80 protein-coding genes, 5 tRNA genes, 1 pseudogene and 1 riboswitch are annotated in these 83,352 nt (G+C 50.9%); of the genes and pseudogenes, 66 read left to right on the forward strand and 20 right to left on the reverse strand.

The features are described from left to right. The first annotated feature begins 142 nt into the window (after window positions 1-142). From tsaB to tsaD, 3 genes are read left to right on the forward strand one after another with little or no spacing between them, the layout of a single operon-like run. Entirely contained in the window at window positions 143-937 is a 795-nt protein-coding gene (tsaB, locus tag ACE5LO_RS20670; protein WP_375521950.1) for a tRNA (adenosine(37)-N6)-threonylcarbamoyltransferase complex dimerization subunit type 1 TsaB, read from the forward strand. 17 nt (window positions 938-954) lie between these two features. Beyond that, complete coding sequence (rimI, locus tag ACE5LO_RS20675) at window positions 955-1,467, forward strand: ribosomal protein S18-alanine N-acetyltransferase (protein ID WP_375521883.1); 513 nt, start codon at window positions 955-957, stop codon at window positions 1,465-1,467. Then, window positions 1,464-2,537 carry a tRNA (adenosine(37)-N6)-threonylcarbamoyltransferase complex transferase subunit TsaD gene (gene tsaD, locus ACE5LO_RS20680; protein ID WP_375521884.1) on the forward strand — a complete coding sequence of 358 codons (1,074 nt, stop codon included), beginning with the start codon at window positions 1,464-1,466 and terminating at the stop codon, window positions 2,535-2,537. Before rimI ends, tsaD begins: the two co-directional genes overlap by 4 nt. A gap of 297 nt (window positions 2,538-2,834) precedes the next feature. Here the strand turns inward: tsaD and ACE5LO_RS20685 are convergent, their stop codons facing one another. Further along, entirely contained in the window at window positions 2,835-4,790 is a 1,956-nt protein-coding gene (locus ACE5LO_RS20685; protein WP_375521885.1) for an ABC-F family ATP-binding cassette domain-containing protein, read from the reverse strand. A gap of 252 nt (window positions 4,791-5,042) precedes the next feature. Between ACE5LO_RS20685 and ACE5LO_RS20690 the strand changes: the two genes are divergently transcribed. The 8 genes from ACE5LO_RS20690 (at window position 5,043) to ACE5LO_RS20725 (ending at window position 10,771) form a co-directional block, all read left to right on the forward strand. Beyond that, complete coding sequence (locus ACE5LO_RS20690) at window positions 5,043-5,678, forward strand: 5-formyltetrahydrofolate cyclo-ligase (RefSeq protein WP_375521886.1); 636 nt, start codon at window positions 5,043-5,045, stop codon at window positions 5,676-5,678. An 11-nt stretch (window positions 5,679-5,689) separates the two neighbouring features. Further along, a complete protein-coding gene (gene moaC / locus ACE5LO_RS20695) occupies window positions 5,690-6,190 on the forward strand; it encodes a cyclic pyranopterin monophosphate synthase MoaC (protein ID WP_375521887.1) in 501 nt (166 codons plus the stop codon). A 75-nt stretch (window positions 6,191-6,265) separates the two neighbouring features. Next, window positions 6,266-6,766: a MogA/MoaB family molybdenum cofactor biosynthesis protein gene (locus tag ACE5LO_RS20700; protein WP_375354976.1), complete on the forward strand. Its 501-nt coding sequence runs from the start codon at window positions 6,266-6,268 to the stop codon at window positions 6,764-6,766. Window positions 6,767-6,830: 64 nt separating this feature from the next. Further along, window positions 6,831-7,076, forward strand: a complete 246-nt coding sequence (gene tatA / locus ACE5LO_RS20705; RefSeq protein WP_375521888.1) for a twin-arginine translocase TatA/TatE family subunit — start codon at window positions 6,831-6,833, stop codon at window positions 7,074-7,076. A gap of 63 nt (window positions 7,077-7,139) precedes the next feature. Beyond that, the gene (gene tatC / locus ACE5LO_RS20710; RefSeq protein WP_375521889.1) at window positions 7,140-7,892 is read left to right on the forward strand and encodes a twin-arginine translocase subunit TatC; all 753 of its coding nucleotides are present in this window, start codon (window positions 7,140-7,142) and stop codon (window positions 7,890-7,892) included. Window positions 7,893-8,156: 264 nt separating this feature from the next. Further along, window positions 8,157-8,438, forward strand: a complete 282-nt coding sequence (groES, locus tag ACE5LO_RS20715; protein ID WP_375521890.1) for a co-chaperone GroES — start codon at window positions 8,157-8,159, stop codon at window positions 8,436-8,438. Window positions 8,439-8,533: 95 nt separating this feature from the next. Continuing rightward, complete coding sequence (gene groL, locus ACE5LO_RS20720) at window positions 8,534-10,162, forward strand: chaperonin GroEL (protein ID WP_375521891.1); 1,629 nt, start codon at window positions 8,534-8,536, stop codon at window positions 10,160-10,162. Window positions 10,163-10,528: 366 nt separating this feature from the next. Then, the gene (locus tag ACE5LO_RS20725; protein ID WP_375521892.1) at window positions 10,529-10,771 is read left to right on the forward strand and encodes a hypothetical protein; all 243 of its coding nucleotides are present in this window, start codon (window positions 10,529-10,531) and stop codon (window positions 10,769-10,771) included. 151 nt (window positions 10,772-10,922) lie between these two features. Here ACE5LO_RS20725 and ACE5LO_RS20730 read toward each other — a convergent pair whose 3' ends face one another. Then, window positions 10,923-11,231, reverse strand: a complete 309-nt coding sequence (locus ACE5LO_RS20730; RefSeq protein ID WP_375521893.1) for a putative quinol monooxygenase — start codon at window positions 11,229-11,231, stop codon at window positions 10,923-10,925. Window positions 11,232-11,364: 133 nt separating this feature from the next. Continuing rightward, window positions 11,365-11,811 carry a DUF2628 domain-containing protein gene (locus tag ACE5LO_RS20735; protein ID WP_375521894.1) on the reverse strand — a complete coding sequence of 149 codons (447 nt, stop codon included), beginning with the start codon at window positions 11,809-11,811 and terminating at the stop codon, window positions 11,365-11,367. 267 nt (window positions 11,812-12,078) lie between these two features. Between ACE5LO_RS20735 and ACE5LO_RS20740 the strand changes: the two genes are divergently transcribed. Both ACE5LO_RS20740 and licT read left to right on the forward strand, forming a co-directional pair. Further along, window positions 12,079-13,512: a 6-phospho-beta-glucosidase gene (locus ACE5LO_RS20740; RefSeq protein WP_375521895.1), complete on the forward strand. Its 1,434-nt coding sequence runs from the start codon at window positions 12,079-12,081 to the stop codon at window positions 13,510-13,512. Between the two features lie 330 nt (window positions 13,513-13,842). Next, window positions 13,843-14,673 carry a BglG family transcription antiterminator LicT gene (gene licT, locus ACE5LO_RS20745; RefSeq protein ID WP_375521896.1) on the forward strand — a complete coding sequence of 277 codons (831 nt, stop codon included), beginning with the start codon at window positions 13,843-13,845 and terminating at the stop codon, window positions 14,671-14,673. Between the two features lie 332 nt (window positions 14,674-15,005). On the opposite strand, the gene ACE5LO_RS20750 is transcribed toward licT, so the two are convergent. Then, window positions 15,006-18,395: a glycine betaine ABC transporter substrate-binding protein gene (locus tag ACE5LO_RS20750; protein ID WP_375521897.1), complete on the reverse strand. Its 3,390-nt coding sequence runs from the start codon at window positions 18,393-18,395 to the stop codon at window positions 15,006-15,008. Then, window positions 18,370-19,590 carry a quaternary amine ABC transporter ATP-binding protein gene (locus ACE5LO_RS20755; RefSeq protein ID WP_375521898.1) on the reverse strand — a complete coding sequence of 407 codons (1,221 nt, stop codon included), beginning with the start codon at window positions 19,588-19,590 and terminating at the stop codon, window positions 18,370-18,372. The genes ACE5LO_RS20750 and ACE5LO_RS20755 overlap by 26 nt, the downstream gene beginning before the upstream one ends. A gap of 395 nt (window positions 19,591-19,985) precedes the next feature. On the opposite strand from ACE5LO_RS20755, the pseudogene ACE5LO_RS27930 reads away from it, so the two are divergent. The 4 genes and pseudogenes from ACE5LO_RS27930 to ACE5LO_RS20775 all read left to right on the forward strand — a co-directional run. Beyond that, window positions 19,986-20,258: pseudogene (locus ACE5LO_RS27930) on the forward strand (transposase); the annotation flags it as partial. 88 nt (window positions 20,259-20,346) lie between these two features. Then, window positions 20,347-21,516 carry an RNA-guided endonuclease InsQ/TnpB family protein gene (locus ACE5LO_RS20765; protein ID WP_375521899.1) on the forward strand — a complete coding sequence of 390 codons (1,170 nt, stop codon included), beginning with the start codon at window positions 20,347-20,349 and terminating at the stop codon, window positions 21,514-21,516. Between the two features lie 276 nt (window positions 21,517-21,792). Further along, window positions 21,793-22,377, forward strand: a complete 585-nt coding sequence (locus ACE5LO_RS20770) for a GbsR/MarR family transcriptional regulator (protein WP_375521900.1) — start codon at window positions 21,793-21,795, stop codon at window positions 22,375-22,377. Between the two features lie 70 nt (window positions 22,378-22,447). Continuing rightward, window positions 22,448-23,923 carry a carboxylesterase/lipase family protein gene (locus ACE5LO_RS20775; RefSeq protein ID WP_375521952.1) on the forward strand — a complete coding sequence of 492 codons (1,476 nt, stop codon included), beginning with the start codon at window positions 22,448-22,450 and terminating at the stop codon, window positions 23,921-23,923. Between the two features lie 80 nt (window positions 23,924-24,003). On the opposite strand, the gene ACE5LO_RS20780 is transcribed toward ACE5LO_RS20775, so the two are convergent. Together ACE5LO_RS20780 and ACE5LO_RS20785 are read right to left on the reverse strand one after the other, a co-directional pair. Then, window positions 24,004-25,968 carry a methyl-accepting chemotaxis protein gene (locus tag ACE5LO_RS20780; RefSeq protein WP_375521901.1) on the reverse strand — a complete coding sequence of 655 codons (1,965 nt, stop codon included), beginning with the start codon at window positions 25,966-25,968 and terminating at the stop codon, window positions 24,004-24,006. Window positions 25,969-26,272: 304 nt separating this feature from the next. Next, on the reverse strand, window positions 26,273-27,223 hold the full coding sequence (locus tag ACE5LO_RS20785; RefSeq protein ID WP_375521902.1) for a DMT family transporter: 951 nt from the start codon (window positions 27,221-27,223) through the stop codon (window positions 26,273-26,275). Window positions 27,224-27,400: 177 nt separating this feature from the next. Further along, window positions 27,401-27,547, reverse strand: a riboswitch (FMN riboswitch). Between the two features lie 221 nt (window positions 27,548-27,768). Here ACE5LO_RS20785 and ACE5LO_RS20790 point away from each other — a divergent pair. The 6 genes from ACE5LO_RS20790 (at window position 27,769) to ACE5LO_RS20815 (ending at window position 33,721) form a co-directional block, all read left to right on the forward strand. Then, window positions 27,769-29,028 (forward strand): DUF4367 domain-containing protein, encoded by a 1,260-nt coding sequence (locus ACE5LO_RS20790; RefSeq protein WP_375521903.1) that lies wholly within the window; start codon window positions 27,769-27,771, stop codon window positions 29,026-29,028. Between the two features lie 20 nt (window positions 29,029-29,048). Beyond that, window positions 29,049-29,285: a hypothetical protein gene (locus tag ACE5LO_RS20795; protein WP_375521904.1), complete on the forward strand. Its 237-nt coding sequence runs from the start codon at window positions 29,049-29,051 to the stop codon at window positions 29,283-29,285. Then, entirely contained in the window at window positions 29,242-30,423 is a 1,182-nt protein-coding gene (gene alr / locus ACE5LO_RS20800; protein WP_375521905.1) for an alanine racemase, read from the forward strand. Before ACE5LO_RS20795 ends, alr begins: the two co-directional genes overlap by 44 nt. Window positions 30,424-30,735: 312 nt before the next feature. Beyond that, the gene (locus ACE5LO_RS20805; RefSeq protein ID WP_375354957.1) at window positions 30,736-31,017 is read left to right on the forward strand and encodes a CopG family ribbon-helix-helix protein; all 282 of its coding nucleotides are present in this window, start codon (window positions 30,736-30,738) and stop codon (window positions 31,015-31,017) included. Window positions 31,018-31,023: 6 nt separating this feature from the next. Beyond that, window positions 31,024-31,374 carry a type II toxin-antitoxin system PemK/MazF family toxin gene (locus ACE5LO_RS20810; protein WP_375354956.1) on the forward strand — a complete coding sequence of 117 codons (351 nt, stop codon included), beginning with the start codon at window positions 31,024-31,026 and terminating at the stop codon, window positions 31,372-31,374. 145 nt (window positions 31,375-31,519) lie between these two features. Then, complete coding sequence (locus ACE5LO_RS20815; RefSeq protein ID WP_375521906.1) at window positions 31,520-33,721, forward strand: Tex family protein; 2,202 nt, start codon at window positions 31,520-31,522, stop codon at window positions 33,719-33,721. Between the two features lie 69 nt (window positions 33,722-33,790). Here the strand turns inward: ACE5LO_RS20815 and cmpA are convergent, their stop codons facing one another. After that, window positions 33,791-33,934, reverse strand: coding sequence for a cortex morphogenetic protein CmpA (cmpA, locus tag ACE5LO_RS20820; RefSeq protein WP_375521907.1), 144 nt, complete (start codon window positions 33,932-33,934; stop codon window positions 33,791-33,793). Between the two features lie 156 nt (window positions 33,935-34,090). Between cmpA and ACE5LO_RS20825 the strand changes: the two genes are divergently transcribed. The 3 genes from ACE5LO_RS20825 (at window position 34,091) to ACE5LO_RS20835 (ending at window position 34,760) form a co-directional block, all read left to right on the forward strand. Continuing rightward, entirely contained in the window at window positions 34,091-34,570 is a 480-nt protein-coding gene (locus tag ACE5LO_RS20825) for a SprT family protein (RefSeq protein ID WP_375521953.1), read from the forward strand. A gap of 22 nt (window positions 34,571-34,592) precedes the next feature. Then, window positions 34,593-34,668 (forward strand) — tRNA-Asn (locus ACE5LO_RS20830). Window positions 34,669-34,672: 4 nt separating this feature from the next. Beyond that, window positions 34,673-34,760, forward strand: a tRNA-Ser gene (locus tag ACE5LO_RS20835). A 104-nt stretch (window positions 34,761-34,864) separates the two neighbouring features. Here ACE5LO_RS20835 and ACE5LO_RS20840 read toward each other — a convergent pair. Beyond that, the gene (locus ACE5LO_RS20840; RefSeq protein ID WP_375521908.1) at window positions 34,865-35,821 is read right to left on the reverse strand and encodes an ArsR/SmtB family transcription factor; all 957 of its coding nucleotides are present in this window, start codon (window positions 35,819-35,821) and stop codon (window positions 34,865-34,867) included. A gap of 335 nt (window positions 35,822-36,156) precedes the next feature. Between ACE5LO_RS20840 and ACE5LO_RS20845 the strand changes: the two genes are divergently transcribed. The 4 genes from ACE5LO_RS20845 (at window position 36,157) to ACE5LO_RS20860 (ending at window position 40,357) form a co-directional block, all read left to right on the forward strand. Beyond that, window positions 36,157-37,494: an extracellular solute-binding protein gene (locus ACE5LO_RS20845; RefSeq protein ID WP_375521909.1), complete on the forward strand. Its 1,338-nt coding sequence runs from the start codon at window positions 36,157-36,159 to the stop codon at window positions 37,492-37,494. 69 nt (window positions 37,495-37,563) lie between these two features. Continuing rightward, the gene (locus ACE5LO_RS20850; protein ID WP_375521910.1) at window positions 37,564-38,460 is read left to right on the forward strand and encodes a carbohydrate ABC transporter permease; all 897 of its coding nucleotides are present in this window, start codon (window positions 37,564-37,566) and stop codon (window positions 38,458-38,460) included. Continuing rightward, on the forward strand, window positions 38,460-39,350 hold the full coding sequence (locus ACE5LO_RS20855; protein WP_375521911.1) for a carbohydrate ABC transporter permease: 891 nt from the start codon (window positions 38,460-38,462) through the stop codon (window positions 39,348-39,350). Before ACE5LO_RS20850 ends, ACE5LO_RS20855 begins: the two co-directional genes overlap by 1 nt. A gap of 47 nt (window positions 39,351-39,397) precedes the next feature. After that, window positions 39,398-40,357, forward strand: a complete 960-nt coding sequence (locus ACE5LO_RS20860; protein ID WP_375521912.1) for a glycoside hydrolase family 43 protein — start codon at window positions 39,398-39,400, stop codon at window positions 40,355-40,357. Window positions 40,358-40,642: 285 nt separating this feature from the next. Here the strand turns inward: ACE5LO_RS20860 and ACE5LO_RS20865 are convergent, their stop codons facing one another. Continuing rightward, the gene (locus ACE5LO_RS20865; RefSeq protein ID WP_375521913.1) at window positions 40,643-41,521 is read right to left on the reverse strand and encodes a Cof-type HAD-IIB family hydrolase; all 879 of its coding nucleotides are present in this window, start codon (window positions 41,519-41,521) and stop codon (window positions 40,643-40,645) included. Continuing rightward, window positions 41,518-42,306, reverse strand: a complete 789-nt coding sequence (locus ACE5LO_RS20870) for a DeoR/GlpR family DNA-binding transcription regulator (RefSeq protein WP_375521914.1) — start codon at window positions 42,304-42,306, stop codon at window positions 41,518-41,520. Before ACE5LO_RS20870 ends, ACE5LO_RS20865 begins: the two co-directional genes overlap by 4 nt. A gap of 200 nt (window positions 42,307-42,506) precedes the next feature. Here ACE5LO_RS20870 and ACE5LO_RS20875 point away from each other — a divergent pair. The 4 genes from ACE5LO_RS20875 to ACE5LO_RS20890 all read left to right on the forward strand — a co-directional run bounded on the left by ACE5LO_RS20875 (window position 42,507) and on the right by ACE5LO_RS20890 (window position 43,842). After that, a tRNA-Glu gene (locus tag ACE5LO_RS20875) sits at window positions 42,507-42,578 on the forward strand. Between the two features lie 7 nt (window positions 42,579-42,585). Next, a tRNA-Leu gene (locus ACE5LO_RS20880) sits at window positions 42,586-42,668 on the forward strand. Between the two features lie 278 nt (window positions 42,669-42,946). After that, a complete protein-coding gene (locus ACE5LO_RS20885; protein ID WP_375521915.1) occupies window positions 42,947-43,333 on the forward strand; it encodes a MarR family transcriptional regulator in 387 nt (128 codons plus the stop codon). 128 nt (window positions 43,334-43,461) lie between these two features. Then, window positions 43,462-43,842, forward strand: coding sequence for a helix-turn-helix domain-containing protein (locus ACE5LO_RS20890; RefSeq protein WP_375354944.1), 381 nt, complete (start codon window positions 43,462-43,464; stop codon window positions 43,840-43,842). Between the two features lie 42 nt (window positions 43,843-43,884). Here the strand turns inward: ACE5LO_RS20890 and ACE5LO_RS20895 are convergent, their stop codons facing one another. Further along, entirely contained in the window at window positions 43,885-44,520 is a 636-nt protein-coding gene (locus ACE5LO_RS20895) for a PAS domain-containing protein (protein ID WP_375521916.1), read from the reverse strand. A gap of 53 nt (window positions 44,521-44,573) precedes the next feature. After that, a complete protein-coding gene (locus ACE5LO_RS20900; RefSeq protein ID WP_375354942.1) occupies window positions 44,574-44,780 on the reverse strand; it encodes an XRE family transcriptional regulator in 207 nt (68 codons plus the stop codon). A gap of 175 nt (window positions 44,781-44,955) precedes the next feature. On the opposite strand from ACE5LO_RS20900, the gene ACE5LO_RS20905 reads away from it, so the two are divergent. Continuing rightward, window positions 44,956-45,297, forward strand: a complete 342-nt coding sequence (locus ACE5LO_RS20905; RefSeq protein WP_375521917.1) for a helix-turn-helix domain-containing protein — start codon at window positions 44,956-44,958, stop codon at window positions 45,295-45,297. An 85-nt stretch (window positions 45,298-45,382) separates the two neighbouring features. On the opposite strand, the gene ACE5LO_RS20910 is transcribed toward ACE5LO_RS20905, so the two are convergent. After that, window positions 45,383-46,090, reverse strand: coding sequence for an urease accessory protein UreF (locus ACE5LO_RS20910; protein ID WP_375521918.1), 708 nt, complete (start codon window positions 46,088-46,090; stop codon window positions 45,383-45,385). A gap of 265 nt (window positions 46,091-46,355) precedes the next feature. Between ACE5LO_RS20910 and ACE5LO_RS20915 the strand changes: the two genes are divergently transcribed. The 3 genes from ACE5LO_RS20915 to ACE5LO_RS20925 all read left to right on the forward strand — a co-directional run bounded on the left by ACE5LO_RS20915 (window position 46,356) and on the right by ACE5LO_RS20925 (window position 47,497). Continuing rightward, window positions 46,356-46,438: transfer RNA gene (locus ACE5LO_RS20915), tRNA-Leu, on the forward strand. 199 nt (window positions 46,439-46,637) lie between these two features. Beyond that, entirely contained in the window at window positions 46,638-46,919 is a 282-nt protein-coding gene (locus ACE5LO_RS20920; RefSeq protein ID WP_375521919.1) for a hypothetical protein, read from the forward strand. A gap of 125 nt (window positions 46,920-47,044) precedes the next feature. Beyond that, window positions 47,045-47,497: a thiol-disulfide oxidoreductase DCC family protein gene (locus tag ACE5LO_RS20925; protein ID WP_375521920.1), complete on the forward strand. Its 453-nt coding sequence runs from the start codon at window positions 47,045-47,047 to the stop codon at window positions 47,495-47,497. 233 nt (window positions 47,498-47,730) lie between these two features. Here the strand turns inward: ACE5LO_RS20925 and ACE5LO_RS20930 are convergent, their stop codons facing one another. Further along, a complete protein-coding gene (locus tag ACE5LO_RS20930; RefSeq protein ID WP_375521921.1) occupies window positions 47,731-48,597 on the reverse strand; it encodes a thermonuclease family protein in 867 nt (288 codons plus the stop codon). A gap of 66 nt (window positions 48,598-48,663) precedes the next feature. Further along, a complete protein-coding gene (locus tag ACE5LO_RS20935) occupies window positions 48,664-49,416 on the reverse strand; it encodes an EGFR-like transmembrane domain-containing protein (protein WP_375521922.1) in 753 nt (250 codons plus the stop codon). Window positions 49,417-49,689: 273 nt separating this feature from the next. Here ACE5LO_RS20935 and ACE5LO_RS20940 point away from each other — a divergent pair, with 273 nt between their 5' ends. The 10 genes from ACE5LO_RS20940 (at window position 49,690) to ACE5LO_RS20985 (ending at window position 60,248) form a co-directional block, all read left to right on the forward strand. Further along, complete coding sequence (locus tag ACE5LO_RS20940) at window positions 49,690-50,832, forward strand: P-loop NTPase family protein (RefSeq protein WP_375521923.1); 1,143 nt, start codon at window positions 49,690-49,692, stop codon at window positions 50,830-50,832. A 10-nt stretch (window positions 50,833-50,842) separates the two neighbouring features. After that, window positions 50,843-52,114, forward strand: a complete 1,272-nt coding sequence (locus ACE5LO_RS20945) for a TadA family conjugal transfer-associated ATPase (protein WP_375521924.1) — start codon at window positions 50,843-50,845, stop codon at window positions 52,112-52,114. Between the two features lie 112 nt (window positions 52,115-52,226). Then, complete coding sequence (locus ACE5LO_RS20950; protein WP_375521954.1) at window positions 52,227-53,048, forward strand: type II secretion system F family protein; 822 nt, start codon at window positions 52,227-52,229, stop codon at window positions 53,046-53,048. A gap of 11 nt (window positions 53,049-53,059) precedes the next feature. Beyond that, window positions 53,060-53,935, forward strand: a complete 876-nt coding sequence (locus ACE5LO_RS20955; protein WP_375521925.1) for a type II secretion system F family protein — start codon at window positions 53,060-53,062, stop codon at window positions 53,933-53,935. A gap of 14 nt (window positions 53,936-53,949) precedes the next feature. Next, entirely contained in the window at window positions 53,950-54,141 is a 192-nt protein-coding gene (locus ACE5LO_RS20960; RefSeq protein WP_375521926.1) for a Flp1 family type IVb pilin, read from the forward strand. Then, complete coding sequence (locus ACE5LO_RS20965) at window positions 54,141-54,812, forward strand: TadE/TadG family type IV pilus assembly protein (RefSeq protein WP_375521927.1); 672 nt, start codon at window positions 54,141-54,143, stop codon at window positions 54,810-54,812. The genes ACE5LO_RS20960 and ACE5LO_RS20965 overlap by 1 nt, the downstream gene beginning before the upstream one ends. Before the next feature lie 51 nt (window positions 54,813-54,863). Then, window positions 54,864-57,068 (forward strand): hypothetical protein, encoded by a 2,205-nt coding sequence (locus ACE5LO_RS20970; RefSeq protein ID WP_375521928.1) that lies wholly within the window; start codon window positions 54,864-54,866, stop codon window positions 57,066-57,068. Between the two features lie 52 nt (window positions 57,069-57,120). Next, window positions 57,121-58,080, forward strand: a complete 960-nt coding sequence (locus ACE5LO_RS20975) for a pilus assembly protein (protein ID WP_375521955.1) — start codon at window positions 57,121-57,123, stop codon at window positions 58,078-58,080. Beyond that, complete coding sequence (locus tag ACE5LO_RS20980) at window positions 58,080-58,592, forward strand: A24 family peptidase (RefSeq protein ID WP_375521956.1); 513 nt, start codon at window positions 58,080-58,082, stop codon at window positions 58,590-58,592. Before ACE5LO_RS20975 ends, ACE5LO_RS20980 begins: the two co-directional genes overlap by 1 nt. Window positions 58,593-58,607: 15 nt before the next feature. Beyond that, the gene (locus ACE5LO_RS20985) at window positions 58,608-60,248 is read left to right on the forward strand and encodes a DUF6382 and FHA domain-containing protein (protein WP_375521929.1); all 1,641 of its coding nucleotides are present in this window, start codon (window positions 58,608-58,610) and stop codon (window positions 60,246-60,248) included. On the opposite strand, the gene ACE5LO_RS20990 is transcribed toward ACE5LO_RS20985, so the two are convergent. Next, window positions 60,245-61,144 carry a TIGR01777 family oxidoreductase gene (locus ACE5LO_RS20990; protein ID WP_375521930.1) on the reverse strand — a complete coding sequence of 300 codons (900 nt, stop codon included), beginning with the start codon at window positions 61,142-61,144 and terminating at the stop codon, window positions 60,245-60,247. The two genes, ACE5LO_RS20985 and ACE5LO_RS20990, sit on opposite strands and share 4 nt — an antisense overlap. 263 nt (window positions 61,145-61,407) lie before the next feature. Between ACE5LO_RS20990 and ACE5LO_RS20995 the strand changes: the two genes are divergently transcribed. From ACE5LO_RS20995 to ACE5LO_RS21050, 12 genes are all read left to right on the forward strand, one after another. Beyond that, entirely contained in the window at window positions 61,408-62,535 is a 1,128-nt protein-coding gene (locus tag ACE5LO_RS20995) for a deoxyribonuclease IV (protein WP_375521931.1), read from the forward strand. A gap of 25 nt (window positions 62,536-62,560) precedes the next feature. After that, the gene (purU, locus tag ACE5LO_RS21000) at window positions 62,561-63,457 is read left to right on the forward strand and encodes a formyltetrahydrofolate deformylase (RefSeq protein WP_375521932.1); all 897 of its coding nucleotides are present in this window, start codon (window positions 62,561-62,563) and stop codon (window positions 63,455-63,457) included. Between the two features lie 313 nt (window positions 63,458-63,770). Beyond that, window positions 63,771-65,819 carry a transketolase gene (gene tkt / locus ACE5LO_RS21005; protein WP_375521933.1) on the forward strand — a complete coding sequence of 683 codons (2,049 nt, stop codon included), beginning with the start codon at window positions 63,771-63,773 and terminating at the stop codon, window positions 65,817-65,819. 112 nt (window positions 65,820-65,931) lie between these two features. Further along, window positions 65,932-66,246, forward strand: coding sequence for a pyrimidine/purine nucleoside phosphorylase (ppnP, locus tag ACE5LO_RS21010; protein ID WP_375521934.1), 315 nt, complete (start codon window positions 65,932-65,934; stop codon window positions 66,244-66,246). 193 nt (window positions 66,247-66,439) lie between these two features. Next, entirely contained in the window at window positions 66,440-67,795 is a 1,356-nt protein-coding gene (locus ACE5LO_RS21015) for a glucose-6-phosphate isomerase (RefSeq protein ID WP_375521935.1), read from the forward strand. A 103-nt stretch (window positions 67,796-67,898) separates the two neighbouring features. After that, entirely contained in the window at window positions 67,899-68,531 is a 633-nt protein-coding gene (locus tag ACE5LO_RS21020; protein WP_375521936.1) for a YigZ family protein, read from the forward strand. 5 nt (window positions 68,532-68,536) lie between these two features. Then, entirely contained in the window at window positions 68,537-69,118 is a 582-nt protein-coding gene (locus tag ACE5LO_RS21025) for a TetR/AcrR family transcriptional regulator (RefSeq protein ID WP_375521937.1), read from the forward strand. 388 nt (window positions 69,119-69,506) lie between these two features. Continuing rightward, complete coding sequence (cysT, locus tag ACE5LO_RS21030; protein WP_375521938.1) at window positions 69,507-70,322, forward strand: sulfate ABC transporter permease subunit CysT; 816 nt, start codon at window positions 69,507-69,509, stop codon at window positions 70,320-70,322. After that, window positions 70,319-71,116 carry a sulfate ABC transporter permease subunit gene (locus tag ACE5LO_RS21035; RefSeq protein WP_375521939.1) on the forward strand — a complete coding sequence of 266 codons (798 nt, stop codon included), beginning with the start codon at window positions 70,319-70,321 and terminating at the stop codon, window positions 71,114-71,116. The genes cysT and ACE5LO_RS21035 overlap by 4 nt, the downstream gene beginning before the upstream one ends. 1 nt (window position 71,117) lies before the next feature. Then, window positions 71,118-72,182, forward strand: a complete 1,065-nt coding sequence (locus ACE5LO_RS21040) for a sulfate/molybdate ABC transporter ATP-binding protein (RefSeq protein WP_375521940.1) — start codon at window positions 71,118-71,120, stop codon at window positions 72,180-72,182. Window positions 72,183-72,213: 31 nt separating this feature from the next. Further along, window positions 72,214-73,281, forward strand: a complete 1,068-nt coding sequence (locus ACE5LO_RS21045) for a sulfate ABC transporter substrate-binding protein (RefSeq protein WP_375521941.1) — start codon at window positions 72,214-72,216, stop codon at window positions 73,279-73,281. A 173-nt stretch (window positions 73,282-73,454) separates the two neighbouring features. Continuing rightward, on the forward strand, window positions 73,455-74,237 hold the full coding sequence (locus tag ACE5LO_RS21050) for an MBL fold metallo-hydrolase (protein ID WP_375521957.1): 783 nt from the start codon (window positions 73,455-73,457) through the stop codon (window positions 74,235-74,237). A 29-nt stretch (window positions 74,238-74,266) separates the two neighbouring features. Here the strand turns inward: ACE5LO_RS21050 and ACE5LO_RS21055 are convergent, their stop codons facing one another. Beyond that, a complete protein-coding gene (locus ACE5LO_RS21055; RefSeq protein ID WP_375521942.1) occupies window positions 74,267-75,694 on the reverse strand; it encodes an aminotransferase-like domain-containing protein in 1,428 nt (475 codons plus the stop codon). Between the two features lie 114 nt (window positions 75,695-75,808). Between ACE5LO_RS21055 and ACE5LO_RS21060 the strand changes: the two genes are divergently transcribed. After that, window positions 75,809-76,756, forward strand: coding sequence for a DMT family transporter (locus ACE5LO_RS21060; protein WP_375521943.1), 948 nt, complete (start codon window positions 75,809-75,811; stop codon window positions 76,754-76,756). 61 nt (window positions 76,757-76,817) lie between these two features. Next, window positions 76,818-77,300 (forward strand): GNAT family N-acetyltransferase, encoded by a 483-nt coding sequence (locus ACE5LO_RS21065; RefSeq protein ID WP_375521944.1) that lies wholly within the window; start codon window positions 76,818-76,820, stop codon window positions 77,298-77,300. A gap of 80 nt (window positions 77,301-77,380) precedes the next feature. Here the strand turns inward: ACE5LO_RS21065 and ACE5LO_RS21070 are convergent, their stop codons facing one another. Next, the gene (locus ACE5LO_RS21070) at window positions 77,381-78,181 is read right to left on the reverse strand and encodes a Cof-type HAD-IIB family hydrolase (protein ID WP_375521945.1); all 801 of its coding nucleotides are present in this window, start codon (window positions 78,179-78,181) and stop codon (window positions 77,381-77,383) included. Window positions 78,182-78,232: 51 nt separating this feature from the next. Next, window positions 78,233-79,234, reverse strand: coding sequence for a lipoate--protein ligase (gene lplA / locus ACE5LO_RS21075; RefSeq protein WP_375521946.1), 1,002 nt, complete (start codon window positions 79,232-79,234; stop codon window positions 78,233-78,235). Between the two features lie 146 nt (window positions 79,235-79,380). On the opposite strand from lplA, the gene cobD reads away from it, so the two are divergent. The 4 genes from cobD to ACE5LO_RS21095 all read left to right on the forward strand — a co-directional run. Next, the gene (gene cobD / locus ACE5LO_RS21080; RefSeq protein WP_375521958.1) at window positions 79,381-80,481 is read left to right on the forward strand and encodes a threonine-phosphate decarboxylase CobD; all 1,101 of its coding nucleotides are present in this window, start codon (window positions 79,381-79,383) and stop codon (window positions 80,479-80,481) included. Continuing rightward, entirely contained in the window at window positions 80,471-81,442 is a 972-nt protein-coding gene (cbiB, locus tag ACE5LO_RS21085; protein WP_375521947.1) for an adenosylcobinamide-phosphate synthase CbiB, read from the forward strand. Before cobD ends, cbiB begins: the two co-directional genes overlap by 11 nt. Window positions 81,443-81,472: 30 nt before the next feature. Continuing rightward, window positions 81,473-82,108, forward strand: coding sequence for a histidine phosphatase family protein (locus ACE5LO_RS21090; RefSeq protein WP_375521948.1), 636 nt, complete (start codon window positions 81,473-81,475; stop codon window positions 82,106-82,108). Window positions 82,109-82,714: 606 nt separating this feature from the next. Beyond that, window positions 82,715-83,352 (forward strand): DUF6444 domain-containing protein (locus ACE5LO_RS21095; protein WP_375521949.1); only part of this gene is annotated, 638 nt, incomplete at its 3' end.

The following is an 83,352-nucleotide window of genomic DNA, read 5'->3' on the forward strand; positions in this document are numbered from 1 at the left end:
CATGGATCAAGTGATCCATGGTTAAATTTTCATGACGGAAGGGGGAAGCATGGAGATTTCGGCTTGCGAGCTACCGAGGGTAGCCCTTATGCCGAGCGCAATTCCTCACACGGCTAAAGCTGCGTGTCTCCATGCGCATTTGATGAATAATGAGGAAGTACGGCCGCGGCAGCGGTTTTTGGCGTTGGATACAGCAACGGCCGTGATGGCTGCGTCTTTGATGGAAGGCAGCAAGGTTACCGGAGAGGTGAATGTAAGGGGAGAGAGAAATCATTCCGTACATGTTATTACCGAGCTGGAACGTTTGCTGTTGGATGCAGGCGTATCCGGCAGAGACATCTCAGGTTTGGCGGTTGGTGTAGGGCCTGGCTCATATACGGGAGTCAGAATTGCTGTTACGGCAGCGAAAACGCTGGCCTGGGCATGGAAGGTGCCGGTGGCTGGCGTATCCACACTGCATGCGCTGGCTTGGGGAGGCTGGGCTCATGGACAGACCGGGCTGGGGGACAAGTCCGTGCCATTGCAGGCCAGTGCCGTTCAATGGGTCATCCCCCTGCTGGACGCGCGGCGGGGTCAGGTGTATACCGGTCTTTTTGCGGCCAATGGCGAGCAAGCCCCTGTCCGGATGGAGCAGGATGGCATCCGCTTGATGACGTCCTGGGTTGAGGAGCTCAAGCGGCGTTTGACGGATACGGATGAGGGCAGCCGTCCGCGGGTTCTATGGTTTGTCGGAGAAACCGGGGCGCATGCACAAACGGCGGCTGGACTGGAGGTACAGGCGGCAGTACAGGTAGTACCCTATGAGCTGGAAGGCGGCTGGGTCGGGCGGCTGGGTGCTGACCGCTTATTGAATGGAGAGCAGGACGAGCTGCATACGCTCGTTCCGAACTATACCCAGTTGGCGGAGGCGGAAGCAAACCTGCTGCGCCAACGTTGAAGGGACGTTGAAACAGGATGAAGGAGTTAAGCCAGTTTCCGGGAGAGCTGACTTTCCGGTTGATGATACTCGATGATCTACCGGATGTGATGGTGATTGAGCATGAATCGTTCACGCTGCCGTGGACAAGGGAAGCGTTCCGGAACGAGCTGACCAACAATCATTTTGCCAAATATATGATGATGGAGCTGAACGGAGAGCCGATCGGTTATGCCGGGATGTGGACGATTATGGATGAAGCTCATGTTACGAACATCGCGGTCCGTGAAGCATACAGAGGCCGCAAGCTTGGAGAGCGGCTGCTGGATGAACTGATGCGGACCGCTGCCTATTTGGGCATGAAGCGGATCACCCTCGAGGTGAGAGTTTCGAACAGTGTCGCCCGGAATTTATATGAGAAAAAAGGATTTACACCGTCCGGCATCCGCAAAGGCTACTACTCGGATAACCATGAAGATGCTCTGATTATGTGGGCGGATTTGCCCAACGTGGAGAGTACGGCCGGAGAGGAAGGAAGCGAACAGGAATGAGGATACATCAAGACAGCAAAGGGAAGCAAACAGCGGAGCCCAGCTACATATTAGCGATTGAGACAAGCTGTGACGAGACGGCCGTAGCCGTCGTTAAGGATGGCAAAGAGGTACTCTCGAATCTGATCTCCAGCCAGATTGCTACCCATCAGGCCTTTGGCGGGGTTGTCCCCGAGGTGGCTTCCCGCAAGCACGTCGAAAGCATTACGTACGTGCTGGAAGAAGCGATGGACGCTGCGGGCATTACTCCCGACCAGCTGTCCGCCGTGGCTGTAACGCAGGGGCCGGGTCTGGTCGGGGCGCTGCTGGTAGGAATCGTTGCTGCCAAGAGCGCTGCGCTGGCTTTCGGCAAGCCGCTTATTGGCACCCACCATATTGCAGGACATATTTATGCGAACAATCTGACGGATGAAATCATTTATCCTTGCATTGCGCTGGTGGTGTCCGGAGGGCATACGGAGCTTGTGCTGCTGGAATCGCCTGGCCGGTTCCAGGTGATCGGCCGTACGAGGGACGATGCGGTTGGCGAGGCTTATGACAAGGTTGCGAGAGCCATCGGCTACCCGTATCCGGGGGGGCCACATGTGGATCGTGCCGCGCTTGAGTCAGAGGAGGCGATTTCGCTCCCACGAGCCTGGCTTGAGCCGGATTCGTATGATTTCAGCTTCAGCGGCTTGAAATCTGCCGTATTGAATGCGGTCAACCAGATGAAGATGCGCGGCGAGACTGTTAATAAGGGAGCGGTTGCGCGCGGCTTTCAGGAATCAGTCGTCGAGGTGCTTGTGGAGAAGGCCATCCGTGCCATGCGGCAGTTCGGCGGGCGGCAGCTGCTGTTATGCGGCGGTGTTGCCGCAAACCAGGGCTTGCGCAGAGCGCTGAGCGAACGGTGCGGGCGGGAAGGGTTGCCGCTGCTGATTCCGTCGCTGAAGTATTGTACCGATAACGCGGCGATGATCGGGGCCGCCGCTCATCTGAAATGGCAGGAGGGCCAATTCACGCTGCTGGATATGAAAGCAGAACCAGGACTGTCCCTCGAGAATTGGTCGGTGGAAGCTGCAAAGCTCTCTTGATGTCCACCATGTAATAACGGTCAACAAAAGGGGTACCGCGAGGGTGAAAGCCTGCCGTCTCTTCATCGAGATGGCAGGCTTTTGTGTTTTTCACGGAAATACATACAAGCAATAAACATTTGTCAAGTTGTTAACAACGTTATCCACATATTCACATCATTTTGTGGACAAATCCGCAGAGCGCCGACCCTATAAGGATTTTTGTCGAATCCATCGGATGAAATATCGTTGATAATACATAAAGGAAAAATTGTGGATAATGTGGATATCCCAAAAAAATTGTCGATGCTGCGGCTTTTACTCTTCAATCAATTCCTCCCAGGAGGCATAGACCTCAGCAAGCTCCTGTTTATGCCCATCAAGCTGAGTCTGAATTTCCTGAAGAGCCGTATAATCCTGGTAAACCTCCGGGAGGGTCATTTGCTCCTCTAGCGAGCCGATCGCTTCCTCCAGTTCGGTGATGCGTTTTTCAAATGCTTCCAGCTTCCGCTTGCGGTTGCGTTCCTCACGCGAAGCCTGCTTGCCGGCGGCATAGGCGGCTGCACCGACTTTCTCCGCCTCCTGCTGGTCAGTGTACTCAGTGGAGTTATTCGGCCGGCTTACTCTTTGCTGGATCTGCTCTTGTGCGATTTCGGCGAGTTCTTCCTTTTTAGCGATGTAGTCGTCATAATTTCCTAGGAAATGCTCGGCACCTTCGGGGTGAAGCTCAATGACCCGCTCCGCCATTTTATTAAGAAAATAACGGTCATGTGAAATAAACAGCAGCGTACCCTCGTAATCCACCAATGCGGCCTCCAGCACCTCCCTGCTGAACAGATCCAGATGGTTGGTCGGTTCGTCCAGAATCAGCACATTCGCTTCACGCAGCATAAGCTTGGCCAGCGACACGCGTGCTTTCTCCCCGCCGCTGAGCGCGGATATTTTCTTGAGCACATCCTCCCCGCTGAACAGGAAGCTGCCGAGTACGGTTCGAATGCGCACCTCCTCCAGATGTGGATACTCGCTCCACAGTTCCTCCAGGACCGTATTGGCAGGATTCAGGAGGGTATGCTCCTGGTCATAATATCCGATTTTCACTTTGGTTCCCCAGCGGATCGAGCCAAGAGAAGGCTTCAGAGAACCGGTCAGACATTTCAGGAGTGTGGACTTGCCAATCCCGTTTGGGCCGATCAGCGCGGCAGTTTCTCCGCGGCGCAAGCTGAAGGCCACGTTGCGGAACAGTGGTTTACCGGAATCAAAGGTGACGGACAAACCCTCCACATCCAGAACTTCCTTACCGGACATAAAGGCAGGCTCAAATGAGAAATTCGCCTTCTTCAGCTCTCCCATCGGTTTCTCGATGCGATCCATGCGATCAAGTGCCTTGCGGCGGCTTTGGGCACGTTTGGTCGTGGAGGCACGGACGATGTTGCGCTGTACAAACGCCTCCATGCGGGCAATTTCGTCCTGCTGCTTCTCAAATTGCTTCATCTGCGCTTCGTATTCTGCGGCTTTCAATTCAATATATCTGGAGTAATTGCCCGTATATCTTGTCGAACGGTGGCGCTCGATTTCAAAAATGGTCGTCACCAGCCGGTCAAGGAAATAGCGGTCATGGGAGACGACGAGCAGCGCACCAGGATAAGCGCGCAAATAATCTTCGAGCCAGGTGAGCGTTTCAATGTCAAGATAGTTGGTTGGCTCGTCCAGCATGAGCAGATCAGGGGCCTGCAGCAGGATGCGGGCCAGAGCCAGTCTCGTTTTCTGACCGCCGCTTAATGTGGAGACCGGGGTTTGCGGATCAAACGAGCCGAAGCCCATGCCGTGCAGAACGCTGCGGATGCGAGTTTCCATTTCATAGCCGCCCTGGTCCTTGAACCAGTCCGAACGTCTGGCGTAACGTTCAAGCAATTCTTCATAAGCTTTCCCGTTCGCCATGGAAGCGGGGTCCGCAATCTGCTGCTCCATCCGGCGCAGCTCCGCCTCCGCTTCCAGCAGGGGCTGGAATACCTGCAGCATTTCATTCCATATCGAACGCTCCGAGTTCAGACCGCTGTTCTGGGCCAGATACCCCAGCGTTGTTTCTTTGGATTTATATATTTGTCCGCTGTCGTAAGACAGTTCCCCGGCGATAATCTTGAGCAAGGTGGATTTGCCTGCACCGTTTACCCCGACGAGTCCAATCCGCTCACGTTCCTGAATCTGCAGATTCACACCGTCCAGGACAGGGTCCACCTCATAAGCTTTAACAATTCCTGTTACTTGCAGCAGCATAGCCTGTATCCTCCATTACAATTTGGTCTGCATCCCCGATCTGGGCAGCAGGCAGACCACTTTCAGTTTACATGAAATTCATACCCGTGGACAGTAGTTTAAATCTTGAGCTCCTCGAGCTTGTGGTCATTTTTCACAATCAATGATAAACTAAAACAAGTATGTTGAAAAAGCGCGGCTGATTCGGAATGCGTGCCATGCACCCGTCCGCGCGTAAAGTTTGGAAGGCTTCGTCCGGAAGGATGAAAAGGTGTGGACATTCGTACGATCAAGGCAAGACTGCGGGCTGATATGCGGAGCCTGCGCAATGAAATGAGTCCTGCTGAACGGCAGCGGGCAGCTGCCGACGCTTGTGGCCATGCCATTCAGCAATGGGAAGTGCTGCGAAAGGGAAGCGGGAAAGAGCGCCTTACGCTGTTTACCTACTTATCCTTCGGCAGCGAGCCAGACACCACTTTGCTAATCCAGCATTGCTGGTCGTGTGGAGATCTTGTGCTTGCTCCCAGGGTGAACAGGGCAGCAGGCAGATTTGAGCTGAGGGTCATCGAGGATGCGAGCGGGTTTGCTTCCGGTAGCTGGGGAATACCTGAGCCAGACGAGGTTTGTCCGCTGTGGCCGGTAGGGCAGTGGGCGCAGCTCGATTGGGTGGTCGTGCCCGGGCTTGCTTTTGACCTGTCAGGAGGGCGTATCGGATACGGCGGGGGGTATTATGATCGTTTTACCGAGACACTTCTGCAGGAATGCGTCCGTACGGGAGCGGCCGGACCTGCCTCTGTTTCGCTTGCGCTGCCCGGACAGATCATAGGCCATATTCCGATGGAGCCCGGGGATTTAAGAGTAGACAAGCTGATCACCGCAGAGGGCGTCATCAGCACGGGAGAAGGGTAGGTGTTATCTGTATGGAGTCATTCACACATTTTAACGGGCAGGGCAGGGCACAGATGGTTGACATCTCGGATAAAGCATCCAGTGTCCGCACTGCTGTCGCGGTTTCCAAGGTCACGATGGCTCCGGCGACGCTCGTGGCGATCAAGGAGGGCTCGGTTGGCAAGGGAGATGTGCTGGCTGTGGCGCAGATTGCCGGAATCCAGGGGGCGAAGAAAACATCCGACTGGATTCCCATGTGTCATCCGCTTGCTTTAACCGGTGTCAATATTACATTTGCGGATAATGGGGTTGATAAGCTTTTTATTGAAGCAGAGGTAAGAAGCGAAGGCAAAACAGGGGTCGAGATGGAGGCGCTGACCGCCGTGTCGGCTGCCGCGCTGACCATCTACGATATGTGCAAGGCGCTGCAGAAGGATATGGTGATTGGGCCGACTTTGCTGAAGTCCAAAACCGGAGGCAAGAACGGCGACTTCATGCGTGACGTCACCCCCGATATAAACGGCAGCAACTAGTAATCGTGGTATAATCGGGCCTTGATTTACGACCAGGCCATAATCAGAGGATGAAGATAGGAGAAGGGTGATCTTATGGTGTGGAAAACAGCGATCCTGACGGCCAGTGATAAAGGGGCACGCGGAGAACGTGAAGATACGAGCGCACAGGTCATCCGGGAATTGGTTGAAGAAGAGCTGGGTGGCGAAATTGTCGAATACAGAATCGTTCCCGATGAGCCTGATGAAATTATTGCCGCTTTAATAGAAATGACGGATTATTTTCATGCAGATCTGGTACTGACCACAGGTGGGACGGAGCTTGCAATCCGGGACATTACACCGGAAGCGACCCGCCGGGTGATCGAACGGGAGGTGCCCGGTATGGCCGAAGCGATGAGGATGACGGTCATGCAGAAAAACCGGGCCTCCATGCTGTTTCGGGGCATTGTGGGCATTCGCGGACGCTCGCTGATCGTGAATCTGCCGGGAACGCCAAAGGGAGTGCACGAGAATCTGGCTGCCATCATGGACCAGTTGCCGGAAGCCCTGCTGATGGTTACAGGACAGTTTAGCAGCCGATCTGGCAAGCGTTGATGCTGAAGCAGCAGGAGGCTTGGCCGGATTTTGCCAAATCCAAGCTACCAGGGAGGAAGACCGTATGGGTTTCGGAGGCATAGGAACATCCGGATTGATTCTGCTTGTTGTGCTGGCGCTGCTGTTGTTTGGCCCGAACAAGCTCCCCGAACTGGGGCGGGCTGTAGGACGCACGTTTCGCGAGTTCAAGAACGGGGCGCGGGATCTGATGTCAGAGGATGAGCCCAAGAGCGGGAATCCTTCCTCCCCGGTTCGGGGGTCTGGAGACGCTGACCGCACGGCGGACAAACGGACGACAGATCAGCCATGACGGCTTTTATTGGCCCTTTCTTCGGGAAGGGCTGTTCTTGTCAATTCGCAAGGTGGTGAAAGCATGCCGGAACCGCAAGAACAGGAAATGACCATTGCAGGCCATCTGAACGAGCTGCGAAGCCGAATTATAAGGGTTCTGCTTGTTTTTGCCGCCGCGCTCGTTGCAGGCCTGGCCACGGCTGAGCCTGTTTACCGCTGGATATTGTCGGCGGGACAGCAGAGGGTCAGCATTGAGCTGCATGCGCTCTCTCTGTGGGACGGTATCGGCATCTATATGAAAATTGCGTTTCTGCTGGCGCTGGCCGCATCCCTTCCATTTCTGCTTTTTCAGATCTGGAAGTTTGTCAGCCCTGGCCTGAAGGCGGTTGAACGTTCGGCCGCGCTGCGCTGTGTTCCTTACGTGTTCTTCCTTTTTGCTGTGGGGGCTGTATTTGCCTATTTTGCAGTTGTGCCGATGGCTCTTTATTTTACGGCCTCCATCAACCGGAGCATGGGGCTTCATGAAACGTACGGCGCAGCCCAGTATTTCAGCTTCGTATTCAATATTGTACTGCCTGTGTCGCTGCTGTTCGAGATGCCAGTGCTGGTCATGTTCCTTACCCGCCTCGGCCTGCTTAACCCCGGCCGAATGCGCAGATGGCGCAAGATCGCCTATTTTTCACTGGTATTTATAGCGGTGGTTATAACACCTCCGGATTTTATTTCCGATCTGCTTGTTGCGGTTCCTCTGCTGCTGCTTTACGAGTGCAGTGTCTATATATCGGCTGTAGTATACCGGAAGCAGCTTCAGCGCAGCGCCCACAGAAGCGATTGAACCTCTTCTATGGCCTTGTACGCGGTTGGCATATTTGGGGTTTAATCGGATAGAATGGAAGAGGGTATGTCCACCCCGCAGATTTTGTGGCAGGGGATTAATTTTTTTCGTTAAAGGCCGAGAAAAATTGTCATAAGGACTTGAAATTGATTGCCAAGTTGAGTATCATGAAGTTGGTTGTTAGCACTACACTGAGTCGAGTGCTAATACATATGAGAACAACCGCATATCTGAATACACATTTGAATAAGGAGGCTATTTTTCATGATCAGACCTTTGGGTGAACGCGTATTGGTGGAAGCGATCGAGCAGGAGACAACAACTTCTTTCGGTATCGTTCTTCCGGACTCCGCTAAAGAGAAGCCGCAAGAAGGCAAAATCATTGCGGTTGGGGCGGGAGCATTGAAAGACGGTGTGCGCATTCCTCTGGAAGTGAAAGAAGGCGACCGTGTTATTTTCTCCAAATACGCCGGAACAGAAATCAAATACGAAGGTAAAGAGTATTTGATTATGAAAGAAAGCGATATTCACGCCATCATCGGTTAATCGGGGCCGAACCCGTAAGACCTGAACTATAGCATGACAGGTTTCTGTGAAGCCTGCATTGAATATTCCATAATCCACAGGGAGGTTTTACCATAATGGCTAAAGAGATTAAATTCAGTGAAGACGCTCGCCGCTCCATGCTGCGCGGTGTAGACGCATTGGCTAACGCTGTTAAAGTAACACTCGGACCTAAAGGCCGCAACGTTGTGCTTGAGAAGAAATTCGGAAGCCCGCTCATCACGAATGACGGTGTAACCATCGCCAAGGAAATCGAACTGGAAGACGCTTTCGAGAACATGGGAGCCCAGCTCGTTAAAGAAGTAGCGACCAAAACAAATGACGTTGCAGGTGACGGAACAACTACAGCTACCGTTCTGGCTCAGGCTTTGATTACAGAAGGTCTGAAAAACGTAACTGCAGGCGCAAGCCCAATCGGCATCCGCAAAGGTATCGACCAAGCGGTTAAAGCGGCTGTAGCTGAACTGGCGTCCATTTCCAAGCCAATCGAAGGCAAACAATCCATCGCTCAGGTTGCCGCAATCTCCGCTGCTGACGAAGAAGTAGGCGAACTGATCGCTGAAGCAATGGAAAAAGTGGGCAAAGACGGCGTTATTACTGTAGAAGAATCCAAAGGCTTCGCTACAGAGCTGGAAGTGGTTGAAGGTATGCAATTCGACCGCGGCTACATTTCCCCATACATGATTACAGACACAGATAAAATGGAAGCTGTGCTGGATAACCCATACATCCTGATCACAGACAAAAAGATTTCGAATACGCAGGAAATTTTGCCGCTGCTTGAGAAAATCGTACAGCAAGGCAAAGCGCTTGTTCTGATCGCAGAGGACGTTGAAGGCGAAGCACTGCCTATGCTCGTACTGAACAAACTGCGCGGCACATTCAACGCAGTTGCTGTTAAGGCACCTGGCTTCGGTGACCGCCGCAAAGCTATGCTGCAGGACATCGCTGCACTGACAGGCGGTCAAGTGATCACCGAAGAGCTTGGTCTGGAACTGAAAACTGCTACGGTTGATCACTTGGGAACAGCACGCCAAGTTCGCGTTACCAAGGAAAATACAATTATTGTAGACGGTGCGGGCAACAAAGCAGATATCGACGCACGTGTAAAACAAATCCGCACTCAACTGGAAGAAACCACTTCCGAATTCGACAAAGAGAAGCTGCAAGAGCGTCTGGCCAAACTGGCAGGCGGCGTAGCAGTGATCAAAGTCGGTGCGGCTACTGAAACTGAACTGAAAGAGCGCAAGCTGCGCATCGAAGATGCTCTGAATGCAACCCGCGCTGCGGTTGAAGAAGGTATCGTATCTGGCGGCGGCGTGGCACTGCTGAACGTATACAACGCTGTTGCTGGAGTTCAACTGCAAGGCGACGAGCAAACAGGCGTGAACATCGTGCTGCGCGCACTGGAATCTCCAGTTCGTACGATTGCTGCCAACGCTGGTGAAGAAGGATCTGTTATCGTAGAACGCCTGAAGCGCGAAGAAATTGGCGTAGGCTACAACGCAGCTACCGGCGAATGGGTGAACATGATCGAAGCAGGTATCGTTGACCCTGCCAAGGTTACACGTTCCGCTCTGCAAAACGCTGCTTCTGTTGCGGCTATGTTCCTGACTACAGAAGCGGTTGTCGCTGACAAGCCAGAACCAGCAGCTCCTGCAGTTCCGGATATGGGCGGCATGGGTGGAATGGGCGGCATGATGTAATAAAGGCTGAAAAGCCTTGTGCATCAATGACTCTTCTTCAGAGGAGCGCTGTTTGACCACATTTTGATCACATTGAATTAAAATAAGGCTTCTCACGAGTTCGAATTGAACTGTGAGAAGCCTTTTTATTACGCATTGCGCAGTTCATCAAGCAACTGGTTAAGCTTCTTATCAAAAGTGAAATTTTGTCCAAAGGCGCGCCAAACAAGGCGTGCTTTTTTGCGGGATATTTGTTATTTTTTGGATTTAAATTAGGTAGAAGCAAAGGCAAGGAGGATTTGAATGAATAGAATAATCACGAGCCAAAAAGCTCAATGAAGTGATATAAGACAAGCCGGGTCTGCTTCGGCTGAGGAGGGGACAATCATGAATAATTTTGATTGGAAAAAAAAGGTGTCGAGCCGGAAGTTTTGGGCGCTTCTCGCCGGTCTTGCCACTTCTGCTCTGACGGTTTATGGCTACTCCAGCGATTCAGAAGTGACGGTGAAAATCGTCGGACTGATCGGCGCTTTCGGCTCTATCGCCATTTACATGCTCTCCGAAGCCTATGTTGACGGCCAGTCTGCAACCAAGTATGTAGGAACCAAGCCAGATGAGGACACGAAGTAAATAAAATCTAGGTGTTTGGAATTTTTTATGAATAAATCTTGACAGTAGTGACGGAACGTACCCCTTAGAATAAACATTTGCAAAATCATTCGAGAGATTCCGCAATGTTCTAAGGGGTACCTTTTTTGAAGAGAATTTCGGGAACGATCTATCAGGTAATGATCCCTTTTCCTCCAAGGGGCTTCAATTCTACTGCTTCTATTCCATCGATTAAGGGTTTGGCATTCTGGATTGCCGCTTTTGTTTCTTCCAGCGAAAGGGACGCTTTATGAGCTTCTGAGCTGTTCCATACCTCTGTTACCCATACTGCGTTTGGATCCGTTTCTGGCACACTAACGATGTATAGTTCACAGTCTTCTATCGACTGCAGGCCAGCGGCTGCTTCCAATAGCATGTTAGCCAATACATCCCTTTGGCCGGGCTTGGCGGTGAATTTGGCTTGCATTCCATATTTACTCATATGTATCAGCTCCTTTACTATTTAGCTGGATTATATAAGACTATATCCTTTTCATTATATTATTTCCATTTGTAATAAATAAATATAAGTTTTGGACTTGGCTTGATCTTCCCTAAATCACTGAATGTAAACCTTAGGCTGAAAAAATTCGCACAATTAAATAATGGATTATACCAATCCCCAGCGGAATAAGGATGGCTGATCTTAAGCTGGTACCGCCCTGATCATAGAATTCCGGAATACGCGCAGAATCGTCAGCATATGTCTCGCAGATTCGGCTGATCTTCTTTTCTGCATACTTGAGGTACATAGCGTTGCCGAACATGCCAAACAAAATGGATACCGTCCAGTTAATTATAAATACGGCCCAGGAGGATGGAATAAGATATTGGACGAGTATCGTAAAAATGGAATAGACGAGGCCTAACAGATACATCTTTCTATAAAACAACCAGAAGGAAGTCAGAAAAAATGCTGCCCAGTTCCAATGAACCTTTTTGTGCCTGGAATCAACAAAGTAGTTTTTCATGGTGAAAACTCTCAGATTTTCATCCGTAACGAATTGCTCCCTTTCATTCACAAGCAAAGACCTCCTTTCGGGATTTCTATATTATACACTTTATAAGGCATTGAGGTTCACTGTAATGTATTCGCTTCTTGATTGACTTTGCCCAAAATAGTTGTTAGAGTTATAGATAAGTAAATATGTTTCATGGAATGTTACCGAGAGGGCATAACCTGGACCGACCTGATTACACTACACGTGTATTCAATTTCGGCTCAGGTTTTTTCTTTATCCGGCCCTGCCAATTTGGCTAATACAATACTTAGCAAAGGAGTTTTAACCATGTCCAACAGTGTCTTTCCTAGTGATTTTTTGTGGGGCGGAGCCATTGCCGCCAATCAGGCGGAAGGAGCCTATCTTGAAGGCGGCAAAGGGCTGACCATCGTTGATTTATTGCCTACAGGCGAACATAGAAGAGCGATTATGAAGGGCAATGTCCCGTCCTTCACCCCGCTGGAAGGGCAATTCTATCCTTCTCATGAAGCAATTGATTTCTACCACCGTTATAAAGAGGATATGGTCTTGTTTGCCGAAATGGGCTTTAAGGCCTTGCGTGTCTCGATCTCCTGGGCACGTATTTTCCCGACAGGAGAAGATGAGACGCCGAATGAAGCAGGGCTGCAATTTTATGATGATTTGTTTGATGAAATGCTTAAGCACAATATTCAGCCGGTTGTTACCCTTGCTCATTTTGATGTACCGGTGTATCTGATCGAAAAATACGGCAGCTGGAGAAACCGCAAGCTTGTCTACCTGTTCGAAACGTATTCCAAGACCGTTTTTAACCGCTATAAAGACAAAGTGAAATACTGGATGACCTTCAATGAAATCAATATGCTGCTGCATCTTCCGTTTCTGGGCGCGGGTCTCGTATTTAAAGAAGGGGACAACATCAAGGAAATCCAATATCAGGCCGCGCACCATCAGCTCATTGCCAGCGCACTGGCTACAAAAGCATGCCATGAGATCATTCCGGACGGAAAAATCGGCTGTATGCTTGCTGCAGGCAGCTTCTATCCTTATACATGCAACCCGAAAGATGTTTTCCAGGGGATGGAGAAGGATCGTGAGTCCTATTTCTTCATTGACGTCCAATCGCGTGGAGAATATCCGGGCTATGCCAAACGTTTCTTCAAGGATCATAACCTCAACATCGTTATGGAGCCGGAGGATGCAGCCATTCTGAAAAATCATACAGTGGATTATATTGGCTTCAGCTACTACTCCAGCCGGACTACGAGCACGGATCCGGAGGTCGTCAAAAACATGACCAGCGGCAACGTCTTCGGCTCCGTGGCCAACCCTTACCTGGACAAATCCGAGTGGGGATGGACGATCGATCCAAGGGGCTTCCGCATTACAGCCAACCAACTGCATGACCGCTACCAGAAACCGCTTTTTGTGGTGGAGAACGGGCTCGGGGCTAACGATGAGGTTTCGCCTGATGGGGAAATCAACGATGATTACAGAATCGACTACCTGAAGCGGCATATCGCTGAAATGGGTGAAGCCATCAAGGACGGCGTAGAAATTATCGGATACACCAGCTGGGGGCCGATCGATATCGTCAGCGCATCCTCCGGTGAGATGAAGAAACGGTATGGATATATTTATGTGGACCGGGATAACGAGGGCAAAGGAACTTTGGCAAGAAGAAAGAAAAAGAGCTTTGACTGGTACAAAAATGTGATTCAATCCAACGCTGCTGATCTCTAAGGAATGAATAAGCATACTTTAAAACGTCAGTAAAGCAGCCTGAAAATGAAAACGGAAATCCTTGATTCAAAAGGGTTTTCGTTTTTATTTTCGTATGAATTGAAAGCGTTGACAGAAGCTTGATGCCGCTATATACTTAACTTAGTTAAGTGAATATAACATTAGGATTGTTACTGTACGCAGGCAAAACCTAAGGTGCAAAATGTAAGATCAAAGGGTCTTATTTATTTTGTAATGCTTAGGTTTTTTGTGTGTTTATAGAGAAAGAAAGCAGGGCATGATCATAGGATTGGCGACTCTTGCAGGGGCAAAAAACGGGGGCGGAAGATCGTGAAGATAGCAAAGGTCATTAACAACAATGTCATAAGCGTAAATCAGGAGGATGGCGCCGAGCTGGTCGTGATGGGCCGAGGGCTTGCTTTTAAGAAAAAGCCTGGCGATGAAGTGGAAGAAGACAAGATCGAAAAGGTCTTTGCTTTGAAAAACAAACAAACATCCGACAATTTCAAAATGCTTCTTCGCGAGGTGCCCATCGAGCTGGTCGTTGTCGTTGAAGAAATTATTGATTATACCAAGAACACCTTGGGTAAAAAGCTGAACGAGAATATTTATGTGTCCTTGACGGACCATATCAACTTTGCCATAGAAAGACAACAGCAGGGGCTGGAAATCAAGAATGCCTTGCTATGGGAAATCAAGCAGCTATATAAAGAAGAATTTCAGGTCGGCAAGAAGGCGCTCGAACAAATAAATCAAAAATTCAATATCGAGCTGCCCGAGGATGAAGCCGGATTTATTGCCATTCATATCATCAATGCGGAAATGAATGAAGAAGTCGTGAACACTATGAATATTACAAAGTTCATCCAGCAAATCATGACGATTGTAAAATATCATTTTAAGGCTGAATTTGATGAAGACTCCTTAAGCTATTTTCGCTTTATCACACACTTGAAATTTTTTGCCCAGCGCATTTTTAAGGGGGCACATTATGATAATAATTATGAATATTTATATAAGATCATCAAAGAGAAGCATCCGGATGCCGCGGAATGCACGGAGAAAATCAAAAAGTTTGTCAAAAAGGAATACAACCACGAGCTGACAAACGAAGAAATGCTCTATTTGACAATTCATATCCAACGGGTAGTGAACAGATAACAGATTGGCAGATTGTAATCAACGGAAAAACGACAACGATTATGGAGTGGCTTGCCTCCAGGTCATTGGATAAGCAATAACCGCTATTACAACAAGGATTGGGTCAGCCAGAGACTTCTGGTTGGCCTATTTTGTGCTTGCGTCGGTTTTGAACGGACCATTTAGACGATTGTTCTAAAATGCACTTGCAGGATAAAGGGATTAAAGGGATAACTGGATAAAAAAAATTCCCCAAAGCCGTGAAGCTGCGGGGAATTTTTTTTATCGGATAATATTAAGATTTCACTAAGTGCGGTCTGTCTTCTTTGAAGGTATGTCTATATACGTTTCTCTTATGAATGCAAGTCCTCTATGGAATTGACGTCCACGTAAGCCGGAACCACGAGTCCGGAAGATACACCTGTCATGCTTGTACCCACATCAATAATATCATCTTTATACTGTGCGTAATAATCAGCGTGGGTGAGGGGCAGCCAGGCTGCTGCGCTCGCATCCACATCGCCGGTAGCGACACCGATCCACATCGGTCCGGGCTCTACCTGCAGGGCAGTGACTTTGTAGCCCAAATCATGTTCAAGCACATATTTAAGCACATTCGTGCTGGCAATCTCGGAGTCCCAGGCTGCATAGCTCAACTTAAATGCATCTCCGTTCACAGGCTGCAGGCCCTGAGTCCAATCCTTCACCTTTTCAGGATGGGCATCCGCCCATCCCTTGGCTGCCTGTTCAGGCGGTGTACCCTTCTGGATTGCAATCATAACTTCACCCATGTCCTCTGCAGTCCATTTGAACCGGCTAAGGAATTCATATGCGACAGGATGATCTTCCTGCAACCCCAAACGGCCGATAGTGTGAATCTCTTCTGGATCACCGTACGATTTCTTGGGGTCCTTAAGATACTTCAGCTCGTATTTATTGAACATCCAGTGGGGTGACCAGCCTGTAACAACAATCGGCTCCTGCTTCTTGATGGCATCATCCAGCGCCGCGGTCATGGCGGCAGGAGAGCCCTCAATCAGTGTCCAATCTGACAAATCGTAATCTTTTATAGCGTTTGCGGTCAGCCTCATTAAACCTGCACCCGGGTCGGTGCCGACAATCTTGTAACTGACTTCCTTGCCGAAATCTCCGGAGGCAGCGGTATCCGCTGCTGCTCCGTCCTTCAGGTCCTCAATGGAGTTAATATTCATATAAGCGGGAACGACAAGTCCGGTTTTGACACCCGTCATGTTCGGTCCCAGATCATCCAGCTTATCTTTGTACTCAGCCCAGTAATCGGCATGAGTGAGGGGCAGCCAGGCGGCAAGGGAAGCGTCGACATCGCCGTTTGCCACCCCGGTCCACATCGGTCCGGCTTCCACCTGGAGCGCATCCACCTTGTAGCCCAGTTCGTGCTCAAGCACATATTTAAACAGGTTTGTGCTGGCAATCTCGGAGTCCCAAGCGACATAACTCAGCTTGAAGGGTTCGCCGCTCACCGGCTGCAGGCCCTTCGTCCATTCGGCAACCTTATCAGAATGCTTGGTCGCCCAGTCCTGTGCCGCCAGTTCAGGGCTTGCGCCCTCCTGTATGGCAGTCATCATTTCACCCATATCCTCCGAGTTCCAGGCAAACCTGTCGAGAAATTCATAGGCGGTCGGATGATCTTCCTTCAGCCCTTTGCGGGCGATGGTATGGATCTCTTCCGCTTCACCGTAGGTCTTCTTCGGGTCCTCCAAATATTTGAGATCATACTTATTGAACATCCAGTGTGGTGTCCAGCCTGTAATGATAATCGGCTCCTGATTTTTGACAGCCTTGTCGAGAGCTGCGGTCATGGCCGCGCCCGAGCCTTCGATCAGTGTCCAGTCGGTTAGGCCATAATCCTTGATCGCCTGCGTGGTCGATTTCATAATACCTGCGCCGGCATCAATGCCGATAATCTGATGGTCCACCTCGTCTCCAACGGCATTCGGCGGAGGAGCTTGCCCGCCTTTCAAATCTGCAATGGAATTGACGTCCATATAGGCAGGAACGACAAGTCCGGTTTTCACGCCCGTCATATTGGGTCCCAGATCATCCAGTTTATCCTTGTACTCAGCCCAGTAATCGGCATGAGTCAAGGGCAGCCAGGCTGCAGGGGAAGCGTCCACATCACCACTTGCGACGCCAGTCCACATGGGTCCGGCTTCCACCTGCAGCGCCTCTGCTTTGTAGCCAAGTTCGTGCTCAAGCACATATTTGAGCAGGTTTGTGCTGGCGATCTCCGAATCCCAGGCCACATAGCTCAGCTTGATCGTGTCGCCGTTCACCGGCTGCAGGCCCTTCGTCCATTCGGCAACCTTGTCGGCATGCTTGGTCGCCCAGTCCTGTGCCGCCTGCTCGGGGCTTGTGCCATCCTGAATGGCGATCATCATTTCGCCCATTTCATCTGAGGTCCAGGCGAAACGGTCCAGGAATTCATAGGCGGTCGGATGATCTTCCTTCAGTCCTTTGCGGGCGATGGTATGAATCTCTTCGGCTTCGCCGTAGGTTTTCTTCGGGTCGTCCAGATATTTAAGATCATATTTATTGAACATCCAGTGTGGTGTCCAGCCTGTAATGATAATCGGCTCCTGATTTTTGACAGCCTTATCGAGAGCTGCGGTCATGGCCGCGCCCGAGCCTTCGATCAGTGTCCAGTCGGTTAGGTCATAATCCTTGATCGCCTGCGCGGTCGATTTCATAATGCCTGCGCCGGCATCAATCCCGATAATCTGGTATCCGACCTCTTCGCCTACGGTTGAACCTGCATTGCTGTTGCTGGCAGCGGTGCCGGATCTGTCAATATATTGGGTAAATCCGACGGCAAGAATGAGTACGGTGGCGGCAGCGGCGATCCAGACTTTTTGCTTGCCTTTGACCCGGCTCTTGGCGCGTTTCCCCGGCTTGAACAGACTTTGCGTAAAACGGTCAAGCACGATCGCGAGCACCACCACGGCCAGACCGGCTTCAAAGCCTTTACCGATCTGCAATTGGGTCACAGCACGGTATACTTCTGCACCGATGCCCTGTGCGCCGATCATGGACGCGATGACCACCATGGACAGGGACAGCATAATCGTCTGGTTGATGCCTGCCATCAGGGTAGGCATTGCCAGCGGAAGCTGTACCTTGAACAGCTTCTGGCCCGGTGTGGAACCAAAAGCGTCAGCCGCTTCCACAAGCTCGCCGGACACCTGCTGAATCCCCAGATTGGTCAAGCGGATCGTTGGCGGTATAGCGAAAATAACGGAAGCGATCACGCCGGGAACAACACCCAGACTGAAGAAGGTTACAGCAGGAAGCAAATAGACAAAGGCAGGCATCGTCTGCATAAAATCAAGCAGAGGGGTAATGATGCGCGAAGCGGTTCTGCTGTAGGCACACCATATTCCGAGCGGAACACCCAGAATGATGGAGATTAACGCGGAGGTAATGACAAGCCCCAGTGTATTCATCGTCTGAGTCCAGTAGCCCAGATTGTCGACCAGCAGGAAGCCGATGACTGTAAACAGCGTGAGCGGCAGCCTTCCGATCAGGTAAGCGATAATCCCTACAATCAGGATAAAGAGCAGCGGATGGGGCATCAGGAACAGTCCTGCAAAGAACCCCACGACGCTTTGAATTACGGTTGAAATGACGCTGAACAATCCGCCAAGATGAAGACCCATCCAATCGACGATGGCCTGAACCCATTCAGCGAGCGGTATTTTCGGCAGCATCGGCATTCACCTCCTTGATGGATACTTCTCCGGCAAGTGCGCCGAGCACTGCACCGCGCACAATAACCCCTTGAAGTCTGCCGTTGTTATCAACAACAGCCAGAGGTACTTTGGCCGAGCTTGTAATTTCAAACAAATCATTCATGACGGTTTCCGGCGCCACTTGCGGGCCGTCCGTAATCAGAATGTCGTTCAAATTCTGGTCTTGCTTCAGGGCTATCGACGTGTCTTCAGCCGTAATGACGCCCAGCAATTTTTTGGAACGGTCTATAACAAACAGATTGGAAATTCCGCGTTCACGCATAAGTCCCAGTGCAACCCGCGGTCCCCGGTCCAATGTGATCGTTTCGGGTCTGCGCATAACATGGGCGGCTGTCAGTACCTTGGACAGGTCCACGTCCTCCACGAAGCGTTCGACATAGGAGTTGGCCGGCTGAATCATAATTTCTTCCGGTGTGCCGATTTGTACAACAGCCCCGTCTTTCATCAGGGCGATCCGGTCACCGATCCGCAGCGCTTCGTCCAGGTCATGGGTAATGAAGATAATCGTTTTTTTCATCTTATCCTGCAGCTCCAGCAGTTCGTCCTGCATATCTCGGCGGATCAGCGGATCAAGCGCGCTGAAGGCTTCGTCCATCAGCAGAATTTCAGGATCGTTGGCAAGCGCACGGGCCAGACCAACACGCTGCTGCATGCCGCCGCTCAGTTCATCAGGCATTTTATCAGCCCAGGTTTTCAGGCCAACCAGTTCCAACGCTTGGCGAGCCATTTCTTCGCGCTTGGTCTTATCCACCTTTTGAATTTCCAGCCCGTATTCCACGTTTTCAAGGACGGTCCGGTGCGGGAACAAGGCGAATTTCTGGAACACCATGCTGATCGTTTTGCGCCGTACCTGACGCAGTTGCTCCTTGCTCATTTTGCGCAAATCCTTGCCATGAACGAGGATTTCCCCGGAGGTCGGCTCGATCAGGCGGTTGAACATCCGCACCAGCGTCGATTTCCCGCTGCCGGACAAGCCCATGATGACAAAAATCTCACCCTGCCGGATTTCCATGCTGGCCCGGTTTACACCGACAGTAATTTGCTTTTCCTTGGCAAGCTTTTCCTTCGTCCAGCCCTGCTCAAGGAGCGCGACTCCCTGTTCAGCCCGCAGCCCGAACAGCTTGCTTACATTTTTGACTTCCAAAATGGTCATGTAATCCACCTCTTCTCTATATCTTTCGCTTTCCATTAACCCCACGGTGCTTGTATGGCGATTGACACAAGTCAATGGATTTTACACGGTCAGCGTTTGGATCCGGCTGACAACGTAAACAATTGTAACAGAGCTTTTGTAAATTTATCAAATGAAAATTCTGTTTATAAGGAACGTACAGAAAAAACTGTATGAACCAATACTATATAATTCTCATGTATCCTTTAGGATGCTCCACAATCCGTTTCTTTACAACAGAATCAGCTTTTTTTAAAATATCTCTGTGAGAAGTCCCCTTCCTCTGCAGGTAGGGGATGAATCCCGGTTAGGCGAAACCTAGATGCACTTGTTTATTATATAAGGCTGGTACTTTTCTGGTCGTGTATTTGTGTGATATGATAGGAATATATGTTCTCGTTCAGGTGGTGACTCTTCGTGCAAATCACGTATCCATTTCGCGTTTACCCGCCCCCAAGGTTGGTGTATATGAAATGAGTGGCATGAAGAGAATGGCATCCGATCGCGATCCTATTCATGTGCTTTTCAAGGCACAACTCAACACGGAACTATCCCAATGTATCAACGCTTATAAGAGTGCCAGCTCTCGTCTGATCAAGAAGGATTTCCCCGATGTAAAAAAGAAATTGTGGAAAGAATATTTCTGGTCGTAAAGTTACTGTCTGATTATCGCAGGCAGTGCACCTCTGGAAGTATGGAAAGCCTATACGGGAATCAAGAGAAGGAGGCGAAGACCTCATGATTCGCTGTGTCAAAACCGCATTCCGAACTTCTAAAGTCGATCTGGACCGACTGTTTGCGTGTAACCGGATGTCAGCCGAAGTCTGGAATGAGTGTCTGTCTATCGCAAAGAACTATTCTCTGCAACACGATGGAAAATGGATGGGACAAACCAAACTTCAAGCCGCTATAAAAAATCGATTCCCTCTTCACTCCCAGTCTGTACAGGCTGTTTGTCATAAATATTTGTTTGCCCGAGAGAGCGCAAAGCAAGCGAAAAGTCAAGGTCTGAAGACCAAATATCCCTACAAAAACAAGAGGGTTTTCAACACGAAATGGGTAGACCAATCGTTCAAAATCGAGGGCAACACCATCCAATTAAGCTTAGGCATCCAGAACGGTAAGCGTCAGCAACCGATTCAGATCGTCGTGGCTGACTTGCCAGACGCCGAGATCAAAGAAATCGAACTGGTGTACGACCGAAAACTGATGGTTTCTCTTTGCTATGAGGATGGGGAAGTGGCCAAAGTCAACGAGGGCAGCGAGGTTGCAGGTGTGGATTTGGGAGAGATTCACTCGATTACGGCAACGACCACCGCAAACCAGTCGATCATGATCACTGGCAGAAAAGCCAGAAGTATTCATCGGTTACGCAACAAGAAGCTGGCCGAAATCCAGAAGCGGATGAGCAAATGCCAAAAAGGCAGTCGGCAATGGAAAAAGTACAAGAAAGCCAAAACCTACATCCTCAGCAAAAGCGAACGCCAACTCCAGGATGTCATTCATAAAACAACCCGGCAATTTGTGCAGTGGTGTACGGAACATGGCGTCAAGGAAGTCGTTATAGGCCAAGTGGAAGGCGTACAACGCCATACGAAAAAGAAGAGAAGCAAGATCGTCACGCAAAAGTTATCCAATTGGAGCTTCGGCAAGATTCGGAAACAACTCGAATACAAGCTTGAAGCCCATGGAACAAGCGTGAAACAGGTGGATGAAAGCTACACAAGTCAACAATGTCCTTGTTGTGGTAGAAGGAAAAAGACTTCTACAAGAACCTATACCTGTTCCTGCGGCTATGAAGAACATCGGGACGTTCATGGAAGCAAAGGAATATTGTCCAAATATCTGCATGGAGACATCCGATATTTGGGCGAAACGAAATGGATCAAGTATCTACGGATCGCTTAGCTGAGTGAGAAGTAGTAGACGGTGAGTTCCCACCCACTTGCAGAAGTGTTGCTTACTGAACCTTCCCGTTAGATTTCCGCTGCTGGCAGCGAAAGCAAATAGCCAACCTATTTGTTTGCAGAAAGTAACGGTGTGGCTGGTAAGAAGCCCCTACTTCTAAGTCAAGCGTAAGTAGGGGAGGTTCATAATAGACAAAGATTTAATCTCACAGCGGATGATACTGCGAACAAATAAAGCAGCTGCCCCGTCTAAGCATATGAACAGGAGGTTGCAAGCATGAGCTTGGACCATTTAGATGAAAAGCAGCAGGAATCCCTGCAAAAAATAAGGAAAAGAGTCATAGAAGCGATCGGTAAAAATATGGATTTATACGGGGTAACGCTTTCCACGGGGCATCTGTACGGCCTGCTTTTTTTTGCCGATAAACCGATGACGCTTGATGATATGGGCCGGGAAATGGAAATGAGCAAGACGAGCATGAGCACCAGCATGCGCACGCTGTTGGATTTGAAAATGGTGAACAAGGTGTGGACCAAGGGCTCCCGTAAGGATTTATATGAGGTGGAATTTGACTGGCACCAGACCTTTACCGATTATTTTGCCATCAAGTGGCGCAAAGCGGTGGAAATGAATCTGCAGGTGCTGCGGAAGGCGATCTCTGAAGTAGACAAGCTGTTGATGGATGAGGACGCCAGCGAGGCGGTGAAAGAGGCGCTGCTGCGCGACCGCGGCAAAATGAAACAGGCGGAATCCTATTATAAATGGCTGGACCGCCTGATTGATGCGATGGAGGATGAGAAGATTTACGAGCTGGTTCCGAAGGAAGAAGATGATAAAATAAAGGCAGAACACAAAAACTAGATGAGGCATGGTGCTTGCCTGGGAAAAGGGCGGGAGCATCGTCATGCTTATTTTCGAGGGAGAGATTCGCATGGTAAGCATACGGGTCAGTACGAAGAATGGCGAGCTTCAGGGTACAGAAGCGGACGGTATTTTTTCGTGGAAAGGCATACCTTTTGCACAGCCGCCGGTAGGGCCGCTCCGTTTCCGTGCTCCCCAGCCTCCGCAAGCCTGGGAGGGGATTCGGGACGCTTCACAGTTTGGTCCGGTTTGTCCCCAGCCGCAGAAGTCGGCTGAAGGCATCTTTGGATCGCGGACAGGGCAGCCTGCTCCGTCGGAGGACTGTCTGTATTTGAACGTTTGGGCGCCAAAAGCGGATGCTCCATGTCCTGTGATGGTATGGATCCATGGCGGTACATTTGTTACAGGGTCCGGAAGCATGTCCCTGTATAATGGAACGGCGCTGGCAAGCAACGGCGGTGTGGTGGTCGTTACGATCAATTATCGTCTGGGTCCGTTCGGATTTCTGCATCTTTCGCCTTTTGGAGAAGATCTGGTCTCCAACGCGGGGTTGCTGGATCAGATTGCGGCTCTGCAATGGGTTCAGGAGAACATCCGGGAGTTCGGCGGCGATCCGGACAATGTGACGATATTCGGCGAGTCGGCTGGTGCCATGAGCATAGCGGCACTGCTGGCGATGCCGGCTGCCAGGGGCTTGTTCCGTAAAGCGATACTCCAAAGCGGCGCATCCCAGGTGCTTAACCCGAAGAACGCCGCAGGCCTTGCTGCTGCTTTTCTGCATGAGCTGGGAGTAGATGCATCCAGCAGGGAGCGGCTTTCAACACTTCCTACAGAGGTTATTGCCGCGGCAGGGTTCAAATTATATGAAAAATTCGGTTCCTCCGGGGTTGCGATGCTTTTTCAGCCAGTGATAGACGGCAGCTCGCTGCCAGAGGAGCCGCAGAAAGCCATTGAACAGGGAGCAGCTCAAGATGTGGCTATCATGATCGGCACCAACCGTGACGAAGGCGCATACTTCGTGAGAGGGCCGGAGCATTTGATCAGCGCTGAAGCCGCTGCCCAGGCCATTCAGGCGATGACAGGGCTAACCCATGCCGCCGAGCTTTCCGGCCGGTATCCCGTCAGTGTGGAAGGACAGGCGCAGCTAATGACAGACCTGTACTTCTGGCGTTCGGCGGTACAATACGCATCTGGTCAGGCAGGCTACGGCCCGGTCTGGATGTACCGGTTTGACTGGTGCCTGCAGGGACACCCGTTCCTGGGAAAATCGGTGCATGGGGCGGAGATTGCGTTTGTATTTGACAACCAGCAGCAATTGAAGGAACTGAACATCACGCTGACTGAAGAGATGAAGCGCCTGTCACGATGGATGCAGGATGCCTGGGTATCCTTTGCCCGCAGCGGGAACCCCTCTACTCCGGAGCTGGACTGGCCCAGATATGATCTGAATGAACGGGCTACCGTTATTTTCAACTGTGACACTACGATTGTCCGGGACCCGGATGCGGAGAAGCGAAGCCTCTTCATTGCTGTGGCGAAGAACTGATTCCGCTTGTTTGCAAGCAGCCAGAGGACCTCTTCCAATGTTGGTATGGAAGAGGTCCTCTTTTTAAATTCAAACTCGTATTATATCGTAAAACGCTTAACCATTTGCTGCAGGCTTTCCGCCATATTCGCGAGCTCCTGGGTGGAAGAAGAGATTTCCTCCATCGCGGCCATTTGCTCCTCTGCGGCAGCCGATGTCGTCTGTGCGCTTTCGGCAGACTGCTTGGACATGTTGGCCAACTCCGTAACGGTAGCGGACACCTCCTGTGTGCTTGCCGAAATTTGTTCAGCAGCAGCGGACACCGTCTGGATCTGGTCTACTATATGGGCCGTGGAGCCTTCGATGCTGTTGAACGCCGTTTGCGCTTCTTCGCTGACCCGCAGACCCTCGTTGACCTGATTGCGTACCTCAGTGTTCATTTGATGGGTCGACCGTTCGATCAACTCCACCATCTGTCCGATGATCGTGCTGATTTCGCCGGCTGTATGCCTGGATTGCTCGGAGAGCTTGCGGACCTCCTCGGCTACAACAGCGAACCCGCGGCCTGCTTCGCCTGCTCTGGACGCTTCAATTGATGCGTTAAGTGAAAGCAGGTTGGTCTGCTTGGCGATGTCGGCAATCGCATTATTCATCTCCCGCGCATGATCCGACAGCTTGGAGAGCTCGTTGATGGAGTCTCCTGTTTCACGTACGGCCTGTAAAATGCGGTCCATCTGGCTCCGCACGGTGGTGATCTTGCGGCTTCCATTAGCAACGTCGTGTTCTGTCCGGGATGCAGAGTCCACAATGGAGGTCGCGGATTCGGCAATAGAGCCGACGCCCCTTGCCATTTCTTCCACGGCAAAGGCGGTTTGCTCCGAGGATTCAGCACTTGCTAATGCCGTTTCTGCCGCTTCCTGCACCGTTTCCGCGACAGACTGAACGGACAGGGTGGTCTGCTCGGTGCTTTCCTTAATCACTTCAGCCGATGAAGCCAAATGACTTGAGGTTTGATTGACCTCCGACACCATCGCATGCAGGGATTGTGTCATCTGGTCAAAATCACGGGCAAGCTCGCCGAACTCATCATTTCTCTTCAGATGGATGCGTTCCGTCAGGTTGCCTTCACTGATGACTTTGGTTCCTCTTTGCAGTCTGCCCAGCGGCACCATAATGCTGCGCAGTGTCAAGAATATAATGACGGCCGCTGCGACAATCGACACAACAATGACCACGAGGCTGTTGAACAGTATCGGCTTGACCGCCTGGTCATAATCCTGGTTGTCATAGATGCCGTAGATATTCCAGCCCGTCAGCGGCTGATTGGTGGAAAAGACATCTACCTGCAACCCAAGAAAGCTGATGCCATGAGCTGCAGCGGTCCCGCCGTTTGTGTCCACAGCAGGCAGCCCTTCCAAGAGGTCCCCTGCTTTTTTCTTGCTGTTGATATATGCAGGGCCGGCCCCCGCGACGATCATATTTTCATCATTGGTGATGATTAGTCCGCCGTGCTCGCCGATTTTGATATCCTTCAGATTGTCCGTAAGACTCTGCAGGCTAAGATTCAAGGTGAGCGCACCCTTGCCGTCAGGCAAAGATCTGGAAAACGTGACGACCAGATTGCCGGTAGAGGTGCTGACCACCGGTTTGCCAATAAAAACGTTTCCGTTCAGCTTCATGCTTTCTTTGTACCAGTCCCTCTCGCGTGGATTATACTCCGGATCGTCCTTGGCGGGTGATCTGACATAGCTGCCATTTTCAGTTGCGATAACGACTCCATCCAGCTTGGAGTACGTGGCCATCATCTGATCCAACGTCTGCTGAACCTGTTCCGGATGCTCGGTGACGTCCTCTGATGAGAGCACATTCACAAACATGTTCAGCGTATTTATAACCGGTTGTACATATTCCGTAATATTGGAATCGATCAATCCGATATTGGTCGTTACCGCATCGGAAATGTTGCTGCGCAGCTCGTTACTGGCACTCCGGTAGGAGAAATATCCTATGAACAGGCTGGGAACAAGGAGTACGACCAGGAAAGAAGCAATCAGCTTTGTTCTCATTAAACCGATGTGTCTCCTGAATTTAGCGAATAAGCTTGTGGAATGAATGTTGTCCATATGTATTCTCCTATTTCAAAATTTAACTGCTGTTATGTTATTCGACTAAATTCGAGTTGAAATAAAGAGCTTATGGACCTAGTTAAAATGGAAAAATAATACATAAATTATGAAAATGTATATCGAAAGCACCAGGTTCGCCGCGTGGGTGCTGCATAATTTTCCAAAGTGAAACAGTATATATAAAAAAACGACCGTGCCCGTTTATGGGAACACAGTCGCTGTATAATGAGGCGAAAATCCTTTTTTACGCAGAATTCTCCCTGGGCTGTCTGGAAATGAGAAACAGCGTAATCCAGATCAGCACAAAGCCGGTAAGCTGTGCAAGGGTGACCAGCTCGTGAAAGGCGACCCAGTTAATGAGCACGCCAATCATCGGGAAGCTGAGCTCGGCCAGCGTGGCATAGGAGGCCTTGGTAGAACTAAGTCCTTTGTAGTACAGCGCCATGCTGAGCAGTCCGGGCAGCAGCGCCTGCAGCACCAGATTCAGAATTACGGCACCAGCGGCCCATGTGCCTGACGGAAGCTGCCAGGGAGCCTGCTCCACAGAGGTCATTACGAGCAGCAGGGGCAGAGCCAGCATAAAGCGCAGGGAGGTTACTGTCTCATATTTCATGGTGCCAAGTAAATATCTGCCCATGACGGTGGAGCCGCCCCATAAAGCGGCAGCGCCTAACGAGAGCAGACTGCCGATTTGCATAAATTCGTTGACACGGCTGAAAGGCATCGACCAGCCGAAGGTCAGCATATAAGTGCCGGCCAGCGCGACCAGCAGCAAAACACTGAAGTAGCGGGGCAACAGTTCCTTCAAAATGATTCTGGCCATGATGATGGCAAAAAGGGGTTGCATCTTCTGCAACAGCAGCACCGCATTCGGGTTGCCGTCAGACAGGGCCATTGTGAACAGCACGGTAGCGAGGGCCGACCCGCCCCAGGAAATGAACAGCAGGGCCAGGACGTGGCGCAGCCGTACCCGCTTTAATTCTCCGCGGTGTCGCCATAGCACCGGCGCGGCGCATATAAACAGAATTACATGCTCCAGCAACACAATCTGCGTGGAGGTCAGATGATCCAGCAGCAGGATGCGGAACAGGGGATCGACGCCCCATAAGGCTGCCCCGATAACGACGAGCCAAAAGCCGCTTTTTACAGGTGCTTCCCGCAAAATAGCTGTGGATGACGCTGTAGTTTCACTCATGATTGTTAGCTCCTTTGTGGATAAAGGACCCATAGAGGCAAAAGCCCCCGCTCGCGTGTGGTTAAACACGGACGGGGGCTGATGATCAAATAAACCTGAACGTATACGACATCACAGGAATTTGAATGAGCCCAAAAGAGCAGACTGTTCCCGTGAACCCGCTGACGTGGTTTATTGTGAGATCTTCTTCCATCCGGACTGTACCGTCGGCTTTGGCATCTCACCAAATCAGTCCGCTGTCTGAATGACAGGCAGCGGAGTCGCGGGCTCGGCTCCAGGAGCCATACCGCCGGTCGGGAATTTCACCCTACCCCGAAGATCCTTATTCCGTTTTTTTAGATAGTATATATTCTACAGCTGTCTGCATGCTTCGTCCAGTGAAAATTACATGAAGGAGGCAGGGATATTTCATAAAATTTCAGAATTTTGGATGAATCGAATGCCAGTATTTAGACGCAGCTTGTCAGGCTAGTCAGCATAAATCGAACAAGTCCCTCATAGACATGTACTAATTCGAATTAAAACATGCTGAAGGGGTTGATGATATGCGCCGGAGTTCATGGATACTTGCCATGATCATGTGCGTGACCGTGCTGCTGGCTGGCTGCGGCAAGAAGAGCGCGGACGATGTGGTTAAAGATTTAAGTGATGTGGTGAGCGGGATGGACAGCTATCACGGTACGGCGCTGATGACCCTGCATACCGGCCAGACGCCACAGGAATATCTGGTGGATATATCCTACCGCAAGCCTTCGTATTATCGTATAGCCATGACGAATGAGAAGAAGGATATTACCCAGATTGTGCTGCGGAATGATGAGGGGGTATTCGTCCTTACACCAAGTCTGAACAAAAGCTTCCGTTTTAAAAGCGACTGGCCGGACAATCAGGGGCAGGTCTATCTGTACGAGACATTGGTGCGCAGCATCATAGGGGATGAGACTCGCCAGCTGGCTAACGATGATAAAGCCTACATCTTCGATGTTGCGGCTAATTACAACAGCCATGCGCTTGTCCGCCAAAAAATCTGGCTTGCCAAGGACAATTATGCCCCGCAGCAGGTGCAGGTGTCCGACGCCAATGCCAAAGTTGTGGTCGATTTGAAATTCAGCGATTTCAAATTCGGAACCGAATTTGACAAGGATGCCTTTGATATGGAGCGCAATATGGGCGCAGGCAGCACGGCTGTTCCGCCATCCAATTCAGGGGACGCGCAGCCGCAAGCGGAGACTGGGGGTAACAAGCCATCGGACAGCCCGGATCAAACAGGAACCTCGGATGAAACAGGAAACCCGGATCAGGCGGGAACGGGTACGAGCGGGCCGACAGCAGGTGAAGCTAACGGGACGGAGGAGCAACCTGTTGCTGATGGTATAGAGGCCAGTGATGCAGATGCCGGGGCCGGGGAGCCGAATGCAGGGGCTGACGGCCAGTCTGGCCAGGGAAGTGAAGACCTGGCCATGAGTGAATTCGGAATTATTGAGCCGACCTACATGCCTGCAGGCGTGCAGATGAGGGATATGCCGGAAATCGAGGACAGCGAGACCCATGCGGTGATGATGCGTTATGCCGGACAATACAATTATACGATTGTGGAGAGCCGGCCGCTTGATCGGGCTGTATCTCTTGCGGCAGGCGATCCGATTGATATGGGCTTTGGTGTGGTAGGTGTATTGACAGGAGATCAGCAGCAGACTTTGACCTGGATGATGGACGGCGTGGAGTTCAGAATTACGAGTGCGGACCTGCCTGTTCAGGAAATGATTCAAATTGCCGCGTCTATGCAGGATCAATCGGGTAAATAAATCCTTATAGGCGGATAGTGATGGTTGGCAGGGTACTCGCTCTGCTGCTGCCGCTGTCCGTCTTTTTTTCATCCGCTGTTTTCCTGCATTTGCATATGTCTGGCCCTGCTTCATTGACAGTCGCGGCACGGAACATTACCATGGTAACTATTCAGCTTACATCGCCCAGTGCGATCCGGCTCGGACTCAAGACTTTGAAGAAGGTGACCTACAGTGCAAGTACAATACAGACCGACCCGTGCGGAAATCAATCTTGATCATTTGCGCTTCAATTACCAGGGCATTCGCCATGCGCTGCCACAGCAAATGAAGCTGCTGGCGTGCGTCAAGGCTAATGCATACGGTCATGGAGCGGTAGAGGTATCGAGAGAGCTGGAGCGGCTCGGGGCTGATTATCTCAGCGTGGCATTTCTGGACGAAGCCATTGAACTTCGCAGGGCAGGAATTACTCTGCCTCTTCTGGTTCTTGGTTATACGTCACCGGAGGCTGTGCAGACGGCATGGGAGAACGAGATTACGTTGACGCTGTTCACGACAGAGGTGCTGGAGGCCGTTCAGGCGCTTGACCGTAAAGGGAGCCCGCGCCGGTTGAAGGTGCATATCAAAATTGACAGTGGCATGGGACGTCTCGGCTTGCTGCCGGATGAAGGCGCACTCGCCTTTATCGAGAAGGTCTGGAACACGGAAGAGGCGGAACTGGAAGGAATGTACACTCATTTTGCCAGGGCGGATGAAGAAAATAAAAGCTATACACTGGAACAATACCGGAGATTTCAGGGTGTGGCATCGGCGCTGCAAGGGAAAGGCTATTCCATTCCCATCATACATACGGGAAACAGCGCAACGGCTTTGGACATGCCGGGACTGTCGTTCGACATGATCCGGATCGGCATCGCCATGTACGGCTTGTATCCTTCCCATGAGGTGAACCGTCAGGCTGTTGAACTGCTCCCGGTTTTGACGCTGAAGACCGAGCTGTCCTACGTCAAAACTCTTCCCCCTGGCTGGGGCATCAGCTATGGAACCCAATATACAACAGCTTCCCAGGAGCTCATCGGTACGCTTCCGATCGGTTATGCCGACGGATATTCGCGGATGCTGAGCGGTAAAGCGGGAGTATTGATACGCGGCCGTCGCGTTCCGGTATTGGGCACCATTTGTATGGACCAGTGTATGGTTTCTTTGCAAGCTTTTGCCGCAGAGGCGAAAGAAATTCAGGCCGGCGAAGAGGTTGTTCTCATCGGCCAGCAATCCGGCGTGATCATTTCCGCGGATGAGCTGGCTTCCTGGCTAGGGACCATCAACTATGAGGTGGTCTGCATGATTGCGAACAGGGTCCCGCGGCTATATATGCGCGGAGGCCGGATAGTCACCCGCAGGAACCCGTTATTGTAGCATGTTTTGCCAGAGGATAACGAAGGAAATGACAAGAGAAACGATATGAACAGGCAGGAGTTTGCGTGGAGTGTCTCGAAATATGCTATGTGAGAGGCGAGGAAAACACTATGCTGGCGCCTAATCGGGAGCATGCTGCTAACAGAGGGGTGTTTTTTGAGAGGAAACGCACTGTACGCGAATGCCATGGTTAGTTTATAATGGGATGCAGCATAGTTGATATACTGCCAACATATATATATCTTGTATAAATTACCGGGGATAACGTTATAATGGTACAATGGCGATAAGGTTGTGGGGGGTGGAAGGAAGTTGGCTAACTTGCAGAACACCAAAAGGATTATGATCAGTTTGCCTGATTATCTTCTTCAGGAAGTGGACGGGATCGTAGCTATGGAGAATTCCAACCGCAGTGAATTTATAAGGCAGGCCATGAAGCTGTATTTGAGCGAACGGAAGAAACGGTATATTCGTGAAGCGATGCAGCGGGGATACATGGAAATGGCTAAGATTAATTTAACCATGGCATCCGAGGCTTTTTACGCGGAGGAAGATGCAGACAGCACTCTGGGCCGCACAGTTAGCGGGGTGTAATCGATATTGATCGTTAAGCGCGGCGACGTTTTTTTTGCAGATCTTTCACCCGTTGTCGGTTCCGAGCAAGGTGGAGTACGGCCGGTACTGATCATCCAGAATGATATTGGCAATCGGTTCAGCCCTACCGTAATCGTAGCGGCGATTACTGCCCAAATTCAGAAGGCAAAGCTGCCGACGCATGTGGAAATTGATGCGGCGACACATGGCTTTGACCGCGACTCTGTCGTCCTGCTGGAACAAATCCGGACGATCGACAAGCAGAGGTTGACTGACAAAATAACCCATTTGGATGAAGAAACCATGCGCAAAGTAAGCGATGCGCTTCAAATCAGTGTGGGGTTGATTGATTTTTAGCATCGGACGGATGAAGAATATCAAGGGCCGTACTGGCAAGTACGGTTCTTTTTTTGCCATAAACAGAAAAAGTTGCAGCCCGCTGCAATCGGGTTAGTATGATGGATAAGCTCTGTTGTATGGGGCTGGAGGGAGTTTTGGATACATGTCTAATGTAGTTGATGAAGTGCAGCAGAAGCGTCAGGAACGGATTATTAAACAGGTGGCGGAGGAATTGTCGCTGTCCCTGAAGCAGGTGCGTACGACGACCAGCCTGCTGGATGAAGGAAATACGATCCCTTTTATTGCCCGTTACCGTAAAGAGATGACGGGGGAACTTGACGAGAACCAGCTCCGTCAAATCGAAGAGCGGGTGCAGTACCTGCGCAACCTGGAGGACCGCAAGCTGGAGGTTATCCGGATTATTGATGAGCAGGGCAAGCTGACGGAGGTGCTGCAGAGCGCCATCGAGAATGCGGTCAAGCTGCAGGAAGTGGAAGATCTCTATCGTCCTTACCGCCAGAAGCGCAAAACACGGGCCAGCGTCGCCAAGGAAAAAGGGCTGGAGCCGCTGTCCGTATGGATCTGGAATCAGCCGAAGAAGGGCGATGTCATGCAGGAAGCAGAGCGTTATGTTGACCCTGAAAAGGGTGTGGATACGGCTGAAGCGGCGGTGCAGGGAGCGCTGGATATTTTGGCTGAAAATATTGCCGATGATGCGACCATCCGTAAATGGGTGCGCCGCTACACGCTGGACCAAGGCATGCTGACCTCGGAAGCCAAGGATGCGGAAGCGGAGTCTGTCTATGAGAATTACTACAGCTATCGTGAGCTGGCCAAGAAAATGCCGCCACACCGGATTTTGGCGATTAACCGCGGGGAGCGCGAAGGCTTTCTGAAGGTCAGTCTGGAGGTTGCACCGGAATCGGTTCACCGCTACATTGCTGGCCAGATCCAGAAGAGCCCGTCTGTCGTTGACCATTTAATTACAGCTGTCATTGAAGATGCATATAAAAGGCTGATCGCTCCGTCTATTGAGCGTGAGGTCAGAGCGGAAATGACGGAAAAAGGGGAGAATCAGGCGATCTCTATTTTCTCCGGCAATCTGCGCAGCTTACTGCTGCAGGCTCCGATCAAGGGACAGCGGGTGCTCGGCGTGGACCCTGCCTACCGTACGGGCTGCAAGCTGGCAGCTGTAGACGATACCGGCAAGCTGCTGGAGGTAGCCGTTACGTACCCGACTCCGCCCCATAACAAGAAGAAGGAAGCTGCCGAGAAATTCAAGGAACTCATTGACAAGTATGATGTCGAGCTGATTGTAATCGGCAACGGCACGGCTTCACGGGAAACGGAGCAATTTGTCGCCGATTTGATCGCTGAACTGAAGAGCAACAAGCTGTCTTACCTGATCGTAAATGAAGCGGGTGCCAGTGTCTATTCTGCGTCCAGGCTGGCCCAGGAGGAGTTCCCGGATCTGGATGTGGCGGAACGGAGTGCGGCTTCCATTGCCCGTCGGGTGCAGGATCCGCTCGCCGAGCTTGTTAAAATTGAGCCAAAAGCGATCGGCGTCGGCCAATACCAGCATGACGTTTCCCAAAAACATCTGGAAGAAAGCCTGAAAGCTGTCGTTGAATCCGCCGTTAACCATGTCGGCGTTGACGTGAATACAGCATCACCGTCGCTGCTGTCCTATGTGGCCGGCATCAATACGACCATTGCCAAAAATATTGTAAAATTCCGCGAGGAGAACGGAAAATTCGTCAACCGCCGCCAATTGCAGAAGGTATCCCGCCTTGGAGCCAAAACCTATGAGCAGTGTGTCGGCTTCATGCGTATTACGGGGGGAGACAATCCGCTTGACCGTACCCCGATTCACCCGGAATCTTACGAGGTGGTAAACCGCCTGTTCCAGGAGATGAATATCGATCAGCAGGAGATCGGCTCCAGGCAGGTGGCAGACCTGCTGGCTGTTCAAAATCCGGAGCGGCTGGCGGAGAAGCTGGGTGTAGGCGTGCCGACGCTGCGCGACATTCTGGACAGCCTGCAGCGTCCGGGCAGAGATCCGCGGGATGAGCTGCCGCTGCCGGTATTCCGCAAGGATGTGTTGAAGATTGAAGATCTGACTCCTGGCATGAAGCTGCAGGGAACGGTGCGGAATGTTATTGATTTCGGCGCATTCGTCGATATCGGTATCAAGAGCGACGGCCTTGTGCATATTTCACAGCTGAAGCACGGATATGTGAAGCATCCGATGGATGTTGTATCCGTGGGTGATAACGTCACGGTCTGGGTGCTGAACGTGGACTTGAAAAAAGGCAGAGTCGGTCTTACGATGAAGGAGCCGGTCGAAGAACAGGTACATTCCTGATTTCCCCAAAACACAGAAAAATTATTTTGCCGGTGTGTCCATTCGGGACACCGGCTTGTTCTTTTGGTGTCAGACGGACTTACCGTTCCGTGATTCCAGCGTTTTACCGGGATTTTTAACGTAGAAGAACCAGCAGTCGTTCAACAAGCGAATCTGATTGCGGTCTCTTTTGTTGAAAGCACGCATTAACTGATTTCTGAGCCATTGAGGCAACACAATCTCCTCCCCATTCGGTCGTATGTATGGTTAGCATATGGGCAACCGTCCTGATATGTTCCAGAAAGACATGCTTGACAGAACCGTATGGGGAGGGGGTATGATTCAAACATATATGGCATGGAGAGGAGTTGGCCGGAAGAAATGCAGCCCATGAGCAACGAAGAGCTTCAGCGCTGGGTAGAACGTATATCTGTTGATTATTTCGGGGCTCCCTTCCGTCATCGAGCGATCTTTAATCCCCGTCTGACCGCGACGGGAGGCAGGTATTTTTTGAAGAGCCATGATATCGAAATTAACCCTCATCAGTTGACCGCATACGGACATGCAGAAGTAGAGAGCATTATCAAGCATGAGCTGTGCCATTACCACCTTCATTTAAGCGGCAGGGGGTACAAGCACCGGGATGAGGACTTCAAGCGCCTGCTTGCCAAGGTAGGAGGAAGCAGACACTGCCGAACACTGCCTGGAAGGGAGAAGGCGAAGAAATTGCCTTTCCGTTACAAGCTGTTATGCCGTACCTGTGGCCAGGAATATTTGCGTAAACGCAAAATGGATCCTTCCCGCTACCGCTGCGGCAAGTGCTCAGGCCAGCTGCAACTTCTTCGCCTTGACGCTGTAACTCAATCATGATAAATTATAAAACAAAGAATGTTCCCTGATAGCTCAGTCGGTAGAGCACTCGACTGTTAATCGAGTTGTCACAGGTTCGAGTCCTGTTCGGGGAGCCAGTATGGAGAGATACCCAAGTGGCTCAAGGGGACCCTCTGCTAAGGGGTTAGACTGCGTAAGTGGTGCGAGGGTTCGAATCCCTCTCTCTCCGTTTAGAAGTACATCGTCGCAAGGGATTTGAACCCAGCCGGGTTCGTCGGAACAAAAAACCGTTCGTTGGCATCAGCCAATGAACGGTTTTTTCTGTAGTCCATACTAATCCGCATTTACCGTTAAGGAGGCGCTTCGTGTCTCCGCAAACCCATGCTCATCGTACAGTACACGAGCCAATAAATCCTGATTATAATTGCCGAAATTTTTCCCGTAAATCGTCATTCCGCGTTTGTTCACCGATTTGTCGGTCACGGCAATCCGGAAAGTAAGCTCACTTTTATAATCCAGTCCGATATCCTGCAAGGTGACATCCGAAATGCGGCAGCCATCAATAAAGCTGCCATTCTTGTTGATGCGGATCAGCTTCAGCATCCCGTATTGATTCAGATGGGGGGGCCACCAATCCGGATTGAAGGTTCCGCGCATATCCCCGAAATCCCCGGGACTGGTCCAATAGCCGATTTCCGTGCCATTGATATAAAAATACAGGTCGGAAGGATAATTGTCAGAATAACCGGGAGCCTCACTACCCAGCTCCAGAGAAAACTGGATTTCGCGGAAGGACTGGTTCGGTTTCAGATAGTTGGGAATACGATATTCCAGAAAGCCTTCACTCATCCAAATAATGCCTGAGTTGATCCGCTGCGGATCCGCGAAATAACGGGGATCGTCAAAATCTCCGATAATACTGTCCTTGGTTGCAAGCCCACAGGTTGGAAAAGCCTGATAGTTGCTGTAATGGCCCACCTGAATCTCCACCTCGTACAAATTATCGGTGTCCTTACTGCGCAGATCAACCATGAGCTTATCCTTGTTTAAATAACAAACCTTCTGAATTCCGTGCTTTCCGACAGAGGTGTTGATTTCAATTAGTCCGCTGTCCTCCAATTTTTTAATATGCATGGTAATAGCTCCGTTGCTGAGGTTGAGTCTTCTTGCGATTTCATTTAAATTCAGCTCCTGATTGCTGGCTAGCATCTCCAGAATCTGCAGGCGAATTTCCGAGCTGAGCGCCTTGAAAATATCAATACCGCTCATCAGGTCCTTAATATAGATCATGATACAGTACCCTCTTCCACGAAACTTTTTATTTTAGGTAAGTATAAACTAAATTACCTGAAAAGCAAATAAACAATACTTTTTGTGTGAAAAACGATGAAAAAACGGATGTTAAAGTCGAAAATTAAATATTTATTTTAAATAAAATCGAATTTAAACTGTGAAATCATGGCCTTTTTATCCTGATTTTTATGATTTTAATGCTAATAGTATTATAATTTTATATTTTTATAAATCATTTTATATTTTTGTATTTACAACAGATTCTGTTCTATGCTATTTTATTTCTGTAAGCGGATACAATCAAGTGAATATTTATATAGGGAGGGTCAAGCATGAAGAAAAAATGGTTTGTTGTGCTCACGGTGATTTCGATGGTTGTGTTCCTTTGGGGCTGTGGTAATTCCTCTGACAATAAGGGCGCAGGAGGGGAAAGCAAAGTTCTTGATGGCGGTGCAGGTGAAAATGCGACCGAGCTTTCTTACTGGACCTTTGTTGAGCTGCACGGACAGCATTTTGAGAAAATGCTGGCAAAGTGGAACGAAGCCAATCCGGACCGCCAGATCAAGCTGAATGTGACAGTCATGCCGTATGATGACATGCATAACAAGCTGTCGATCGCCTTGCAGACGGGGACGGGCGCCCCGGATATTTCGGATATTGAGCTTGGCAAATTTCCGGATTTCCTGGCCGGAACTCCTCAACTGGAGCAGCTTAACGATGTCATAGATCCGTACCGGGATACGATTGTAAAGTCAAGGCTCGATTTGTACAGCAAAGACGGTGTGAACTACGGTGCTCCGACCCATGTAGGCGCAACGGTAGCTTTCTATAACACGGAAATTCTCAAGGAAGGGGGCGTGGATTATACCACCATCAAAACCTGGGATGATTTCAAGAAAGCCGGTATTCAGGTTTATGAAAAGACCGGTAAATATATGGCTACAGCCGACACCAGCGCGACTTGGCAGGCTGGAATGATGCTTGCTCAGCAGGGGGCCGATTTTACGGATGACAGCGGCAAGCCTGTCGTGAATTCTCCGGAAATGATCAAGGGACTTACCGTTTTGAAGGATTTGCAGGATAACAATGTCATCGCAACGGTTGCCGGGGGACAGCCGGATACCGAGGAAGCTTACGGGGAGTTTAACTCCGGGAATTATGCCACCGCTTTTATGCCGCTTTGGATGATGTCCCGTTATACGAATTATATGCCGGATTTGGCAGGGAAAATTGCCCTGGCTCCACTTCCGGTCATGGAAGAGGGCATGCCACGATCGCTGGGTGGCGGCGGAACCGGAACAGTGGTTACCAAAACAGCCAAGGACGTGCAGTTGGCTAAAGAGTTCGTCGCATTTGCAAAACTGTCGGAGGATGCAAATATCGAAATCTGGAATACGCTTGGTTTTGACCCGGTTAACATGGATATCTGGAATATGAAGGAAATCACTCATAACCCTGAAAATCAGTTTGTGAAATATTTTGTCAACAATCCGTTTGATGTCTTGAATGAAGTCAAGGATGAAATTCAATTGATCAAATCGACCTCCGCCAGCCCTACGATCAGCAATGTGTTCACTACCGTAACCTTAAACGAAATTTTTGAGGACGGAAGGGACATTACAGAAGCATTAAATGACGCGCAGGCGCAGATCGAACAGGAGCTGCAATAACCGGAAGGATAGAAAAGGCGGGCTGCTCTGTACAAGAGCAGCTCGCTTTTAAAGAAAGGAGTGGGAGATGTGATTAAAAATTTTCTGTACTCGCAAAAGGTTGCTCCTTACGTCTTTGTGCTGCCCTTTGTCATCGTTTTTGCCGTCTTCTGGGTGTATCCGCTGCTTAGCTCCTTTGAAATGAGCTTCCAAAAAATATCGCTCGGTCAGGAAGCAAGCTGGGTAGGGATTGATAATTATACGAAGCTCATGGGGGACGGCATCTTTTTAAAGGCTGTGATGAACAGTGCCATCTACATGGTGCTCACTTTGGTAATTCTGATCCCTTTCCCGATGCTGTTTGCGGTGCTGATCAACAATAAATTCATGTGGGGCAGAGAATTTTTCAAATCCTCCTTCTTCTTCCCGGCGCTGACCTCGGTGGTGGTGGCAGGCACGATTTTCCGCCTGATGTTCGGGGAAATGGACGGCTCGCTTATCAATAGCATTTTAGGCTGGTTTGGTATTGATCCGGTCAAGTTTTTGAAAGGCCAGGTCACCGGCTTTATCGCTCTGCTGGCGCTGGCCGCCTGGAGATGGACCGGTGTGAATATGCTGTATTTTCTGTCAGGTCTCAAAAACATCCCTGATGATTATTATGAAGCCGCTTCGATTGATGGAGCCTCCGCTTTCCAGAAATTCAGGTTGATCACGATGCCCTTGCTGAAACCAACGACGATCTACGTGGTCACGATCAGTATATATGCCGGTCTGGCTATGTTTATTGAGAGCATGATGCTGTGGAATGGCAACAATTCGCCGAAGAATATCGGTCTTACCATCGTCGGATATCTGTACCGCCAGGGCATTGAGAAGAACAATCTGGGTTACGCGGCGGCGGTCGGGATTGTGCTGCTGGTGATCACAATGGTGATTAATTTGACACAGCTGGCGTTTTCCGGCCTGTTTAAAAAGGAGGATCGGTAATGAAAAAGGAGCTTGCCACAAATGTATATCCTGCTGCCCGGGAGCGCGGGCTTAGTACGAGTAAGGGGCTTTTTGCCAGAATTATTTTGTTCGTCTTTTTCACGGTCCTCTGTATTCTTATCCTGATCCCGTTTTATGCGATCGCGATTTCCTCCTTTAAGCCGGGCCAGGAGTTGATCAGGTACGGACTGAATTTAAGGTTCGATCTGTCTGTCATGAGCTTTGATAACTACATGTATTTATTTACCGGTGATCACGCTTATTTTAGCTGGTTTTTTAATTCGCTGCTGCTGACGATTGTGCAGGTCGTTCTGACGCTGCTGGTCAGCGCAACGGTGGCTTACGGCTTCTCGGCTTATGAGTTTAAAGGGAAAAACTTTCTGTTTATCTGTGTGCTGCTCATTATGATGGTGCCCTTTGAAATATTGCTGCTGCCCTTGTACACGCTGATTAACAATCTGGGCATGATGAACACCTATTCGGCCATTATTTTGCCGGGAATAGCGAGTGCGGCGACCATCTTCTTCTTCCGTCAGTATCTGAGCGGAGTACCTAAGGAAATTATCGCTGCAGGCCGGGTTGATGGGGCGAGTGAATACGGGATCTATATCCGTCTCATTCTGCCGATTATGAAGCCGTCGTTTGCAGCCATGGCCATTTTGAACGGGATGAACAGTTGGAACAACTTTCTCTGGCCGTTCATGGTTTTGAGCGATGAGAGCAAATACACACTGCCGATCGGATTGAAAACGCTGCTGACCCCGTACGGGAACAATTATGATCTGCTGATCGTGGGCTCGTTTTTCTCCATCATTCCGATTTTTATATTATTCGTGGCTTTCCAGAAATATTTTATCGACGGCATGACGGCTGGAGCTGTGAAAGGTTAGACCGGATTTATGATCTATATGCTGGCATTGAAAAGGGGTTATCGGACATGAAAACCGTTAAAAGCTACCAAAATCCGCTGATAGAACAGCGTGCAGACCCATGGGTGTACAAACATACGGACGGATATTACTATTTCACGGCCTCTGTGCCGGAGTACGACAGGATTGAGGTGCGGCGTGCCGACACCATTGAGGGTTTAAGTCTGGCCGAGCCGGTTGTGGCCTGGCGCAAATATGATACAGGACCGCTCAGCGCGAATATTTGGGCTCCAGAAATCCATTTTATCAACGGAAAGTGGTACATCTATTTCGCCGCTGCCCGCACGACGGAAACGAAGGACGGCTTGTTTGATCACCGGATGTATGTGCTGGAAAATGAATCCGCGAATCCGCTTGAGGGGGAATGGACCGAGAAAGGGCAGGTCAAGACGGCCTGGGAATCCTTCGCACTGGATGCCACGACCTTCGAGCATCGGGGAGTCAGGTATTATGTGTGGGCGCAGAAGGACCCGGACATTCCGGGTAATTCGAATCTCTACATATCGGAAATGAGCAACGCCTGGACTTTGACAGGACCGCAGACGATGATCGCCACGCCTGAGCATGCCTGGGAGGTGATTGGCTTCAGCGTGAATGAAGGGCCGGCTGTGCTGAAGCGGAACGGGCGTATCTTCATTACGTTTTCAGCCAGTGCCACCGATTTCAACTACTGCATGGGTTTGCTGTGGGCGGATGAACATGCTGATCTGCTGGATGCCGCCTCCTGGGTCAAGGAGCCGGAGCCGCTCTTCCAGACGAGTGAAGAGACGGGGCAGTACGGACCGGGGCATAATAGCTTTACCGTAAATGAAGAGGGGGAGGATGTGCTCATCTATCATGCGCGGAATTATAAGGAAATTAGCGGGGACCCGCTGTACGATCCGAACCGCCATACCCGGGCGCAGGTCTTTCATTGGAAAGAGGACGGAACGCCTGACTTTGGGATTCCGGTTCGAGATAAAGGCTGACCTGGGGCGGCGCTACTTTCGGTGGTTGTGAGGCGCTCCGAGAACGAAGCATTCCTCCCATCGCTGTTGACCCTTCGGGCCAAAGGCGAACGCTGCCGCTTGTCCGGAATTGCTTCGTTCTCTCCGCTGCTCCATGCATGCCCCTGCTTACCCCATAGCTTCGCTCGTACCGCAGCCTTGTAGTTTGGTAGTGTACCATCGTAACGTACCATCTTGAGGCATCTGCAAAAAGGCCAGCCAGAGAAGTTTCTGGCTGGCCTTTTTTGCAGCTTCGTCACACCACGTTTAGAGGCTCGATGGGGATGGACAAGCCTCTTTCAGCAGGCGCTCAATGGCATAAGCAACTCCGTTCTCTGTATTGGTTAAAGTCACCTCGTCACAGAGAGCTTTAATATCATCATGCGCATTGCCCATGGCGATTCCTTTGCCAGCGGAGGTCAGCATGGAGATATCATTGTAGCTGTCTCCGATGGCGGCCGTCTCTTCCATGGCAATGCCCATATGGCTGGCCAGATAGGCGAGGGCATTGCCCTTCGAAGCCCGGGTATCCTCCACCTCGAAGTTATGGTTCGAGGAGACGACCGTGGTTAATGAGGAATCGCTGCTGAAGCGGCTGCGTCCTTTTTCCAGCTTATGCTCTTCAAAGGAAAATGCGAGAATGTTATAAATTTTAGCCTCTTGCGGAATGTGCTGATAAGAAGCGACCCGTACAATGCCTGCCTGCGAGTATTGCTTTTCGCTAGCGTAAATTAGCTCCTTCAAGGTGACATCGGGATTGGCGCTTAACACACGATCCATTTCAATCGTCAAAATTTGATGTCCTTTCTGCGGTGAGTAGATGGCCTGGTCGGTCATGACCTCATAATAAAATTCGTTTTCCTCAAGCCACTCCAGGACCGAGAAGGCCTGATTGCGCTCCATTGGGTAGGAAGCCAGGAGGCGTTCCTGATCGTCGTGAACGGCTGCACCGTTCGCGGAGATAATGGGGGCGTTCAGCCCGGCTTCCTTGAGTCTTTCCTTGACGTCATATACCGCCCGGCCCGTGGCGATCACCACTGTAATTCCGCTTTCCTGCGCCTTGCGGACAGCAGCAGCATTCACTTCACTGATACGGCTGTCTGCATTCAGAAGTGTTCCGTCTAAATCCACAGCAATTAATTTCATACTTCCAGCTCCTCTTCATCTTTAAAATCAGGAATAAGCACCTCAATGCCATGACGCTGCAGCATTTCCAGCATATCGGGATCAGGCAGGCGGTCGGTGACAATAAAATCGACCTCTGAGAGCTCGGCAAAACGAAATGGAAAATCCTTACCGAACTTTGAATGGTCAGCCAGAACAAACACCTGGCGAGCCTGTTTCATCATTTGATGTTTTATGAGGCCTTCTTCATCATAAACGGAGGTAAAACCGTTGGCGGATATGCCTCCTACGCCGATAAACGCTTTATCTACAAAATAGTTGGACAGGGTGGAGATGACCGCTGAACCGTACACATACCTGTGCTCTTTCTCCAATTGACCGCCAAGCAGGTGAATGGCCACCCTTTTTTTGTCGGATAGGACATCCGCCTGGTTAATCGAGTTGGTAATAATAAAACAGCACTGCTGATCGATAAATTCGGCGCATGCCTGAACCGTGGTGGAGGAATCGAGAATGACATGCTCTCCATTACGAATAAAATGGGCAGCCATACGGCCGATAGCTTTCTTTTCTTCAGATACGGTCATAAGCCGTTCTTTGTAGTTCCCGATTTTATCTTGGAGAGGGTTGGGCAGGAGGGCACCGCCCCGGGTGCGAATAATGGCCCCCTGTTCGTCCAGCTTGACGAGATCCCTGCGTGCGGTATCGCGGGAAACGTCGAACAGGGAGCAAATCTCTTCAATGGAAATCCGCTTCTTGATTTGAAGATGATCCAAAATGAGCTGCATCCGCTCTTCTTGATACATTGGGGACCTCCTGACAGATGAATGCTTAAAATAAATAAGTGATTGTAATTAATATTAAGTGATTGTAAGTGAAAAAACAATACTTTCCGGCTTATGATTTATGAACTTTTATGATTCTAAAAAAAATAAAATAATAGTTGTCATTCGTAATTCTATTTGATATACTCTATCTTGTCGTCACGAGAATGACAGAACAATATGGCCCGTTGGTCAAGGGGTTAAGACACCTCCCTTTCACGGAGGTAACAGGGGTTCGAATCCCCTACGGGTCATTAATGTGCGGTAGTGGTGGAATGGCAGACACGCTATCTTGAGGGGGTAGTGGGCGTATGCTCGTGGAGGTTCGAGTCCTCTCTACCGCATAATAGTACAAAAAATCCGGTACAATCTTTTGTGATTGTATCGGATTTTTTAATTTTTAGCGACTTTTGCAGCTGACTTAAGTCTAATATAATAGAGATGAATTTTTCGTTGGCTTAGAGTATAATCAGACCGTTAGCTGTTATAGAATATGGACAATTAGATTCATTGGATATGGAAGAAATTTTAAGAAACGATGGTGACTTGTATGAAATCCCATCTTCTGGAGGATATATCAGGGGGACTGTTGGGGCTTTTTCCTTTAATAAGAAAAAAATTGATGAAAGGGGCTCCGATTCCTGACTCATCGCTTCCGTTATCGAACAGCAATTATCATGTGTTGTTTCTCTTGCATGAAATGCGCTGCTCGACGGTCTCGGAGCTTTCCAGACAGTTAAATATTTCACGGCCGAATATGACCCCGGTGCTCGATAAGCTGGTCAAGTATGATCTGGTGTTCCGCAAGGCGAGTGAGACGGACAGGCGGGTGGTGGAGGTCGAGATCACCCGTCAGGGGGATGACCTGGTTCAGGAGCTTGGTGAGCGATTCGCGCTCGGAATTAGAGAAAGATTGTCCACCCTGTCGGAAAAAGATCTGCAGCGAATGTGCAGTTGTCTGGATGAGCTGAAAACGATTCTGCTCAAGCTGGACCATTCGGATGAATAAAATAGGTTAAAAAAGACCGTTCATGATTGAAAATGGACGGTCTTGCCATGTCGTATGTTATAATATTTGAGTATACATATCCGGATTCAAACATCTTAAGTAAAGTTTGGGTGGAAGGTGGTATCTTTATGAAATCGATTTATCAACGGATTGAGGCGCTTATCGCTGAAAGAGGGATGACGAAAAAGGCTTTTTGCCAGCAGCTGGGGATCAGCACTGGTAACTTTGGTGACTGGAAAAGGGGGAAAACAACTCCTGGCACCAACAAGCTGATTGAGATTGCAACTTTTTTCGACATCAGCTTGGACTGGCTTATGATGGGCCGTACCCCGAATCGTGAAATGGTAAATGAAAAGCAGGAGTCTTATTTTTTTGACAATTTAGGGCAATTGAATTGCCAAATTGCTCAGCTTTCCGAGCAGGAAAAAGTATTTATACTCGACTATGTTGAATTTGCTGCTTACCGCAAAAAGAAGAAAAAGAAAGAAGACAAAAATAATGGCTCATAAAGGCCTGTAACAGATATCCTGTCAGACCTTTATGAACGGCTGTTAATTTGCGTGATTCAGACCCAGTTTTGATGAATATTCGGGATACAGCTTGCGAATGCATTCCGGACAGATATCGTGTGTAAACTCGGCATGGGTATGCTTCTCAAGATAGGACTCGACAGGCTGCCATTCATTGTCTTTGTTCTTGATGTCCTTGCATACAGCACAGATCGGCAGCATGCCGTGAATGGTTCTGATCTGTGCTATTGCTTGAACAAGCCGTGTTTCCTGTAGTTTGAGGGGGGTTATATCTGTGCTGGAAATAACAATCCCCTCAATTTCCTGATTTTCCGGTTGCGCAACTGGAGCAGCCTGGAGCAAATACCACTGGTCCTTGGATGAATGCCTGCAATGAAATTCGCAGCTGTATTGCGATGTATCTCCCTGGAGGACACTAAGGAGTCCGTCATGCAGAGTCTGAACGGATTCCAGGCTGTCGTCACTGCAGAACCATGGCAAAATATCGAAATAGGAGGTCCCAGGCCACATATAGCCAGCCGGAGCTCCTTTATCGATGCGAGCCTGCTCCCAGGCTTGATTAACCGCGTGAATGGTGCCGTTGCGGTCGATCACAACGATTTGCACGGGCAGTGAATTAGCTCCTTCGATCAGATGGATGGACCTTGTTTTGGACAACGATTTCACTTCCTTGCTGGTGCGTCCTATTGTAGCAGTTCATTGCTGCAAAATTAGTATTTTTCATTCGGATGTATATCAAGAAGTTTGGCAACCAGCTGTCTGTGGCGGGCGGCTTTCCGTGTGCCGTGAATCAGATTGGAAAGTCGTGACGGGGGGATCCCGTGCAGTTCGCAAAAACTTTTCTGATCCATTTGCAGCTCGGTAAGTCTCTGTTTGATTGCCCACCCGAATGGAGTGATCGGCTTTTTTTTGTTCAAGAAGTTTCACCCCTAACCGATTTTCCCAACACTAGCTTCCTATGCTGTATTTCATGGTGAAACGTGCTATAATTAACCATCTGAATTTCATTATATACTTATTTACGTCATTTTACAATCTATAATTACTTACGTGCGTCGTCTTGCTTGAAGTTTTTTAGGAAGGCGGGTGGATATGCAGTCTATTTATGAGCGCATTGAGCTGCTGATCCATCGAAGAGGAATGACGAAAAAAGCTTTTTGTGAGCAGCTGGCCATCAGTACGGGAAATCTTGGAGACTGGAAAAGGGGGAAATCCAAACCGGGCACCAGCAAATTGATTGAAATCGCCACTTTTTTTGATGTCAGTCTTGATTGGCTTGTCTTGGGAAAAGGTACGCCTGGAGATGCTTCGGAATCCTTTCCGGCATACATCTACAACAAAAGCAGGGAATTGTCAAAGGATGAGCAGTGGTTTATAAAGGAGTACATTGAATTTGTGCAATACCGGCACCATAAGAACAATTCCGAATCCTGATTTCGATAACAAAAAACACTCTAATCGCAGGGGAAGAAAGCGATTGGAGTGTTTTTTGTGTTAGGGGTATATATAAAATTGGGGATCACGGATGTGTAGGCAGCATACGTTTATTATGATGCAATGGGTTAACGGCATACGCTGCTCCAAGATTCCAGGCGGGAAACGGCTTGATGGAATGAACGGGCTCGGCATCCTTGCTGTTTTCCCATTCCTGCTCCATATCCTTCATGATTCTTTGGAGCACCTGTTTTTTGGAAATCTGTGTTTCATTTAGCTGTTTGGCAGCTTCTTCGACACAGGCATTGACGGCTGCATTTAAATACGTGATGACCGCCTGCTCCATATCAACACCTAATTGAAAATTGATCCAGGCATGCACTGTAGGAAGCGTGCCTACGGCTCTGTACCGCTGCAATATTTTTTGCAGATCCCTAAAGTCAATCCATGGATACAGCGCTTTGCCCAGCTTGAGCAGACGCTGACCTGATATGCGGGCACTGCTCAACTGATCACGGGGTGTTCGCTGCGCATGCAGCATTTTATCGATCAGCGCAATCCGCCAGCCGTCATATTGCTTGGAGGCAGCATAAATACCCTTTATAGCCATTCCGTCCATGCTGACCATATGGCTGTGCATGTGACATTTCATATATGCTTCGACATCTTCCAGTGCTGTTACGCTTCCTTCAGTGATATGCTGTCTCAATTCGGAAACAAAAGGGAAGCTGCCAATAGGCAAACTGGGATCCAATACATACGCATAATGGAGCAATCGGCTGCTTTTGCTCATTATGGTCCGCCTCCTTAAAATATAACTCGTGATTTAAATGTTATGTTTATTTACGCATTTTGTATTTAATGATGTTTAATGCGCCATCTATGTAATACATTTTTACATTCATTGCAGAGCGTTGTCAATTGATTTGCCGAAATTTCGCTCAGCCAAAATTATTTATGTCATATAATATAACTTGACTATAATGATTATGTTTTTTGTTGATTTTAACTTTACAATTGAGGTTAAAAGGAGTATTATAAATCTGTTGCTTAATTAAGCGGTCGTGGTGGAATGGCAGACACGCTATCTTGAGGGGGTAGTGGGCGTACGCCCGTGGAGGTTCGAGTCCTCTCGACCGCATCATTTAACGAAGAAGAGTCCTGTATTATTGCAGGGCTCTTTTGTTGTGTATTCATTTTAGGTTTCCATTTCAATACATGGATGATTGTCAATTTGACATGATACTAAAAATTCTTTAATATACTTAGGTGATTCAGAACCGAAATTCCGGCTGGATTCGACAAAGGTATGGACCAAATTTGAGAATACAGGTGATGTTATGTCTTCTTACAAACCGAATATTGTGAACTTTAAAAAAGCCAGCGGCAATGAAAAGGATGGATTATACGAATTTACGATGTATTTGGCTGATGGCACGGAGTGTCGTGTATTCTATCAACGGTATCCGGAATGGACAATGACGAGCATCAGCCGTCTGCAAAAAACGCCTTGCCCTGTGTGCCGCAAGGATTATATTTGTAAGTGTATAGAACAGTATACAAGTGATCTGGAGCAGCAGCTGCAGGATAATAATTGGCTGGAGAAGGTAGCGGCTGAGTAAGCGGATGTTCTTCTCTTCGACCAGCATGAATAAGCGGCGGATTCTTAAAATTCCGGCGCTTTTTTTGTGCATATCGGAACAAAGCAGTCTGAACAAGGGTATCTATGTTAGAGGAGGTGCTTCTATTGACCGAAAGAGAGGCAGTCGCCGCAGGGCTGAATGAACAGCATAGGGGACATCCCATTGTTCTGGTGGACGGTGTATGCCACTTTTGTCAGGGAGCCGTCCAATTCATCCTCAAGCGTGACCCGAAGGGCAGGCACCATTTTGGTTCGCTGCAATCCGAAGAAGGGAAGCGGCTGCTGGAGGTGGGAAATCTGCCGCCAGACCAGCTTGATACACTTGTTCTGTTTGAAGATGGTGTATATTTCACCAAGTCTACGGCAGTATTGCGGATTGCCAGGAATCTGCGTTTTCCATATCCGCTTGCTTATCTGTTTATCCTTATTCCTCGTCCCATAAGGGATGCTCTATATACTTACATTGCCTGCAACCGGTACCGTTGGTTCGGCAAGGATGACGGCGACGGTGCCCAATGCCGGATTCCTTCACCGGAGGTAAGGGAAAGGTTCCTGTAAGCAAAAAAACGCCAGCGGTGAGGGCGTTTTTTTGCTTTAAGTGCGAGTTCAAAAAGTCAGGTTTTCAGCACCGAGAAGGTTGAATGAAGCTAGGGACTGAGGAGCGGAGCGTACTTGGGGTACGTGAGCACCGGAAGGCCCGGCTGAATTCAAGATTCGATGTCGAGTACGCTTCCTGATTTACTTCGTGATCAAAAGATGACTTTTTGAACTACCTCTTTAAAAATGAGTTCCTATCTCGGAGCGCGGAAGCCGGCTTTCTCCGCTTCCGCAACGGTACAGAACCACTGCTCCGGCTTGGTCCGCTCATAAGAGGGAGACTTTGGGGTATGGTAAATTTTATCCCCTTTGGAGTTGATATTGCCTTTGATGGCGCACGACGCAGCGGGAGGAGATGTTTCTGTGTTCGTCTGTGCTGCCGTGTCGGCCCCTTTGTTACTCCCGTTATCAATTACCGTGCCGTTTTCCATTTCATCCGGGTGAAAGCCGTCCTCCTGCGCGTAATTTTCGACACTCCAGATGCCTGTTCCCTGCTTCTTACTGGTTTTCTGAAGCTCTTCAAATGGATCGACATAACGCACATTAGGCGGGTAGATGTAGGCAACACGAGCCAGGCCTTCCTTCAGCAGCGTCTCCTGCACCATGACACCGTCAGCATATACATAGGCCAGCATGCGACCATACTTGTCCCGCTGCGGCCCGACATCAAATTCCAGTTCAATCGTTTTTGCCTGTTCCAGAAGCTGTTTGGTATATGCTTTTGCTTCAGGGCCAAAGGGCTGCACTCCCAGACGTGGGTGCGACGTCTCTGGTGTATCGATCAGCAGCATTCTCACGGATTCCTCTTTGCCGTTATAGATCACTTTCAGCGTATCTCCATCGACAGCTCTGTCCAGCTTGACCTTTACCCGGGGAAATTCCGGTTGGGCGGATTCCTGGACCGTATTCTGGTCAGTGTTCTGAACTGTGTCCGTAGACGTCCCGTTCTCCTGGATCAGGGGAGCGGCACCGCATCCTGCGATCAGCAAGGTTAAGAACAATCCCGCGATGATTGAAATCAGTCTTGGCATGTGTGGATGAAAAAAGTTCTTTGTGTTCATTTGTTCTCCTGTCTCTCTAAGCTGATTTAAGATTGAGCCGGCAGCAATCAGGGCCGCCTGGTCAGGTTAGCCCTTTGCGTGTTTTCTTCTCCGCCGCAGCCAGAATAAGACAAGGGCAATTACGGTCAGCAGTACAACCACTGCCGCTGTGGCAATGCGTACCAAATTCGGCACACGGACGGCCAGCTCCAGCCGATTCTCGCTCAACGGGGAGATGTCCCAGGTCAGAGTTTTGCCGTTATCTGTCACCTGATTCGCATTATGGTCCAGCGGACGAATGGGCAGCGCCAGATCGAAGCTGAAATCCAGCTGCTGTGCCAGCAGCTTTTTGGCAATAAAGTTCATGCTTTCCAGCCTTTCGGTCAATGATTGATCGCCGTCGGGAAGCATTTGCAGAAAATCGGCGCTCAACTGCAAGTGATAGTCTGTGGAGAAAAAATGCTTCTCGACTGCGGAGGATAGCGTCATCCCCTTGGGCAACTGCTGTGTCAGCTTCTCCAGCACCTCCGCGGGATCCGTATTGCCGTCGGATTTCGGGGCTGTAAACGTATGGTGCAGCTGAAAGCCGTCCCGTCCACTTTCCTGAAGCGGTTCAATCTGTATTCCATATTGTTCAAGAGGCTGCGCGTAATCCTCTAAAGCTTTCTGCAAATATAACGAGCTTAATGCATTTTCGCTTACACTGACCTCCACATCCAAATCAACGCTTCGGTCTATATGTACAGTCGCATGTGCATTTCCTCTGGCGCATGAGCAGAGAAACAGCAATAATGCTGCTGCAACGATTAGCTGACTGGAACGGCTGATATATAAGTTCATTCTGGCTCACCCTTTCCTGCTGCCGGTGCAATCTTGGCCTTTCAACATTGTACTAAAATATAGGCGCTAAAACGAATACAGCCTGTTCAAACTTTTGCCGCCGCAGGATTTACAGAAACAAGGATTTTACAGAAACAGCTTGCCTGGATCACGAGACTGTGATATTCTATCGTTAAAAATATGGGACGTGACGGAAGCACCGTTCACCGGCCGCATGACAGCGGCTGATGAGCGGTGTTTTTTTGCGTTTCTGAACAGAATGGGGGAGGAGGCATGAATGGTTTGAGGGTTGTTTTGGCTGTGCAAAGCAGGGAGTATATAGAGCCCTTGCTGGATTATTTGCACGGAAGTGAATATGCAGGGCGGATCCGGATGACGGCTTTTTCACAACCGGACGCTTTTTGCCAATATATGCAGGAGGCGGCTGACGGTAAGCAGCCTGATGCGGTGGTGGGAGAAGCAGTGTTTTTCGAGAGCTGGAAGGAACGTGTAGAATCTCCCATGACCTGTTTCCTGTTGAGTGAAGAGGGACGTTCCGGGGCTGGCATGATCCCTATACGGAAATATCAGCCTGTCCCCCAATTGCTGGCAGGCATTTGGGACGAATGCAGGCGCAGGACGGACGGGGAGTTGCGCATGAGCAGCCGGGAGGAGACGATGGTGGTGGGTTTTGTCTCCGCATCCGGCGGTATAGGCAAAACGACAGCGGCCCTTAATATGGCCAAGCAATTGGGTAGTGCGGGTTATTCCGTGTTCTATTTGAATCTGGAAACGGCAGACTCCAGTTCACTGTTTGCACCGTCGGCTGAAGGCGTAACAGGACTTTCGCGTCTGCTTTATGACATGAAGACGAGGGGGACGAATCCTATTGAGTCTGCCGCGGCCTACAGCATGCGGCAGCATGATTTTAAGGCTGACATATTCCAGCCGCTGGCCAACCGCAAGGAAATCGCGGAGATGACCTGTATGGAGACCTGCGAGCTGATCAAGTTGCTTGCAGGTTCCGGTCAATATGATGTGATTATCGCGGATGCCGATGCCGAACTGAATGCCCGCACGGAGGCTGTCTTGCAGGCCGGGAGCCGACTGATCTGGCTGCTGGCCGACGATGTGGTAAGCATGCATAAGTGCAGGCTGCGGCTGTATGAGCTTGAGAGTTCGTATAAAGATGATTACGAAATGCTGATGGACAAGACCCTGTTCGTGCTGAACAGGTTTGCTGGCCAACAGGTCAACGAGCTGCCGGCAGAAGGGATGGTTCTGCATGGTGTGCTGCCGTATATTCCCTCGTGGAAACAGATGGACCGGGAAGAATTGCTGTTGAGCTCTCCCATTTATCAGCGTGAGATTCGCAGACTGTGCAGGGAACTGCTGGACGAGGCTGTCGTGGCACTGCAGGAGCCTGTCCGTGCATAAGGAGGAGTGAATGGAGAACGGAATATTTCAGGAGCTGCGGCAGGAGATTCGGGCGGGACTGGATCTTACTTCCTCTGTTACGGATAAGGAGCTGACCCGGCAAATCGAAAACAGGGTGCTGTATGATGCGAGGCTTGCTGAATTAACCTCACGTGAAAGGTATGTCCTTGTCCGCCGGATCTTTGATTCATTCCGGGGATTGGACGTTCTGCAGCCCTTGGTGGATGACCCGGGTATCAGTGAAATTATGATCAACAGCCATACCGAACTGTTTGTGGAACGGGAAGGGGAGGTTATGCGCCTGCCTGTCGCCTTTGAGTCCCGTGAGCGGCTGGAGGATATTATCCAGATGATCGTCGCCGGTGTGAACCGGATTGTGAACGAAGCTTCCCCTATCGTGGATGCGCGCTTAAAGGATGGTTCAAGGGTGAATATTGTGCTGCCGCCTATTGCGCTTAAAGGGCCTACCATGACGATCCGCAAATTCCCGGCTGCGCCGCTTACGATGGAGGATCTGATCCGAAAGGATGCCCTGAGTGCAGAGGCGGCCGAGCTGCTGCAGCAGCTTGTACACAGCAAATACAATATTTTTATAAGCGGCGGTACGGGGTCGGGGAAGACCACCTTCCTGAACGCATTGTCCCAGTTCATTCCGGCATCGGAGCGTATCATCACGATTGAGGATTCGGCCGAGCTGCAAATTACGACCGTTCCCAACCTGGTGTCCTTGGAAACGAGGAATCCCAATACCGAAGGGAAGGGGGAGGTATCCATTCGTGATCTGATCCGCTCTGCCCTGCGGATGAGACCGAACCGCATTATCGTGGGGGAGGTGAGAGGCAGCGAGGCTCTTGATATGCTGCAGGCTATGAATACTGGACACGATGGAAGCTTGTCCACAGGGCATAGCAACAGTGTTTCGGACATGATCAGCAGGCTGGAAACGATGGTGCTCAGCGGTGCGGAGCTTCCCCTCGGCGTCGTGCGCCAGCAGATCAGCTCGTCCATAGATATTTTTGTTCATTTGTCGAGATTGCGCGACAGATCACGGCGTGTGCTGGAGATCAGCGAAGTGATCGGATATCAGAATGGCGAGGTCGTCCTTAATTCGTTGTTTCGTTTTAAAGAATATGCCGAAAGGGAGGGGCGTATTGAAGGCAGGCTGGAACGGACCGGAACAGGGCTGCAGCACCGGGAAAAGCTGCGGATGGCTGGTATAAAGCACGAACTGCTCGCTTGGGCTGAAGGAGGTGAAGACAATGAACAGAGGGCGGAAGGATAAAATAGAGCTCCGCCCGGAAGAGCATCGGCAGCCTATTCCGCGGACGGAAATCAGGTCAGGATCGCCAGAGGGAAAAGCGCATAACAAGGTTAATAAGAGATCGGATTTCCGAATGCGTCCACGAATATCCACTCGCCACGCAAAGCGGGGATCGCCTGATGGCTCGTCTGCGACACGAGTAAGCGGAGGAAAGCTGCAGGACTATACCGTCTATCGTTTGTCGGCAGGTCAGCGATTAGGCTGCATCTTGCTCAGCGGATTGGTGTTTTATGGTGTAGGCTTCCTTTTCTACCACCACTGGGTGATTGCAGGTATGGCATCGCTGACCGGATTGCTGGTTCCCCGGTATTACAGCAGATTTTTGCTGGAACGGCGGAAGGCCGCTTTAAGCATGCAGTTTAAACAGGCGCTTTATTCGCTTTCTTCTTCCCTGGCGGCAGGGAAATCCGTAGAGAACGGTTTTCGCGAGGCGGTGGCGGACATGAAGCTGCTTAGTCCTGACGGGGATCATGATCTGATCCGGGAGTTCAGCATTATCAGTGCCAAGATGGAATACGGCCAGCCGGTGGAAGAGGCGCTGCAGGATTTTGCCCGGCGGTCGGAGCTGGAGGATATCGTCAATTTTTCCGACGTCTTTGCGACCTGTAAGCGTACGGGCGGCGATCTTGTTGAAGTCGTGCGGAGATCATCGGCTGTAATCGGCGAGAAAATGGACATCCAGCAGGAAATCAGCGTAATGGTTGCGCAGAAGCGTTTTGAGGCAAGGGTCATGTTTGCTGCGCCCTTTTTATTCGTGCTGTTCATGAATATTTCAGCGGCGGATTATATGACACCTCTTTATACTGGCACCGGAAGATTGATTTCAACAGGATGTCTGTTCTTGCTGGGCTGCTGTCTCCTGTGGATCAACAAAATCATGAAAATCAACGTGTAGGGGGAAGCGATATGGTGATCATCAGCTGTTTCGTGCTGGCATTGCAAATCGGCGGCTGGCTGCTCCTGTACCGGATGCACGGGAAGGAATATGAGTCTTTTAAAACAGTGCGTGTTGAAGGGCTCCGTCTGCAAAAAATGGCCGCTCCGTTTCTGCATCTCCTGCACAAGTTTCGTATCTTTCAAAAGTTCCCGCTGCTCATGTTCAGGCTGCAGAGGTCTGTGCAAAAGCTTTACGGAATACGCAGCAGCCAGGAGAAAACGATGCTGTTTCTGGCGGAAATGGCGGGTTACTTTTTTCTGCTGCTGGGAGGAGGGTGCATGCTGACACTGGCCATGGGGGGAGACGCGTCAGGGCTGATGCTTGGATTGGGGCTTGGCATTTTGCTGCCTGCCGCGCTCGTAAAGGATCTTCATGCCAAGGTCAGCAAGCGGGATCAGGAAATGATTATGGAGCTGCCTGAGCTGCTGGGGAAAATTATGCTGCTTGTGGGAGCAGGAGAGACGGTACAGCGGGCCATTATCCACTGTACGGAACGGAAGAAGCATCAGCCGGATCACCCGCTGTACCGCGAATTGACGCAGACGATTGCGGAATGGGAAGGTGGATATTCGTTTCAGCAAGCCTTTGAGCAACTGAGCCGCCGCTGCGGAATTCAGGAGGTGACCGTGTTTACAACAGCTGTGCTGCTTAACATGCGGCGGGGTGGGAGCGATTTTGTCATGGCTTTGGGCGAGCTGTCACAATCACTGTGGAATAAGAGGACGGCAATCAGCCGGACGCTTGGCGAGCAGGCCTCGTCCAAGCTGGTTTTTCCGATGGCGGTTATTTTGCTGACCGTTATCGTGCTGGTGGGTGCGCCGGCATTCATGATGATGAATATGTGAGGAGGAACACAAAGGTGATAACGAACGTTAATCATGGATTACAGAAATTCTGGAAGGAAGAGGATGGACTCGGAACGTTGGAGATGATTTTGATTATTGCCATTCTTATTGCGGTGGCGATTATCTTCAGAGAACAGATCTCCAAAATCATTACAGGCCTCTTGAAGAAAGCAGATCAAAAAAGTAACGATTTTATGGATTCCTGATGATCAAAAGGTTGCAAGAAGAAGAAGGGGGAAGCTTCTCACTGGAAGCTTCCCTGGTCATGCCGGTTATTTTACTGCTTATCTTTGTGCTGCTTTTTTTCTGTATCTATTTGTACCAAAAAACGATTCTTGTCCAGCTGTCTTCAACCGCGTCGGAGCGCTCTGCCTACAGCTGGGACAACAGCCACAAGGATCCGGTTCACGGCACATTTGAGCAGGGGGAGAGAGATTCCTTGTATTGGAGACTGAAGGACGATGCCGCCCTTGGAGCGCTGTTTGGATGGGCAGGGGCCAACAATGAGGTGAAAGTTTCCATAATTGATGCTGCCGGTGATGACAGTCCGCTTGCGGCGAAAAAAATGCTGCAGGCCGCTGAAGGGATCCCATGGGGACTTGATGGGGAGATGAGCTACCGCAACAATTTGATTATGCGGAAAATTACGACGAATCTGGAGAATATGGCGGAAATTCCACTGCTGAATTCGGTCATGAGCGAGCCTGAAATGAAGTCTTCGGTCTGGGTGAGTATCGTGGATCCGGTTGAGTTTATTCGAACTGTCGAGCTGACGAGATATTATGGCGCGAAATTTTTGGGCAGAGGCGGGGGAACGCAGGTGACGCCTGCAGCAGTCGGAAACGTCCTGCAGCAGTATGGGCAATCGGGCACGTGAGGAATTTGCGATGATTCTGTATGAATGAGCATCTACGAAAGGAGCTGAGGCATGTTTCGCAGAGGAAAAGATGAAGAAGGAGCGGTTACGGTTTTTTTGATTATGGTTCTTGCCTTTGTGTTTGCATTTGTGGCCATTTTCATTGATTATGCGCGCGTAGCAGCTCTTCATGTACAGACCGAGAAGGTGCTTCATGCTGCGCTCAGATCGGTAATGTCCGCATATGATCCGGCACTGCAGCGTCAATATGGCTTGTTTGCCTATGGCGAGGGAACGGGGGACCGGATCATGACAAAGGTGCTGAATGACAGTGCCAAACGAACCCCGCGGGAGGGCTCACTGGCCTTAATGAATAGCCGCCTGGACAGCAGCTCTCTAAGCATGGAGCGGAAGCTGGGGGCCTATGACATTTTTAATAACCAGGTCCGCGAGGAAATGAAGTATAAGGCACCTGTTGATTTCACCTTTGAAATTCTGGAGAAGCTGAAGCCTATTTCCCAGAATATGAAGGAGGCGGCTCACACGGTTGATCTGTTGAAGAGGCTGCAAAAGCTTTATGAGAAGCGGGAAGCAAGGCTTGACAGCATGCTGCGGAAGCAGAGGGAAGCGGCGGAAAGTGCAGGCAACTTGCGCAAGCTGATTATGGAAAATGGCAGTAATTATATTGACGATGCGCGGGATGTCGATAAACCTGAAACTGCCGAAGAAGCTGCAGCTCAGTATGATCCGTATTTGGATTTGTATGAAGATAACAAGAAGAATCCAAGCCTCAGAAAAGAACTGGCTCTACAGGGCTACCGTACAAAGGTCAGCAGGCTGAGGACCGATATTACCAAGGAAATGGACAAAATTCTAAACAAGCATGGCAGCCTGCTGCAGGAGGCGGAAACGGAGCTGAATGAGACGGAGAAAATCAATGCCGAGATGAAGCAGGTCATTGCCGAGTATAAAGAGCGCGCTGCCAATGGAGCATATGACGAGGTATCCAGGGCGCAAACCTCAGGAGGAGGCGCGGGGTCTGCAGACGGCACCATTGCAAGCGCCAGGCAGCAGGCTGAGGATCTGCTTACACCTGATTCTGTATTTCAGTCGCTGAGATCGGGCATCCGCGAGCAGGAGCTGGCCATTAATACCGTTAACAGCAAGGTGAAGATCATGAATTCAGGCTTGGCGAATATTTCAGCCAGAACGGAGGATGCCGACAGCCTTAAGAACAAGGTCATCCGTGCGCGTAGTGCGCTGGACGAATATTTGAAGGGATATGTTCACCAGGGGGATAATAACAAGCTGACACAGGCACAGAACCTGCTTGAGAGCAGGCGCGGGTCTGATGCAGAGCGCAAACAATTGGAAAAGCAGTCGCAAAACAAGCTGAGAGAGGCTTATCAAATTGTTGAAATGCTGTCCAGCCTGACACAGGGCAACGAGGAATTCAACGAGCTTGAACAATACTACCTCGAAAGCCTGCAATTTAATGAAGCCTCTGCTGAAGCAGGGACCCCGGCAGGCATATCCTATGATTCTTACGATGCCGTTGGGGGTGCCATGGACAGCATGGACGGAATGTATGGTTCGACGGCAGGCCTTCTGAACAAGCTGGGTGATGAATTTTTCCAGAACGAATATGCGCTGTCCCGGTTTGAGCATGTGGATTTCAGCCGTTTTGGAAGCCTGATCGGACCGAACAAGACGGTGGGCAACGCGGCTGAAATTTTGGGAGATCAGCTGCAGGTAAATGGCCAGGAGGTTGAGTACATTTTATACGGTTTTCATAATCCGGCAGGCAATCTTGCAGCAGCATACGGAGAAATATTCGGCATGAGGCTGGCAATCCGGACGATGGAGGGGCTGGTCAAGAACAGCTCCAAGGGGAACCCACTGCTGGTATTGGCAGCGGCTGTATTATACGGAGTGGAGAAAGCGGTTGAGGATATGATTATGCTGGCGCAGAAAGGATACGTGCCTTTGTCTGAGTACATAAACTTCAAGATGACATATAAGGACCATTTGCGGCTCTTCCTGATGCTGCACAGCAATAATGAACGTAAAATGTCCCGTATGCTCGCGCTCATCCGCTTTAATACGGGGGTTAATCCTGCCGAGAGAGATACGTATGCCTCGGGTGAGGTTCGCAGCGGCATACGCTTGTGGTTTTTGCCAGGGGTGATGAAAATGCTGGGTACGGCTTCCGGTGAAGGAGAAGAGATTGAACAGGGTGCTTTTTATGTGACAAAGCAAGCGGACTTTTCTTACTGAAACGGCCGCGTCTTTTAGGAGGAGGGGGGCGGGGTTGCGTGTGAGAAGCTGGATGCGCGGCTGCAGGGCAGGGCAGGAGCAGGGGAGCATTGTTCTGGAGGCCTCGCTGGTGCTGCCTGTATTTATATTTTTTATCCTGTTTTTTATTTACATGGTACAGATGACGATCATATCAACGGCCCTGCAAAATGCAGCCTCCGAAATGGCCAAGCAGGTTGCATCCAGCATGTATCCGGTATCGCTTGCGCTTGAAGCGGCTGAAGGCACGGCAGGCTCGATCGGCCAGATCGAAATCGTTCCATCCTTGACGATTGAGGAGCTTGCCGCAAAGTTCGGCGAAACGCTGCCGGAGCCTGCAGGCACCTGGATGGAGGAAGCAGTTCTGGCTGGAAAAAAACCTCTGGAGAAGCTGCGGGGACAGGTGAGCGAGGCTGTAATGGATCCGGTTATGAAACCTCTGTTAAAGCCGTTTATAGAGAAGACCGTTTTGGATTATGAACGGATACATATCACAGGTGTCGTGGTTCCCGGATTTGATGCCGGCAGCAGTCCTTATTTCAAAATTGAACTGTCCTATGAGCTGCCGATCAAGGTTCCTTTCATCTACAGGGATACGGTGCTGCAGGCAGCCGCAGAAGAAAGATTATGGATCGGGGATACGGGGGAAGGGGCTGGAGACGGTAGCGGCACAGATCCCGGAACCGTGAATGGAGGCATACAGATTCTTTCCAAGCCTGAACCGGCGATCAAAGGGGTGTACAACAGCATTCAGGCCCGGGTTGCTCCGGGTGAATCCGCCAATCTGTCGATCTATTACAAATCAGGCTCCAGCGCAGCCAAGCATATCGGATGGACTCAGGCAGATGTCGAGGGTACCGTGGAATGGAACTGGTTTGTTGGGACGAATACAACACCTGGCATTTGGACGTTTGTCATTGAAACAGAAAGTGGTCAGCATATTGAGGTGCAGTTCGAGGTAATAGAAAAAAATACAGCCAGGGAGCGTGTATGATGGGGGTTATGTATATCGGCTGCGCCATTTTTCTTGCGGCAGCGCTAGTAACAGATTTACGGTCTATGAAAATCCCGAACAAGCTGACTCTGCCAGCTGCGCTGAGCGGTTTGGTGGTACATGCGGTCAGCGGCGGCTGGGAAGGGATACTGTTTGCTTGCGCAGGGCTTGGCACGGGATTTGTTTTACTGCTGGTCATGTACTGGCTGGGCGCCGTAGGTGCCGGGGATGTGAAGCTGTTTGCCGGCATCGGGGCATGGACAGGTGCAGCTTTTGTGTTTCAGTCTGCGATTTACTCTGTGATGTTCGCGGGGATGATCGGTCTTTTCATTGTATTGTGGAAGCGCGAGGCCGTTCTTCGTTTGCGAAGGGTATTGTTTAACCTTGGGGGATTTCTCATATTCCGTGGCGGGAATCCCTTTAAGACAGGGTGGGAATCACAGCTGCGCTTTCCTTTTATGGTTGCGGTCATTCCCGGGGTCATCAGCGCTTACGTTTACTTAAGCATTTAAGGGGAGGGGAGAGGATTGTTTGGTCTGCAGAGGGATTTTACGCTGAATGGCGGGTTATTCATGATTATCAAACAGGAGCCTGATTTGGGGTCCGCCGATCTTCATCCGGTTCAAAGCGGTATGGTTACTTCCAACCGGATTCCCGGCTTGTTGGGTGTTATGATCAAAGAAGTGGATTACCGGATTGAATTGCAGTATGACATCAGTGGCCGGCGGATGCTGTCCCATATATGGAAAAACGGCAATATTTCAATAGGCCAGTTCTACGATATGATCTATCAAATTGCAGATACGCTGCATAACTGCCGGCAATATATGCTCGATATGAACCGTTTTATTCTGCATGAAGACTATATATTTATCTCTGAAAGCGAGCGCTCCGGCAGCGTTAGCCTGTCATATATACCTGTGCGCAGAAGTCTGTATGAAGGTACACCAGGCGATCAGATGAAGCAGTTAATTATCCGCCTGATTTCCTGTGTCTCCGAATTGAAAGGTGATGGTGTGCAGCGGATACTTCAGGTTTGCGACGGGGGGCTGTTTGACCCTGGAAAGCTGAAGGAGGTGCTGCTGCAATATATTCATCCCGAAGCAGACTCGTGGGCGAAAGGGAACGCGCATGGCAATTCAGGTGCAGCAGGGCCTGATAGTTATGCGAAACCCGGCCTGAAGCAGCATACGCCGAGATTAAAGCAGGACAACGATTCCATTCCTGAACCGGATCTGAATAGGCCACTTGCTGTGGACAGTATACGATTGCCCCGGGATCAGAACCCTTTTACGGCTGCGACGATAGCAGCCGCCCGCAGGCAGGAGGATGCGGGCGACATTGAGGATAAAGCAGAGGAAGGGGATGAGCTGGAATCGGCATTATATAAATACCGGTTGTATGTCGCTTTGGGATGTTTGCTGGGGGCTGCGGTCATGTGGAGATATGTGTACCTTGAAGCTCCTGGTACAATTCGTTTGTTGATCTGCGCCATTATAACGGCAGGCTTGGCAACGGTGGCATTATTCGCATGGCAGGGATGGAGCTTGCGGGGAATGCTCGGAAGACGTGAAGAGCCCGATATCGGCTATATTCCTGGTGAAGATGATCCGGAGCCGGCAGCTCCTTTGCGACGGAAATTCCGTTTTGCAGCAGAGCAGGAGGATGAGGGACAGGAACCGTGGAGATGGAACGTACCGGAAAATACAATGAAATCTGAATATCGCCCGCTCAGCGTTCAGGAGGAGAGTGGGGACGGCAGGTTTGAAACCGATGATGATGTACCGGGGTCCCCAATAAGTCCGGCAACCACACTCCTTCAGGATAAACGTAATGATAATCCGGCAGACGTTCGCGCCGGTGCCTATTTGCGAAGGGTCGCGGGAAAGTCAGGTCAGCCGGAAGATATTTCCGTCAAGTCAAGCAGCTTTATTATCGGCCGCTCACAGGAAACAGCCCAGTACGTGGACCAGACGGAGGGAGTATCCAGGTCGCATGTTGAACTGAGCCTGAAGGGAAGCGGACAGACTTATGTCCTGAAGGATTTGGCTTCTACGAACGGTACGCGCTTAAACGGCAGCCCGATGGTTCCTTACAAGGAATACCCGCTGAATGACGGGGATACGTTCGAGCTTGCGGGGGTGGTTTACACCTATTATGCTGCCTAATTGGTATGAAGGTCCTCAAGTGCATGCTTCAGATCAGGAAACTGATACTGGAAGCCGTGGTCCAGCAGCCTTTTCGGGATGACCTTTTGTCCTTCCAGCACCATCACGCTCATTTCGCCAAGGACTGCTTTAATGAGGAAGACAGGCACGGGAAACCAGTGAGGCCGGTGATACACGGAGGCAATCGTTCTGCCGAAATCGTCATTGGTCACTGGATTGGGGGCAGATGAATTTACTGCACCGGATATAGAACGGTCATGAAGGCAAAAATCCACAATCCTGACCATGTCGGTGATATGAATCCAGGTGGTCCACTGCCGCCCGCTTCCTATCCGGCCCCCAAAGCCCATCAAATAAGGCAGCTTCAAAAGAGGAAATGCCCCTTTGTCACGGCCAAGCACCATGCTGATCCGCAGCTTTACAAGCCTGACGTCCTGAAAAGCCTCCGCTGCAGCTTCCCATTGTTCAGCAACCGTTGACGGAAAGTCGGTGGGACGGTGCGGACTGGATTCATCAAAAGTCTCTGTTTCCGATGTCCCATAGAACGACATGGCCGAGGCTTGAATCACGACCTCCGGTTTCTTATTCAACTGCTTGATTGCCTTGGCTAATGCCGCGATGCTGTCAACTCTCGACTGCATGATCCGCAGCCTAACGTTCTTCGTCCAGCGCTGGTTCAGGCTCTCGCCGGACAGATTCACGACCGCATCTGCTCCCGCGATCCGCTGCGGATCGCGTTCAAGCTCGCTCCAGCTTACGTACTGAGGCTGACGGCCTGATGTGGTGCGCTCCGGAGGCCTGCGCGTAATAATCACAATTTCGTACCCCGTCTCAAGCCAGTAATCGGTCAGTGCGTTTCCAATAAATCCGGTACCTCCGCAGACAGCTATTTTCATAATCGTCATCCCCTTTCAGACCTGCTTTCGATATTATTCGATATTAAGTGATCAGGCCAGGTTGCAAATTCCGCTTGCTTTCTCCTACTATGTAGAATATAACTTTGTTTTAACGACTAAAACAAATCATGCCGTGAGGTCCTGTTAGGGGCTGCCACCCATAGCGGATTTATCGGGCAGATTTACCGGTATGTTCATCATTGTTAGATTTTCGTAATCACGTTAAAATAAGTAGACATTCGAATGGTAAGGGGGGAAGAAAGATGCTGAAGATTGGTTCTCACGTATCTTTCTCGGATAAGGGATTGTTGAGCGCAACCAAGGAAGCATCGCACTACGGTTCCAGTTCGTTCATGATATATACGGGTGCTCCGCAAAATACGCGCCGCAAGCCGATGGAGTCCATGTATCTGGATGAAGGGAAGCAACTGATGAAGGAACTGGGCATGGAGGAGATCGTTGTTCATGCTCCGTATATCATCAACTTGGGCTCTTACAAGAGCAATACGTATGAGCTTGCCGTGAGCTTTCTGCAGGAGGAAATCCGCAGAACACATGCAATCGGGGTCCGGAATATTGTGCTCCACCCGGGGGCATTTACGGATAAGGATGCGGAATACGGCATCAGCCGGATTGCGGAAGGACTGAATGAGGTTCTGAACGGAGTCAAAGAGACGGACGTGAATATTGCGCTTGAAACGATGGCCGGCAAAGGTACGGAAATCGGCCGCAGTTTTGAGGAGCTTGCCGCCATTATGGACAAGGTGGAGCATAACGAGCGGCTGACCGTGTGCATGGACACCTGCCACATTCATGACGCAGGCTATGACATTGTGAACAATCTGGACGGCGTTCTTGAAGAGTTCGACAGAATCGTAGGTCTGGACCGTATCGCGGTAGTTCACCTGAACGACAGCAAGAATCCCGTAGCAGCCGGAAAAGACCGCCATACTCCGCTTGGATCGGGCTGGATCGGCTTTGATGCCATCCGCAACGTGGTTCATCACGATGCGCTTAAGGGCCGCCCGTTCATTCTCGAAACGCCATGGATCGGCAAGGACGCTAAAACACAACGTCCGATGTATGAAGCTGAAATAGCACTTCTGCGCGGGGATGTGGCAGAGCGCTTCGGTCAGGATTTTATGAATCAAATTGAAGATCTGCATACTTTTTTCAGCAAGCAAGATATCGATTCACGCCAGTTTGTGCTGGATACCTGGACGCTGCTCAAGAACGATGCGAAGGCCAAAAAAGCAGATCCTCGTGAACCGCTTGAGCGTCTGTATGACAATGTTGCCAATGCAGGCATCTTTAGCGAGCTTACAGAGGAACAGGTGAATCACCGACTGATTGCCTGGTTAGCCGGCAAACAGCTGCTGGTGAATGCATAAAAAGCCTAGGAGGGTCTACAGAAAGATGGAAATCCATGTAAATCAACATCGTGTCAACACACATACTGTGTATGCGAATCGTGCACGCATGCTGATCTCCTGTCCGGACGGCCCCGGGATTGTGGCGGCCGTTTCCCGTTTTCTTCATGAACATGGGGCGAACATCGTGCAATCGGACCAATACACGATGGATCCGGAAGGCGGCATGTTCTTTATGCGTGTTGAGTTCGACCTGCCAGAGCTGACCGAAGCTCTGCCTAAGCTGGAGCAGGATTTTGGGACGGTAGCTGAACAGTTCCGTATGCAATGGCATATCTCCTGTGTCAGCCGGAAAAAGAAGCTTGCCATCTTTGTATCCAAGGAGGATCACTGCCTGGTTGAGCTGTTGTGGCAATGGCAGGCCGGAGATCTGGATGCCGACATCGCCATGGTGGTGAGCAATCACCTCGATATGAAGGAGTATGTGGAGTCCTTCGGTATTCTTTACCATCACATTCCGGTAACGCCGGAGACGAAGCCTGAGGCTGAGCAACGCCAGCTGGAAGTGATCGACAGCGACATTGATGTCATCATTCTTGCACGGTATATGCAGATTATTTCACCGAAGTTTATCGAGCATTACAGAAACCGGATTATTAACATCCATCATTCATTCCTCCCTGCCTTTGTCGGCGGAAAGCCTTACGCCCAGGCCTATAATCGGGGGGTAAAAATTATCGGGGCTACCGCGCACTATGTTACCGAGGAGCTGGACGGAGGACCGATCATTGAGCAGGACGTTCAACGTGTCAGCCATCGTGACGATGTGACCGAACTGAAGCGCATCGGCCGCACGATTGAGCGTGTTGTTCTGGCCAGAGCGGTGAAATGGCATGTCGAAGACCGGATATTAGTACATGAAAATAAAACGGTAGTCTTTTAAATTAAACAGGGGAGCAGTTCTTTGGCAGCAAATAACCAGAGAACTGCTCCCCTTTTATGTCGGGAAAGGTCAATTAACTTTCCAATGCAGATTCCGGCATAATCATACACGAAATTTACGGTTTGGGTTAATGACGATGATCTATAACGGGTATATTTACTATGAATACCTTTGTGTATGGCAAAGCTCGGCGGCAAGTGATACAATACAGAAGTAACGAATAAGTCGAATTGAAAGATTCAAGCAGATTGAATCGCATTGACGGACTTGTGTAAGAAGCCGGCATAGTTCAACAATTACGAGGAGGATAACCATGACAGACCAGAATCAAGAAATGATTCATAAGGACGAGAACTCAACCATCGACAACCTGTCGATTACTACCATCCGTACGCTGGCTATTGACGCCATTGAGAAAGCGAAATCCGGTCACCCGGGCATGCCGATGGGCTCTGCTCCAATGGGCTACCAACTGTTTGCAAAGACGATGAAGCATAACCCGGACCAGCCGACATGGATTAACCGCGACCGTTTTGTATTGTCTGCGGGACATGGTTCCATGCTGCTGTACAGCCTGCTGCACCTGAGCGGTTATGATCTCCCGCTGGAGGAAATCAAGCAGTTCCGCCAATGGGGAAGCAAAACACCAGGTCATCCGGAATACGGTCATACTGCAGGTGTTGATGCTACTACCGGTCCGCTTGGACAGGGGATTGCAATGGCTGTCGGTATGGCGATGGCTGAAGCGCAATTGGCTGCAACCTATAATAAAGATCAATTTAAAGTTGTGGATCACTTTACATATGCGATCTGCGGCGATGGCGACCTGATGGAAGGTGTATCCCATGAAGCGGCATCCCTGGCTGGACGTCTGCACCTGGGCAAGCTGATCGTATTGTTTGATTCCAACGATATTACGCTGGACGGCGAACTGAACCTCTCCTCTTCCGAATCTGTGGCGAAGCGTTTTGAAGCTTACGGCTGGCAGGTGCTGCGTGTAGAAGACGGTAACGATCTGCCTGCGGTTGAAAAAGCAATTGCCGAAGCCCAGGCGGAAACTGTGCGTCCTACGCTGATCGAAGTGAAGACAGTTATCGGTTACGGAAGCCCGAACAAACAAGGCAAGGGTGGACACGGCGGTACACACGGTTCTCCGTTGGGTGCCGAAGAAGCGAAGCTGACCAAGGATTTCTACAAATGGGTTTACGAAGAAGATTTCTACGTGCCTGACGAAGTGCGTGCGCATTTTGGAAAGGTGAAAGAGCGCGGCATCGCCGCCAACAAAGAGTGGGATGAGCAATTTGCGAATTACAAAGAAGCATTCCCTGAGCTTGCCGCTCAATTCGAAACGGCAACCAGCGGCAAGCTTCCAGAGGGCTGGGATCGTGACTTGCCTAAGTATGCTCTGGATGACAAAGCAGTATCAACACGCGTCGCTTCCGGTAATGCGCTGAATGGACTGGCTCCGAACGTTCCTTTCCTGACAGGCGGTTCCGCTGACCTGGAGAGCTCGACGATGACTCATCTGAACAATATTTCCAACTTTACTCCAGAAGATTATGCGGGCCGCAACATTTATTTTGGTATCCGCGAGTTCGGCATGGCAGCGGCCATGAACGGCATGGCACTGCATAAAGGCGTAAAAGTGTTCGGCGGCACGTTCTTTGTATTTACGGATTATCTGCGTCCGGCAGTTCGCCTGGCTGCACTGATGGGACTTCCTGTTACTTATGTGCTGACTCACGACAGTATTGCTGTCGGTGAAGACGGCCCTACACATGAGCCTATCGAACAGCTGGCTTCCCTGCGGATCATTCCTAACCTGACTGTGATCCGTCCTGCAGACGGCAACGAGACATCGGCTGCATGGGCATATACTCTGGAAAATCAGTCGAATCCGGTTGCACTCGTGCTGACCCGTCAAAATCTGCCGATTCTGGCTGGTACGGTTGATGGCGCTCGTGAAGGCATTAAACGCGGTGCTTATGTGGTGTCTGATGCCAAGGACGGCAAGCCTGCTGCGCAAATCATTGCTACCGGCTCCGAAGTTCAACTGGCTGTCAAAGCACAGGAAGCACTCGCCCAAGAAGGTATCCAGGTGCGCGTTATCAGCATGCCAAGCTGGGATCTGTTTGAGAAGCAGGACAAGGCCTATAAGAATTCCGTCATCCTGCCAGACGTTAAAGCCCGTCTTGCTGTAGAAATGGCTTATCCGATGGGCTGGGAGAAATATGTCGGCGATCAAGGAGATATTCTCGGCATCTCGACATTTGGCGCATCCGCTCCTGGCGATCGCGTCATCAAAGAATATGGCTTTACGGTTGAGAACGTTGTGAGCAAAGTTAAAAATTTACTCAAGTAAGTTAATCAAAGCAGCACAGGAATCGGAACCGTCTCCCGGGCGGTTCCGGTTTCGAATCATTCATCAGCCAGTCCTGATGGATGATTCGAAACCAGACGAGGAGAAGTGGGGCATGGAACAATTCAGCGGTGTCAGCGTAGTCAAAAAAGCGAATGTATATTTTGAAGGAAAGGTAACGAGCCGGACCGTTTTTCTGGCAGATGGTTCTAAAGTAACTCTTGGCATCATGCTGCCCGGAACGTACGAATTCGGTACGGACTCCCGCGAAATCATGGAAATTCTGTCCGGCGATTTAAGCGTGCTGCTGCCGGGAGAAGAGACATGGCTGGAGATCAAGGGAGAGGGTACCTTCCATGTGCCGGCCCAGTCCAGGTTCAAACTGGAAGTACGGAGTGTAACGGATTACTGCTGTTCATATCCGGCATAACCACCAGTATCAACCTTTTACCGGGACTTCTCGGTAGTGCTCTGTCGATAGGCATAGGGCCTGTCAAGGAACCGGACATAAACTGATATGTCATGCTTGTCAGGCCCTAAAATATAAAGTATCCTATTGCTAAGCCGCTTTATGGGCAATATATTGAAGTGTCTTGGTTAATAGCAAAACAGGAGGTTCAATTATGTCCAAGAAGGTTTCTTTCGATTACAGCAAAGCGCTCACTTTCGTGGGGCAGCACGAAATCGATTATTTTGCAGAACCGATCAAGTTGGCACATGAGCAGTTGCACAACAAAACAGGTGTCGGATCTGATTACCTCGGCTGGATCGATCTGCCTACAAATTATGATAAAGAAGAATTTTCACGCATCCAAAAGGCTGCGGCCAAAATTCAAAGCGATTCCGACGTGCTGATCGTGATCGGTATCGGCGGTTCCTACCTTGGCGCGCGTGCGGCAATTGAAATGCTGTCGCATTCCTTCTACAATATTTTGCCGAAGGACAAACGCCAAACGCCTGAAATCTATTTTGCAGGCAACAATATCAGCTCTACATATGTGAACCACCTGCTGGAGTTGATTGAGGGCAAAGATTTCTCCATCAATGTCATCTCCAAATCCGGTACGACTACAGAGCCGGCGATTGCATTCCGTATTTTCCGGGCGGAGCTGGAGAAAAAATACGGCAAGGAAGAAGCGCGCAAACGCATCTATGCCACAACGGATAAAGCGCGCGGTGCGCTGAAAAGCCTGGCGAATGAAGAAGGTTATGAGTCCTTCGTCATTCCGGACGATGTGGGCGGACGTTATTCCGTGCTGACTGCGGTAGGTCTGCTGCCAATTGCAACAGCGGGCATTAACATTGAAGAAATGATGCAGGGTGCTGCTGATGCGGCACAAGCTTACAGCAACCCTAATGTAGCCGAGAATGAAGCTTACCAGTATGCCGCTGTTCGCAACGCGTTGTACCGGAAAGGCAAGGCTACGGAAATTCTCGTAAACTACGAGCCTTCTCTGCACTATGTGTCCGAGTGGTGGAAACAGCTCTTCGGTGAAAGTGAAGGCAAGGACTTCAAGGGCATTTACCCGGCATCGGTCGATTTCTCGACAGATCTTCACTCTATGGGTCAGTTTATCCAGGAAGGAAGCCGCAACATTTTCGAGACGGTCATTCAAGTCGAGAATGTGACCAACCACATTACAATCGAAGAGGATGCGGACGATCTGGACGGCCTTAATTTCCTGACAGGCAAAACGATGGACTTTGTGAACAAGAAAGCGTTCCAGGGCACCATGCTGGCCCATACGGACGGTCAGGTGCCTAACCTTATCGTGAATATTCCGGATTTCACACCATATACATTTGGATATCTGGTATATTTCTTCGAAAAGGCCTGCGGTGTCAGCGGTTATCTGCTGGGAGTCAATCCGTTCGACCAGCCGGGGGTTGAAGCTTACAAGAAAAATATGTTTGCACTGCTGGGCAAGCCTGGCTTTGAAGAAGAAAAAGCGAAGCTGGAAGCCAGATTGTCCGAGTAATCTGCATCAAATCAAGCTATTGCAGGGTTCACAAGAAAGCAGTTCACCAGCCTGCTGGCTGATGGGCTGCTTTCTTTCAAAATGAATTGGGGAATGATCGGCCATGCTGGAACGTTACCGAACTGTACGTAATGCCGGCCAGAAAGAAATCGTGATTAAAAAGTCACGCTTCATCGGTCATGTACGGCCAGTTGAACATGAAGAGGAAGCGGTTGCTTTTATAGAAGAAATCAAGAAGCTGCACTGGAACGCCACTCATAATTGCTCTGCTTACATGATCGGCGAGCGTGATGAAATCCAGAAGCAGTCGGACGACGGGGAGCCGAGCGGCACTGCCGGCAAACCGATTCTTGAAGTAATCCGCAATCAAGGCTTGAAAAATGTGGCGATCGTCGTTACCCGTTACTTTGGCGGCATTATGCTGGGAGCGGGCGGCCTGATCAGGGCGTATACGGACGGCGCCGTAGCTGCCATTGAAGCCGGAGAAGCCGTTACACGAGTACTGCACAGGGAGGTATTTGTAGAACTCGATTATACATGGCTGGGCAAGGTGGAAAATGAACTGCGGAATCGCGGCATACGCATGGGGGATACGGATTTTACGGATAAAGTGAAGTTGACCTGTCTGCCCCTGAATGGGGAGGCGGAAGCCTTCAAGCTTTGGATGACGGATATCACACAGGGACAATCGCTCATAACGGAGGGAAATCAGCTTTACTTTATTGAAGGGGAATAAAATTTATGGCTAGAAGAGCAGTAGAACGGGAGTTGTCACGGGAACGGATACTGGAGGCGGCGAGGCATCTTTTCATTATAAAGGGTTATCGCGCCATCTCAATGCGCAGCATTGGCCAGCATCTGGGATATAGTCACGGATCCTTATACTATCATTTCAAAGAAAAAGCAGAGCTTTTCTATGCCATTGTCATGGAGGATTTCAGGGCGCTCGGTGAAATTTTGATGCAGGCCGTTCATAAAACACCTCCTGAAGGCCTCAGCAAACCGGAACATCTAATGCTTGAGTTCATCCGGTTCGGATTGGAAAATCCGTACCAGTACGAAATTATGTTCATGATCCGGGATGAGGAGCTTCTGGCCTACTGCCGTGTCGAGCAAAGCCGATGTCTTGAACTGTTTGCTACCATGATCCGCCAGCACCTGGGGCAGGGGGAGCATTCGGAGACAGACCGGCAGCGCATCCCACACAGCCTCTTTTTATCCCTGCACGGTTTTGTTTCCTATTACATCCAGGACCGACTTACTTTTGAGGAGATCCGGCCGGCTGCGCTAGCTCATGTTAAACTGATGTGTAAAAGTATATAAAAAGCAGGTGCCGCCTGAGACGGCATTTTTATTGGCTTTGATGCTTCACGACGTTGCAATGGCATAACGTTACACAAGAAAAGGGAATGAGGAGAGACGATGGGGCAACTTGCGCGCACATCGTCTTTTTAGATTTCATTTATTCCCTTTTTCTATTTTACCCGAATGATCAAGGCACCTGCCTATAACCGTTTCGAATATGTTGTATGAGGAATTTGAATAAAAAGGCATTGACGGTCTGCAAATGAATTTGATAAAGTATCACTTAAGCAAAACCAAGTATACTAATTGGATTAATATATTAATCAATTGTTCCTCATATGTAAAAATATAGAATATTCCTTATGGACCGGACTTTTTATGGGAGAAGGAAGGCAGGAAACAGAGCATGAATACCGTTTTTCGTTACAAGGGATGGACGTGGGGGTTCCGTTCAACAGTTTTATTGTATTTTATCGTGTTGGTTATCTTGCCTATTACGGGGGTCTATTATAACTCTGTTACGCTCGGGTGGACTGTATTTTTGGAAAGCATCAGAGACCCTATCGCCTGGAAAGCGGTGCTGCTGACCTTGAAAATGGCGGCGATTGCGGCTGTTTTCAATGTCATCATCGGCACGATGATCGCCTGGGTGCTGGGCAGGTACAGATTTAAGGGACGTTCTCTCCTGAACAGCCTGGTGGATCTGCCGTTTGCGCTGCCAACCGCCGTTGGAGGACTGATGATTCTGCTGCTGCTCGGACCGGTTAGCCTCGTCGGGCGCTTGGCTGAAGGCCTTGGCCTCGAAATTGTGTTTCACCAACCGGCGATTGTGATTGCCATGGTGTTCGTGACGTTCCCGTTTGTGATCCGGGCCGTCCAGCCTTTGCTGGAGGAGATCGATTCGTCCGAGGAGGAGGCCTCCTATACACTTGGCGCATCCAGAAGCCGGACGTTCTGGAAGGTGATCCTGCCTTCTATGCTGCCGGGTATGATCAGTGGTGGTATGCTGGCCTTTTCGCGGGCTCTCGCGGAATTCGGAGCGGTCGTGCTCGTCGCAGGCAACATTCCGGGCAGAACACTGGTCGCATCGGTGTTCATTTATGGTGAGGTCGAAAGTGACAATCCGGTGGGTGCGGCCTCGGTGTCTGTCATTTTGCTGACATTATCCTTCCTTATTCTATGGGGCATCAACATCGTTCAGACAAGAGGGAGAAGACGATGAAAAAATTGTGGATCAGTCTCACTTATCTTGTATTCATCCTTCTGATTATCATTCCGTTAGTCCGGATCATCACCGGGGCATTTGCACAGGGCTTCTCAGGTTTTACTGCTGCTCTGCTGCGGCCGGAAGCGCTGCACGCCCTCCTGATGACCGGAGCGGTCGTTGTCGTTGTCACCCTGCTCAATACGCTGTTTGGTGTTATGATGGCCATTTATCTGGTCAGGGCGGGCTGGCTGAGCGACCGGGTGAAAAACATACTGAACAGCATTGTCGATCTTCCTTATGCGGTCTCGCCGGTAATAGGAGGTCTTATGATCGTACTGCTGCTTGGTCCTGACAGCATTATGGGGGCATTTTTTGAACAAAGCGGATTTCAGGTGGTATACGCCTTCCCCGGCATGGTAATCGCCACCCTGTTTGTCACCTTCCCGCTGATGGTGCGGGAGATTATGCCTGTGCTACAGGAGATTGGAGCCCAGCAGGAGGAGGCGGCTTCCACACTGGGGGCTTATGGCTGGAAAACGTTCTGGTACGTCACCTGGCCTTCCATTCAATGGGCTGTTATTTACGGTGTCGTACTGACGGTGGCCCGCTCGCTGGGGGAATTCGGAGCGGTGCTGGTCGTTTCGGGTAATATCATGAACAAGACGCAAACGGCCACGACGCTTGTGTATCAGGATGTGGAGAACTTTAATGTTACTGCGGCGAACGGACTGGCGCTCGTATTGGCCGCCTTTTCCATAGCGCTGCTGCTCATTATGGAATGGTCCAGAAAAAGAAAGGAAGTGCACTGATATGCAGCATGTGGAGGTTCGGAATCTGAACAAGCATTTTGGCAGCTTTCACGCCGTCAAAGATGTGTCATTCGAAATTGCCAAAGGTCATTTGATCGGCCTGCTTGGCCCCAGCGGCGGGGGCAAAACATCGATTCTGAGAATGCTGGCCGGCCTGGAAAGCCCGGACGGCGGGGATATTCTTTTCCATGGACAGCGTGTTAATGAGCTTCCTCCGCAGGAGCGCGGCATCGGTTTTGTTTTCCAAAACTATGCCCTGTTCAAGCATATGACGGTGTTTGAAAACATCGCCTTCGGCCTGAAAATCAAAAAAATGCCCAAGGCGCAAATTCGGGAACGGGTGATGGAGCTCGTGGAGCTGACCGGACTTAAAGGCTTTGAAAAACGCTACCCCCACCAGCTCTCAGGCGGGCAGCGCCAGCGTGTGGCCTTTGCGCGCGCGCTTGCGCCCGAGCCGCAGTTGCTGCTGCTTGATGAGCCCTTCGCCGCCATTGACGCCAAAATCCGCCAGGAGCTGCGCAGCTGGCTGCGCGATTTGATTGAGCGGGTGGGCATTACGTCCATCTTTGTGACCCATGACCAGGACGAAGCCATTGAGGTGGCTGATGAAATTATGGTCATTAACCAGGGCCGTCTGGAACAGAAGGGCACGCCTTGGGATATTTACAAAAGCCCGGGCACACCGTTCGTCGCTTCGTTTATCGGCGAATCTACGATTGTGGAGGATGCTTCAACCTTGAAGGGATTCGATACCACTGCAGGCCCTGGGACCCGCGCATTGATCCGTCCCGAATATATTGAGATGGGCCATGATCATGAGTTTGCCTTGCATTCCGCAACCGAGGCCGGCACAGTGCGGCATTTGCATTTCCGTGGCAGCGAGTGGATGGTGGAGGTCGAGGTGGGCCAAAACCGCCTGATTACCTACAGATCCCTGGAGAAGCAGACGCTGCATCCGGGAGAGGAAGTGCGGGTACTCATTCACCGGGCCTACCTGTTCAACGACGAAGCAAGCTGGATGGTGGAGAACAGATTGAAGGAAGACCCGATGCCGGTCATGATCTGACGAATATGAAGGACAGCGAGGAGCATGTGTTATGCGCAGCAGGTTAAGCGGAACAAAACAGCGGTCCTTGACGGTGCTGCTTCTGCTGCTCGCCGTCGCGGTGATGACGGCGGGCTGCGGTGGAGCGGATCAGGCGCAGGAGGCGGCAGTCAACGGGCGGGCGGAGGATGCCACCCTGGTTATCGGCGCTTACAGTGTCGTCAAGGATGCGATGGCTGAGATCATCCCCCGTTTTCAGACCAAATGGGAGGCCGAAACGGGGCAGAAGGTTGATTTCCAGGAATCATATGAAGCCTCCGGAACCCAGGCACGGGCAATTGCGGGCGGCTTTGAGGCGGATGTTACCATGCTGGCCATGGAGGGCGATGTCAAGAAGCTGGTGAGTGCCGGGCTGATCAGTCCACAGTGGAAGGAACGGAAGCATGAAGGCATGATTACACGCTCCATCGTTGTGCTCGGCACAAGAGAGGGTAACCCGCTAGGAATTACCGATTTTGCGGATTTAACCAAGCCAGGGGTCAAAGTGCTGTATCCCAACCCGAAGACGTCCGGGGGCGCCCAATGGGACATTAATGCGATCTACGGTGCGGGTCTGAAGATGTCGGAGGAGCAAGGGGAAAAGGACCCGGCAGCGGCAAAGGGGTTTCTGGAAGCCGTTCACCGGAATGTGGAATCGCTGGACAAAAGCGGGCGCGCGTCGATGGCTGCCTTTGAATATGGAGTAGGGGACGTCATCGTCACCTATGAAAATGAACTGCTGGCCCGGATTGCCAAGGGGGTCAAATACGATATTGTTGTCCCCGAGCATACGATCCTGATCGAGAATCCGGCTGCAGTGGTCGATAAAAATGTGGATAAGCACGGCAACCGTAAGCTGGCCGAAGCGTTTGTGGATTATTTGCAGTCAGAGGAAGCACAGCGGATTTTTGCCGAAAACGGTTTTCGTGCCGTGGATGATACAGTATTCAAAGAAACGGAAAGCCGTTTTCCGCAGCCGTCCGGTTTATTTGATATCAATTATCTGGGCGGATGGGACAAGGTGAGGGACGAACTTTATTCCAAGCGGGGAGTCTGGTATCAGGTATTAGCCGGATTGTGAGAAAAACTTGGAGAATCTAATATTGGTTTTGGAGAACACTGCTGATTTGTCCTTATACGGGCCGGCAGTGTTTCTTTCTGCAATAGGGTACAGGTATAATGAAAAAGTATGGGATTGGGCCCCTGGGTCTGGCAGGCCTGACCGAAATTGAATTTCAGGAAGGAACTCTACGCATGAATCAACTTACTTTTCTGGGAACAGGGGATGCGATGGGTGTACCCCGCGTCTATTGCAGCTGCGCTGTATGTGAGGAAGCGCGTGAGACAGGAGCCAACCGGAGGCTGAGGTCATCGGTGCTGGTGGAGGGGGATCACGAATCCTTTCTCATCGATTGCGGCCCGGATTGGCGCCAACAGATGGAGAACATGGGTATGCGCCATATAGATACGATCCTCGTGACTCATGCCCATTTTGATCATATTGCCGGTCTGCCGGAATGGACGGATGCCTGCCGCTGGCTGGGCCGGCGGGGCCGGATGTATGCTCCGCAGGAGGTCATTGACGTGATCCTGCGCCAGTTTCCGTGGCTGCCGGGTCATCTGGACCTGCTGCCTGCAGACGGCGGCGTCCGCCTGGCTGGCTGGGACATTCAGGGCTGGCGTGTCAATCACGGCAAGAACGGTTATTCTTACGCCTACCGGATGACCAAGGATGGTTTCACGTGGGCCTACTGCTCGGACTCCATTGGCCTCAATGAAGCCGAGAAGCAGCCTCTGCACGGATTAGATATGCTGGTGCTTGGAACAAGCTTTTACCATGAAGAGGCGGAATATGCTACCCGCTCGGTCTACGACATGCTGGAAGCCCAGGAGCTGCTGGCCGAAATCAAGCCGAAGCGGACGCTGTTCACCCATATGTCCCATGATGTGGATGTGAGCCGGGCTTATCCCCTGCCGGACGCCATTACTCTCGCCCGGACAGGAACAAGGGTATCTCTGGCTCATCAAGACAGTTAGCCTTTTATCTTCCGAAAGATGTTAAATTCTTAATAAATAGAGTCATAGACCGTGAGCAGTCTCTGCATGCCTTCACGGATCTGCCCTTCGTTGGCAAAAGGATAGGACAGCCTGATATGCGGATTTTCCGCAGAAGCCAGCGGATCAAACACATGGCCTGGTATAAAAGAGACGGATTGCGCCAGCGCTGCCTGCAGGAAACGGCGCATGTCGACCTGACGGGGCAGCTGCACCCACAGATTGAGCCCGCCTGCGGGGCTGTGCCATGTCCACCCGGAGTCCGCCAGGCAGCGCTCCATCGTCTCCTTGCGCAGCTGCAGCGCCGTGCACAGCTTCTCCAGATGCTGCTGCATGCGCGGCGAACGGAAATACTGCAGGAACAGCTTCTGGTTCAGCAGGGGAGATCCGTTATCGGCCAAGGATTTGGCTGCCAGCAGCCCCGGCATGTGGTCTCCCCGGCAGGCTACAGCAGCGATCCGCAGGCCTGGCGCTACGTATTTGCTGTAGCTGCGGATGTAAATGACATGTCCGGTTGTGGCATAGGTGAATACGGGCGGCGGAGTCTTATAGCCGAAATGGATGTCATAAGTGCTGTCATCCTCCAGGATGACACAGCCATATCGTTCGGCCAGCTCTGGCAGCAGCTTGCGCTGTGCGGCCGGCACGGTGAAGCCCGTCGGATTGTGAAAGGTCGGATTGATATAGAACAGCCGCGGCTTCTCGGTGCGCATGCATTGTTCGATCCGCTCCATATCATATCCGTCCGGGCGGATATCGGCCGTCAGCAGACGCGCTCCCTGTCTGCGGAAGATTTCCATGGCTGGCCCATAAGCAGGCCGCTCCACCAGCACACGGTCCCCGGGGCGAATCAGGGTCCTTGCCGTTACATCGATGGCCTGCTGACCGCCGGATGTAATGAGCAGCTCATCGGCGGTCAGGTGAAAAAGCCCGGTATTCGAAAAGTGAGCCGCCAGCTCTTCGCGCAGCTCCGCATCTCCCTGGACGGTGGAGTAAGTGCCTGGAAGCCGGGGATACTCGCGGAACATGTTCGCCATCAGCTCCGCCCAGAACCGGTTCGGCAGCAGGGCAGGGTCAATGAGCGATTTGGAAAACTGATAGTCTACCTGAATGGCATGAATGCGTGCAAGGTTATCCGCCTGCAGCCAGCTGCCGTATACGGGATCGTCGGCCGGTTCCCGGTCCTTCTGCCCGTTCGCGGGCTGTACATAATAGCCTGATTTATCTTTTACATAGATTTTGTCTTTATTTTTGAGCTCCTGATAAGCCCGGAATACCGTCAGCCTGTGCACCCCCAGCTCCTCCGAAAGCCTGCGGACGGAAGGAAGCTTTTCGTGCTCCTTCCACTCTCCGCGTTCGATCCGCACCTGGATATAGTCCATGACCTGTTCATACAGTCTGGCGGCGGCGTCAGACTGAAAAAACGTTTTGAACGTCATTTTTCTCACGCTCCTTTGCTTCATTGTACCTTATATAGCACCAGCCTGTTCTGTATTATTTTATCTGTTCTGTCCCTGCTGCATTATCATGAAGCACAACAAGGAGGGAACAAAATGGTAGCTGCTGCTTTTGCAATCATGTGTCTGATTTTCGGAACGACTTTTTTGGCCATTAAAGTGGGGATTGATGCAGGTCTTCCCCCGTTTCTGTCGGGGGGCATCCGTTTTGCTGCCGCAGGTATAATTGTGCTGATTGTGCTGCGCATGACCGGCAGGGCGAAGCTGTCGCTGCTGCTGCGCAAGGAAACGATGCTTAGCGGTGCCGGATTAACATTCGGCACGTTCGCTGCCTTGTACTGGGCGGAGCAGTATGTCAGCTCAGGGATCGGGGCCGTGCTGTCTGCAACCGGACCACTGCTGATCGTGCTGATTCAGTCTCTGCTGCTGCGGAATAAGGTATCGCGCCGCTCCGTTATCGGCTGTCTGGCAGGGTTTGCAGGTGTAATTCTTGTCATGATTCCAGGCATGGTTGTGGATGTGAGCGGATTGTGGGTGTTGGGATGTGTAGTGGTTTTGCTGGGAGAGATATGTTATTCGGGCGGAGCGGTGTATTCCAAGCATGTAACTGAAAAGCTGGCCGGCACGAACCCGATTGCCCTGAATGCCGCTCAGATGGTTCATGGAGGTCTGGGGCTGCTTGTGTTATCGCTTCTGACTGAAACCTGGCAGTTCAGCGATTGGGCTCCTGTTCCGGCTGCCGCTTCACTGCTGTATCTGACTGTTATCGGCTCTATGGGGGGCCACAGCCTGTTTTACTGGATTATGGCGCGGACAAACCCGCTTTTTCCTTCGACATGGCTCTATATATCCCCGCCCATTGCTGTTGGTCTTGGTGTGCTGCTGTATGGGGAGGAGATCAGTCTGATTAGTCTTGTAGGTGTTGTCCTGATCCTGGGGGGATTGATTTTCATGAACCAGGCGGCATGGGATTGGCTACGGCGTAAGGGAAAACTATTTTCAGGAAATAAAATATTGGGTCATAAAAATAAGGTTATAGACTGACAGCGCTATAAGAGCTTCATCAGTAGTACTGGGGAGCAATCATTCAAAGGGAGGAAATATCATGCTTGAAACCGTGCTCGCGATCACTTCGATGCAGACGCCTGAAGAAGCCAGAGCCTTTAGAACCCTTAACGAGGAATGGATTGCCCGCATCTTCACCATCGAAGAGGCGGACCGGATCATCCTCAATGACCCTGTAAGAAACATCGTGGATAGAGGAGGGGACGTACTGATCGCCCGCGCAGGAGGTTCCATCGTGGGATGCGTTGCACTCGTGCCGACCGGAGCCGGCGTGTTCGAACTCTCGAAGATGAGCGTTGCACCCGAGTGCAGAGGGCGTGGATACGGACGGAGAATCATCCTTGCCGCTATGAGCCGCGCACGCGAGCTTGGGGCAGGTTCTCTTTTTTTAGGGAGCAGCACCAAGCTGCCGAATGCCGTTTATCTTTACGAATCCGTTGGCTTCAAGCATGTCTCTGTTGAGCAAATTGGGCCCATGCCTTATGCAAGAGCGGATGTGTTTATGGAGCTGGAATTGAAATGAATATGAAAAAGAAGCCTCTTCCATTGAAAGGGAGAAGAGGCTTCTTTGCAGTGAATACTTTATAAACCTGTGCCTGCGGTTTAGACCGCGTTCAGCACAAATTTATCGATCACATGCTTGACTCCGTCTTCGTTGTTGGTGAGCGTAACGTAGTCGGCAAGCTCTTTAAGCGCATCGATGGCATTGCCCATGGCCACGCCAAGTCCCGCGCATTCCAGCATTTCATGGTCATTCCAGGAATCGCCGATGGCGATCGTTTCGGACATGTCGCAGCCGAAATGCTGTGCCAGGAACGTAAGGGCATGGCCCTTGGTGCCTTCCTTATGCATAATTTCGAGGAAGTAAGGCTTGGACTTCGTAATATGCACTTCATCACCCAGCAGCTCACGCAATTGCGGCGCAATTTCATCCAGGTAGTCCGGCTCGTCGATGATGAGCATTTTATGAGTAGGCTGTTCGATCATTTTGCTGAAAACCGGCTCAATATAATAAGACGTCTTGTTCAATGCGGAGTAGTCCAGCAGCTTCTGGTTCTCCTCACGCGCATATAGCTTGTCATCGACGTAGGTCTGCAGATGCAGGTTGCGTTCCAGGCAGAACTCAAACAGGCGACGGGCAGCGACGACCGGAACGTAGCGCTCATACAGTACATTTTCATCCAGCAGGTTTTTAACAAGAGCTCCCTGATAGGTGATAATTGGCACATTCAGCCCGGTCTGGCGGGCGATCGCCTGTGCTGAAGCATACGCGCGTCCGGTTGCCAGCGTTACAACAACCCCTTTCGCCACAGCGTCCTCGAGCGCTTTCTGTGTTGCTGGAGTAACTTCCTTCTCATCATTGATCAGCGTATCGTCAATATCGATGGCTATCAGCTTATACATACGTTTTCTCTCCTTTTTCTCTATACTCTATTTGATTCACATTGTAGATATTCAGTCTTCAAGGAAAACAAGTCCGATGAAATCATCCAGCTCCAGATTGCCGAAATAATGCTTGATGTCCAGAGAAGCCAGAGCTTCGCGAACTTCCGCTTCTTCATAACGCTTGCCGCGCAGCGCATTTTCGATATCCGCCACGTCGCCGACGCCGAAGAAATCGCCGTAGATTTTGATGTCCCGGATTCGGCCGTCCTTCAGGTCCATCCGGATGTCGATCAGGCCGATCGGGAACTTCTTGACATGCTTGATATTGGATTCAGGCGACTGGCCATAGTTCCAGTCCCAGGACTGATAGCGCTCGGCGGAAATTTCGTGAATCTTGGTCCAGTCGGCTTCAGTCAGTTCATATTGCGGCACTTGATCCGGCTCCATGCCGAAAATATGGCGCAGCAGCTGGCCACGGAACTCCTCAATCGTCATCGGGCGATCCATCAGGTCGGCAATATTGGCTACCCGGCTGCGCACGGATTTTGTGCTCTTGGATTTGAATTTCTCCGGATTGACGTTCAGGGACGCCTGCACATCATCCAGATTAAGATTAAACATGAGCGTGCCGTGGCTGAACATACGACCACGGGTGGCAAACTGGGCGTTGCCTGATATTTTTTTCTCCCCGACCTGAAGGTCATTGCGTCCCGTCATTTCCGCATTTACCCCCATGTCGCGCAGGGCGTCGATTACCGGTTGCGTGAATTTGAGGAAGTTGTGAAAGGATTGTCCGTCATCCTTGGTGATGAAGCTGAAATTCAGGTTCCCGAGGTCGTGGTATACAGCCCCTCCGCCCGACAGACGGCGCACGACCTGGATATTGTTGTCCTTTACGTACTCGTTGTTGATTTCCTCCACTGTATTCTGATGCTTACCTATAATAATGGACGGTCTGTTGATGTAAAAGAGCAGGTAGCTGTCGTCCAGCGGAAGATGCTTCAGGGCATATTCCTCGATCGCCAGATTGATGGCTGGATCGGTGATTCCTTTATTGTCGATGAACAGCATGTTCGTTCCTCCGTTTATGACAAGATTCGTCTTTCATTGTAACCGAAATAACAACAGGACACAAAAGATTGCACCGATTGACGGAACGTGAAATACAGCGTCATAATGGGAACCAGAACGGAATTCGTCCGGAAAGGTTGATGGATATGATAGAAGTTTTCGGCCATGGCGGCGATATGGAGACGGCGGCTGCCGTGTTTGGCAGACGTGCGACTGATTTCGTTGATTTCAGCGCGAACATCAATCCGCTCGGACCACCTCCCGAAGTCAGGGAGGCGCTGCGCAGCGGGCTGCGGGCGGTTATCCGTTATCCGGACCCGGGTCACCGGACGCTGAAGAGCCTGCTGTCCCGCAGCTTGCAGCTCGCGCCGGAATGGATCGGCATCGGCAATGGGGCGGCGGAATGCATGGCGCTTGTGCTGCTGGCTCTCGCTCCGGCGAGAGTGGGCATCGTGGAGCCGTGCTTCTCGGAATATGCGGAGCTTGCGGCCAAATTCGGGGCTGAGGTCAGCAGGGTGTATGGCAGGGCCTCGCAGCAGTGGAGAGCGGACAAGGCGGAGATGGTCGGTCTGATGGAAGAAGTGGACGTACTCTTCCTTGGCCAGCCGAATAACCCCAACGGGGTGCAGTACGGTCAGGAAGAACTGGATGCCCTCGCTGCCGCATCGGCAAGGACGGGCACGGTGCTTGTAGTGGACGAAGCATTTACGGATTTTATTCCCGCGGAACGCAGGGTGTCCTTGCTGCAAAGTCTGGAAAGGTATCCGAACGTGATTTTGATCCGTTCCATGACGAAGTTCTACGCAATTCCGGGGCTGAGGCTCGGTTATACTATGGCTCATCCGGGCATGATCCGCCGTTTGACCGCCAAGCAGGTGACCTGGAGTGTCAACGGACTGGCGCTGCTGGCTGGGGAAGCTTGTCTGCAAGCTGGCGCCGATTATGAGGAACGGACGCTGGAGCTCGTTCAAACCGAACGAGAGAGACTGCTGGCGGGCCTTGCTGAGCTGGGCTGTGCGGCAACTTCGGGCGAGGCCAACTATTTGCTGGTACGTGCGCCGGGGATGTGGAGGGCGGCCGAGCTCCAGGAGGCACTGGGACGGCGCGGCCTTCTCATCCGCAGCTGTGCCATGTACCCGGGGCTGTCAGAGAATCATTTCCGGATCGCGGTCAAAGACCGGAAGGATAATCTGCTGCTGCTGGACACCCTGGGACGCGTGCTGGAGGAGGAGCGGCGTGACAGGTAGCCTGATCATTGTGGCGGCTTACATTCTGGACCGGATCATCGGCGATCCGCGTTGGATTCCCCATCCCGTGATTGGCATAGGCAAGCTGATCACCTTCGTGGAGAGCATCATACGCCGCTACGCTCGCAGCGCGAGGGCCTTGCGCTGGGCGGGTATGCTGCTTCCCCTGACCGTCGTGGGGGCAGCATACCTGCTGACCTGGCTTGCCGTATTTTTGCTCGGAAGAATCCAACCCTGGCTGGCTATCGGCGCGGAGGTGCTGCTCATTGCAACGACCATCGCCTCCAAAGGGCTGAAGGATGCCGGCATGGCGGTTTACAGTGCGTTGCGCTCCGGTGATCTGCCTGCAGCCCGTGCGGCGCTTGGTATGATCGTAGGACGGGATACGCAGGAGCTGGACGAGCCGGAAATTGTGCGTGGTACGGTGGAAACGATTGCCGAAAACATCGTCGACGCGATTATTTCACCGTTGTTTTATGCGCTGATCGGCGGTGCGCCCCTGGCTATGGCCTACCGTGCGGTCAATACGCTTGATTCTATGGTCGGGTATAAAAATGAGAAATACCTCCATTTGGGCTGGGCGTCGGCAAGGCTTGACGATGCTGCCAATTACATTCCCGCCCGTCTTACGGCAGTGCTGCTTGTCGTCGCGGCGTGGCTGAAGAGGCTGGAGCCGCAGCGTAGCTGGCGGACGATACGGCGTGATGCAGGGCTGCACCCAAGCCCCAACAGCGGATTTCCGGAAGCGGCGGTCGCGGGCGCGCTGGGCGTCAGACTGGGCGGGTACAATGTATACCATGGGGTACGCTCCTTCAGAGCCTATATGGGGGACCCGCTCCGACCGCTGGAAGCGGAGGATATCAGACGGACAACTGCGCTGATGTTCCTTTCTTCCTCGTTGTTCGTGCTGCTGTGTGTGGCAGCCGGTGGGATAGGGTGGATGGTTATGCCACCGCAATGATGAGTCCGATTCCGGGGGGAGGTATGTAAAATGAGCAGCAGTACATTCTGTGAGCTGGATTTAATCCTTGTCCGGCACGGGACAACGCAGTGGAACCGCGAAAAGCGTTATGTAGGACATGCCGATCCGGGATTGCTGCCTGATGCGGAGGGTGAATTGGGGGCGCTAGGGCAGCGGCTGCGCGGGATGTGTTTTGCCAAAGTGTACAGCAGCGACCTCCGCCGCTGTACAGAAACGCTGAGGTTGGCTGCTCCCCAGCTTGCGGCTGAAGCTGTTCTGGACGAGAGGCTGCGTGAGCTGGACTTCGGGGCATGGGACGGCGAAACCTACGAATCGCTTAAAGATATGCAGCTGTACAGGTCCTGGCTGGACGATCCGCGTTGTGTCACTCCGCCCGGCGGCGAGAGTCTGGAGCATTTTGAAGGCAGGCTTACCGGCTTTTTGAAATCTCTGCTGGAGGAGATTCTGGTGGAGAACAGAAGCGGTGCGGAAGGAATTCCTGCCGTACTGGCCGTCACCCATGGCGGCGTGATCCGCCAGCTGGCCGCGCTGACTGTTCCCGGACTTGACTTCTGGTCCGTTCAGCTGTCGCCCACCGGTATGGCCGGACTGCGCCTAAGATATGAGGATGGGTGGATTATGGGAAGCTGGCTGAGAAACATCTGACCTAATTAACCCCGACTTGATGCCTGCCTAACCCCGGTCTGGCCTGCACTCGTTCACAAATTTGTAAAGTATCGCCCAGGCGGGTTTTCCTTGATATACTAGAATTTATAAGTTTTCAGCGGAGCTGAACAATTCTATCATTGCAAGAAAGCTACCTCCCAGGTTTTTGTACGAAAAAACGCACATATGAGAGCCCGAGCGAGCCCCCTCCCAGGTTTTTGTACGAAAAAACGCACATATGAGAGCCCGAGCGAGCCCCCTCCCAGGTTTTTGTGCGAAAAAACGTACAAACGAGAACCCGAGCGAGCCCCCTCCCAGGTTTTTGTACGAAAAAACGTACAAACGAGAACCCGAGCGAGCCCCCTCCCAGGTTTTTGTACGGAAAAACGTACATATGAGAGCCTGAGCGAGCCCCCTCCCAGGTTTTTGTACGAAAAAACGTACAAACGAGAGCCTGAGCGAGCCCCCTCCCAGGCTTTTGTACGAAAAAACGTTACTACTTAGGTCCCCCCCACCTCCTGCAAAAAAATTTCGTACATGTAAGGAATTCCAGCCCTTCGTGTAGAATTAGTAAAGCAGCAATGAAGAAACGGGAGGTGATGGGAAATGAAGCTGACACCGGAGCAAGTGCTGACCATCTGTAAAGGCGATAAAGAAGTGGCTTCAACGGTTCAATTTCTTCTCGATCAACAGGCCGCACGTATCGAGCAACTTGAGCATCGTGTACACGAGCTGGAACGCCAACTCGGAAGCAATAGCCGGAACAGCAGCAAGCCGCCATCAAGCGATGGCCTACGCAAACCAACCAATTTGCGCACGCCAGGCGGCAAAAAAGGAGCGCCTAAGGGCCATCGCGGTACGACGCGGTGCCAAATCGAACATCCCGATGAGGTTGTCGTTCTTCCTCTCCATACCTGTCCCGACTGTCACAACTCGCTCGCGAATGCGAAGCGCAAAACAGTGGAGAAACGACAAGTCATCGAATTGCCGCCCCCAAGCGTATTCGTCACCGAGTTTCAAGCCGAAAAAGCATACTGTACCCAATGTCGCTGCATGCAGCGCGCCTCGTTTCCAGAGTCGGTGAAAGCACCGGTGCAATACGGCGATGGCTGGGCGGCATGGACGGTTTATTTGCACGCGTATCAGCTGCTGCCGCTGGAGCGCATCGCCCGCTTGTTTCACGACCTGACCGGCTGTGGGCCAAGCGAAGCTTCCTTGCTCGCCATGCTGAATAAGGCATCGAA

Origin of the sequence: Paenibacillus medicaginis (assembly GCF_042138635.1) — a bacterium.
Classification (GTDB): domain Bacteria; phylum Bacillota; class Bacilli; order Paenibacillales; family Paenibacillaceae; genus Paenibacillus; species Paenibacillus medicaginis.

Coding starts and splice junctions, on each gene's coding strand:
- ACE5LO_RS20990 (WP_375521930.1), bottom strand. CDS start 61,144: ATGAAAATAGCTGTCTGCGGAGGTACCGGATTTATTGGAAACGCACTG.
- ACE5LO_RS21060 (WP_375521943.1), top strand. CDS start 75,809: ATGGTAGCTGCTGCTTTTGCAATCATGTGTCTGATTTTCGGAACGACT.
- ACE5LO_RS21015 (WP_375521935.1), top strand. CDS start 66,440: ATGTCCAAGAAGGTTTCTTTCGATTACAGCAAAGCGCTCACTTTCGTG.
- ACE5LO_RS20965 (WP_375521927.1), top strand. CDS start 54,141: ATGATCAAAAGGTTGCAAGAAGAAGAAGGGGGAAGCTTCTCACTGGAA.
- ACE5LO_RS21040 (WP_375521940.1), top strand. CDS start 71,118: ATGCAGCATGTGGAGGTTCGGAATCTGAACAAGCATTTTGGCAGCTTT.
- ACE5LO_RS21020 (WP_375521936.1), top strand. CDS start 67,899: ATGCTGGAACGTTACCGAACTGTACGTAATGCCGGCCAGAAAGAAATC.
- ACE5LO_RS20840 (WP_375521908.1), bottom strand. CDS start 35,821: ATGATCTATATTAAGGACCTGATGAGCGGTATTGATATTTTCAAGGCG.
- ACE5LO_RS20865 (WP_375521913.1), bottom strand. CDS start 41,521: ATGAAATTAATTGCTGTGGATTTAGACGGAACACTTCTGAATGCAGAC.
- ACE5LO_RS21090 (WP_375521948.1), top strand. CDS start 81,473: ATGAGCAGCAGTACATTCTGTGAGCTGGATTTAATCCTTGTCCGGCAC.
- tkt (WP_375521933.1), top strand. CDS start 63,771: ATGACAGACCAGAATCAAGAAATGATTCATAAGGACGAGAACTCAACC.
- ACE5LO_RS20685 (WP_375521885.1), bottom strand. CDS start 4,790: ATGCTGCTGCAAGTAACAGGAATTGTTAAAGCTTATGAGGTGGACCCT.
- ACE5LO_RS20815 (WP_375521906.1), top strand. CDS start 31,520: ATGTCTAATGTAGTTGATGAAGTGCAGCAGAAGCGTCAGGAACGGATT.
- ACE5LO_RS20870 (WP_375521914.1), bottom strand. CDS start 42,306: ATGTATCAAGAAGAGCGGATGCAGCTCATTTTGGATCATCTTCAAATC.
- ACE5LO_RS21070 (WP_375521945.1), bottom strand. CDS start 78,181: ATGTATAAGCTGATAGCCATCGATATTGACGATACGCTGATCAATGAT.
- ACE5LO_RS20910 (WP_375521918.1), bottom strand. CDS start 46,090: ATGAGCAAAAGCAGCCGATTGCTCCATTATGCGTATGTATTGGATCCC.
- ACE5LO_RS21050 (WP_375521957.1), top strand. CDS start 73,455: ATGAATCAACTTACTTTTCTGGGAACAGGGGATGCGATGGGTGTACCC.
- ppnP (WP_375521934.1), top strand. CDS start 65,932: ATGGAACAATTCAGCGGTGTCAGCGTAGTCAAAAAAGCGAATGTATAT.
- ACE5LO_RS20920 (WP_375521919.1), top strand. CDS start 46,638: ATGTCTTCTTACAAACCGAATATTGTGAACTTTAAAAAAGCCAGCGGC.
- ACE5LO_RS20980 (WP_375521956.1), top strand. CDS start 58,080: ATGGGGGTTATGTATATCGGCTGCGCCATTTTTCTTGCGGCAGCGCTA.
- rimI (WP_375521883.1), top strand. CDS start 955: ATGAAGGAGTTAAGCCAGTTTCCGGGAGAGCTGACTTTCCGGTTGATG.
- ACE5LO_RS20725 (WP_375521892.1), top strand. CDS start 10,529: ATGAATAATTTTGATTGGAAAAAAAAGGTGTCGAGCCGGAAGTTTTGG.
- ACE5LO_RS20935 (WP_375521922.1), bottom strand. CDS start 49,416: ATGAACTTATATATCAGCCGTTCCAGTCAGCTAATCGTTGCAGCAGCA.
- ACE5LO_RS20890 (WP_375354944.1), top strand. CDS start 43,462: ATGAAATCGATTTATCAACGGATTGAGGCGCTTATCGCTGAAAGAGGG.
- ACE5LO_RS20790 (WP_375521903.1), top strand. CDS start 27,769: ATGCGCCGGAGTTCATGGATACTTGCCATGATCATGTGCGTGACCGTG.
- ACE5LO_RS20780 (WP_375521901.1), bottom strand. CDS start 25,968: ATGAGAACAAAGCTGATTGCTTCTTTCCTGGTCGTACTCCTTGTTCCC.
- ACE5LO_RS20975 (WP_375521955.1), top strand. CDS start 57,121: ATGCGCGGCTGCAGGGCAGGGCAGGAGCAGGGGAGCATTGTTCTGGAG.
- ACE5LO_RS20755 (WP_375521898.1), bottom strand. CDS start 19,590: ATGACCATTTTGGAAGTCAAAAATGTAAGCAAGCTGTTCGGGCTGCGG.
- tsaB (WP_375521950.1), top strand. CDS start 143: ATGAATAATGAGGAAGTACGGCCGCGGCAGCGGTTTTTGGCGTTGGAT.
- moaC (WP_375521887.1), top strand. CDS start 5,690: ATGGAGTCATTCACACATTTTAACGGGCAGGGCAGGGCACAGATGGTT.
- ACE5LO_RS21045 (WP_375521941.1), top strand. CDS start 72,214: ATGCGCAGCAGGTTAAGCGGAACAAAACAGCGGTCCTTGACGGTGCTG.
- ACE5LO_RS20730 (WP_375521893.1), bottom strand. CDS start 11,231: ATGAGTAAATATGGAATGCAAGCCAAATTCACCGCCAAGCCCGGCCAA.
- ACE5LO_RS20750 (WP_375521897.1), bottom strand. CDS start 18,395: ATGCTGCCGAAAATACCGCTCGCTGAATGGGTTCAGGCCATCGTCGAT.
- ACE5LO_RS20860 (WP_375521912.1), top strand. CDS start 39,398: ATGAAAACCGTTAAAAGCTACCAAAATCCGCTGATAGAACAGCGTGCA.
- groES (WP_375521890.1), top strand. CDS start 8,157: ATGATCAGACCTTTGGGTGAACGCGTATTGGTGGAAGCGATCGAGCAG.
- purU (WP_375521932.1), top strand. CDS start 62,561: ATGGAAATCCATGTAAATCAACATCGTGTCAACACACATACTGTGTAT.
- ACE5LO_RS20765 (WP_375521899.1), top strand. CDS start 20,347: ATGATTCGCTGTGTCAAAACCGCATTCCGAACTTCTAAAGTCGATCTG.
- ACE5LO_RS20940 (WP_375521923.1), top strand. CDS start 49,690: ATGAATGGTTTGAGGGTTGTTTTGGCTGTGCAAAGCAGGGAGTATATA.
- ACE5LO_RS21025 (WP_375521937.1), top strand. CDS start 68,537: ATGGCTAGAAGAGCAGTAGAACGGGAGTTGTCACGGGAACGGATACTG.
- ACE5LO_RS20970 (WP_375521928.1), top strand. CDS start 54,864: ATGTTTCGCAGAGGAAAAGATGAAGAAGGAGCGGTTACGGTTTTTTTG.
- ACE5LO_RS21055 (WP_375521942.1), bottom strand. CDS start 75,694: ATGACGTTCAAAACGTTTTTTCAGTCTGACGCCGCCGCCAGACTGTAT.
- cysT (WP_375521938.1), top strand. CDS start 69,507: ATGAATACCGTTTTTCGTTACAAGGGATGGACGTGGGGGTTCCGTTCA.
- ACE5LO_RS20825 (WP_375521953.1), top strand. CDS start 34,091: ATGAGCAACGAAGAGCTTCAGCGCTGGGTAGAACGTATATCTGTTGAT.
- tsaD (WP_375521884.1), top strand. CDS start 1,464: ATGAGGATACATCAAGACAGCAAAGGGAAGCAAACAGCGGAGCCCAGC.
- ACE5LO_RS20770 (WP_375521900.1), top strand. CDS start 21,793: ATGAGCTTGGACCATTTAGATGAAAAGCAGCAGGAATCCCTGCAAAAA.
- ACE5LO_RS20930 (WP_375521921.1), bottom strand. CDS start 48,597: ATGAACACAAAGAACTTTTTTCATCCACACATGCCAAGACTGATTTCA.
- ACE5LO_RS20905 (WP_375521917.1), top strand. CDS start 44,956: ATGCAGTCTATTTATGAGCGCATTGAGCTGCTGATCCATCGAAGAGGA.
- lplA (WP_375521946.1), bottom strand. CDS start 79,234: ATGCTGTTCATCGACAATAAAGGAATCACCGATCCAGCCATCAATCTG.
- ACE5LO_RS21065 (WP_375521944.1), top strand. CDS start 76,818: ATGCTTGAAACCGTGCTCGCGATCACTTCGATGCAGACGCCTGAAGAA.
- ACE5LO_RS20775 (WP_375521952.1), top strand. CDS start 22,448: ATGGTAAGCATACGGGTCAGTACGAAGAATGGCGAGCTTCAGGGTACA.
- tatC (WP_375521889.1), top strand. CDS start 7,140: ATGCCGGAACCGCAAGAACAGGAAATGACCATTGCAGGCCATCTGAAC.
- cobD (WP_375521958.1), top strand. CDS start 79,381: ATGATAGAAGTTTTCGGCCATGGCGGCGATATGGAGACGGCGGCTGCC.
- ACE5LO_RS20795 (WP_375521904.1), top strand. CDS start 29,049: ATGGTTGGCAGGGTACTCGCTCTGCTGCTGCCGCTGTCCGTCTTTTTT.
- tatA (WP_375521888.1), top strand. CDS start 6,831: ATGGGTTTCGGAGGCATAGGAACATCCGGATTGATTCTGCTTGTTGTG.
- ACE5LO_RS20945 (WP_375521924.1), top strand. CDS start 50,843: ATGGAGAACGGAATATTTCAGGAGCTGCGGCAGGAGATTCGGGCGGGA.
- ACE5LO_RS20995 (WP_375521931.1), top strand. CDS start 61,408: ATGCTGAAGATTGGTTCTCACGTATCTTTCTCGGATAAGGGATTGTTG.
- ACE5LO_RS20885 (WP_375521915.1), top strand. CDS start 42,947: ATGAAAGGGGCTCCGATTCCTGACTCATCGCTTCCGTTATCGAACAGC.
- ACE5LO_RS20700 (WP_375354976.1), top strand. CDS start 6,266: ATGGTGTGGAAAACAGCGATCCTGACGGCCAGTGATAAAGGGGCACGC.
- ACE5LO_RS20845 (WP_375521909.1), top strand. CDS start 36,157: ATGAAGAAAAAATGGTTTGTTGTGCTCACGGTGATTTCGATGGTTGTG.
- ACE5LO_RS20955 (WP_375521925.1), top strand. CDS start 53,060: ATGGTGATCATCAGCTGTTTCGTGCTGGCATTGCAAATCGGCGGCTGG.
- ACE5LO_RS20785 (WP_375521902.1), bottom strand. CDS start 27,223: ATGAGTGAAACTACAGCGTCATCCACAGCTATTTTGCGGGAAGCACCT.
- ACE5LO_RS20950 (WP_375521954.1), top strand. CDS start 52,227: ATGCGTCCACGAATATCCACTCGCCACGCAAAGCGGGGATCGCCTGAT.
- ACE5LO_RS20740 (WP_375521895.1), top strand. CDS start 12,079: ATGTCCAACAGTGTCTTTCCTAGTGATTTTTTGTGGGGCGGAGCCATT.
- groL (WP_375521891.1), top strand. CDS start 8,534: ATGGCTAAAGAGATTAAATTCAGTGAAGACGCTCGCCGCTCCATGCTG.
- ACE5LO_RS21035 (WP_375521939.1), top strand. CDS start 70,319: ATGAAAAAATTGTGGATCAGTCTCACTTATCTTGTATTCATCCTTCTG.
- ACE5LO_RS20855 (WP_375521911.1), top strand. CDS start 38,460: ATGAAAAAGGAGCTTGCCACAAATGTATATCCTGCTGCCCGGGAGCGC.